The following is an 84,039-nucleotide window of genomic DNA, read 5'->3' as shown; positions in this document are numbered from 1 at the left end:
GCAAGCCAGCTCCCACAGTGGCCGATGTTGCACGTACCCTGTGGGAGCGGGCTTGCCCGCGATAGGCCGCAAAGCGGCCTCAATTATGGCAGCAACACCGTCGACCCCATGGTGCGACGCGCCGACAGTTCAGTCTGCGCCTTCGCCGCCTCACTCAACGGATACCGCTGGCTGATATCCACAGTGAGCTTGCCACTGGAAATCATCGAGAACAGCTCATCGGCCATGGCCTGAGTGTTCTCTGCGGTATTGGCATAGCCCCCCAGGGTTGGCCGCGTGACATACAAACAGCCCTTCTGCGCCAGAATACCGAGGTTGACCCCGGTCACCGCGCCCGAAGCATTGCCGAAGCTGACCAGCAACCCACGATGAGCCACGCAATCGAGCGAGGTCAGCCAGGTGTCCTGCCCTACGCCGTCGTAAACCACCGGGCATTTCTTGCCATCGGTCAATTCCAGAACGCGCCTGGCAACGTCTTCATGGCTGTAATCGATGGTTTCCCAAGCGCCCAGCGCCTTCGCATAGGCAGCCTTCTCGGGTGAGCTGACGGTACCGATCAGCTTTGCCCCAAGCGCCTTGGCCCATTGGCAGGCCAGTGCACCGACGCCGCCCGCTGCGGCATGAAACAGAATGGTATCCCCGGCCTTCACGTCATAGGTCTGGCGCAGCAGGTATTGCACGGTCATGCCCTTGAGCATTACGGCTGCCGCTTGTTCAAAGCTGATCGCCTCAGGCAGTTTGACCAGGTTGCTGGCCGGCAACACATGAACGTCGCTGTAGGCACCCAGTGGGCCGCTGCCATAGGCCACGCGATCACCAACCTTGAAACGCGTGACCTCGCTGCCCACGGCTTCGACCAGCCCGGCGCCTTCGGTCCCCAGGCCCGAAGGCAGCGAGGGCGCCGGATACAGCCCGGTGCGGAAATAGGTGTCGATGAAGTTCAGGCCAATTGCTTTATTACGCACGCGGACCTGCTGCGGGCCCGGCTCGGCGGGTTCGAAGTCGACATACTCGAGCACCTCCGGACCGCCATGGGTACTGAACTGGATACGCTTGGCCATCTGTTGTCTCCTGAGTTGATCCATCAAAGTTGTTATCGGACGCTTTTGCTTGACCGTCGTCAACAGCGGCAGTTCGTGTGCCGGTGGTATGCTACGCGCCGAATTTGCCGTTGGCCGCTGGTCTTTCCCCAATGCCGCCCGGCCTTTGCCCGTTTTTAAGGTGATGTCATGACTACTCGCACCGAGGCCGTGAAAGCCTACCTGCTTGACCTGCAAGACCGGATTTGCACGGCCCTGGAAAATGAAGACGGCAAAGCCCGGTTCGTCGAGGATGCCTGGACCCGTCCCGCTGGCGGCGGCGGTCGTACCCGGGTGATCGAGAATGGCCAGGTTATCGAGAAAGGCGGCGTGAACTTTTCCCATGTCTTCGGCACCGGCCTGCCCCCTTCGGCCAGCGCGCATCGGCCGGAACTGGCGGGGCGCGGGTTCGAAGCCCTCGGTGTGTCGCTGGTGATTCACCCGCATAATCCGCATGTACCGACGTCCCATGCCAATGTGCGTTTCTTCATTGCCGAAAAAGAAGGTGAAGAGCCGGTCTGGTGGTTCGGTGGCGGTTTCGACCTGACGCCGTATTACGCCACTGAAGAAGATTGCGTGCACTGGCACCGGGTTGCCGAGCAAGCCTGTGCGCCCTTCGGTGCCGACGTGTATTCGCGCTACAAGGCCTGGTGCGACCGTTACTTCCATATCAAGCATCGCAACGAACCGCGTGGCATCGGTGGCTTGTTCTTCGACGACCTCAACGAATGGGACTTCGACACCAGCTTCGCTTTCATGCGCGCCATTGGCGATGCCTACATCGAAGCTTACCTGCCGATCGTCCAGCGCCGCCGGGCAACGACTTATACCGAGCAGCAGCGTGAGTTCCAGGAATTTCGTCGTGGCCGCTACGTCGAGTTCAACCTGGTCTACGACCGTGGCACCCTGTTCGGCCTGCAGTCCGGGGGCCGCACCGAATCGATTCTGATGTCGTTGCCGCCGCAGGTGCGTTGGGCCTATGACTGGAAGGCCGTGCCCGGCAGTGAGGAGGCGAGGCTGACCGAGTACTTCCTGCAGGACCGTGACTGGCTCGGAGAGGCGGTTGCGCGCGCCTGACCCTCTTGAGCTGTGGATAACTTCCCTTAAGGAAACTGCTTGAATGGACCGTTACGTCGTTTTTGGTAACCCGATTGGCCACAGCAAGTCGCCATTGATCCACCGCCTGTTTGCCGAACAGACCGGCCAGCAACTGGATTACAGCGCCCTTCTCGCCCCCCTGGACGATTTCACTGCGTTTGCGAAGGCGTTCTTCGAGCAAGGTCGCGGCGCCAATGTCACGGTGCCGTTCAAGGAAGAGGCCTATCGACTGGCCGACAGCCTGACTGCGCGGGCCCAGCGTGCCGGCGCGGTGAACACCCTGAGCAAACTTGCCGACGGTAGCTTGCAGGGCGACAACACCGATGGCGCGGGCCTGGTGCGCGATTTGACGGTCAATGCCGGCGTAAGCCTGGCCGGCAAGCGGATTCTCCTGCTGGGTGCCGGTGGCGCCGTGCGCGGTGTGCTTGAGCCGATCCTGGCGCAGAAACCGGCATCGCTGGTGATCGCCAACCGTACTGTGGAAAAGGCCGAAGTGCTGGCCGAACTGTTCGATGACCTGGGCCCGGTTTCTGCCAGCGGTTTCGGCTGGCTCGCTGAACCCGTGGACCTGATCATCAACGCCACGTCGGCGAGCCTGGCCGGTGAGCTGCCACCGATTGCCGGCAGCCTGATCCAGCCGGGCCATACCGTTTGCTACGACATGATGTACGGCAAGGAACCAACACCTTTCTGCAACTGGGCTACCGAGCATGGTGCGGCGCAGGTGCGCGATGGCCTGGGCATGCTCGCCGAACAAGCCGCCGAGGCCTTCTTCATCTGGCGTGGCGTGCGGCCTGACACCGCCCCGGTATTGGCCGAACTGCGCCGGCAATTGGCCGCTGGCTAGTCTTCGAAGCGGATCGGGCAGCGTGCTGCTCCTTCCAGCTTGCACAATTCCTCGATCACCTGTGGCCGCGCCCGGCGCAAGGTCAGGCTGCGATCCTGGCGGCTCAGGCGGCGTGCCTCCTGGTGCAGCATCTCGACTCCGGAATAGTCGATGAAGTTGATATGCCGGGCGTCGATCACCACCCGCGGGCTCTGGCAGCGTTGCAGGCGAACCTGCAGATAATGGCTGGCCCCGAAGAATATCGAGCCACCGACGCGCAGCACTTCCTCATCGCCGTCGCTCCAGTGTTGCACCCGTGGCTGCGAGGTACGTTTGAGGTAGAAAAACAATGAAGCCAGCACCCCGGCATAGATTGCTGTCTGCAACTCCAGCAGCAAGGTGGCCACGCAGGTCAGCGCCATGACCACGAACTCGGAGCGGCTGACACGAAACAGTGCGCGGATCGCCCGATGATCAACCAACCCCCAGCAGATCAGCAGAATGCACCCCGCCATCGCCGGAATCGGGATGTGGGCGATCAAGGCGGCGCCGGCCACGGCGAACAGCGCCACCCACAATGCGGAAAATACCCCGGCCAGCGGTGAGCAGGCACCCGCTTCATAGCTCAAACCCGAACGGGTGAACGAGCCGGACGACAGATAGCCGGAAAACAGCGCCCCGACCATATTCGAGAGTCCCTGGGCACGTACTTCCTGGTTGGCATCGATCATTTGCTGGGAGCGGGTCGACAGCGAGCGAGCAATCGACAGGCTGGTTACCAGCCCAAGCATGCCCACCGCGACGGCACTGGGCAGCAAGCGGAGAATGGCCTCCAGATCCAGCGGCAAGGGACTCAAGGGCGGCAATCTGCCGGCGAAGGCACTGACCAACTGCACATGCCCGAAAACTGCAGGCCACAACCACACCACCAGGCTGCTGGCGGCCAGGGTGAGCAGCAAGGTTGGCCAACGTGGCACGACCAGCTTGAGCGCCAGTCCGCCGGCCAGCGTCGCCAGGCCGAGTATCAAGGAGGCGCGATCGGTTTCGCCGAAGTTCTCGATCAACGCCACCAGACTATTGAGCGCAGTTGTCTGGTTCGGCAGTTCAAGCCCCATCAGGTTGGGCAATTGCCCCAAGGCAATCACCACGGCGGCGCCGAGCGTGAAGCCGAGCACCACCGAGTGCGACACGAAGTTCACCAGTGCGCCGAAACGCAGCATCCCCAATAGCCACTGAAACGCGCCGGCGATGAACGTCAGCAACAGGATCAGCATGATGTAGTCGTCACTGCCCGGCACAGCCAAGGGGCTGACGCTGGTATAGAGCACGATGGAAATGGCAGCCGTCGGGCCACAGATCAGGTGCCACGACGAGCCCCACAGGCAGGCGATGACCACCGGAATGATGGCCGCATACAGGCCGTACTCGGGGGGCAGCCCTGCGATCAGGGCATAAGCAATGGACTGCGGCAGGGCCAGGATGGCCCCGCTCAGCCCAACCAGCAGGTCACGGCCGACGCTGGCGCGGGTTTGCCTGGGCAGCCAGTTCAGAAAGGGCAACAGTTTGCGGCGAGTGGGCCAACCCATGGATCTCTCGGTCATCAATGCGCAAAGGCCTTAGGGTGCGGTGTTGCCGCGACATGTGCAAGCAAAGGGCTGACACAGGCCAGACACAGACAAGACGAGCCAAATCTCGAGCGTTGTCAGACCAACAGCTCCGTGAGCAGCTAAAGTCCAACATCTGACCGCCGGTTAGGAATGCACCGGCTGGGAAAGTCCGAAAATACTTGGCATCTGAGCGGGGAGGCCAGGCTCGCCGCAGGTTGTTGACAAACCCGGCAAGCGCAATTACCGGCATCGGGGGGCCGACTCAGACTGGACAACCCGATAGTTGTTATCAACTTGGGGTGGTCGCCCCATAGGTTACGTTAGCTCCATCAGTACATACACAATCACAAGCCAAAGCCCAGCTCCGAGCGTCATCACCAAATAGATCATCAAAAGACGCTTGAGGTGAGGAGGGAAGTTATCGATGTCGACAGGGTCTATTTCGCCCTTGCGGATTCCCAGTCCAGGCCATACCACCCATCCAGCAATCATTGAGAGCAGCAGGGACCGCCCAACCCAACTTTGGTGCCTCAGGATGACGCCCCAAAAAACGATCTGGCGACTGTTTTTCAGGGCTTCCAGAATGGTATCCAAATGGTAGCGGCTCAGGTACAGACTGAATGTCATATTCACAATACCCAGCAGAATTGGTCCCCCGGCTACAAATAGTGCAATCCAGGGGGACCAAGAGTGAATCACGGTTGGATAACCTCATACACTTTTTCGCCTGTGAGCTCTCCTGCCATGCCGCCAACAGTCGTACCCGTCCATGCGCTGGTTCCTACCGCGAGTGCGATGCAAATGACTTTCCCGACTGGCGTGAACTGAATAGCCGCGCAAAATTGACCAGCAGTAACGGAGGCCACGTTACCACCGATAAAACCCAAAACGGTGGACCCAATTAATTTTCCTCCCTCGGTAAGTATGATCTTTTCGCAAGCTGCTTCAGTGCCGGTATTACAAACCTCCTGAATAGCCAACATCGAAGCAACGGCACCCATACCAATAGCGATGTATCCACCTGTCTTCATGTATTGGGTGGCACGGCTGATCGAATTCACATGCTTCGCATAACCCGGTATCTGCCCCGGCGCCCCCGCCTTATCCCAGTGGTGCACCAAGCTTTTGCTGGATAGGCCGAGGGCTGTTTTCAACTTGGGGTGGTCGCCAATGGTCGTGTGGCCGCGCAGGCGAGTGGAGTTCAGTAGATGGGCGTCCAGTTGGGAGAGCAGACGCCTGCGCTCGGCGAGAAACTGCGGGGACTTGAGATGGCCGTGCTGACGGTAGCTCTCCTGATGCAGGCGCTCCATGGCTTGAAGGGTGTCGCCAAGCCTGGCCAGATGCTTTTCCATCACCACTGCGCTGACCCCAAGCCAGGTCGAGGTCTGGCCGGTAAAGGCGGCGATTTCGGCACCGTGGCGGAACATGAATTCGGCTTCTTCTGGTGTCAGCGGATCGAGGGCCGCCTTGACCTCTTGTGCCGCTTGCATCAACAGCGCTTCCTGGTAAGTACAGGAGGTATTGTTCGGATCGCTCAGCACGATCATCGTGCCGGCTTTGATGTCGTTGAGATTGGGGTTGAGCAACTGAAATTTGTGCATCACAGCCGGGTCGCGCAGTGTGAACAGCGAGGCCTCAAGTTGTTCGCGTGTCATGCTCGTGGGCGCGATGTAGAAGCCAGGTCCCTGAGGTTCTGCGTTACCGAATACCGTTGGAGTTGGACGGCTGGTTGTCGGGGCGAAACTGGACTGCCGCGGCGCGGCCGGGCTGCTGGTTTCGGCTGGAGAAGCCGGTGGCGCGGCGGTTCGGCGGGCTGTCGGCGCTGCTTCATTGTCCGACTCATAATCGGCCGTGAAAAGCGAAGGAACCAGTTTGGCTTTACAGGGGCAACCGCTGAAACTATCCAGTTCGCCTGCCACCCGCCTGCCATTACTGGTGATGTATGAAACCCCGCCGATGATGGTGTATGTCTTGCCATCCTTGCCACAGGAAACCCGATCACCTTCACGAGCATGAGCGAAGCCGAACATCATGACGCCCTTATCCGCTTCCAAAACCTTGCCACCGCAACTGGTCTTGTCATCCAGGCGGATGAAATATCCCTTAGCCATTGAAATTCCCTCTCTATTGAGATGCGCCCAAATGAGGAGCGCACACTTCTGCTAACGATGAGTTGCTGCAACTCACGCGTGAGCGGGAATTGAGCAAATGTCGAGTCAGAGAATTAACGCAATGGCGTGGAGAGTAACTAGGACGCTTCCGAAAGATCGATCAGAAAGGTCTGATGATTCTGGGGGGTAGATTTTTCCGAACTAACTCGAAAGCGTCGAGATCGATCTTCAGCAAGCTCCATTCGTAGGCAATTGGTAAGGTCGGCGATGCGCTCAGACGACGAAGTTCACATGCTCGCCAATGTGCAGGTTCAGCATCAGCTCATCCGCCAACCCTGCCGCGACCCGCGAGAGCCTGTTCAGCGGTTCGGCCAGGCCCGGTTCCAGGCTGTGGTCGACCTGGCGGAAGTGTTCGATCGTCAGCCCAGCCACGCCTTTGGGTGCGTTGACCAGGGTCCACCGCAATTGACTGCGTTGCAGCAGGTCGACAATCTGTTCGGCGGCGCGAAGCTGTTCAGCCTGTTGATCGCTGGCCGAATCGAGCACGGCAAAATCGCCGATCAGCAGCAGCCGGCGTATATTCATGCGGTGCAGACCATCGATCAGCACCCGGGTCATGTCCAGTTGCACCTGGCTATCGTCGGGTGCCAGGGCATCGAGCAGACAGATCACGGCCGTGCACCCGGCGACACTTTGCTTCACCTGTTCGGCATCGTGCAGGCCGCCTGTCTTGGTGTGCAGGCCGGGACGTGAAGCCAGGGCATTGAGGTCGTCGAGGATGGCGATGACTTCATGCTGGCGCCTCAGCAGTTCGGCCATCAAGGCACTGCCCAGGCTGCTGGCGGCACCATAGAGCACCAGTTTCATGACCGGAGTTTCGGCATTTTTCATGGCGCGGCTCCTTTGCTTTCAACCAGGTGAGGGTAAGACCCGTCACTTGATAATAGGGTTCGATGGCGCGCTTCGGCGAGCAGGATTTTCAGGAGTGATTGTGCAAAGGATCAAGGGCTATCACGCGCATGTGTACTTCGATGAAAGTACTATCGAGCAGGCGCGTCAGTTATGCGAAGAAGCATCGAGGCTGTTCCCGGTGACCATGGGGCGGGTTCACCGGAAACCGGTCGGGCCGCACCCGGACTGGAGTTGCCAGCTGGCGTTCGGGCCGGAAGTGATAGGTGTGGTGTTACCGTGGCTGGCGTTGTACCGCAACGGCCTGGTGATTTTCCTGCACCCGCTGACGGGCGACGAGCTGGCCGATCATCGCGATCATGCCATTTGGATGGGGGCGGTGCGGCCGTTGGATCTGTCGATCTTCAAGTGATCGATGCGGCCGCTTCGCACCCGAGCGCAGCCTTCGGCAGCGGCTACATCGACAGTGTCATGCCAGACACTCGTAGCCGCTGCCGCCAGGCTGCGCTCGGCCGCACAGCGGTCGTAGAGACGAGGTATCAGTTCAAGCGCGCTTTGTGCACACCCTGGGCCAGGGCCGAGCACAATTCCAGCACGTCATCCACCGCCTGCTTATGAGTCTGTGCATGGGCGATCTTGTCGACCAGTGCCGAACCCACTACCACACCGTCTGCCAGTCGAGCGACGGCCGCAGCATGCTCCGGCGTACGGATACCGAAGCCAACGCTGATCGGCAGCTTGGTATGACGGCGCAAGCGCTCGATAGCTTCGCTGACGTGTTCATTGGTGGCCGAACCTGCGCCCGTCACACCGGCAACCGAAACGTAGTAGACGAAGCCGGAGCTGCGCTCCAGCACGCGAGGCAGGCGCGCGTCATCGGTGGTCGGGGTGGTCAGGCGAATGAAGTCGATGCCTGCGGCCTGGGCCGGGGTCGCCAGTTCAGCATCGTGCTCGGGCGGCAGGTCGACGATGATCAGGCCGTCGACGCCCGCTTCATGGGCCTGGGCAACGAACGCCTCGACGCCAAAGCGGTGAATCGGGTTGTAGTAACCCATCAGCACGATCGGCGTGGTGCTGTTGTCGACGCGGAATTCACGGACCATTTGCAGGGTTTTGGCCAGTGTCTGTCCGGCATCCAAGGCACGCAGGGTAGCCAACTGGATCGCAACGCCATCGGCCATGGGATCGGTGAAGGGCATGCCCAGTTCGATCACGTCGGCACCGGCAGCCGGCAGTCCCTTGAGGATGGCCAGGGAAGCGTCATAGCCTGGGTCGCCGGCGGTGACGAAGGTAACCAGGGCAGCGCGGCCCTCGGCTTTCAGGTCGGCGAAACGTTGTTCGAGACGGCTCATGCCAGCTTCTCCTGATGTTCAGCAGCGGCCATATGGCTCATTACGGTTTGCATGTCTTTGTCGCCACGGCCGGAAAGGCAGACCACCATCAGGTGATCTTTCGGCAGTGTAGGAGCGCGTTTGATCGCTTCAGCCAGGGCATGGGCGGTTTCCAGCGCAGGAATAATGCCTTCCAGGCGGCATGTTGTGTGGAACGCGGCCAGGGCTTCATCGTCGTTGATGCTGACGTATTTGACGCGTTTCACCTCATGCAACCAGGCGTGCTCCGGGCCGATGCCAGGGTAGTCCAGGCCGGCGGAAATCGAGTGGGCATCGGTGATCTGGCCGTCAGCGTCCTGCAGCAGGTAGGTGCGGTTACCGTGCAATACGCCCGGAATGCCGCCGGTCAGGCTCGCAGCATGCTTGTCGGTGTGAACGCCATGACCACCGGCTTCAACGCCGATGATGTCCACGCTCAGGTCATCGAGGAACGGGTGGAACAGGCCCATGGCATTGGAGCCACCGCCAACGCAGGCAACCAGGCTGTCGGGCAGGCGACCTTCCTTGGCTTGCAGTTGTTCTTTGGTTTCCTTGCCGATGATCGACTGGAAGTCGCGGACCATCGCCGGATAAGGGTGCGGGCCGGCCACGGTGCCGATCAGGTAGAAGGTGTCGTCGACGTTCGTCACCCAGTCGCGCAGCGCTTCGTTCATGGCGTCCTTCAGGGTGCCGGTACCGGCGGTCACCGGCACGATTTCGGCGCCCAGCAGTTTCATGCGAAAGACGTTGGCCTGCTGGCGCTCGATGTCGGTAGCGCCCATGTAGATCACGCAAGGCAGGCCGAAACGCGCTGCAACGGTGGCGGTGGCCACGCCGTGCATGCCCGCTCCGGTTTCAGCGATCAGGCGCTTTTTGCCCATGCGCTTGGCCAGCAGAACCTGGCCGATGCAGTTGTTCACCTTGTGCGCGCCGGTGTGGTTCAGCTCTTCGCGCTTGAAGTAGATTTTCGCCCCGCCGCAGTGTTCGGTCAGGCGTTCGGCGAAGTACAGCGGATTCGGGCGACCGATGTAGTCGCGCTGGAAATAGGCCAGTTGCTCGAGGAATTCGGGATCTGCCTTGGCGGCTTCGTATTCACGGGCCAGGTCGAGCACCAGCGGCATCAGGGTTTCAGCCACGTAGCGGCCGCCGAATGCGCCAAACAGGCCATTGGCATCGGGGCCGCTGCGGAAGTTGGTCTGGGTCATGGGACGCTCCAGGTGAATTGATTGGATCAGCAATGAACCTACTTTAACCACGACACCGCAGGATGAAAACCGATAAGATCGCCACAACCTGTCAGGAAAACTCACAAGTATCATGAGCCGGGATCTTCCACCACTCAATGCGTTGCGGGCCTTTGAAGCGACCGCTCGCCTGAACAGCGTCAGCCAGGCTGCCGAGCAGCTGCACGTGACCCATGGCGCGGTCAGTCGGCAGCTGAAGGCACTTGAAGAGCACTTGGGCGTGGCCTTGTTCGTCAAGGACGGGCGCGGCTTGAAACTCACAGATGCCGGCATCCGCCTGCGTGACGTCAGCAGTGAAGCCTTCGAGCGTCTGCGCAGCGTCTGCGGCGAATTGAGTCAGGGCAGTGTGGACGCGCCGTTTGTCCTCGGCTGTTCGGGGAGCCTGCTGGCCCGATGGTTCATTCCGCGCCTTGGACGCCTGAAGGCCGATTTGCCGGACTTGCGTCTGCACCTGTCCGCCGGCGAAGGCGACCTCGATCCTCGCCGTCCGGGCCTGGACGCCTTGCTGGTGTTTGCCGAACCGCCATGGCCAGTGGATATGCAAGTGCATGTGCTGGCCAGCGAAAGGATCGGCCCGGTGCTCAGCCCGCACTTTGCCCATTTTGCACAACTACAGCAGGCTCCTGCCCAGGCACTGCTCGGTGAAGCCCTGCTGCAGACCACGTCGCGGCCGCAAGCCTGGCCCAGTTGGGCGCGACAGAACGGTATCGCAGCGGAAGCGCTGACCTACGGTCAGGATTTCGAGCATTTGTATTACCTGCTGGAAGCAGCAGTAGCGGGCCTTGGAGTTGCCATCGCGCCGCAACCCCTGGTTGCCGATGACGTACGTGCCGGCCGCCTGGCAGCGCCGTGGGGGTTCTGCGAAACCCCTGCACAATTGGTGCTTTGGGTGCCCAAGCGCGCCGCCGACGGGCGCGCTGAGCAGTTGGCGCAATGGCTCAGGGCAGAGCTGATGCGCCAGGCAGATTAGTCGGTCCGTCGGCACAGCAGCCAGGCCGCCAGCAGCCCCAGCGCACCGACGGCAACACCCGCGGTGGTCCAGGGGTGCTCCTGTGCGTAATCGCGGGTGGCGACCCCGGTTTCGCGCGTCTTCACTTTGACTTCTTCATACGCATCGCTGAGCAGATGACGGGAATGCCGGAGGGCGTTTTCCGCATTGCTCTTGAGTGCCTTGAGTGTTCGGCGTGACTCCTCCGACGAGTCTTCCTTCAGGCTTTCCAATGATTTGAGCAGACTCTCGATCTCCGCTTCCATGCTCTGCAATGCGGCTTTACGTAGTGAAGTGTTGGCCATATTGACTCTCCTGCATTGGTGAGTGGGTGTGTAGGTTCCGACTGCGTGCCGAGGTGAAAGTGCGATGGGTATGGACTTTTCTGGCGAATCTACGCAGGCAGGTAAATGGCTGGATCGCTGCTAGGCTGAATTTCACACCCTCAGGAGGACCACCATGACTGACCATCACACCTACAAGAAAGTCGAACTTGTTGGTTCGTCACCCAATAGCATCGAAGAAGCAATCAACAATGCCCTGGCCGAGGCTGGCAAGAGCATCAAGCATCTTGAATGGTTCGAAGTCGTCGATACCCGCGGGCACATCAAGGACGGTAAAGCAGCGCATTTTCAGGTGACGCTGAAAGTCGGCTTCCGCATCGCCAATAGCTGACACGGGTATACGAATCAGCGTACTGGTCGTTTGCAAGGGATTGGGTTACACAATCGGGTGCGCTGACAAACAGGTCGGCGCCCTTTCTTTTCAACCAGACCAGGGAATGTGACCGATGAAGAAGTTTTTATTGGCAGTAGGTTTATTGAGCATCGCGGGAACGGCTCTGGCAGAGGGTAAATCTTGTGAAGAGCTGAAAAGCGAAATCGCTGCGAAGCTGGATGCCAAGGGCGTATCCGGCTATTCGCTGGAAATCGTCGATAAAGGCACTGCCGCTGGTGGGAAGGTGGTTGGCAAGTGTGAAAAAGGTTCCAAGGTAATCGTCTACAAGCGCGGTTGACCCGTCCTCTCGTTCCCACGCTCCGCGTGGGAATGCAGTGCCTGGCGCTCTGCGCCGCACTGTCAGTGGCTGACGCGGAGCGTCCCAATAGGCATTCCCACGCGGAGCGTGGGAACGAGATCATCAGATCAGCCCAGTACGGTCTGCGCCAGCAGCTCGTACGACCGCACTCGATCCGCATGTTCATACAGATCGCAGGTGAAGATCAGTTCATCGGCTTGGGTCTGTTCGATCAAAACCTCCAGCTTGGCGCGGATCTTTTCCGGGCTGCCAACTACAGCCAAACCCAGGAAATCGGCAACGGCCTCTTTCTCATGGGGCAGCCAGAGGCCGTCCATGGTTTGAACCGGAGGCCGTTGCATCAGGCTCTGCCCGCGCATCAGCGCCAGAATCCGTTGATAGACCGATGTCGCAAGGTAGTTGGCCTGTTCGTCGGTGTCCGCGGCCACCAGTGGGACGCCGAGCATGACGTACGGCTTTTCGAGTACGGCCGACGGCTGGAAATGGTTGCGGTAGACGCGAATCGCTTCATGCATGTAGCGCGGGGCAAAGTGCGAGGCGAAGGCGTAAGGCAAGCCACGCTGGCCTGCCAGTTGGGCGCTGAACAGGCTTGAGCCCAGCAACCAGACCGGCACCTCGGTGCCGAAGCCAGGTACTGCGATCACTTTTTGATCAGGTGTGCGTGGACCGAGGTAGCGCATCAGTTCGGCGACATCTTCCGGAAAATCGTCCGCACTGCCGGAGCGCTCGCGGCGTAGGGCGCGGGCGGTCATCTGGTCGGAACCGGGCGCCCGGCCAAGGCCAAGATCGATACGCCCAGGATAAAGGCTGGCCAGGGTGCCGAACTGTTCGGCGATTACCAGCGGCGCATGGTTGGGCAGCATCACGCCGCCGGAGCCGACCCGGATGGTCGAGGTGCCACCGGCCAGATAGCTCAACAAAACTGCCGTAGCGGAGCTGGCAATGCCATCCATGTTGTGATGCTCGGCAACCCAAAAGCGGTTGTAGCCGAATTTCTCTACATTGCGCGCCAGGTCCAGCGAGTTGCGCAGCGATTCTGCAGGGCCGCGATCCTGGCGTACAGGCACCAGGTCGAGGGTGGAAATCTTGATGTCCGCGAGTCGTTTCATAAGCCTTTTACATCTCCTGGGCAGTCTGTTGCGCAGGCTGGGTGTATGAAATCCACGCGTCACTCCCATCCCGCCCTTTACCTGTGAGTATGGGCAGATGTCGCAGATTCAATGGGCAGTCGGCAATCGGGGTGAACTTGCCCAGGCCTCCAGCCTCTGAACTTAAGGCAGGGTGTGAACCCTTCGCGCCCGGACCGAGGAGGCATCATGAAGAAGACAGCATCGGCCGTCTGGCAAGGCGGCTTGAAGGATGGCAAGGGTCAGCTATCCACGGAAAGCGGCGCCCTGAAGAACAATCCTTATGGCTTCAATACCCGCTTTGAAGGTCAGCCGGGGACCAACCCGGAAGAGCTCATCGGCGCTGCGCACGCGGGGTGTTTTTCCATGGCTTTGTCGATGATTCTTGGCGAGGCGGGGCTCACGGCCGAGCGCATCGATACCACTGCCGAAGTCACCCTGGACAAGCAGCCAGACGGCTTTGCCATCACTGCGGTGCACTTGATTCTCAAGGCCAGGGTGCCGGGCGCCAGTCCGCAGCAGTTCCGGGAATTGGCCAACAAGGCAAAGGTCGGTTGCCCGGTGTCCAAGGTACTCAATGCGAGCATCAGCCTGGATGCCACCTTGCTCGAGTAAGCGCAACTGGCCCGCGTGCCACGGGAGGCGGGCCAACACTGCATCGGGTCAGCACGTGAATCGATTTTTTGTGCTTGAATCATGGTCGGCAGGCAATGTGCCGTATCGAGGAAAGTCCATGATTCGTTTCACGATCGCTCTGTTGTGCGCTGTACTGTCGACCGCCGTACTGGCCAAGACCAAGGATTGCGAAGAACTCAAGAAAGAGATTGAAACCAAGATTCAGGCAAGCGGTGTTTCCAGCTACACGCTGGAAATCGTCTCCAAAAAAGAAGCCCGTCGTAATCCGAGCATGATCGTCGGTTCTTGCAAGGGCGGCACCAAAAAGATCATCTACCAGAAGAATGATCGCTAGGCCTGGCCCGGTTTCAGAGCAAGCAGTTCACTTCGCGATCTTCGGCCACGACCCTGCGTTCGGAATCGTACAGGTAGGCATTTGGCCGTAGCGTGTAAGCGCGAGCTTCCAGGCGATAGCGCTGGCCCGCCTGGAAATCGTCGTAGCGCACGGTCATGTAGCAGATTCTTTCCGTAGTACTGGAGTTCATGAACCCTCCCCCGCCGCCGACTTCGAAGTCGAAGCGCACGACCAGTTCGTGCTTGCCTGGAGGCACCTGGAAAAAGCGTCCATCGCTCAGGTGCTGGCCATCCAGTCGCTCGGCCATGACCATTTTGCCGCTATTGGTATACATATCGACCCATGCATGATGCGGGTCGGCCGGTGGTAAAGGGCTGGTGGTGCAGGCCCCAAGTGTACTCAGGGTCAGCATAAAGGCAGGCTGGCGCATGCTGTTCTCCACAACGACCTTCAGGCTTTAAGCATAGCGCCAATCCGTGGTTCAAGCGCGCTGGCAACCGGCTGGCCGGCCTTTGCTGACCACAAAACCTTGTGCGTCATAGAGTTTGGCCCAGGGCTGGAGACCGAGTGTTCCAGCTTCCAACTGATAGCGTTGGCCTGCAGCGAAATCCTTGTACTTCACATTCAGCTGGCAGTCGCGCCAGAGCGGCTCGGCTTGCGGGCCGATATTGGTCGGCTGGACCGCAAACTTGTAGCGAACGGTCAATTCATGGCTGCCGGGCTGGACCTGAAAATAGCGTTTATCTGCCCAGTCGCGGTCATCGACCTGAATGGCATGCAGTGAACTATCGTCTTCCGCGGTCAGATCGACCCAGGCTTGATTAGGGTCTGGCCGGGGCATAAAACCGGCAAAATCGGCAAGACTGGCAAGACTGGCACAACCGGACAAGGTCAACAGACCGCTCACAAGCAACATCGCACGCATGGCAATTCTCCGCGCTGGCAGGATAGTCTTGAGTCGGATGGACACTTGAGCGGGACAACTGACGCAATGACTGGATTCTTTCTTTTTATGTGCTCAAGCCATGGGGCACTCGACCGTCATATCTATCGCTTGGTTCCCCTGATTCTTATTTTACTGCTCAACGGTTGTTCCAGCGTCGGTTACTACAGCCAGTTGGCCAGCGGGCAACTACGGCTATTGCAGGCTCGGGAGCCGGTGAGCAAGGTCATTGCCGATCCGCACCAGGATCCGCAGCTGCGCGAACAGTTGAGCCATTCCCAGCAGGCCAGGGCCTTTGCCAGCGAGCACCTGAAACTGCCGGATAACCAGAGTTATCGCCTGTATGCGGACATTGGCCGTCCTTTCGTGGTGTGGAATGTCTTTGCCACGCCCGAGTTTTCGCTGGACCCGCAAACGCACTGTTTTCCGATTGCAGGTTGTGTGGCTTATCGCGGCTACTACAGCCAGAGTGGCGCGCGTGGCGCGGCGGCACTGGACAAGCAAAAAGGCATGGATGTCTACATTGGTGGCGTCGAGGCCTACTCGACCCTGGGCTGGTTCAATGATCCGATTCTGAGCTCGATGATCGGCTGGGGCGATGAACGCCTGGCGACGCTGATTTTCCACGAACTGGCCCACCAACGTTTCTATGTGAAGGACGACACCGAGTTCAACGAGTCCTTCGCCACCTTTGTCGAGCAGGAAGGTACCCGCCAATGGCGTGCTTCCCGGGGCTTGCCGCCTGCCGATGCCGACCTGACCCGCCAACGGGATCAGTTCACCCAATTGGTACTCGACACCCGCAGTCGTCTGAAAACGCTTTACGCAAGGCCCTTGGCGGCGGAAGCGATGCGAGCAGCCAAACGCGCTGAATTCGAACGCCTGCGCCGGGATTATCGTGCACTGCGTGATAACCAATGGGGCGGCGTGGGGCGTTTCGATGGGTGGATCAAAGGGCCGATGAACAACGCCAAACTGCTGCCCTTTGGGCTCTATGATCAGTGGGTGCCGGCTTTCGAGACCATTTTCAAAGAAACGGGCGGGGACTGGGTGGCGTTCTATCAAGCGGTGGAGCGGCTTGGCGAATTGCCTCAGCCAGAGCGCAAACAGGCTCTTGTAGCCGCTGCCGCCAGGCTGCGCTGAGGCTGAGATACTCGTTCCCACGTTCTGTGTGGGAATGCATCCTGCGACGCTCTGCGGTACGCTCGTGCAGGACGACGCGGAGCGTCTGGGACGGCATTCCCACGCGGAGCGTGGGAACGAGGAAAATTCACGTGCGCAAAAACGCTTCGTGCAACTGCGCCAGCGTATCGAAGTGGTAGGTTGGCGCTTCCGCCGCCAACTCGTCCCGGCTGCCGAAGCCATACCCCACGGCGACACAATCGAGCCCGTTGGTTCTGGCGCCGATCAGGTCATGCTTGCGATCGCCGATCATCAAGGTTTGTGCCGGGTCCAGGCCTTCTTCGGCCAACAAGTGCTTGATCAACTCGACCTTGTTGGTACGCGTACCGTCCAGTTCACTGCCATAGATCATCTTGAAGTGCCTGGCGAAGTTGAAGTGGCGGGCGATTTCGCGGGCGAACTCCCAGGGCTTGGAGGTTGCGATGTAGAGATGACGGCCCTGCCCTTCAAGGGTTTCCAGCAGCTCGATGACCCCTTCGAAGACCTCATTTTCGTATAGCCCGGTGACCTTGAAGCGCTCACGGTAGTGATTGACTGCTTCCCAGGCCCGGGCTTCGTCGAAGCCATAGAACTGCATGAAAGCCTGCAACAAGGGCGGGCCGATGAAGTGTTCGAGCTTGCTCAGGTCCGGCTCATCGATGCCGAGCTTGGCCAGGGCGTATTGAATCGAGCGGGTAATGCCCTCGCGTGGGTCGGTCAGGGTGCCGTCGAGGTCGAACAGAATGTTTTGATAATGCATGACGATTCCGGAAAAGGTCTGTGGATAACTCACTCGGCGCGATCGTAGCCTTCGGCAAGATGCTGGTCCTTGAGCTTCACATAGTTGGCAGCGCTGTAGGGGAAAAAGGCACGTTCCTTGTCGGTCAGCGCCCGCGCCTGCTTGACCGGGCTGCCCACATACAGAAATCCGCTCTCCAGGCGCTTGCCCGGTGGCACCAGGCTGCCGGCGCCAATGATCACTTCGTCTTCGACCACCGCGCCGTCCATGATCGTACTGCCCATGCCGATCAGGATCCGGTTGCCGACGGTGCAGCCATGCAGCATCACCTTGTGACCGATAGTCACGTCATCGCCGATCAGCAGCGGGAAGCCATCCGGGTTGAAAGGCCCGGCATGGGTGATGTGCAGCACGCTGCCATCCTGCACGCTGGTGCGCGCGCCGATACGGATACGGTGCATATCGCCGCGAATGACCGTCAGTGGCCATACCGAACTGTCGGCACCGATCTCGACGTCGCCGATTACCACTGCCGAACGGTCGACAAAGGCCCGTTCGCCCAAGGACGGCGTATGGTTCTGAAATGTGCGAATGGCCATGATTGATTCCTTCTCTAACACTTATAGGCGGGCCGATAGCTGCGGCCGGCGTCGATTGTAATTAAGATGTCCTGGTGTTTCTTCCTGCCAAGGTGTTTAACCGTGAGTGCGACCAACCCGCTACTGCAGTCTTACGATTTACCTCCGTTCTCGGCAATTCGTGCCGAGCACGTGCAGCCGGCGATTGATCAGATCCTGGCCGACAACCGTACCGCCATCGCGAAAATTCTCGAAACCCAGCACCAGCAACCCACCTGGGCCGGCCTGGTATTGGCCATGGACGAGCTCAATGATCGTCTGGGCGCTGCCTGGAGTCCGGTCAGCCACCTTAACGCAGTCTGCAACAGCCCTGAACTGCGCGAGGCCTATGAGGCCTGCCTGCCTGCGCTGAGTGCCTACGCCACGGAGCTTGGGCAAAACCGCGAGCTGTTCCAGGCTTTCGAAGCCCTGGCCAGCAGCCCCGAAGCCGCGGGCTTCGAGGTTGCGCAGAAAACCATCATCGAGCATTCGCTGCGCGACTTCCGTTTGTCGGGCATCGACCTGCCGGCCGACCAGCAAAAGCGTTATGCCGAAGTCCAGAGCAAGCTCTCGGAACTGGGTAGCAAATTTTCCAACCAGTTGCTCGACGCCACACAAGCCTGGACCAAGCACGTTACCGACGAAGCAGCCCTGGCTGGCCTGACCGATTCGGCCAAGGCGCAGATGGCTGCGGCGGCGCAGGCCAAGGAACTCGACGGCTGGCTGATCAACCTGGAGTTCCCCAGCTACTACGCCGTGATGACCTACGCCGAGGATCGCGCCCTGCGCGAAGAGGTGTACGCGGCTTATTGCACCCGTGCTTCCGATCAGGGCCCGCATGCCGGCCAGAACGACAACGGCCCGGTCATGCGCGAAATTCTCGACCTGCGCCAGGAACTGGCTGAGCTGCTGGGGTTTGCCAACTATGCCGAACTGAGCCTGGCGACCAAGATGGCAGAATCCAGCGACCAGGTGCTGAGCTTCCTGCGTGACCTGGCCAAGCGCAGCAAGCCATTCGCGGTCCGCGACCTTGAGCAGCTCAAGACCTATGCCGCCGAACAAGGCTGCCCGGACCTGCAAAGCTGGGACAGCGGTTTCTACGGCGAAAAGCTCCGCGAGCAACGCTACAGCGTGTCTCAGGAAACCTTGCGTGCCTACTTCCCGATCGACAAGGTGCTGGGCGGTCTGTTCGCCATCGTTCAACGCCTGTATGGCATCGAAATCGCCGAACTCAAAGGATTCGACACCTGGCACCCGGACGTTCGCCTGTTCGAAATCAAGGAAAATGGCCAGCATGTGGGCCGCTTCTTCTTCGATCTCTACGCCCGCGCCAACAAGCGCGGTGGCGCCTGGATGGACGGCGCGCGCGACCGTCGCCGCACCGCTGCAGGCGTATTGCAAAGCCCGGTAGCCAACCTGGTCTGCAACTTCACGCCAGCGGTAGCCGGCAAGCCAGCCTTGCTGACTCACGACGAAGTCACCACCCTGTTCCACGAATTCGGCCATGGCCTGCATCACCTGTTGACCCGCGTCGAATATTCCGGTGTTTCCGGCATCAATGGCGTTGCCTGGGATGCGGTCGAGCTGCCGAGCCAGTTCATGGAAAACTGGTGCTGGGAACCGGAAGGCCTGGCGCTGATCTCCGGCCACTACGAGACCGGCGAACCACTGCCGCAAGACCTGCTGGAAAAAATGCTGGCCGCGAAGAACTTCCAGTCCGGGCTGATGATGGTCCGCCAACTGGAGTTCTCCCTGTTCGACTTCGAGATGCATACGCACCACGGTGACGGCCGCAGCGCACTGGAAGTGCTCGAAAGCGTGCGCGACGAGGTCTCGGTCATGCGTCCTCCGGCGTACAACCGCTTCCCCAACAGCTTCGCGCACATCTTCGCCGGCGGTTACGCGGCCGGTTACTACAGCTACAAATGGGCCGAAGTGCTGTCTGCCGACGCGTTCTCGCGCTTCGAGGAAGAAGGTGTGCTCAATGCCGAGACCGGTCGGGCATTCCGTGAAGCCATCCTGGCCCGTGGCGGTTCCCAGGAGCCGATGGTGCTGTTCGTCGATTTCCGCGGACGCGAGCCGTCGATTGACGCACTCTTGCGTCACAGTGGTTTGAGTGAGGAAGTGGCAGCATGAGCGATGCGCCCGTGAGCAAAACGAAAAAACGCTTCATCGCCGGGGCTGTCTGCCCGGCATGCAGCGAACCGGACAAGCTGATGATGTGGAGCGAGAACGACGTCCCGCACCGTGAATGTGTGGCCTGTGGCTATGCCGACACCCTCAATGAGCAGGGTCTGTCGGTACCCAAGGAGTTGGGCACTCGGGTCAACGTGATAGCACCCAAAGTGGCCAACCCCAAGGTGCAGACGGTGCAGTTCTTCCCGAATCCGAAGCTGAAAAAGCCCGACGACCAGTAATACCGACCTGGCTTTCTGCCTAACGGCGCTGGTCAATCATGCGGCACCCGGATACTGTATATAAAACCAGTATCCGAGGTGCTCTCGTGATTATGCCCTTGCCTCCCCGCGGCCGTGGCACCGCGACCAATCCACATAACCGCTTCGCCCCGAGCCACTCAGTGGCCGAGGACGATGGCTGGTACCAGGAAGTGCCGCTGACCCAAGGCACCGAGATCCGGGTCGAGACGGCCAGGACCATCATCACCCGCAACAACTCGCCGGACCTGCCCTTCGATCGCTCGATCAATCCCTATCGAGGGTGTGAGCACGGCTGCATCTACTGCTATGCGCGGCCCAGTCATGCCTATTGGGACATGTCGCCCGGGCTCGACTTCGAGACGAAGCTGATCGCCAAGACCAACGCGGCAGCGGTGCTGGAACAGCAACTGTCCAGGCCCGGGTATGTTTGTGCACCCATCAATCTCGGCTCGAATACCGACCCCTATCAACCCATCGAGCGAGAGCAAAAGCTGACCCGGCGCCTGCTGGAAGTGCTGCTGCGCTACCGCCATCCTGTGACTATCGTGACCAAGGGCTCACTGATCCTGCGCGACCTCGACCTGCTCGCAGAGCTGGCGCAACAACGGCTGGTGGCGGTGATGATCAGCCTGACCACCCTCGATGACGAACTCAAGCGCATCATGGAACCGCGCGCCGCTGCACCCAAGGCCAGGCTGCGGGCGATCCGGGTCATGCGTGAGGCAGGCATCCCGGTCGGGGTGTTGTGTTCGCCCATGATTCCGATGATCAACGACAGCGAACTGGAAAACCTGCTCAGCGAAGCCAAGGCCGCCGGGGCGTTGAGCGCCGCCTACATGCTGCTTCGCTTGCCGCTGGAGGTCGCACCTCTTTTCGAGGAGTGGTTGCAGGCTCATTACCCGCAACGTGCCGCGCATGTGCTTAGCTTGGTCAGGCAAAGCCGGGGTGGCGAGTTGTATGACAGTCGTTTCGGTGCACGCATGCGCGGTGAAGGCGTATTCGCCGATCTGTTGGCTCAACGTTTTGCCGTGGCGATCAAGCGCCTGGGGATGAATCGGCGCGAGGGCTATCAACTGGATTGCAGTGCGTTTTGTCCGCCTGGGGGGCAGATGTCCTTGTTGTAATCTGGATGTCATCGCAATGACATGCGATACATGAACCATGAACCCGGTAAAATGGGAATATTCTTTAGAGCCGCAACGAGGATGAACCATGCCCGATAAGAAGCCCTCTGCGACAGAACCGGTGCCAGAAGCCGAAAGTGCTGAACAAGCGTTAAAAACCATTGTTGACGGCTTTTTGCATTTTCATCACGAAGTCTTCCCCCAGAAGGAAGAACTGTTCAAGAAGCTGGCGACGGCCCAGCGGCCCCGGGCGATGTTCATTACCTGCGCCGATTCGCGCATCGTGCCCGAATTGATTACCCATAGTTCCCCGGGCGATCTGTTCGTAACCCGTAACGTGGGCAACGTGGTGCCACCCTACGGGCAAATGAACGGTGGGGTTTCCACAGCCATCGAGTACGCGATCCTGGCCCTGGGCGTGCATCACATCATTGTCTGCGGGCATTCGGACTGCGGCGCCATGCGGGCGGTGCTGAACCCCGAGAGCCTGGAGAAGATGCCGACGGTAAAAGCCTGGCTGCGCCATGCCGAGGTGGCCAGGACCGTGGTGCAGGAAAACTGCCACTGTGCCAATGAGCACGAAAGCATGCAGGTGCTGACCGAGGAAAACGTGATCGCTCAGTTGCAACACTTGCGCACGCACCCTTCGGTGGCTTCGCGCATGGCCAGTGGGCAACTGTTCATTCATGGCTGGATCTACAGTATCGAGAGCAGTGAAATCAGGGCCTACGATGCCGAGCAGGATTGTTTTCTGCCGCTCGATGGCAGCCATCCAATCCCCTGCGCCACACCCAAGGGGCGCTTCTAGCATGCACACATCGGCCCGTTCGCGGGCCGAGTGCGTGAGAGTGAATTGGGTTACTTGAGCTCCAGCTCTACACCCAATTGGCGGGACAGGCAGGGCCAGCGCTTCCAGGCGGCGCCCGTGTCAGGACTGCTGAGTGTCTCACGGTAGGCTTCGACCGATTCCAGGGCAAAGCTCTCGTCATTGAGCATGTTGTCCACCGAGTGGTGCACCACTTCATCCAGTTGGTTGGCGAATTCTTCGCCGATCAGCTGGTGGGCGATGAGGTTGGCCACGGTGGTGTCCAGCGGGATCAGGGGTTGCTGGAAATGCTTGATGTAGAGGTCATTCACTTCTTCGACCAGTCGATGGGCCAGGTAGGCTTCATCGAGCAGGCAGTCCAGTCCGACATGTCCGTCCATGATCTTCGGTGGAGCGATGAAATACTCTTCGGCGATTTTCAGTACCGGTTTGATCTGCGATTCGATACCCGCCTCGCGCGCAACTTCATTGGCTGCGTCCAGAAGATCGGGTACCTGATCGATATAGGCAGCCACGAAACGCGTCAGCACACCCTGGGCGTCGCCTTCGGGTAGCTGGATGGCAGGGTGCAGGTGGGGCAATTGTTGCTCAAGCTGTTTTGTCAGTTGGCCGGTTTTGGCCTCATGTTGATGGGCTTGTTGGATCTGCTCGCGCAATGCGGCGGTGTTCATGAAGTCTCCAGAGGTAGGGCAATAACGAACGGAAGACATAAGGTAGCTTGCTTTGGAAGATTGCTAAGATTCTTTTGTCATAATTCGTTAATGGTTAGATGGACGGGTTATATCTAAATGCCATCATTGGCATCCAGCCCATGTGAACCGGGGGCTCAAGCGCGTGGCTTGAGCCTGGCCATTAGTTTTCCTGTGTCGCGTTGCGTGGTCCGAGTCGCTGTCTATACTCGGGTTGTTGAGAGCTAGCTGATGACGCCTGACTGCACCCGCAGCAGGGGCTCGGCAGTTGAAGTTTGCAGTCTTGACAGCCGCTCCCTTAGCCGCAGGTGAAAGCCGGCGGGATAAAAAGAACTATAAGGGGAACCCGCAATGATGCGACATCCACATGTCTGGATGGGCCTCCTGTTGTGGTCAATATTCGGTCAGGCGCAGGCCGCCTGGACCATGAATATGGCGCCAGGGGCGACTGAAGTCAGCAACGCGGTATTCGATCTGCACATGATCATTTTCGTGATCTGTGTGGTTATCGGTATCGTGGTCTTCGGTGCCATGTTCTGGTCAATGATTCTGCACCGCCGCTCCACTGGACAGGAGGCCGCCCGCTTTCACGAAAGCACCACGGTGGAGACGCTCTGGACCGTCGTGCCGTTACTGATCCTGATCGCGATGGCCATTCCGGCGACCAAAACGCTGATCAATATCTACGATGCCAGCGAGTCGGACCTGGACATCCAGGTCACCGGCTATCAATGGAAGTGGCATTACAAGTACCTGGGCCAGGACGTCGAGTTCTTCAGCAACCTGGCCACGCCCACCGAGCAAATCCACAACCAGGCCCCGAAAGGCGAGCATTACCTGCTCGAAGTGGACCAGCCACTGGTGTTGCCTGTGGGCGCCAAGGTTCGCTTCCTGGTGACGTCAGCCGACGTCATTCACTCCTGGTGGGTGCCGGCGTTCGCAGTCAAGCGTGACGCCATTCCGGGGTTCATCAACGAAGCCTGGACCCGCATCGAAAAACCCGGTCTCTACCGTGGCCAGTGCGCGGAGTTGTGCGGCAAGGACCACGGCTTCATGCCCATCGTGGCCGAGGTCAAGTCCAAGGCGGACTTCGAAACCTGGCTGGCCGAGCGCAAGGCCGAGAGCGCCAAGCTCAAGGAGTTGACCAGCAAGGAATGGACGCTCCAGGAACTGGTCGAGCGCGGTGACAAGGTCTATCACACCACCTGCGTAGCCTGTCACCAGGCTGAAGGCCAGGGCTTGCCGCCGATGTTCCCGGCCCTCAAGGGTTCGCCTATCGCAACGGGGCCCAAGGAGGATCACCTGCACCGCGTCTACTTCGGCAAGCCCGGAACCGCCATGGCAGCGTTCGGCAAGCAGCTTTCGGAAGTCGATATCGCGGCTGTCGTGACCTATGAACGCAACGCCTGGGGCAACAACAAGGGCGACATGGTCACGCCTAAAGACGTGCTGGCGCTGAAGCAGGGAGAAAGCAAATGAACCGGCCCATCACACCCTCTCACAATGAGCCCCCAAGCCCAGCGGTTGGCAGGAGTCAGTACATGAGTGCAGTCATCGATGACCATGCCGGCCACGAGCATGACCATGGCCCAGCCAAGGGCCTGATGCGTTGGGTGCTGACCACAAACCATAAAGACATCGGCACGATGTACCTGTGGTTCAGCTTCACGATGTTCCTGCTGGGCGGCTCGTTCGCCATGGTGATCCGCGCCGAGCTGTTCCAGCCCGGATTGCAGATCGTCGAGCCTGCGTTCTTCAACCAGATGACCACCATGCACGGCCTGATCATGGTGTTCGGTGCGGTCATGCCGGCATTCGTCGGCCTGGCCAACTGGATGATCCCGCTGATGATCGGCGCGCCGGACATGGCCCTGCCACGTTTGAACAACTTCAGTTTCTGGCTGTTGCCCGCGGCATTCGCGATGCTGGTATCGACCTTGTTCACCGCAGGCGGCGGGCCGAACTTCGGCTGGACCTTCTATGCGCCGCTATCGACCACCTATGCACCCGAGAGCGTGACCTTCTTCATCTTTGCCATCCACATGATGGGTATCAGTTCGATCATGGGCGCGATCAACGTGATCGCCACCATCCTCAACCTGCGTGCCCCTGGCATGACCCTGATGAAGATGCCGCTGTTCGTCTGGACCTGGCTGATCACCGCTTTCCTGCTGATCGCGGTGATGCCGGTGCTGGCCGGTTGCGTGACCATGATGCTGATGGACATCCACTTCGGCACCAGCTTCTTCAGTGCCGCCGGTGGCGGTGACCCGGTGTTGTTCCAGCATGTGTTCTGGTTCTTCGGGCACCCCGAGGTGTACATCATGATCCTGCCGGCGTTCGGCGCGGTCAGTTCGATTATCCCGGCGTTTTCGCGCAAGCCGCTGTTCGGCTATACCTCGATGGTCTACGCCACGGCCAGTATCGCCTTCCTCTCGTTCATCGTCTGGGCGCACCACATGTTTGTGGTCGGCATTCCAGTGGTTGGCGAGCTGTTTTTCATGTACGCGACCATGCTGATTGCAGTGCCCACCGGGGTGAAGGTGTTCAACTGGGTCAGCACCATGTGGGAAGGCTCGCTGACCTTCGAGACGCCCATGCTGTTTGCTGTGGCTTTCGTGATTCTGTTCACCATCGGCGGTTTTTCCGGGCTGATGCTGGCCATTGCACCGGCGGATTTCCAGTACCACGACACCTATTTCGTGGTGGCGCATTTCCACTATGTGCTGGTGCCGGGGGCGATTTTCGGGATCTTCGCCTCAGCCTATTACTGGCTGCCGAAATGGACCGGGCATATGTATGACGAAACCCTGGGCAAGCTGCACTTCTGGCTCTCGTTCATCGGCATGAACATGGCGTTTTTCCCGATGCACTTCGTCGGGCTGGCCGGGATGCCACGGCGGGTGCCGGACTACAACCTGCAATTCGCTGACTTCAACATGGTGTCGTCGATCGGCGCATTCATCTTCGGCGCAACGCAAATCTTCTTCCTGTTCATCGTCATCAAGTGCATCCGTGGTGGCGAGCCTGCCCCCGCCAAGCCCTGGGATGGCGCCGAAGGGCTGGAGTGGACCGTGCCCTCACCTGCGCCGTACCACACCTTCGTTACTCCGCCGGAGGTGAAATGAACCGCAGTGCGATGTTCGAGGGCTGAGCCGATGAGCGAAACCATTTCGATCAAACGTCTGGTCAAGCGCCTGCTGATGCTGGCAGTGGTCATGTTTGCCTTTGGTTTCGCCCTGGTGCCGCTTTATGACGTCATGTGCAAGGCCTTCGGTATCAATGGCAAGACCGGTGGCCAATATGAGGGCAGTCAGGTCACGGACCCGACCCGCAAGGTGCGCGTGCAGTTCCTGTCGACCAATAACATCGACATGGTCTGGGACTTCTATTCCAAGGCCGATGAGATTGACGTTCACCCGGGCGCCGTCAACGAGATGATCTTCGTGGCCCACAACCCGAGCGATCACCCGATGACGGCCCAGGCGATCCCGAGCATTTCGCCTGCCGAGGCGGCGGCGTATTTCCACAAGACCGAATGTTTTTGCTTCAGCCAGCAGGTGCTGCAGCCCGGCGAGCGGATCGAGATGCCGGTGCGTTTTATCGTCGATCGTGACCTGCCCGCGGATGTGAAGCACCTGACGCTTGCGTACACGCTGTTCGATATCACCGCTCGGCAACCGCCCGTGGCCTCGATCAATGGGCAAGTGCCAAAAGGAGAACAATAAATGGCAACTCACGAGCACTATTACGTACCGGCGCAAAGCAAGTGGCCGATCATTGGCACCTTCGCACTGCTGATCACGATGGTCGGCCTGGGCACCTGGTTCAATGATCTGAAGGCGGGTCGACCGGAGTCCCATGGCCCGCTGATTTTTTTCGTCGGCGGACTGTTGGTGGCCTACATGATGTTCGGCTGGTTCGGCGCAGTCATCAGGGAAAGTCGCGCGGGCCTTTATAGCCACCAACTGAACAAGTCCTTTCGTTGGGGTATGTCCTGGTTCATCTTTTCCGAAGTGATGTTCTTCATCGCCTTTTTCGGTGCCCTCTTCTACGTTCGCAACCTGTCCGGCCCATGGCTTTCCGGCGATGGGGCCAAAGGCGTGGCGCACATGCTCTGGCCGAACTTCGAGTTTGCCTGGCCATTGCTGAACACCCCGGACCCACAACTCTTTCCTCCGCCCAAGGAGGTGATCGACCCCTGGCACCTGCCGTTGATCAACACCATCTTGCTGGTCAGCTCCAGCGTCACGGTGACCATCGCCCACCATGCCTTGAGGAAAGGCCATCGGGGCGCGCTCAAGTTTTGGCTGGCCCTGACCATTGCACTGGGCATCGCGTTTCTGACGTTGCAGGCGCATGAGTATGTCGAGGCCTACACGGAGCTGGGGCTGACGATGGGTTCAGGCGTGTATGGCGCGACGTTCTTCATGCTCACCGGGTTTCACGGCGCCCACGTCACCATCGGTACCCTGATTCTGATTGTCATGCTGGCCCGGGTCTTCAGTGGGCACTTCGATAACGATGAGCACTTCGGCTTCGAGGCTGCCAGCTGGTATTGGCACTTCGTCGATGTGGTGTGGGTAGGGTTGTTTATTTTCGTCTACATACTTTGAGCGGGCTTACCACGGGGCATGGGAAACCAGTTGGCCGCTGTACAGGCCCCAGGTGACCAGCCCCAGGGTGATGGCGGCAAGGGTGACACGGACGGTGAGGGCATTGACCAGGCGGTTCGATTTACCTTCGTCCTTGACCAGAAAGAACAGCCCGCTGAACAGGCTGACAACAGTAGCCAGCAACATCAGGACGATTGCCGCTTTGAGCATGGTGAGACTCCGGGGGCATGCGATGACTTTCAGTATAGCGACTGACATTGCGGTGAAGCCATGAAGCCTTTCCGGCCGGGTATTGCACCCACGGTGATGGTGTTGCTGTTGCTGCCGATGCTGATTTCTCTCGGTACCTGGCAGTTGGGCCGGGCCGACCAGAAGCGTGAGCTGCTCACCAGCTACACGGAGCGCCGAGCCGCCGAGCCGATCAGCAGCACACAATTGCAGCAGTTCACCGACCTTGCCTTTCGCCGCGTGCATCTGTTCGGCAACTTCGATGCAGGGCACAGCGTGCTGCTGGATAACCGCACGCGCGACGGCCAGGTCGGCGTCGAGCTGCTCCAGCCATTTCATGATCAGTCCAGTGGGCTCTGGCTCTGGGTCAATCGCGGCTGGTTGCCCTGGCCGGATCGCCGTATGCCGCCGCAGTTCACCACGCCCATTCGCCCGCAAAGCCTGGAGGCCTGGGTCTACATTGCCCCTGGAGCGACCTTCCAATTGCATGCCGACCCGTCCGATACGCAATGGCCAAAGCTGTTGACGGTGATCGACGCTGGCGCGCTATGGGCACAGCTTGGGCGTGAAGGTTTCCCTCATGAACTGCGCATGGCAGCAGGGTCCGCAGCCTATCGGCTGGATTGGCCAGTGATTGCCATGGGACCGGAAAAACACATGGGCTATGCGGTGCAATGGTTTGCCCTGGCATTGGCCCTGTGTGGCCTCTACCTCTACTTCGGATGGAATAACAATAAGAAGGAGAAACACCATGGGAGCAGTCATGAATCCACCCAGCAGGTCTGAACCCGGGACCCCGCGCGGGCGGGCGCGGGGCCGTTTGCAGCTGATTCTGATCCTGCTGATGGTGATCGGCCCGATGATCCTGGCGACAGGGATGTACAAGCTGCAGTTCTGGGTACCGGACAGTCGCAGTTACCACGGTGAACTCATCGGTAACGGCCAGAGTCGTGCCGACCTGGGCGTGCAGGCCGATGAGCAGCGTTGGCAGTTGCTGGTCAGCGTACCGAAAGACTGTGCGGTCGACTGCCAGCAACTGGTGTACCTGGCCCGGCAGATCCAGATCGGCCTGGGCCGCGATGCATCCCGTGCCAGCCATGCCCTGGCAACCGCGCAGCCGCTGGACGCTGCTTACCAGACTAAGCTTGAACAGGAGTACCCACAATTGCAGCGCTATGCGCTCGACCTTTCCCGTTACGCGACGCTGAGCGAAGGCCGGAGCGAAGCTCAACTGTGGATCGTGGATCCCCACGGCAACCTGGTGCTGCGCTATGACGCCAGGGTCAAGGGCAAGGATCTGCTCAACGATCTCCGCCACCTGCTGAAGTTGTCTAACATTGGGTAGGACATCCTCATGGCCAGACCTGGATATCGCCTCGCTGTGTTTGCCACCTTGCTGGCGCTGGTGGTCGTGCTTCTGGGTGCCTACACCCGCCTGACCCACGCAGGGCTCGGCTGCCCTGACTGGCCGGGTTGCTACGGCTTCATCAGCCCGCCCAAGACCGATGCGCAACTGGCCCACGCTGTATTGCATTTTCCCGACGCACCGGTTGAAGCGCACAAGGGCTGGAACGAGATGCTCCACCGTTATTTCGCCGGGACCCTGGCCCTGGTGATTGCCATGCTGGCGGTGCAAGCACTGCGCAGGCACGGCCGGGATGGACAACCCTTCAAGCTGCCATTGGTGCTGTTGGGCGTGGTCTTCGCCCAGGCTGCGTTTGGCATGTGGACAGTGACCCTCAAACTCTGGCCGCAGGTAGTCACCGCACACCTGCTCGGCGGCTTCACCACCTTGAGTCTGTTGTTCCTGCTGAGCCTGCGTTTGTCCGGTGCCTTCGCCCCCTTGCCAAACCTGCAGCCGCGCGTGCGGCGCTGGGCTGCGCTGGGATTGGTGTTGGTCGTCGGGCAGATTGCCCTCGGCGGCTGGGTCAGCGCCAATTATGCGGCGGTGGCCTGTATCGACTTACCCACCTGTCACGGCCAATGGTGGCCTGCCGCCGACTTCGCCAATGGTTTTCACCTGACCCAGCACATTGGTCCGAACTACCTGGGTGGCCAGCTGGACAGTGATGCCCGTACCGCCATTCACATCACCCATCGCCTGGGTGCGCTGCTGGTGACGGGCACTTTGCTGATGCTGGCCTGGCAACTCAAGAGAGTGGGCCTGCCCCGCCTGGCGGCGTTGGTGCTGCTGGCACTGGCGGCCCAGATCAGCCTGGGTATCAGCAATGTGCTGCTGCACCTGCCTCTGACCGTGGCGGTTGCCCACAATGCCGGTGGTGCAGGCCTGCTGCTGACCCTGGTATTGGTCAATTATCGTACGAGAACCGTGGCACTACCCGTTGTGCGCAGGGAGCTTCGGCATTGGCGAACAACCTCGACCGCTGTCGGCTCGGGAAAATAACAATAAAGGAGAAACGCCATGGCTACCCTGATCGGTGAGCGCGGCAGTCAAGCCAGTTGGCGCGACTATCTGGAGCTGACCAAGCCCAAGGTGGTGGTATTGATGTTGATCACCTCGCTGGTCGGCATGTTCCTCGCCACCCGGGCCGGTGTGCCCTGGACAGTGCTGGTGTTCGGCAACCTCGGCATCGCCTGTTGCGCAGGCGCTGCGGCGGCGGTCAACCACGTGGTGGACCGCCGCATCGATGCGGTGATGGCGCGGACCCACAAGCGCCCCCTGGCCGAGGGCCGGGTATCGCCCACTGCAGCCCTGACGTTCGCCTTGCTGCTGGCACTGTCGGGCCAGGTGCTGCTGCTGGCATTTACCAATCCACTGACAGCCTGGCTGACGCTGGCTTCATTGCTGGGTTATGCCGTGATCTATACCGGCTTTCTGAAACGCGCTACGCCTCAGAACATTGTGATCGGCGGCTTTGCCGGCGCCGCGCCGCCATTGTTGGGCTGGGTCGCGGCAACCGGGCATGTCAGCGCCGAGCCGCTGCTGCTGGTGCTGATTATCTTTGCCTGGACCCCACCGCATTTCTGGGCCTTGGCTATCCACCGCAAGGAAGAATACGCCAAGGCCGATATCCCGATGCTGCCGGTGACCCACGGTGAGCACTACACCAAGGTTCACATATTGCTCTACACCTTCGCCTTGCTGGCGGTCAGCATGCTGCCTTTCGTGATCCACATGAGCGGCCTGCTCTATCTGGCCTGCGCATTGCTGCTGGGCCTGCGCTTCCTGCAGTGGGCCTGGGTGTTGTACCGTGGCACTCAGCCGCACGCGGCGATCAAGACCTTCAAGTACTCTATCTATTACTTGTTCCTGCTTTTCATCGCGTTGCTCGTCGATCATTACCTACTGTTGAACCTATGACCCGAACCCAGAAAACCGTCTTTATTCTCGTCGCCCTGGTCGCTGTGATAATGGGGCTTACCGTCAACAGGGTCCTCAATGACCGGCGCCAACCCAACTCGACCGAGTTGATCGATGCCGGCATCATCCTGCTGCCACAGAGTCGCACGGTGCCAAGCCTGGAAATGACCGATCAGACCGGCCAGCCAGTGGCCCTCGATCAATTGAAAGGCAAATGGAGTCTGCTGTTCTTTGGCTACACCTTTTGCCCGGACATTTGCCCGACCACCCTGGCGCAACTGCGTCAGGTCAAAAGTGAGTTGCCCAAGGAGACTGTCGACAAGCTGCAGGTGATCCTGGTCAGCGTTGACCCGAACCGGGACACGCCAGCCCAACTCAAGCAGTACCTGGGTTATTTCGATGCGGATTTCAGAGGGTTGACCGGCTCGGTTGAAACCCTGCAAAAATTGGCCAATGCGGTGAGCATTCCCTATATTCCGGCCGATACCAGCAAGCCGAACTACACGGTCGATCACAGCGGCAACCTGGCTCTGCTTGGGCCGGACGGGAAGCAGCGGGGCTTTATTCGGGCGCCGTTCAACAATCAGAAGTTGATTGCGCAGCTGCCGGGGTTGGTGAAGCAGGATTGAGATTGGCGGTGAAGCTATCGCTGGCAAGCCAGCTCCCACAGGGATATTTGGTGCAACACGAACCACTGTAAGGAGCGGGCTTGCCCGCGATGCAGACAACCCGATCTATCAGAACGCCGGAACCACAGCGCCCTTGTACTTCTCCAGAATGAACGCCTTTACTTCCGGCGTGTGCAAGGCAGCAACCAGCTTCTGCATGGCCGCCGAATCCTTGTTATCCGGGCGCGCAACCAGGATGTTCACGTAAGGCGAGTCGCTGCCTTCGATGATCAGCGCATCCTTGGCCGGGTCCAGCTTGGCTTCCAGCGCATAGTTGGTGTTGATCAGCGCCAGGTCGACCTGGGTCAGCACGCGTGGCAGGGTGGCGGCTTCCAGTTCGCGAATCTTCAGGCCTTTAGGGTTTTCGGCGATGTCCTTGGGCGTCGACAGGATGTTCTTGGCATCCTTGAGCTTGATCAGACCGGCTTTTTCCAGCAGCAGCAAGGCACGACCACCGTTGGTGGCATCGTTCGGGATCACCACGTTGGCGCCCTGTGGCAGATCATCAAGCTTCTTGAACTTGCTCGAGTACGCGCCCAGGGGCTCTAGGTGCACGCCGGCCACGCTGACCAGGTTGGTGCCCTTGCCCTTGTTGAACTCATCCAGGTACGGCTGGTGCTGGAAGAAGTTGGCGTCCAGGTGCTTCTCGGCAACCTGCACGTTCGGCTGGACGTAGTCGGTGAAGACCTTGACCTTGAGCTCGACGCCTTCCTTGGCCAGGCCAGGTTTGACGAACTCCAGGATCTCCGCGTGCGGCACAGCCGTGGCAGCGACGGTCAGGGTATCGGCCGCCTGGGCGGAGAAAGCCGCGACGGCGGCGAAAGCAGCAAGCAGTTTTTTCATCAATCACTCCTTGTCGGGACCCTTCCGGCCCCGGGGCGGACAAGCCTGCCCAAACGGTTACTTACGGGAAAAATGTACGACCAGCTTGTCGCCGACGCTTTGCAGCACTTGCACCAGCACCAGCAACAGGACCACGGTGACAATCATCACATCGGTCTGGAAGCGCTGATAGCCGAAGCGGATCGCCAGGTCACCCAGGCCGCCGGCACCGACCACACCGGCCATGGCGGTGTAGGACACCAGCGTGATGGCAGTGACGGTGATCGCCGCGAAGATACCCGGACGGGCCTCGGGCAATAGTGCATTGAGGATGATCTGACGCGTTGTGGCGCCCATCGCCTGGGTTGCCTCGATGATGCCGCGGTCCACTTCACGCAGGGCTGTTTCCACCAGCCGGGCGAAGAACGGCGTGGCGCCGACCACCAGAGGCGGAATGGCGCCGGCAACGCCCAGCGACGTGCCGGTGATCAGTACCGTGAAGGGGATCATGACGATCAACAGGATGATGAACGGCAGCGAGCGCAGGATGTTCACGATCAGCGACAACAGCGCATAGACTCGTTTTTCCTCGAACAGCTGGCGCGGGCCACAGAGAAACAAAAGCACGCCCAGCGGCAGGCCCAACAGGATGGTGAACAGCAGCGAACCGCCGAGCATCATCAGGGTATCGAGCGTAGCCAGCCAGATCTCGCTCCAGTCGACATTGGCAAAAAAACTCAGGGCTTCCATCAACGCAGCACCTCCATATGTACGTCAGCAGCCGTGAAACGCGCAAAGGCTGCATCCATGTCGCCGCCAGTGATGGCGAGGGTCAATTGCCCGTAGGGGGTGTCCTTGATGCGGTCGATACGACCGGCGAGGATGCTGTAGTCCACGCCGGTTTCGCGGGCGACGGTACCCAGCAGAGGCGCGTAGGTCGCGTCACCCTGGAATGTCAGGCGCACGATGCGGCCTGGCACATGGGCGAAGTCGTCGCGTTGTTCGTCTTCATCGATCTGCTCGTCTTCCTGCACGAAGCGCCGGGTCGTGGGGTGCTTGGGGTGCAGGAATACATCGGCCACGGGACCGTGTTCGACAATAACACCGGCGTCCATCACGGCCACCCGGTCACAGACTCGGCGGATCACGTCCATTTCATGGGTGATCAGCACGATGGTCAGCTTCAGTTCGCGATTGATTTCGGCCAGCAGTTGCAGGACCGACGCAGTGGTTTGCGGGTCAAGGGCGCTCGTGGCTTCGTCGCAGAGCAAGATCTTCGGCTTGGTCGCCAGGGCGCGGGCAATGCCGACACGCTGCTTCTGGCCACCGGAGAGCTGAGCCGGAAACTTTTTCGCGTGATCGGACAGGCCGACGCGGTCAAGCAGCTCGGCAACACGCCGATCAATTTCGCTGCGAGACAGTTCACCCGCCAGGGTCAAGGGCAGCGCGACGTTGTCGGCCACGGTCTTGGAGGCCAGCAGATTGAAGTGCTGGAAAATCATCCCGACCTGTTGGCGGAAGCGGCGCAGCTCGTCGGCGTTGAAGGCGGTAACGTCTTCGCCGTCGACAATGATCTTGCCGCCGCTGGGGGCTTCCAGGCGGTTGATCAGACGCAACAGGGTGCTCTTACCCGCGCCGGAATGGCCAATCAGACCGAATACCTGACCGTTTTCGACACTCAGGCTGGTCGAGTGCAACGCGGGGATATCTCTACCGGCTACGCGGTAGGTTTTATGGACATTTTGAAACTCGATCACGTAGCGAACCTTGTGGGGCGCATGAAAGGGGGGCAGCGGTTAGCCGACCGCGCATTTTAGCCTGTTCGCATAGAGGTTCTTAGCATTTATTTCACGAACATCCAGCCGATCGGTAATAACGCGATCAGTGGTCGATGCGATGGAACGGTGCCGCGGTGCACAAGTCACTACTTTAACCACCGTGACCTGAGATCCCCGGATCTGCGGGGCATGCCCTAGCGAGCGTGAGGAGATCCATTGATGCCCAGCAAAAAGAACTCCCCGAAAGAAAGCCAGTTGGCCGGTACCCAAACCCCGGATCGGGCCAATACCAACGCCAAACTGCAGAGCCTGGAAGTGTTTCGAAGTGATGCCACCGAGCAAGCACTTCGCACCAACCAGGGCGTCAAGGTCGCGGATAACCAGAACACGCTCAAGGCGGGGGCGCGCGGACCATCGTTGCTCGAAGACTTCATCATGCGCGAGAAAATCACGCATTTTGACCATGAGCGCATACCCGAACGCATTGTCCATGCCCGAGGCACGGGTGCCCATGGCTATTTTCAGACGTACCAGGCCCATTCCAGCCTGACCAAAGCCGGGTTCCTTCAGGATCCTGAGAAGATGACACCGGTCTTCGTGCGCTTTTCCACCGTTCAGGGGCCTCGCGGCTCTGGTGATACCGTGCGCGATGTTCGTGGTTTCGCCGTCAAGTTCTTCACTGATGAAGGCAATTTCGATCTGGTTGGCAACAACATGCCGGTATTCTTTATCCAGGATGCGATCAAGTTTCCGGACTTTGTCCATGCGGTGAAACCCGAGCCGCACAATGAAATCCCTACCGGTGGCTCGGCCCATGACACCTTCTGGGACTTTGTGTCGCTGGTACCCGAATCGGCGCACATGGTCATGTGGGCGATGTCTGACCGCGCTATCCCCAAGAGCCTGCGGACCATGCAAGGCTTTGGTGTGCATACCTTTCGCCTGATCAACGCCGAGGGCAAATCCACCTTCGTCAAATTCCATTGGAAGCCCAAGGCCGGAGTCTGTTCGCTGGTCTGGGATGAGGCGCAGAAGCTGGCGGGCAAGGACACCGACTATCACCGCCGGGATTTGTCCGAAGCCATCGAAATGGGTGATTACCCGGAGTGGGAGTTCGGTGTGCAGATCGTTCCCGAGGAGGACGAGCACAAATTCGATTTCGACCTGCTCGACCCGACCAAGCTCATTCCGGAAGAGCTGGTGCCGGTGACGCCCTTGGGCAAGATGGTGCTCAACCGGAACCCGGACAACTTCTTCGCCGAAACCGAACAGGTTGCCTTTTGCCCTGGGCATATCGTTCCGGGCATCGATTTTTCCAACGATCCACTGCTGCAGGGTCGTCTGTTTTCATACACCGATACCCAGATCAGTCGACTGGGCGGGCCGAACTTCCACGAGATCCCGATCAACCGCCCGCTGGCGCCCAACCACAACGGCCAACGCGACGCCCAGCACCGAACCACCCTCGACAAGGGGCGGGCCTCCTACGAGCCCAATTCGGTCGATGGTGGCTGGCCGAAAGAGACGCCGGCCGCGGCCAGCGATGGCGGCTTCGAGTCTTATCCAGAACGTATCGAGGCACACAAGATCCGTCAGCGCAGCGAGTCGTTCAGTGATCACTTCTCCCAGGCGCGGCTGTTCTTCAACAGCATGAGCAAGCCTGAGCAGGAGCACATCATCGCCGCCTACAGCTTCGAATTGGGCAAGGTCGAGCGCGAACACATTCGTACCCGGGAAGTGAATGAAGTGTTGGCCAATATCGATCTGGAACTGGCCAGGCGCGTCGCCCTCAACCTTGGCTTGCCAGCGCCCAAAGCCGGCACGGTCGAGGTGAAAAAGTCCTCGCTCAAGGCTTCTCCTGCGTTAAGCCAGATGAATCTGCTGGCCTCGGACATCAAGGGGCGCAAAGTGGCGATCCTGGTCGCCGATGGCGTCGACGGGGCAAGCGTCGATGGCATCGTAAAGGCGCTGGAAGCCGAAAGTGCCCATCCCAAGGTGCTGGGGCCGACCTCGGCACCGGTCAAGACGGCCGATGGCAAAAGCCTGGCGGTGGATGCTTCGATGGAGGGTTCGCCTTCGGTTACATTCGATGCGCTCTGGGTGCCGGGTGGCAAGGCGGCAATCAATGCGCTGAGCGCAGATGGCGTGGCGATGCACTTTCTGCTCGAGGCTTACAAGCATCTGAAGGCAATTGGGGTGCACGCCGACGTCAAGGCTCTGCTCGACACCTTGCACCTGAAAACCGATGCCGGTCTGATCGTGGGTGATGACGGCAAGGCGCATGCGGCCTTCATCACGGCCATCGCCAAGCATCGGGTCTGGGAACGCGAAGCAGCAGCGAAGGCCATACCTGCCTGAGGCTGATCTCAGGACTTGCGCGGGCTGAGCACGACCTGGGCGGGAAGCTGACGGTGGATTTCACGGTTCAGTTCCAGCTCGAAGTTCGGGTCGCGCTTGTTCACTCGTTTGGTAAGAAGTGTCGACAGCCAGGGATAATCATTGGTACGTGGCACTTGCAGGGTGACTACACAATCGTAGTTCACGACATCAGTGGCGATGTCATCGAGTTGGCGTCGAAGTTGTTCGACATTGTTGATCTTCAGCGCGACGACAGTACTTTCGGCGGTCGGGTCGATGACCTTTGCCTTGGGCTTGGCTTCCGCTTCCTTGAGCGCCGCTTCGGCCTTGTCCAGTTCGGCCTTGCGAGCCTGGGCGATACCGCCATCGACGCCGCCGGTCAATGCCGGCGCCTTGGGCATCAACACCCGGGCCCGGCTCAGGGCCGTGGCGGCAGCGTTCACGTCGCCCTTTTGCAGCACCACCTGGCTACGTTGCAGGTAGGCTTCGGCCAACTGCCGCTGGTACTGCTCCAGACGGGCGTCGTTGGGGGCTTGCGCCTGCAACGCGCTCAATTGGTCTTCGGCAGTGGCCAGTTCACCACTGGTAATGCTTTGTTCCAATTGTTGGTAGGCAACGGGCGTGGCAGGGGCGGTATCGACGGGCTTACTTTGGCAAGCAGCCAATAACAGGGTAAATGCGGCCAGGAGCAGATAACGGGAGGCGGACAGCTTCATTCCTGCGACTCTCTAGTTTGCGCAAAAAACGGGAAATTCTACACTCCCGTCACCTGACTCGAAAATAACTCATAACACCGCAATTGCAGATTTAATGTCGCAGGATGCAACCGCACTCCATCGCGGCCTGGTTCCATCCCGTTATCCGCGCCGTGGCAGAGCGAAGCTCAACAAGAATAGCACCGCGGCGGATACCACAATGGAAGGGCCTGCGGGAGTGTCCTTGAACCAGGACAGTGCCAGCCCGCTGCACACGGCGACAATGCCCAGAATACTGGCGCCCAGCGCCATTTGCTCGGGTGAGCGGGCATGGCGTTGGGCTGCGGCAGCCGGAATGATCAGCAGCGAAGTGATCAACAGTACGCCGACGATTTTCATCGCGACGGCGATTACTACGGCGATCAGCAGCATCAGGGTCATGCGCAATGCCGCCACTGGCAAACCTTCGACCATGGCGAGTTCTTCGTGCACGGTGATGGCCAGCAAAGGGCGCCAAAGCGCCACGAGCAGGAGCAATACCGCAGCGCTGCCGCACAGTATCCAGGTCAAGTCTTGCGGACTGATGGCGAGCAAGTCGCCGAACAGATAGCCCATCAGATCAATGCGCACGTCATGCATGAAGCTCAGCACGACCAGGCCAAGTGACAAGGTGCTCGGCGCCAGGATCCCCAGCAAGGTATCTGATGCCAGGGGCTGGCGTTGCTGCAGGGTCACCAGCAGGATGGCCAACAACAGGCAGCCGACGGTGACCGCCAGTGCGGGGCTCACGTCCAGCACAAATCCCAGGGCTACGCCGAGCAGCGCGGCGTGGGACAGGGTGTCACCGAAATAGGCCATGCGCCGCCAGACCACGAACGAGCCCAGTGGCCCGGCGACCACTGCGAGGGCCAGGCCTGCAAGCAGGGCGTAGAGCAGAAAATCAGCCATGCTTGCAGTTTTCCCCGTGCACATGTCCGTTCGAAGGTGGTTTGACCACCGAGCCATGCAGGTCGTGCGCATGGTCATGGTGGTGGTGATAGATGGCCAGGCTTGGCGCGTTCTTGCCGAACAGCTCAACGAAAGCCGGATCGCCGCTGACTTGCTCGGGATGACCCTCGCAGCAGACGTGGCGATTGAGGCAGACCACCTGGTCGGTGGTGCTCATGACCAGATGCAGGTCGTGGGAGACCATCAGTACGCCACAGCCGTGACGATCGCGCAGACGGGTGATCAGGCTATAGAGTTCGGCCTGGCCGGCCACATCGACACCTTGCACCGGCTCATCGAGAACCAGCAGCTCGGGTTCGCGCAACAGCGCCCGGGCCAGCAGGACGCGCTGCATTTCACCGCCGGAAATGCTCTGGATCGGGCTGTCGATGACCTGTTCGGCACCGACCTCCTTGAGTGCGGCCAGTGCCCCGGTACGATCGACACCCGGAACCAGGCGCAAAAAACGCAAGACCGAAAGCGGAAGGGTCGGGTCCACGTGCAGCTTTTGCGGCATGTAACCGATGCGCAGCTTCGGTTTGCGCCAGACCTTGCCGCTGTCGGGCTTGAGCAGGCCCAGCACGGCCCGCACCAGCGTGGTCTTGCCGGCTCCATTGGGCCCGATCAGCGTGACGATCTGGCGGGGTTCGACGCTCAGATGGATATTGTCCAGCACCGATTGCCCGGCGAAATTGACGGCAACCTTTTTCAGCTCGATCAATGCTGTGCTCATCAGGCCTCCCGACAGCTCGAGCAGAGACCCACGACTTCGACTGTTTGCCCCTCGACGGAGAAACCGACGTCCTGCGCGCTTTCGACAATGGCGTTGCTGATGGCTTTTTGTTCAAGCTCGATGGCCACATGGCATGTGCGGCAGATCAGAAACTGACCCTGATGCGCATGGCCGGGGTGGTTGCAGCCGATGAAGGCGTTGAGCGAGGCAATGCGATGGACCAATCCGTTTTCCAGCAGGAAATCCAATGCCCGGTATACGGTCGGTGGTGCTGCGCGGCGGCCATCCTGTTCGCTGAGTACGGCGAGAATGTCGTAGGCGCCCAGCGGCTTGTGGCTTTGCCAGACCAGTTCCAGCACTCGCCGTCGCAGCGCAGTCAGGCGCAGGCCCTTGTGCACGCACAAGGTGTCGGCCTCGGTCAGGGCGCTGTGCACGCAATGCGAGTGGTCGTGGGGACGATTGGCCAGCGGAGTTTTAGGCATGGGCAGCGACGGTTTTGGTGAGAGACGTTATTATATTACCTGTTCCTGCCTCCTTGAGTGCTCATCGTGTCCCGACTTTTTGCCCTTTTTGTCGCTTTTTTCTCCTGCCTTGTCGCGATGGGCCCTGCTCAAGCCGAGGTGCGCCTGTTGACCAGCATCAAGCCACTCCAATTGATCGCCGCGGCAGTGCAGGACGGTGTCGGCAATCCTGAAGTCCTGTTACCGCCCGGCGCCTCGCCACATCACTATGCCTTGCGTCCCTCGGATGTGCGGCGAGTCGGTGAGGTCGAGTTGCTCTACTGGATCGGGCCGGATATGGAAGGGTTCCTGCCGCGCGTGTTGCAGGGCCGCAGCAAGCCGACGGTGGCTGTTCAGGATCTGCCGGGGCTGCATTTACGCCACTTTGGCGAAGACAGTCAGTCCCATGATGAAGACGAGTCGGATCATGATCACGACCATCGCCCAGGCACCCTCGACGCGCACCTGTGGCTTGCACCGGTCAATGCCCGGGTTATCGCCGAGCGCATGGCCAGCGACCTGAGCGCCACCGACCCGGCCAATGCGGCGCGTTATCAGAGCAACCTGAAAGCCTTCGAATCGCGGCTCGATGCTGCGGATGCCCGCATCAAGACCCGTGTGGCCGGCATCGCAGGCAAGCCGTATTTCGTGTTTCACGAAGCGTTTGATTATTTCGAAGATGCTTATGGTTTGAAACACACCGGTGTATTCAGCGTGGCCGCTGAAGTTCAGCCCGGTGCGCAGCATGTGGCAGCCATGCGCGAGCGTCTCCAGCAGGTGGGAAAAACCTGTGTATTCAGCGAGCCACCGATGCGCCCGCGGCTGGCTGAGACCCTGACAGCGGGTTTGCCGGTTCGGTTGGCGGAGCTGGATGCCTTGGGTAGCAATGCACAGAGTTATGAGCAGTTGCTGGAGAATCTGGGGGAAGGTTTGGCGGGATGTCTGGAGAAGTTGTAGCGGACAATCCGGCCTCATCGCGGGCAAGCCCGCTCCCACAGGGAAGATGGTGCTCAATCCTGTGGGAGCTGGCTTGCCAGCGATTAGACCCTGTCAAACGACACAAGGCCTCAAGGGATTTTCAAAGCGCAAACGGCAACGCAATCTCCACCTTCTGCCGCACCGCCAACCGCACCTCGAACTCTTTCGGATCATGGATCAACACATCCATGCCCGCAAAAGACTCGGCGGCAATCAAGCGTGACAACCAGAACCGCACGCAAGCCACGCGCAGCATGATGGGCCACAACTCGGCTTCGCCGGCAGTGAACGGGCGCAGCGTGGAGTAGGCACCCAGTAGTGCTCGGGCGCGGGCACCATCGATGATCCCGGCCTCATCGCAACACCAGTCGTTAAGCGTGATTGCCAGATCGTAGAGCATCGGTCCCGAACAGGCGTTGTAGAAATCGATCAGGCCGGTCAGGTGTGTGCCTTCGAACAGCACGTTGTCGCGGAACAGGTCGGCATGCAGGTTGGCTCGCGGCAGCGCAAGAATGTGCGCGTGGTGTTTCGCGATCTCATCCAGGCTTTCTTGCAGCAGCTTGCCTTGGGTCGGTTCCAGGCGCGGCATCAGTCGCCGGCCCTCTTCGAGCATCCAGTCCAGCCCACGATCGGTCTTGCGCTCCAGCACATGTTCGCGGGTGGCCAGGTGCAAGTGGCCAAGCAACTCGCCTACCTGGGCACAGTGCTGGTTGTTGGGTTGCTTGATGTGTTTTCCCGGCAGGCGTGGCTGCAGCAGCGCCGGCTTGCCCGCCAGCTCGCGCAGGGCTACGCCATCGGTGGTACGCAAGGCATAGGGCACCGGCAGATCGGCGTCGTGCAGGACGTCCAGCAGCTCGATGAAAAACGGCAGGTCCTGGACCGGGCCACGCTCGACGAGCGTCAGGACATATTCGCCCTGCTCCAGGCTGATGAAAAAGTTGCTGTTCTCGGTGCCGGCAGCAATCCCCTGGAAGTCACGCAGGCGGCCGAGGCCGTAAGGGGCAAGAAAGGCTTCCAGTTCAGGGCGGGCCAGGGGGGTGAAGACTGACATGGTCAAATATTGCTCATACTGGCACGGCCCGAAGGAAGTGCCTGGTTAAAGTTAGGGTACGTTATTTCCACTCGAAGATTTTCCATGCGGGAATCAGCATGTCCGGCTGATCCGAACGAATGTAGTTTGCATCGGTGCCGTCCGCGCGTACCAGGAAATAAGGCTTGCCAACCTTGGGCGTAACCTTGATCGCATACAGGAAGCCATTCTGGCGGTATTCCTGGATGGTTTTGTCGCCTTCCTGGCGAATGGTGACTTCTGGTTCGGCTGATGGGGCGTCGTCCGCGGCCATTGCCACGAGCGGAGCGACTGACAACAGGCTGGCCAGCAACAGGCGATTTAGTGTGCGCATGATAACCTTGTCCCTTTGTCGTCAATGTTCCGGTCATTCTAGCGCCGGGCCCGTCGAAAAGGTTGATTCTGCTCATGAGCCAAGCTCCCCTCGTCCTGGTGGACGGTTCTTCCTACCTGTATCGCGCCTTTCACGCGTTGCCACCACTGACCACGTCCAAAGGGTTGCCGACCGGCGCCGTCAAGGGCGTGCTGAACATGCTCAAAAGCCTGCGCAAGCAGTATCCAGACAGCCTGTTCGCGGTAGTGTTCGACGCCAAGGGCGGCACATTCCGCGATGAGCTGTTCGCCGAATACAAGGCCAATCGCCCGAGTATGCCCGATGACCTGCGCGTGCAGATCGAGCCGTTGCACGCCAGTGTCCGCGCGCTGGGTTACCCGCTACTGTGCGTCGATGGCGTCGAGGCCGATGACGTGATCGGCACCCTGGCCCGCAGCAGCGCGGCGGCGGGACGTCCGGTCATCATCTCCACCGGCGACAAGGACATGGCGCAATTGGTCGATGGTCACATTACGCTGGTCAATACCATGACCGGAAGCGTGATGGATGTGGCTGGCGTGAAGGAGAAATTTGGCGTCGGTCCTGAGCACATCATCGATTTCCTCGCGCTGATGGGAGACAAGGTCGACAACATTCCGGGTGTCCCCGGTGTGGGCGAAAAGACAGCTGTTGGCCTGCTGGTGGGCGTCGAAGGCGGCCTGGACGTGCTCTACGCGAACCTCGACAAGGTCGCGGGCCTGCCGATTCGCGGGGCCAAGACCCTGGCGGCCAAGCTTGAAGAGCATCGTCAGGCGGCCTTCCTGTCTTATGAATTGGCAACCATCAAGATCGATGTGCCGCTGGATGTGGAAGTGGACGCGCTGGTCTGCGGCGAGCCGGATCGTGATGCGCTGATGGATCTGTACACCGAACTCGAATTCAAAAGCTGGATCGATGAATTGCAGCGCGAGGCCAAACGCGCCGGCCAGGAAGTCGTTCAGCAAGAGCCGGAGCCGGTCATCGAGGCCAGGTACGAAACCATCATCGACCAGGCCCGTTTCGACGTCTGGCTGGAAAAGCTGAACAAGGCTCCTTTGATTGCCTTCGATACCGAAACGACTGGCCTGGATGCCCAGCAGGCCCAACTTGTCGGGCTGTCCTTCGCGGTCGAACCATTCGAAGCGGCGTATGTACCGCTGACGCATTCCTACATGGGTGTGCCCGAGCAACTGGACCGCGACACCGTACTGCGTGCGCTCAAGCCATTGCTGGAGGACCCGGCCAAGCTGAAAGTCGGCCAACACGCCAAGTACGACATGAATATCCTGGCCAATTGCGCTATCGGCGGCGATCCGGTTAATGGCATACACGTTCGGGGCGTGGCCTTCGACACCATGCTCGAGTCCTATGTACTCGACTCCACGGCCACCCGTCACGATATGGATAGCCTGGCCCTCAAGTACCTGGGGCACACCACCATCGGTTTCCAGGACATCGCCGGCAAGGGCGCCAAGCAACTGACCTTCGATCAGATCGCGCTGGAACAGGCTGGCCCCTACGCGGCCGAAGATGCGGACGTGACCTTGCGCCTGCACCAGGTGCTGCAGGAAAAACTGGCGAAGACGCCGAGCCTGCAGACCGTCCTCGCTGAGATCGAGATGCCGCTGGTTCCCGTGCTGGCGCGAATCGAGCGCCAGGGCGCCCTGGTGGATGGCCGGTTGCTGGGTATCCAGAGCGTCGAACTGGGTGAAAAACTGGTTGCGCTCGAGCGTGAGGCGTACGAGATCGCAGGCGAAGAGTTCAACCTGGGTTCGCCCAAGCAATTGGGCGTGATTCTGTACGAAAAACTCGGCATGCCGATTCTCAACAAGACCGCCAAAGGCCAGGCGTCTACCGCAGAAGCGGTGCTGGCCGAACTGGCCGAGCAAGACTTCCCGTTGCCCAAGGTGCTGATGCAGTACCGCTCGTTGAGCAAACTCAAGAGCACCTACACAGACCGCCTGCCGGAACAGATCAACCCGCGCACCGGCCGTATCCACACGTCGTATCATCAGGCCGTGGCCGCCACGGGGCGCTTGTCGTCCAGTGACCCGAACCTGCAGAACATTCCGATCCGCACCGCTGAAGGCCGGCGTATTCGCCAGGCCTTCATCGCACCGCCAGGTTACAAATTGCTGGCAGCGGACTACTCGCAGATCGAGCTGCGGATCATGGCCCATCTGGCCAAGGATGAAGGGCTGCTGCACGCCTTCCGCAACAATCTGGACGTGCATAAGGCCACGGCAGCCGAAGTCTTTGGCGTCGACCTGGACGCCGTGGAAACCGACCAGCGGCGCAGTGCAAAAGCGATCAACTTCGGTCTGATCTATGGCATGAGCGCGTTTGGCCTGGCCAAGCAGATCGGCGTCGATCGCAAGCAGTCGCAGGCCTACATCGATCGTTACTTTGCACGCTACCCGGGTGTCCTGGATTACATGGAGCGTACTCGGGCCCAGGCGGCGGAACAGGGTTTTGTCGAGACCCTGTTCGGTCGACGTCTAAATTTGCCGGAAATCAATGCGAAGAACCCGGCCCTGCGCAAAGGCGCCGAGCGCACGGCCATCAACGCGCCGATGCAAGGTACGGCGGCCGATATCATCAAGCGCGCCATGGTAGCGGTGGATACCTGGCTGAGCGAATCGGGGCTCGACGCCCGGGTCATCCTCCAGGTACACGACGAATTGGTGCTGGAAGTGCGTGAGGACCTGGTCGATCAGGTTCGCGAGCAGATTCGCCCGCACATGAGCGGCGCCGCGCAACTGGACGTGCCGTTGCTGGTGGAAGTGGGTGTTGGTTCGAATTGGGACGAAGCGCACTAAATGCGGGGGCAGGCCGCGGCATAGTGTCGCGGCTTAGTGCTGTCGGTTTCGGTTTTTTTTGCGTTTATCGCAAATAGTTTTTGAATTGCCCGGAACTAATACCGTGAATTTCGACTCAGAGTTACTGAATGGGTGGTGAAGCCCTTCAATGCTCCTATGTTGTGTTAAGTGTTGGCAGATATCTGGACCCCGCCCTAGCGGTCCGGAACCTTAAACCCCGAACTTCCCCTCCCCATACGAAGTCCGGGGTTTTTTTTGCCTGCAATTTGGCGCAAGCCCTTATTCGGCGGGCTTGTCTGCCAGTTCCATCCAGCGTGCCAGTACTGCATAGGCGTCTTCCAGGCCCAGGCGCTTGGGGGCCGAAAACAGCTGAATGCTGACCGCATCACCCCAGCCCTTGCGAATTTCCGCCTGCACTTTGAGCAGGGTGTTCTTCGCGGCGCCATAGGTGAGCTTGTCGGCCTTGGTCAGCAAAATATGCATCGGCATCTTGCTGGCGACCGACCAATCGAGCATCAGCAGGTCGAAATCCGTCATCGGATGGCGGATGTCCATCATCAGGATCAGACCCTTGAGGCTTTCCCGGCTGCCCAGATAGGCTTCCAGGTGGCGCTGCCAGTGCTGTTTCAGCGGGATCGGCACCTTGGCGTAGCCGTAACCCGGCAAATCCACCAGGCGACGTTCTTCGTCCAGATTGAAGAAGTTCAGCAGTTGCGTGCGCCCCGGTGTTTTCGACGTGCGGGCGAGGCTCGCGTGGGTCAAGGTGTTCAGCGCACTCGACTTGCCGGCGTTGGAACGCCCGGCGAAGGCGACTTCATAGCCCTCGTCGTCGGGGCATTGGTCGACTTTGGCGGCGCTGAGCGAGAAGGTCGCCTGTTGACACAGGCCGAGGATGGGGTTTTTGACTTGCATGTGATTTCCGGTGTGGGCGGTGCCGGGCATTTGGCTCGGCAAGCGGTGTCGTTTCCGTTTCGGTAACGGGAGTATATAATGCCGCAGATTTTGTGTGCGCTTTGTCCCAGCGTAGGATGAAGTTCACGGGGGTGTCAGATTTAGATTGCGCATTAGAACGCAGAACACCCTCAACCCTGAAAAGGTCGTTTTATGACGAAATGGCTGCTAGCTGCTGGTGTCTTGATGCCGTTTTTCAGCGCTCAGGCTACACAGGATCCGGAAGCTGTGTACAACCGCACTTGTGGGGCTTGTCACGCCGGGCAATTGCCGATGGCGCCAAAAAAAGGCGACCAGGCCGCCTGGTCGCCTAGACTCGATCAAGGTATGGAGACACTGGTGCAACATGTAACCCAGGGTTTCAAGGCTATGCCACCGCGTGGATTGTGCATGGACTGCAGTGCCGAGGATTACCGTGCCATCATCCAGTGGATGAGCCGATAGTCCCGATACATAAACTTTCACCCTTAGCCGTAGTTGGATTAGCTGATGAACAAAATACTCGTGAGTCTGCTGTTGACCCTGGGCATTACAGGAATGGCCCACGCAGCAGGTGATGCTGCTGCCGGTCAGGCCAAAGCTGCAGTGTGTGGCGCTTGTCATGGTCCAGATGGCAATAGCGCGGCACCGAACTTTCCAAAACTCGCCGGGCAAGGCGAGCGCTATCTGACCAAGCAGTTGCACGACATCAAGGCAGGCAAGCGCACGGTATTGGAAATGACCGGCTTGCTGACCAACTTGAGCGATCAGGACCTGGCGGACATCGCGGCGTATTTCGCCAGCCAGAAAGGCAGCGTCGGCGCGGCTGATCCGAAGATCGTGGCCAGGGGTGAAGCATTGTTCCGTGGCGGCAAGCTCCCCGAGGGCATGCCAGCCTGTACCGGTTGCCACTCGCCCAATGGCGCGGGCAACGCCGCTGCCGGCTTCCCGCACCTGGGTGGTCAGCACGCCCAGTACGTGGCCAAGCAGTTGACCAACTTCCGTGAAGGCGAGCGCACCAACGATGGCGATACCATGGTCATGCGCAGCATCGCTGCCAAGCTGAGCAACAAGGACATCGAGGCGCTGGCCAGCTACGTTCAAGGCTTGCACTAAGAGCGGGTTCGATCGAAATCGCGTAATGCCAGCATCTTTGGCAACGTTAATGTTCGATTAATTCGTCGATAGCAATATAAAAAGGGTGGCTTGGGCCGCCCTTTTTTGTGGCCGCTGCCGTTACACTAAAGAACTCAAGCCCGCCTTGGCCTGTCTGACTGCAGGTCGCGCGAGGCGACCCTTTTCTGCACAGGAGTAAAGCATGCGTAATCTGATTCTCAGCGCCGCACTCGTTGCCGCCAGCGTGTTCGGTATGTCCGCCCAGGCCGCGGACGAACCGCTTGAGGCCGGCAAGCAATATGTCGAGCTGAGCAGTGCCGTACCGGTTGCAGTACCTGGCAAGATCGAAGTGGTGGAGCTGTTCTGGTACGGCTGCCCACACTGCTACGCCTTTGAGCCGACCATCAATCCCTGGGTCGAAAAACTGCCTGAGGACGTGAATTTCGTTCGTATCCCTGCCATGTTCGGCGGCATCTGGAACGTTCATGGCCAACTGTTCATCACCCTGGAAGCCATGGGTGTCGAGCACAAGGTGCACAAGGCGGTGTTCGAAGCCATCCATAATGGCAAGAAGCTGGCTACCCCTGAGGAAATGGCCGAGTTTCTGGCTGGCGAAGGTGTCGACAAGGACAAGTTCCTGAGCACCTACAATTCGTTCGCCGTCAAAGGCAAGGTCGAAGATGCCAAGAAAAAGGCTCAGGCCTATCAGATCAGCGGCGTCCCAACCATGGTCGTCAATGGCAAATATCGCTTCGACCTGGGTACTGCCGGTGGCCCCGAGGGCGTGCTGAGCGTTGCCGACCAACTGATCGCCAAGGAGCGCGCCGCGAAGTAAGCGGCGCCAGCCATCGTGCGGCCTTGGAGAACGGAGCGTGTCGCTGGCCTGTGTGATCCGCAGGTCAACGAACATCACATTCAGGCAAGCGGCCTACCGCAAGATGGCCGCCTGCGCTTACTCAGCTTCAATATTCAGGTCGGCATCAGCACCGAACGCTATCGCCATTACCTGACCCGCAGTTGGCAGCACCTTCTGCCGCATATCGGCCGTGCGGGTAATCTGCAGAAAATTGGTCGTTTACTGCACGATTTCGACCTGGTTGCCTTGCAGGAAGTCGATGGCGGAAGCCTGCGCTCGGGTTTCGTCAATCAGGTCGAGCATCTGGCACAGTTGGGGGCCTTCCCCTATTGGTATCAGCAGCTCAATCGCAATCTCGGCCGTGTGGCCCAGCACAGCAACGGCGTATTGAGCCGACTCAAGCCCACCGGGCTGGAAGATCATCCATTGCCGGGCCCGGCCGGGCGCGGTGCGATCCTGGTGCGTTTTGGCGAAGGTGATGATGCGCTGGTCGTGGTCATGATGCACCTGGCGCTCGGGGCACGAACTCGAACCCGGCAACTGGCGTACATTCGCGAGTTGATTGGTGGCTATCGCCATCAGGTGCTGATGGGCGACATGAACACCCATGCCACTGATCTGCTGCAGCATTCGCCCTTGCGTGACCTCGGTCTGCTCGCCCCGCAGATGGAAGCGACATTCCCGAGCTGGCGGCCCCAGCGTTGCCTTGATCATATTTTACTCAGTCCCAGCCTGACGCTCGAACGCGTCGAGGTTCTGGCCCAACCCATTTCCGATCATCTGCCGGTAGCGGTGGAGATCCGTTTGCCTGACTCCTTGGCGGTCGATACATATCCTGCCTTGAGCTCGCCCCCTCGCGGACCCCTGGCATGACCGAAGAAGCCGAACGCTGGAAAGAAAAGTACCTCAAGAGCCTTGAGCAGCAAGAAAAACTCGAACGCCGCTGGGAAGAGCGTCTCGATTTGCTGCGTCGAGGTCTTGTGCGCAGCACCCTGGCTGCCGAGGGCAGCGATCAGGCAGTCGACAAGTGCATGAAGGAAATGCGCGAAGTCATTCGTACTGACAATATGGATGCGGCCTTGTCCGCTTTGATTCCGCGTCTGGAACGAGCAGTGCTTGCGTCCGAGCAGCGTCGCGAAACCCGCATTGTTCAAACCAGTACGGCCTTGACCTCGTTGGTCACGCAACTGCAGGCGTTGCCGTTGCCTGCCGACGTCAGCAAGCCACTGAAGAAATTCGCCAAACAGCTGGAAACACGCGCCACTCAATCGCGCGAAGTGCCCTTGTTGTTGGGTGAGCTGAGCGGTTTGCAAGGACGAGCGCTCGCGTTTCTGGGAGATGACGAGGAGCCGACCCGGCCTGGCCTGTTGCAACGCTTGTTCGGGGTTCGTGAGGCTCAGGCCGATGTTGCCGTGCTCGAAGCAGCGGTCGATCCGGCGCCGGTGGCAATGCAGGCAATGCCCGACACGACCGTTGCAGTCGATATCGATGAGCTGATGGCGTTGCCTGAACCGCAGGCGCTATCGGTCGATGAGTCTGAGTTTCCCAGCGATGAACCTGCAATAGCGGACGATAAGCCAGAATTGGCCTTGCAGGCAGCAGACGAAGTACCGGCTGATTCCATACAGGATGCGCCGGATAACCCGTCGCTGTCGGCGGTAGAGGATGAATCCAGCGACCACGAGCCGCAGCCGTCCGCGGAACACATTCATTATGCCCTTCCCGATGGCATCGAGCCCTCCTACAGTTCGGTGGCCGCCCACATCGAAGCAACACTGTTGGGGTTGCTCAACGACCTGTCCTTGCCCGAGCGTTACCTGCCGCAGGCCCAATCCATGCGCGAACGCCTGGAGCACGGGCTCAACTGGTACGAGTTGCTACCGATCCTGGATGATCTGGCGGTATTGATGCTGGCCATCAACGATAGCGGCCAGCATGAATTCGAGGTGTACCTCAAGCAACTCAATGAGCGCCTGGAAACTTTCCAGAGCCATCTGCAGGATGCAAGCGAAGGGCACGCTGACAGCAGCTCGGCGGCCCGCGCCATGGACAATCAGTTGCGCGAGCAGGTCGATGGCCTGCAGAACAGCGTTCAGGATGCGGCAGATCTGGACAGCCTCAAGCACATTCTTGAAAGTCGCCTGGAAGGGCTGCTCGGTACGATGGACAAGCACCAGCAGCAACGCGACCAGCGAGAGCATGAGGTCGCTACCCGCTTGCAGAGCCTGGCCGAGCGTGTGGCCAGCATGGAACATGAAGCCCTGGGTTACCGCGAGCACCTTGAAGAGCAACGGCAGAAGGCGTTGATCGATCCGTTGACCGGCCTGCCGAACCGGGCGGCCTGGTCAGAGCGACTCGACAAGGAGCTGCTGGGCTGGCAGCAGGCCGGAGGCGATCTGTTGCTCGCCATGCTCGACCTCGACCACTTCAAGCGAATCAACGACAACTATGGGCATCTGGCCGGCGACAAGGTCTTGAAGATCGTTGCCCACGAATTTCGCAAGCGTCTGCGTTCGACGGACTTCATTGCCCGATTCGGTGGCGAAGAGTTCGTCTTGCTGGTTCCAGCCACGCCTCTGTGCACGGGATTGAAACTGGTCGAGACACTGCGAGCTGCCATCGAAGCCTGTCCGTTCCATTTCAAGAGCGAGCCGGTAACGGTCACGGTTTCCATTGGCATTACGGCTTTCAAACGGGGTGAACGTTGCGAGCAAGTGATCCAGAGGGCGGATCAGGCGCTTTACCGGGCAAAAAATGCCGGGCGCAATCGGATCGAGCCGGCCTGAGCTTTTGCTTAGAAGCTGAGGGGTGTTTTCAGAAATCTTTAGCTTCGGTTTAATCCAGCGTCGGTCCGGACTGTACGTTATGCTATTGCATTACAACCTACAGAGACGCGTTTTCTTTCCATGAGACTTTTCACCTGCGCCCTGCTGCTGCTGTTGGCAGGCTGCGCCAGCGGCCCGCGCATCGATCGGAGTCATGTCTCGGTCAATCAGGACAATCGCATTCAATTTGTCGTTCTTCATTACACCAATGCCTCACAGGAACGTTCGCTGGAGCTGCTCACCCATGGTGAAGTCAGCAGCCATTACCTGATTGGCGATAATCCGCCGACCATCTACCAGTTGGTCGATGAGAGCCGCCGTGCCTGGCATGCGGGTGAAAGTGAATGGCAGGGGCGTACCTGGCTCAACTCCAGCTCCATCGGTATCGAGATCGTCAACCCGGGTTATCAACAGACCCCCAATGGCCGTATCTGGTATCCGTACTCCGAGGAGCAGATCAAGGCGCTGGTGGTGCTGCTCAAGGATATCGTCAAGCGCAACAACATCGAACCACGCAACATCATTGGTCATAGCGATATCGCGCCATCGCGCAAGCTTGATCCGGGGCCGTTGTTCCCCTGGAAGCGCCTGGCCGATGAAGGCCTGGGTATATGGCCCAATGCCAATTCAGTCGCCCGGCAGCAAGCGCGCTTTGAGGTCAACCCACCCAGTGCTGCCTGGTACCAGCAACAATTGTCACGCCTGGGCTACACAATCCCCCAGACCGGTGAGTTCGATGTGACGACCCGACATGTGCTCGCCGCGTTCCAGATGCACTTCCGGCCAGAGCGTTTCGACGGCCAACCGGACGCCCAGAGTGCGGCCATCCTGCAGGTGCTCAATACAACTAAATGATTAGTCCCGCCCAACGGGGAGGCTGAAACTCCCGCCAGTTGCTATACCTCATGAGGTTCAACTGGATAATATTTAATGTCAACTACCCTCTCTTTGCTGCGTAGCGTCCTGTATCGTCCCTGGTTATTGGCGACGCTTGCTGCTGCGGCGAGCGCCACCTTGCTGTTGCTGGCGAGCCTGGGCGTTGCCATGCATCAGTTGCAGCAAGGCGAGATAGAGCAGATGAACGCCAGGGGCGAACGTTTTCTCGAGCGCCTGGAGCAGATTTTCGGGCAGCTGCGCGAAGGGGTCGACGCACTTCAGGCGCAACCGTTGCGTGGTTGTGATCCGCGCATGGTCGCAACCCTGCAGCAAATCGGCTTCGACTACCGGTTTGTCTATGAAGCAGCCTATATCGATGGTAGCCAGTCGTGCTCCAGCCGGTTCGGCGAGCAGGCACTCGACCCGGTGCGCCCACCGGATATCCAGGGGCCGACCTACAGCTACTGGCTGAACACCACCACACAACCCAATGACAACCTCGCTGCGTTGATGCTCGGACGCGGCAACTTTCGTGTTTCGACTTCCCGCGGGCATTTGACCGATGTGGTCGACCTGCCGGCCAATGGCAGCCTGTTGGTGATCCTGGACAAGGGCACCCGTGCCGTACCGGTTCTGGGATCACCGCAGCCCTGGCCTCCGGCTGGTGACTGGCCACCAGCAACTTCCGACGCATTGCTGGCGACGCCAAGCCAACTGATATACCGGATGCCGACCCTTTCACCGGACTATCAATTGGTCCTGATCACCCCCAGAACCGAATCTCAGCTCAAGACCAACATGGTCCTCTGGCTGTTATTTCCGGGAAGTCTGTTGTTGGCCTGGTGTATCGGCTGGCTGGTGCTGCAGCTGGTACGCCAGCGACGATCACTGAGTGCCGAGTTGCAGGGAGCGTTGCGCCGGGGCGAATTGCAAGTTCTCTACCAACCCATTTTCGAGCTGACCAGCCGACGATGTGTTGGCGCCGAAGCCCTGGTGCGTTGGCGCCGACCAGATGGCACGTTGACCAGCCCGGACTTGTTTATTCCATTGGCTGAGAACACTGGGCAGATTCGTCAGATCACTGACTTCGTCTTGCAGCAATTGCTGGAGCAACTCGGCCAGATGTTGAGGGCCAATCCACACCTGTATATTTCCGTGAACCTTGCTGCGTGCGACGTCATGGTGCCACGCATCGGTCGGGTTGCGGCACGGTTGCTGGCGTTGCACCGTGTTTCCGCCAGTCAAATCGCCTTCGAAGTCACCGAACGGGGGCTCATAGACGTCGTTGTCGCGCGGGACAACCTGCAGGCACTGCGCGATGTCGGGCACCAGGTGCTGATTGATGACTTTGGCACGGGGTACTGCAGCCTGGCTTATCTGCAGACCTTGCCTGTGGACTGCCTGAAAATCGACAAGGCTTTCATTGACGCCCTCGGGCATGACGCCGCGAGCAGCGGCGTGGCGCCGCATATCATCCGTATGGCGCATGCCCTGCAGTTGCGGGTCATTGCCGAAGGCATCGAATATGAAGCCCAGGCGCTGTTGCTCAACAGCGAAGGGGTGAACTATGGACAGGGGTGGTTGTTCGCGCATCCGCTCAATGCCCGGCAGTTTACCGAACTGGTCACTCGGGGCCGGCGCATGGCCGGCCGGCGCATCGACGATGAAGCATGATGTCCGTGAGTCAGATCGGCAGCGCGAAATAGAACCGGGTACTTTGCCCCGGTCTTGAATACACGCCCATTCGCCCGCCGTGCAGCTGCACGATTTCCTTGCACAGTGCCAGTCCCAGACCTGCCCCGCCTTTTTTATTGCCCACTTGAACGAAGGGCTCGAATATTCGCCCTTGCTGTCCGTAGGGGATGCCCTCACCGTTGTCTTCGACGCTGATAATCACCCGATCGGTATGCCGTCTGGCATGCAGTCGAATGCGTCCGGATTCAGGGGTATGGCGAACGGCGTTATCCAGCAGGTTATCCATGACTCGATCAAGTTGTGCCAGGTCGGCCTGGATATGTGGCAGTGGCTCTTCGAGTTCGAGCAACAGTTCGATGTGCTTGTCGTCAATGGCCGCATAAAGGCGTTGCTCTGCCCGCGTGAGCAAGTCCTTGATGCCGCAGGGCGCCAGGGTGAGTTTTTGCAGGCCGCTCTGGTAGCGAGAAAAATTCAACAGGTCGTCGATCAGCTGCATCAGCCGTTGCATTTCTTCATCGACGGTATCGATCAGGCTGGCCTCGCGAGACTCCGCAGGAAACTTCAAGCGCTCGCGTAACAGGCCGAAGGCCATGTGCATGCCGGTCACGGGGGTTCGCAGCTCATGGGAGGCGCGCAGAACGAACTCGCTGCGAACCCGCTCGAAGGCGCGTTGCTCAGTGACATCGTGCAATACCATCACTGCCCCCAGAATGTCGCCTTGTGCCTGGCTGACAGGAGTAAGGCTGTAAGCCAGCAAGCGAAGCTCGGCATCAATAGTGAAGCTCAAGTCTTCCGGCGCCCGCTCCAGCATGCCGCCTTGTAGAATCAGACGAACCTGGTCGTTGAGTTCGGGATGCTGCAGGGCTTCGCCCAAACCCATGCCCAGATGCTCGTCCTCCCAGCCGAGCTGGCGCTGGGCAACCGGGTTCAAGTGCTCGAGCCGACCCTGACGGTCGATCAGCAGCAGGCCATCATCAATGCTGTCCAGTACGGCTTGCAGGCGCTGTTGGCCAGCAAGCAACTCACTGACGTTGGTCGCCTGATGCTCTCGCAAGGCCTGGGCCATACTGCCGAAGCGTTGCGTCAACTGGTTCATTTCCACCGACGACGATACCGGCAAGGTAACGTCGAAATTGCCTTGACCGATGTTGTCCGCCGCTTCGGCCAAGGCTTCGATGGGCTGGCCGAAGCGCCGGGCAATGCCATGGGCGGTGACAAAACCGATGACCAGGATCGCCAGCCCGACCAGGCTCAGCAACCCGCAAATCAGTAGCGTGCGTTCACGGGTGTGGTTTTGCATTTCATCGATGCTGGCCAGCGCTGACTTCTGGGCAGTGATCAGCCCGGTGCGCAACGAGTTGAAGGCTTCGTGCAACTGAAGGTTTTCGCTCAGACTGCGGTCGGAACCCTGAGCATTCTCATAAGTCTGGAGAAAGAGCTGGTAGTTGGCATTGGTTTGGGTGTAACCCTCGTCAAGACCCATGTTCAGGTCATAGGCAATGCTTTCCGCAAGCAACTGCTGAAAGACCACCTGAGTAGCTTTCAGGGCCGCCTGGTCCGAGGTGGAATTGAGCATCATCATCAACTGGTCGCCCAGGTTCTGACGCAGCTTCAAGCCAAGATCAAGAATGATGAAGTTATTGTGTATCAACCTTTCCTGAGTGCCGGCCATTTCCACGATGCTGACCAGGCCTAGAACCAATCCCAGCAACGCAACGGTGATCAGCGCCGAAATGCTCAGAAAGAGCCGTGTACGCAGTTTTGTCGTCCATCTCATAGATTGTACTGTTTGCGTTTGCGATACAGCGTCGAGGCATCGATGCCCAGAGTCTTGGCTGCCTGGTCAAGCGTCTCGCTGGTAGCCAGGACGGCGCCGATATGGGCTTTTTCCAATTCATCCAGGCTGAAGGGCGCGCCAATGCGCGGCGTGTTGGAGGCCGGTTGTTCGGCCATGCCAAGATGGCTGACCTCTACGCGCTCCTGGGTGCAGATGATGCTGGCGCGCTCTATCACGTTGCGCAGTTCTCGAATGTTGCCCGGCCAGTGGTAGTTGAGCAGCGCGGCCCGCGACTCGTCACTGAAGACCCGTGCCGGTCTTGCGTACTCCTTGACGAAACGGGCGAGGAAGCGATCGGCCAGGGTCAGAATGTCCTCGCTGCGCTCTCTCAGGGGCGGCAGGTGCAAGGTAATCACATTCAGCCGGTAGAGCAGATCTTCACGGAATCGCCCGTCACGCGCCATGTCCTCCAGGTTCAAATTGGTCGCGGCCAGAATCCTTACATCGGCCCGGCGGCTCACAGGGTCACCGACGCGCTCGTACTCCTTGTCCTGAATGAAGCGCAGCAGCTTCGGTTGCAATGGCAACGGAAAATCACCAATTTCGTCGAGAAACAGAGTGCCGCCGTCAGCCTGGTTGACCCGGCCCAGGGTGCTCTCGCTGGCACCGGTAAAAGCACCGCGGCTATGGCCGAACAACTCACTCTCCATCAATTCGGTGGTCAGTGAAGGGCAGTTGATCGTGACACAGGGTTTTTTCGCACGTTTGCTCCAGCCATGGATGGCGCGTGCAAGTTCGCCCTTGCCGGTGCCCGACTCGCCGAGGATGAGAATGTTGGCATCGGTACTGGCAACTTGCCGGGCGGTTTCCAGGACCACCATCATGGCCGGGCTGTGGGAATCCAGGCCGTCCCTGGGTTTGCGTATTTCACCTTCGAGCGCTTCCAGGCGCGCGGAAAGTTGACGGACCTCCAGCTGCTTGGCCGTTGCCAGGCGCAACTGGTCCGGGCTGCAGGGCTTGACCAGATAGTCAGCAGCCCCGGCCTGGATCGCATCCACCGCCGTATCGACCGCTGAATGTGCGGTGACGATGACAATGCGCATCCAGGGCGCCTGGATGCGCATCTGCGCCAGTACATCCAGACCGTTATCGCTGCCCAGGCGCAAGTCGAGGAAGCAGACATCGAAGACCTGCCGTTGCAGCAGTGCATCAGCCTGGGCCGCGCTGTTGGCAGTAGCGACGCTGTAGCCCTCGTCTTCGAGGCAATAGCGAAAAGTGCGCAGAATGGCCGTTTCATCATCTACCAGCAGGATGCGGCCTTGATGCTCTACGGCTGATTCCATTTCCTGCGCTCCTTTGAGAGTTGTCTCTTTTAGTCACGGAAAAGTTGGGCAAGTTGCATGGAAGATTTGATGCGCTGGTGCCGGGCGGGGCTGCTTACGTCACTAGAGCGTAAACCTATTTGTAGCTGATACGAGACTAATCGTGCAAAACGCACGGGGATATGCAGTCGATCGTGCAGGATGCGTCCCCCTGTAGGTCAATCATTTAGCTAACAAATTGATTTACAAGGTAATTTATTCGGATGGGAAGCTGGCATACGGGCTGCACTGTTCACAGTGAGAGGATTTGAAAGGCAGTCAGCAGCACTCATATCAAGAATAGGAAGGAGAATCATCATGTTGAGTTGGGCTATCACATTCCTGATCATCGCCATCGTCGCTGCAGTACTGGGCTTCGGGGGTATCGCCGGCACCGCTACGGGTATCGCGAAGATTCTCTTCATCATCTTCCTGATCCTGTTCGTGGTTTCCTTCTTCTTCGGCCGTCGTCGAGGTTGAACATGCTAAAAAACGATTTTCGAATATAGAAGCTGAACCTTTCGCCTGGATCAGCTTCTATTTGATGCGCCCGCCCGAGGAAGGTGGGCGCATGATCACGGGGCCGGGACGTTCTGACTGTTTCAGGGTCGGCGTGTCCTACGGGTACAAGGAGTGCCTGCGATGAGGGCCGGATCAGGCAAGAGCTCGACGGAAGTTCGTGGGCCACACATCGATGGTTATGCCATGGATTGCAGAGGCCCGACTTCCGGCGAGCTTTTTTGTAGGACAAAAGTTTCGCCGGTGGTCGAACGGCGAAACGTACTACTCAAAGAGCTATACATCCCTCCTTCGTCGTGACCATACATCGATAAATTTTCTTCCCCCTCGCCTACACGTCTGCCCCCTATAGATGCGTTCGGATTGTCGAATGTCGACATTTTGCATTCGCCTGAATGTGTGCAAATCGGCCGAAAGTTGGCGCCTTGGTCATCGTCGGAATTCCGAACGCCTCTATTTCGGCCCTCTGGAACACCCGTTTCAACTGCAAAACATCATGCCGATTCGGCATAAGGTAGTCGTTTACGGCATTAGACGGGGCTTGGCCGCATCGGAATAGTTGCGCCTTTTTTCGCTGACCGAAGCGCTCAGTCGCTCGCTCGCGGTGACCTTCTACGGCGCCATTTTCGGAACGCTCGTCGAGACATCAATAAGCTGGAAACAGCTCTGTCTCGCACGTCTCGGCATGCACCGTGTCCACTTCGAATAAAAGGGTAATGACATGAAGAAGGCAAAACTCAGCCTCGCCTGGCAGATCCTCATAGGTCTGGTTCTAGGCATTGCGATCGGTGCTCTGCTCAACCACTTCAGTGCCGAAAAGGCATGGTGGATCAGCAACGTTCTGCAACCGGCTGGTGACATTTTCATCCGTCTGATCAAGATGATCGTCATCCCCATCGTGATCTCCTCGCTGATCGTCGGCATCGCCGGTGTCGGTGACGCGAAGAAGCTGGGCAGCATCGGTCTGAAAACCATTCTCTACTTCGAGGTGGTCACCACCATCGCGATCGTGGTCGGCCTGGTGTTGGCGAACGTATTCCATCCGGGTGCGGGCATCGACATGAGCACCCTGGGCACTGTGGATATCTCCAAGTACCAGCAGACTGCCAATGAGGTGCAGCATGAACATGCGTTCATCGAGACCATCCTCAACCTGATTCCATCGAACATTTTCGCCGCCGTTGCCCGGGGCGAGATGCTGCCGATCATTTTCTTCTCGGTGTTGTTCGGTCTGGGCCTTTCCAGTCTGAAGCCCGACCTGCGCGAGCCGCTGGTGAACATGTTCCAGGGCGTGTCCGAGGCCATGTTCAAGGTCACTCACATGATCATGGGCTACGCTCCGATCGGTGTTTTTGCCCTGATTGCAGTGACCGTGGCCAACTTCGGCTTCGCCTCCCTGCTGCCATTGGCCAAGCTGGTCGTGCTGGTGTACGTGGCCATTGCCTTCTTCGCCCTGGTGGTGCTGGGCCTGATCGCTCGCCTGTTCGGTTTCTCGGTGATCAAGCTGATCCGCATCTTCAAGGATGAGCTGGTACTGGCGTATTCGACGGCCAGCTCCGAAACCGTACTGCCACGCGTGATCGAAAAGATGGAAGCCTACGGTGCGCCGAAGGCCATCTGCAGCTTTGTGGTCCCGACCGGCTACTCCTTCAACCTCGATGGTTCGACCCTGTACCAGAGTATCGCGGCGATATTTATTGCCCAGCTGTACGGCATTGACCTGTCGATCAGCCAGCAAGTAATGCTGGTGCTGACCCTGATGGTTACCTCCAAAGGCATTGCCGGTGTTCCGGGCGTATCCTTCGTGGTGCTGTTGGCGACCCTGGGCAGCGTGGGCATTCCGCTGGAAGGCCTGGCCTTCATCGCTGGCGTCGACCGGGTCATGGACATGGCGCGTACCGCCTTGAACGTTATCGGCAACGCCCTCGCCGTACTGGTCATCGCGCGATGGGAAGGCATGTACGACGATGCCAAGGGCCAGCGTTACTGGAACTCGCTGCCGCACTGGCGCACCAAGTCAGAAATCGCCGCGGGCAAGCCCGTCGCTGAGTAATCTGACCAGCCTTACAACAAACCCCGACTCGTCGGGGTTTGTTGTTTCTGGCGCCGGGCCGTTCTCCCCCGCTATCATTCGCTGCATCTTGAGGGGGAACGACTGATGCTCAACGGCCTTTGGCTCGGCTTTTTCGTAGTGGCGGCGGTATCGGCGCTGATGCAATGGCTGGTGGGTGGCAACGCGGGGATCTTTGCCGCCATGGTCGAGAGTATCTTCGCCATGGCCAAGCTGTCGGTCGAGGTAATGGTGCTGTTATTCGGTACCCTCACCCTCTGGCTCGGTTTTCTGCGCATTGCCGAAAAGGCCGGAGTCGTCGAATGGCTGGCCAAGGTGCTGGGCCCGCTGTTCAAGCACCTGATGCCAGAGGTACCGCCCGGCCACCCTGCCCTGGGTCTGATTACCCTCAACTTCGCTGCAAACGGTCTGGGCCTGGACAACGCGGCCACGCCCATTGGCCTGAAGGCCATGCGCGCGCTGCAGGACCTCAACCCCAGCGCGACCACGGCCAGCAATGCGCAGATCCTGTTCCTGGTACTCAACGCTTCATCGCTGACGCTATTGCCGGTGACCATCTTCATGTACCGCGCCCAACAAGGTGCGGTGGACCCGACGATGGTTTTTCTACCCATCCTGCTGGCCACCAGTGCCTCGACCCTTGTGGGGTTGCTGTCGGTTGCCGTCATGCAGCGCCTTCGCCTTTGGCATCCGGTGGTCCTCGCCTACCTGGTTCCCGGTGCGTTGCTGCTGGGTGGCTTCATGGCTTTCCTGGGCACGCTTTCGGCCACTGCCTTATCGACCCTGTCTTCTATCCTGGGCAACCTGACCCTGTTCGGGTTGATCATGCTGTTCCTGCTGATCGGCGCGCTGAAGAAGGTCAAGGTCTATGAAACCTTCGTCGAGGGGGCCAAAGAGGGATTCGACGTTGCCAAGAACCTGTTGCCGTATCTGGTCGCGATGCTCTGTGCTGTGGGCGTGCTGCGCGCTTCTGGCGCGCTGGAGTTCGGCCTGGACGGCATCCGCCATGTGGTGCAATGGCTGGGGCTGGATGCCCGGTTTGTCGATGCGTTGCCCACGGCACTGGTCAAACCCTTCTCGGGCAGCGCCGCACGGGCGATGCTGATCGAAACTATGCAGACCCATGGCGTGGACAGCTTCCCGGCGCTGGCCGCGGCGACGATTCAAGGCAGCACCGAGACCACCTTCTATGTGCTGGCCGTGTATTTCGGCGCCGTTGGCATCCAGCGGGTACGGCATGCCGTGGGCTGCGCCCTGCTCGCCGAATTTGCAGGCGTCGTTGCCGCCATCTTCGTGTGCTACTGGTTCTTCGGCTGAGCCTGTAGCTGACCCTGGGCCAGCGTCCACTCCAGCACCTGGGCCAGCAGCTTATCGCTGGCCTGGCCAAAGCCGGCGACGACACTCGGCACCTGCGTGTCCGTCACCGGCTGGCGGATTTCAAAGCGGCGGCTGGCGAGGATTCGCTGGGTAGTGTCGCGGACCAGCCGTGCATCCAGGCGAATCACCACTTGTACGCCCTGAGCGGTGTATTCGCTCTGGAACGCCTGCAACTCGCCGCCCAACTCGTAATCGGCCTGGAGGTTGCTGTCGTCGGTACTGAGCAACTGAACCCGACCATCGCGCTGGAAGGCATCGAGCATGCGGTTGCGTAGCAGCACTGGTGCCGGGTCGCTCCAGCGTGCGCCTTTGTAGCTGCTGATCAGGTCGCCCTGGGGGACCACGGCGATTTTCGGGCTGTCGAGCACTTCGCTGGCCTTGGGTTTGTTCAACCTTAACGACCAGGGCATTGAGGCATTGTGTGGTGCCGGTGCCATATTGTTCGCCGAAGGCAGGCGGTAGACGTCCGCAGGCTCGGCCTGCGGCAGGATCGAGCAGGCGCTGCTCAGGCTTGTCACTGCAGCGAAGGTGAAGGCGCGAAAAACCTGCCTCATGGCTCGAACTCCTTATTCTTGTCACGGCCGAGCAAGTAACCGCCGGGGTTCGCTTCAAGACGGCGGGTGATGGTGCGCAGCGAAGCCAGGGTATCGCGCAGCTCGCGAATGGCCGGACCAAGCTCGCTCAGACCCTGGGCGCCTTCATTTATGGCTTCGTGATTGTTCTGCAGAACCTTGTTGATGGTGGCGGTACTTTGCGCCAGTGATTGCATGGCCTGTTCGGCATTGCCAAACGCTTGTTTGCCCTGGCTGTTGAGCAGGCCATTGGCGTTGCGCATCAATTGGCTGGTCTGCTCCAGGGTCGCGCTGGCCTGTTTGCCGAACTGACCCAGGTCTTGCAAGGCCTGGCGAATATCATCGCGCTGTTCTGCGATCACACCGGTGGTTTGCTCCAGATGCGCCAGGGTCGCGCTCAAGTGATCGATGTTTTCCGGCGAGAACAGGCGATTGGCATTTTCCAGCAGCATATTGATGCTGGTCATCAGGTCGTTGCTGCCCGTAAGCAGCTTGGAGATGGGGGATGGCAAGGCAATGATCTCCGGCAGCTTGCCGCCTTTGCCCTTGAGCTCCGGGCTTTCCGGCGTACCACCGCTGAGCTGGATGATCGAAGTACCGGTGATGCCGTTCAACGCCAGCTTGGCCTGGGTATCTTCCTTGATCGGGGTTTCGCCGCTGACACGGATGCGCGCCAGTACCCGGCGCGGGTCCTTGGGGTCCAGGCGCAAGAGAATCACATCGCCGACCTTGATCCCGCTGTACTGGACGGAGCTCCCCCGGGACAAGCCGGACACGGCTTCATTGAAGACGACCTCATAGTCCTTGAATGCCGTGTCGACACTGGATTTGGCCAGCCAAAGCCCGAACAGCATCGCCCCGACTACCACGATGACAGTGAACAGGCCGATCATTACATGGTGGGCACGGGTTTCCATGTCAGACCTCCTTGGGTGGTGTAGCGGCCTGCAACGCCGCGCGGCCACGTGGGCCATGAAAATATTCGTGAATCCAGGCATCGTCGGTTTCGGCCACCACATCGATGTGGTCGGCCACCAGTACCTTCTTCTGCGACAGTACCGCGACCCGGTCGGTAATGGTGTAGAGGGTGTCGAGATCGTGGGTAATCAAGAGCACGCTCAACCCCAGGGCATCGCGCAGGGTCAGGATCAGTTGATCGAAGGCCGCCGCGCCGATCGGGTCGAGCCCGGCGGTGGGTTCGTCGAGAAACAGGATGTCCGGGTCCAGCGCCAGCGCACGGGCCAGGGCAGCCCGCTTGATCATGCCGCCGGACAGGGACGCTGGGTATTTTTCCGCCGCCGAGATCGGCAGGCCGGCGAGGGCCAGTTTCACCGCAGCCAAGTGCTCAGCCTCGTCACGGCTCAAGCCTGCGTATTCGATCAAGGGCAGCGCGACGTTTTCGGTGACCGTCAGAGAGGAGAATAATGCGCCTCTCTGGAACAGCACGCCAAAGCGTCGCTCGACTTTCGAGCGCTCCTCTTCCGAAAGGTCCTGCAGCGACTGCCCGAACACGCGCACTTCGCCTTCATTGGGCCTGCGCAGGCCGATAATGCTGCGCAGCAGCACCGACTTGCCGCTGCCCGAACCGCCAACCACGGCCAGGATCTCCCCGCGGTGCAGATCCAGGTCGAGGTTCTCGTGCACGCTTTGCGTGCCGAAGCGGTTGCACAGACCGCGCACTTCGATCACGTTTTCGCCGGATTCCACCTGCACGCCGCTCACCAGCCCATCTCCATGAAAAACAGGGCCGCTGCGGCATCGAGCACAATCACCACGAAGATCGACTGCACCACGCTTGAAGTGGTATGGGCACCGACCGACTCCGCGCTGCCACTGACCTTGAAGCCTTCAAGGCAACCGATGGCTGCAATCAGAAACGCAAAAAACGGCGCCTTTACCAGTCCGACCAGGAAGTGTTGAACGCCGATATCGCTTTGCAGCAGCGAAATGAACATGGCCGGGGAGATATCCAGGGACACGGCGCAGACCACGCCGCCACCGACTATCCCGCAAAGCATGGCCAGAAATGTCAGCAACGGGAGCGCGATCAGCAAGGCCAGGACCCGTGGCAGCACCAGCATCTCCACGGGGTCCAGGCCAAGGGTTCGAATGGCGTCGATTTCTTCATTGGCCTTCATCGAACCGATCTGGGCTGTAAATGCACTGGCGGTACGACCGGCCATGAGAATCGCGGTCAACAGGACAGCGAATTCACGCAGGAAGGAAAACGCCACCAGATCCACGGTGAAGATCGTTGCACCAAAGCTGGCCAGTACCGTGGCGCCGAGAAAGGCCACCACCGCTCCGACCAGGAACGTCAGCAGCCCGACGATGGGCGCGGCATTGAGTCCGGTCTGTTCGATATGAGCGACCACTGAGGTCATGCGCCAGCGTTTGGGATGCAGCAGTACCCGCACCAGCGTTTCAAGGATCAGGCCAATGAAGCCCAGCAGCGCCTTGGTATCTTGCCAGAGTGTGTCCACCGCACTACCGATCCGGGCCAGGACCTGGACGCCGGTGGATTGCTCGGGTTGTTTTTCCGGGACGCAGAAATCCTGCAGGGAACAGTACACCGTCTGCAGCAGAGCACGACTGGCGGCCGGCAGATGAGTTGCGGTTTCGGCTAGCTGGCCCAGCCGCTGGGCGCCCAGCAACTCCACCAGCAACGAGGCGCCGGCAGTATCCAGCGCGCCCAGCTGGCTGAGGTCGACCGAGGTGTTGCCGTCATAGTGGCCGACCAACGCTTCTGTCTGCGCCTTCAGTGCCTTATAGTTGGCCAGCGTCCAGTCACCCGCGATTCGCAGGTTTGTAGGCTGGCTCGAGGTATCGAGCAATGCGCTGGCAGCATCGTTTTGGGTGGTCATAAGCTCCAAGCTTAGTGTTTACGCATCAATGCGAAATGAAACCACGATCATAGTGCTAGTTTGTCCGTGCCGCCTGCCTGGTTTCTTGACCGGTATCAGTCACTTCAAAACGCAGCACGCCGATGACCTGGCCGTCCTCGGTCAGCACCCGGACCTGCCACTTTCCAACCGGATCGCCAGGCAGGTTCTGCTTGTGGGTCCAGGCACGATAGCCCTCTTTGCGGCCACCATGGATATCCAGCGCGATACGATCGACCTCTTTGCCGTTGAACTGCCAGACGTGGTAAATCCGCTCATCCAGGCCGCGCGGGGCGTTGATTGCGGTATAGGCATACAGGCCCGTGCTGCGTACCTGGCTGGCGCTGATTTCCTTGAGGCGCTTGCCAGGGGTGCGATTGGCGTTGTCCATTTCGGTACTCACTGCCACTTCGGTCAGCCACAGTGTGGCCGGTGGCACCCAGGAACGCAGCAGCCAGCCACCGGCACCCACGGCCAGGGTCATGACCACCAGCATCACACCCCGGCGCCAGTGGGCGATGGGAAAACTGCTGGCAAGGCTCGGGAAAGACAGCAGCATGGCGGTGATCAGCGCCAGCTTGAAACTTTGCGAGGTGGTCAGGTGGAGGATGATCGGCAATGCCGTGAGCATGGCGGCGAACAAAGTCAGGGTATGCAGTGCCAGAAACAGCCAGCGCCGCGGTGCCAGCCACTTGTAGTAGAGCGGGTCGATGATCGAGATCAGCCCGGCTACCGTCAGCAGGCCGGTGAACACAAGCTGGCCGCTGTTCCAGGTGGTCGTGATGTAAAAGAACGGCAGGACGAAAAACAGGCTTTCCTGATGGATCATCTGCGTGGCGTAACGTAACAGCGGCTCGGGAATGTCGCGTTTGAAAACGCGGCTGAACAGCTTGGTAAAGCTGTTTTCCAGCATCAGCCAGACCCAGCTCACCAGCATCAGCACGGCGATCCAGCTGGCGAGCTTTTCCTGCCGGTCCACCAGAATGAAACTGCCAATACCGGAAATGAAACCGAATAGGGCAATAACCCCCGGGTAGCGCTTGATCAGTTCGATTATGCGCTGGACGTAAATAGGCATTTGGCAGGTTCACAAGGCTGTAGGAAAAACCCGCACAGAATACGCCCTTGGCAGGCACATTGCCTCTACCGCTTGTTCTCCCTGCGATGACTGCGCCAGGCGTACCAGCCCGCAGCGGACACCAGGACCAGCCCAATGACCAGAGCGGTCAGAAGGTACAACTGGTCGTAGCTGAGCAGCGGCTTTTCAATACGTACATAGCCGGGCTGGGCGAACAGTTTGCGCATCGCCTGGTTGGCGTCCTTGAGGCTGACTGCTTGTAACAGCCGCGATGTATTAGTGAAATGGCCGTCGGAATAGTCGTTCAAGGCACCCCAGTAGTAGTCCGCCAGGGCACTGTTACCCTGAGCCGACCAGGCCTGGCGGGCGATCGCGGCCCTTTTCACGCGGTCAAAGGCCTGGGGGTCGAGCCCGTCCTTCTGCAACCGCTGGATCAGATCCTTGAGGATCTGCTCGGCATCATCGAGCGAATCGCGGTCCAGGTCGGCGTTCAGGCTCAGCATGCCGCTGTCGCCAAACGTCTCGCGCTGGGCAGAAGGGCCGTAGGACAAGCTGTGCTTGAGGCGCAGCTCGGTGTACAGCGCCCAGTCCAGGTAGCTCTGCAGCAGGTCCCAGGTCTGGTCGTGCTCGTTGTCCAGGGTTGGCTCGATGAACAGCCAGTGCAACTTGGCGCCATTGCCCAGCCAGCCGTCGGTCAACTCGCGCCGGGCGTCAGCTACCTTGTGGATGGCATTGAGGGGGCGGTGGTCGATGGGGTCCAGTGGCTCCAGTTGACCATAGGTACGCTCCAGGTAGGCCGGTAGCAGTTTGTCCAGGCCACCCACCATGATCAGGCTCATGTTATTGGGGGCGTACCATTGCTTGCGCAGGGCTTGGACCTGCTCCAGGGTCATGTCGTGGATCGACGAGCGTTCGGCGCATTTGAGTCCCAGTTCCACGGCCAATTGGTCACTGGCGCCATGCCCAAGGTCCTGGCGGTCGAGCCAGCGCTGCAACGGGGAGTAGTGCCCGCCATCCTCGCGTTCGACGATTTGCCTGGAGAGATCCAGGGCTGCCTCATCGATCTGGGTCTGGGTGATGACCGCCAGCAACAGGTCCAGGACCTTGCGCTGGTTGCGGGCCGGAGCCTCGATGACAAAGGTAGTGTCGGCGCTGCTGGTATAGGCATTCCACTCGCCACCCAGGGCCTGCATACGCTCTTCCAGGCCGCCCTCGCCGCTCTTGTCGAGGCCACTGAACAGCGCATGTTCGAGCAGATGCGGCAGTTCCTGTTGGTTACAGGGGAAATCGTCGAAGCCGACGCCGACCACCAGGCGAATGGCGACATGATCACGCTCATAACCGGGCTTGAGTATCACCTGCATGCCGTTGGGCAGAAAGTAGCCCTCGACCCGGAAGCGATCGAGTGCAAAGCCTGGGGTGCAACCCAGCAGCAGGAAAATGAGCATCAGGCAACGCATAGCGGGCTTCCTTGCGGTAACCGGGAGAGCTTACCCAAAGTGAGCACGGCCTGAGAAATGGACTTTGCCCGATTGCAGGGGTTCAAGGTGAATGTGCATCGTCAGGCACCCCATCGACGACCAGTGCACCGGTGTCGCCGCTGCCCAGGACGACATAGGCGCTGGTGCAGAACAGGGAGTTCAGGCGTTTCATGTCGGCGATCAGTTCCAGATGCAACGAGCTGGTCTCGATACTTTGCACTACTTTTCGTTGCAAACGGCTGACATGGGCATGGGCCAGGCGCCGTTCCTGAGCGCGGAAACGACGTTTTTCCCGAAGCAGTTGGCGCGCACTTTCCGGGTCTGCGCTCAGGAAGACCGACAGGCCCAGGCGCAGGCTGGCCAGCAACTGGCTATGCAAGCCCGTCAATTCTTCCAGGCCGACGTCGGAGAACTCCCGGCGCTGGGAAGTTTTCTGTTGCTGGACCTTGCGCAACATGCGCTCGATGACATCGCTGGCCAGCTTGAGGTTGATCGCCAGTTCAATGATCTCCGCCCAACGCCGACTGTCCTGCTCACTGAGGTCTTCGCGGGGCATCTGCGCCAGATAGAGTTTGATGGCGTTGTACAGTGATTCGACATCATCGCTCAGGCTGCGCATTTCCTGGGTCATGGCCGTTTGTGTGCCGCGCAGCACATTGAGCATGGCCGACAACATGCTGTCTATCAGATCGCCCATGCGTAGGGTTTCGCGTACGGCATTGGCCAGTGCCAGGCTCGGCGTGGTCAGGGCCGTGGGGTCCAGGTGACGTGGTGTCGCCAGGCCATTGGCTTGCGGGCGCTCGGGCAGCAACCAGGCGCACAGGCGCGCCATTGCCGCGACCGTGGGCAACATCAGCAGACAGCGCAGGGTGTTGTAGAGCAGGTGAAAGCCGATCACCAGCCCTTGAGGGCTAAAAGCAAGGGTGTCCATCCACTGCACCAGTGGGTTCAGCACGGGAATGATCAACAACAGACCGATCATCTTGTACAGCAGGCTACCCAGCGCCACCTGACGGCCGGCGGCGTTCTGCATGCTGGTGCTGAGGAACGCCAGCAGCCCGCTGCCGATATTGGCGCCGATCACCAGGCCGATGGCCACCGGCAGGCTGATCAACTCCGCGCCGGCCAGGGTCGCCGTCAATAGCACGGCGGCAAGGCTCGAGTAGGAAATCAGGGCGAACAAGGCGCCGACCAGCGCGTCGAGCAGGATGTCGCCCGTCAGAGAAGCGAACAGGACCTTCACGCCCTGGGCATGGGTAATGGGTGCTGCGGCTTCGACAATCAGCTGCAAGGCCAGGATGATCAAACCCAGGCCAATACCGACGCGGCCCATCTGGCCAACCCGTGTCTGCTTGCGCGACAGGAAGAAGATCACCCCGAGAAAGATCAGCAAGGGCGAAAGCCAGGACAGGTCGAACGTCAGCACCCGCGCCATCAGGGCCGTACCCACATCGGCACCGAGCATGATTGCCAGCGCCGGGGTCAGAGCCATCAGCCTTTGCCCCACAAAGGAAGTCACCAGCATGGCCGTGGCATTGCTGCTCTGTACCAGCGCGGTCACCACAATGCCGGCGACGAATGCCAGGGGGCGCTTGGCCATGTTCTGGCTCAGCACGCGGCGAAGATTGGAGCCGTAGACCCGCAGGATACCGGTGCGAACGATGTGCGTGCCCCAGATCAGCAACGCAACGGCAGACAGTAGATTGAGCAGGGTCAGCATGAAAAAGGCCCCCCTGTTAAAAATGCCCCTAAGGGGCCAAGTCAAATGTGCAGCGAGCCTGATCTGAACTTTGATGAATTTATTAAAGGCTTACTTAAGCTTTAGTCGGCCAATGGCCTGATCGCCAGCATCGCACAGGCATGCGCGGCCATGGAACAAAAGCGTCATGAAAAAATGGTCATCAACACGAAAAAAAGGGGCAATGACTGCCCCTTTTTCGTTTGGCCGGGCTTATTGCCCTGGAACATCCTTGCGCAGTTTCACCGGCTCGCTCTGCTTTTTCTTCTTCGCAATGGCAGTACGCATGCGAATATTGATGGCTTCGACAGCCAGCGAGAACGCCATGGCGAAGTAGACGGCGCCTTTTGGTATATGGACGTCGAACGACTCGGCGATCAGCACGACACCGACGACGATCAGGAACGACAGCGCGAGCATCTTCAGCGACGGGTGTTTGTCGATGAAGTTGCTGATGACACCGGAGCACAACATCATCACCAGAACAGCCACGATGATGGCCGCGATCATGACCGGGACGTGGGCGACCATGCCTACGGCAGTGATGACCGAGTCCAGCGAGAAAACGATGTCGATGATCGCGATCTGGATAATGGTGTAGAGGAACTTGCCACCTTTGACGGAAGATTCGTCAGCGGTTTCATCCTCGCCTTCCAGGCCGTGGAAGATCTCCTGGGAGCTTTTCCAGAGCAGGAACAGGCCACCGAAGAACAGGATCAGGTCGCGACCGGAGACGCCGTGCTCGAAGACCACGAACAGATCGGCGGTCAGGCGCATGACCCAGGTGATCGACAGCAGCAACAGGATGCGCGTCACCATGGCCAGGGCCAGGCCGAAGATCCGGGTGCGCGGCTGCATAGGCTTGGGCATGCGGCTGACCAGGATCGAGATCATGATGATGTTGTCGATGCCGAGAACGATCTCAAGAGCCGTCAGTGTAAAAAAGGCAATCCAGATCTCCGGATTGGTCAGCCATTCCATGTGTATTCCTTCGAGCGTGTGTCGATATGTGCGTCAAGCCCGAACCTGGCATTGCAGGTCGGGCTGGCGGCGCACTATCTGTGAGTGATTCTTTTGCTTAGAGACTGCTGAACAGCGGAAAGATCCCCATCAGCAGTGCAGCCAACATTATGCACATGCAAACCAGCACTGCCCACTTCAGGGTGAAGCGCTGGTGGTCGCCGAACTCGATGCCGGCCAGTGCCACCAACAGGTAGGTCGAGGGGACCAGCGGGCTGAGCAGGTGCACCGGTTGACCGACGATCGATGCCCGGGCCATTTCCACCGGCGAGATGCCGTAATGGCTGGCCGCTTCGGCCAATACCGGCAGTACGCCATAGTAGAAGGCGTCGTTGGACATGAAGAAGGTGAACGGCATGCTGACCACGGCGGTGATCACGGCCAGGTACGGGCCCAGTGCGTCCGGAATGACGGCCAGCAGGCTCTTGGACATGGCTTCCACCATGCCGGTGCCCGACAGGATGCCGGTGAAAATGCCGGCAGCGAAGATCAGGCCAACCACCGCCAGAACGCTGCCGGCATGCGCCGCGATGCGGTCCTTCTGCTGTTGCAGGCAAGGGTAGTTGACCACCATGGCAACACTGAAGGCGATCATGAACAGCACGGGCAGCGGCAACAGGCCGGCAATCAGGGCTGCCATCAACGCCAGGGTCAAGGCACCGTTGAACCAGAGCAGTTTCGGACGGCGGGCATCCGGGAACTGGGAAACGCTGATCTCGCTGTGATCCATGTCCACGACATCACCCGGCAAATGCAGTTCGCCCAGGCGAGCACGCTCGCGTTTGCCGTACATGTAGGCGATGGCCAGGATGGCGAACACGCCGAACAGCATGGCCGGGATCATCGGCACGAAAATGTGCGACGGGTCCACGTGCAAGGCGCTGGCGGCGCGGGCAGTCGGGCCGCCCCAGGGCGTCATGTTCATCACGCCACCGGCCAGGATGATCAGGCCGGCCATGATCCGCGGGCTCATGCCCAGGCGGCTGTACAACGGCAGCATCGCCGCCACGCAGATCATGTAGGTGGTCGCACCGTCCCCGTCCAGGGACACCACCAGGGCCAGCACGGCCGTGCCGACCGAGACCTTCAGCGGGTCACCCTTGACCAGCTTGAGGATCTTGCGCACTGCCGGGTCGAACAGTCCGGAGTCGATCATCAGTGCGAAGTAGAGAATGGCGAACATCAACATGACCCCGGTCGGGGCGAGCTTGGTGATGCCTTCGAGCATCATTGGGCCGATCTTGCCGGAAAATCCGCCGAACAGGGCAAACAGAATAGGGACCAGGATCAGTGCGATAAGCGCGGACAGGCGCTTGGTCATGATCAGGTACATGAAAGTGATGACCATGGCAAAGCCGAGGAAGGTCAGCATAGGAATACTCCAGGCGTAGCGCGACGAGGGATAGACGAACCGGGCGGATCAGCGCGGGACGGGCGGCGCGTGGAATATGGGCGGGCGTGCAGCAGGAAGGCGGGGGCTGGAAAGCATCGTAATCACCATTGTTGTTGTTTACTGGGCCGGACGCGCATTGTTTGCGGATGTCCTGGCTGACCGGTCTTATGCCGGCGGTGAGGCGATGCTAATGGCCAAAGCTTTCAGCCAGCTTTCGCTGGCTGAAAGGCGACGAGAGGTATGGGAGGCGAAAGATTGGAGTTTTCGCATGAGCAACGGAAAAAACCCTCGGCAGAAATGAATATTGCCGAGGGTTGTCGCAACCTGTTCGTCATCCACCGAGCAAAAGGTGCGCTTTGCCAGAGGAGTACCGTGGGGCTGAATGTATTGGCTTCGATCAATCGTTGTCTACTATCAGAACTGATAGGTGTTTATTTAGCCAGTATTCCAGGAGGACTGGACATGGCCGAAACCCATGAGGGCGGTTGCCACTGCGGCACCGTCCGCTACCGATTTGCCGGGCCGCTGCGCGACATCGCCCACTGCCATTGTTCGATTTGCCGACGGGTCAGCGGCGGCACGGTGACGACCTGGATCACCCTCCCCTCAAGCGCCTTTCAATGGCTGGGCACACAGCCAGCTCAGTACCAGTCCTCGGCGAGCGGCATCCGCCACTTCTGTCCAAACTGCGGTGCCCAGTTGACGTTCAACTCACAATTGAGCCCGGAGACGATCGATGTGACCATCGCCACGCTCGATCACCCCGAACTGGCAGTACCGGAGCGGCATATCTGGACTGCCGATCGACTGCCCTGGCTGCACCTGGACGAGCAGTTGCCCGGTGAAGCGGGCGAGACCCTTTAAGGCAACTCCAGGCCGCCCGCGGCCTTGTGCAACTTGCGCACATGTTCGCCAAGCTGTTTGACGTTGGCTTCGCAGGCGGCAATTTCAGCGGCACGGCTGGGCTCGAGCAAGGCCCGGGCTTCCTTGTCCAGCTCGCCGGTCAGGCGTTGCAGCTGCTGCTGGCGTTCACTGCTCTGTTCTTCCAGGCGTTGCCACTCGCTGGCCTGTGGCAGGCCATAGCCGGAACTGCCAAGCAACTCGGCCGGGCGACTGAGGTAGCCGCTCTTGGCGAGAATCTCCTGTAGCACCTTGTTGGCCTTGTCCATGCTGCCGTTCTTCATGTCGCGGGCGCCCAGATAGCGCTGCTTGACTTCATCCTGGGCGATCAACAACTGGCGGCGGAAACTGGCTTGCTCAAGCAACAACAACGCGGCACTGGTGCGCAGGTCAGCCTGGCTGAACCACTTGCGGCGCTGCTCGGCCGAAAGCTCCATCCATTCTTCGACGGTGGTCTGGGAGACGGGCAGATGCTTCCTCAGCACGTCGAACATGGCCTGGTAGCGATCCCGGTAGGAATCGAAGCGGTAGCCCAGCCGCAACGCTTCGCGCGGATCGTTGAGGACGCTGACGTCGGCCAGCCCCCTGCCCTTGAGCACTTCCAGCAAACCGTTGGGCATGATGTTGTCCACGGCGGTCAACTGGCTGTTGTTGGTACCGCTGCGCATTAACTTGAGGGTTTCCACGGCGCAGTTGTTCGAGAGGAACCAGTAATTTCCGTCATAGCTCCAGTGCATCTCGGCAGCCTGGCGCACCAGGTCTTCGATTTCGCTGCGGCTGAGTTTCAGGGGCACTGATGCCAGGCTGCGCAGCTCGGTCTTGGTGTATTCGTCTATGACCTGGGACAACGGCAGCACGAACAGGCGCGAAGGATAAGCTCCGGTCAGACCGCCCCAACTGGAAAGCTGAACGTCATTGACGAAGGCGCGGTAGGACAGCACCAGATGGCGGTCCAGGTCGAGGCGGCAATCCGGCCCTCGTGGCCGCCCAGGGGCGCAGATTACCAGGCGCAGCATGCTGTGGCCCCAGCGGCTGACCAGGTTCTGGTTGGCTTCGGCCAGCAGGTAATCGACTTCATACACGCGCTCCGGGTCAATCTTGCCCAGGGGCTGTTTGGCAAAGTCGTTGCCAGCATTGAGGAACGGGAATGCTTGCGGACATTTCTCGCTGGCAGCAGGTGCCCAGCCAAAGTGTTCCTTGTAATAGGCAAACAAGGCCGGGCGCCGGCAGCCATAGCTGGGGTCCAGCAGGAAGTACTCCATGTTGACCGCCACAAACTCCTTGGGGCTGCTCAACTCATAGCTGTCAGGGCTGCGGACGATCTGCCGGTTGTGTTGTTCGCGCTCGCCACGGCGGCCGACGTACTGCGGCCAGCCGGCAAGGTCGAGAAACCGCGGGTCGTCGCTCAGGGTGAAGCGGCGCTCGGCCTGGCCGCGGCAGCGATCCGGCAGCCCGACCTTGCCCATGCTCGAGTTCTGCCGGTTGCACTGCAGGATCAGCGTGCGTTCAGGCGCTGGCCAGAGCCGGGCGCGGTCGTAGATGTGGGTCAGTTCATGGAGGACAGTGGCAAGCAGCTCCTGGCGCACGGTGCCATGGGGGCGCTGGGTCTTGGTGGTGGCGGCACTGCCATCGGTCAGGCTGGGCAACAGCTTGCTGTTGAGATCAAGGCTCGATACCAGCGATGCCTGGCCGTAGGCGTTTGGCGGCATGTTCGCCGTCCAGCCGACGTCGATGCGTCGATCCAGGTGTTCGATGAAGCTGGGCGGCAATGCCTGCATGGCTTCATCGAGCAGTGCCTGGCTGGCCTGTTGTTGTGCGGGGCTGAGGCCGTCGGTTTTCAGGACCAATTGCAAACTGGCCGCTGCAGGGTTACCGACCAGCAACAGTGCGCAAGCCAGAAGACAGGCGCGCATGCGTCTCACAGGGCGAGAATGGCTTCGGCGAGTACCTGGTCACTGGCGTCGCGGGCCTCGGGAACACGCTGGCGCAGGGTGTCGAAGGCGGCTTCCAGTTGTGCGCCACGGATATCGCCGTTGCTTGCGACGTAGCTGGCGGCGTCATCCTTGGCCTGGGTGATGATCTTCGCGTCGCGAATGGACGTCGTGGTGTCGGAAGTAAAATCGAGCGTACGGTCCACGGCGCGAATGATCATCCAACTGGTGGCCTTGAGGGTTTCTGCCTGGCCTGTGCCGGCCAGCAGCATCATGCCCAGAGTAGCGGCGATCAGCGGAATACGCATGGAGAGTCTCCAGAAAACGGAATTGATTATTTGACGAGAATTGCCTGCGCCAGTTCAAGGTCGCTGATCCTGGTGGCATAGCCGCTGGCGACGAGGTTCTGGGTGGTCAGATCGAAGGCTTGGGCAGTGCCCGCCGAGAAGACGGCGAACAGTATTGGAAGCAGAAAACGCATGAGTCTCAATAGCTGTAAGTTCAAGCGGCAAGGCTAACGCAATGCGCTGACCAGAGCCAGCGCAGGTGGACGGGTACAGGGCTGTACCCGCCTATGTCCTATGCTCAGATCGCCAGGATTGCCTGGGCGAGCTGCGCGTCGGTTGCCTTGAGTTCAGGCGCTTGTTGGCGAATATGATCGAACGCGCTTTCGAGTTTCACTCCGCGAATATCACCCTGAGTGGCGACGAAGCTGGCGGCGTCGTCACGGGCTTCACGCACGATCTTGTCGTCGCGAAAGGACGATGTCACGTCAGAGGTTGCATCGCTGGATGCCTTGATGCCGCGAACGATCGAATCGGTAGTTACAACAAAGCTGGAGGCGTTGGCAGTCGAAGCCAGGGCAAGCATCAATGCGGCGCCGAGCAAGCGTGGACGGAACATGGTCAATCTCCTTTGCAGACGTAGAGTCATAGTGTTTACGAATATCAGACGCACGCCCTGCCGTCCTAGTTCCTTAGCCTACCCCGCTTACTAGTGGCATTCCATGGCGGCTTAGCGCCAGAACGGCCTGTCCAGTTCGGCAACACGGTCACTGCGGCTGATTCCGATGTCAGCCAGTTGTTGATCGCTGAGTTCAGCCAGCTGTTGCCGGGTGCGTGCGCGCTCAAACATCAGGGCGATACGCGTGGACAGTGCCTGCAGCAAGCCTTTCAGAAAAAATGCTTGAGGTTTGCTGCTTTCGATAGCGGGTGCGAGGCGATCCATGGTGCTCTTCCTTTCGGCAGCGGGCCGAATCACGGAACTGGGAGAACATCATCTCGCCCGCAGCTGTTGCGTTACAGATACAGGGCAGTGCAATTGTACTGGTTCAGATAATGTATTTTATCAACTGTACCTATGCTTTGTAAGCACCTCTGTTGCGCTCGAAAAGCTGGTCCCTGAAACGACAAAACCCGTCAGCAGTCACCTGCGACGGGTTTTGAGGAATTAGATCGCTGGTGCCGGACTTAAGGTCCGTAGGCCAGCTAGTCCGGCATTAACGCCAGAACGGCTTGCTCAGCTCTTCGAAGCGTTGTGCTTCGCTGATACCGGCGTCAGCCAGCAGACGCTGATCCAGGCGAGCCAATTGGTGGCGGCTGGAGATACGGCGCTGCCACAGCATCAGGTTGGCGAGCAGGCGCAGAGGCAGAGCAGTGCGCGAAGTTTCAGAGCTGTCTTGAAAAAGCAGGTCGGAACTGAGTGTACGTTCCATGGTGTTTATCCTTCCGCTTGTGGCGGGATTAGGGAGTGATTTAACTGGTGCCCATGATCCTCTTCCGCAGCCAATCTCTGTAGATACAGTTCACCTGTATTGTGATGCTCCAGTTAACTGTTTATGGGTACTGTTGCGCTCGCTTTTGAGGCAACTGTACTGGTAAGCACCAATATGGTGCTTTTTTTGAGTGGGGTGGGTGTCGGAGGGTGAAAAACCCCGCAAAAAGACCAGTACAGCAGTACAGTTTTTGCGAGGTTTCAGCGGTGGGTGGGAAAGCTGATGCCGGAGGGTTTGCATCAGCGACCAACTGTGTGGATCAGACAGGGAGCATGCGCCCGGTTTCTTCCAGATTCATGTGCCAGGACAGCGCCTCGCGCAGGATGTGCGGGGTATGACCGCCGCGGGCACAGGCAGCACTGAAGTACTCGTTGAGCGCCTCGCGGTAATCCGGGTGCACACAGTTATCAATGATCACCCGGGCACGTTCGCGTGGCGCCAGGCCGCGCAGGTCGGCGAGGCCCTGCTCGGTCACGAGGATGTCCACGTCATGCTCGGTGTGATCCACGTGGCTGACCATGGGCACAACGCTCGAAATCGCACCGCCCTTGGCAATGGACTTGGTGACGAAGATCGCCAGGTGGGCATTGCGGGCAAAGTCTCCGGAACCGCCGATGCCGTTCATCATCCGTGTGCCGCACACGTGGGTAGAGTTGACGTTGCCGTAAATGTCGAACTCCAGTGCGGTGTTGATGCCGATGATACCCAGGCGCCGAACCACTTCAGGGTGGTTGGAGATTTCTTGTGGGCGCAGAACCAGTTTGTCCTTGTAGCGCTCCAGGTTGCCGAACACGTCGGCGTTACGGCGGGTCGACAAGGTGATCGAGCTGCCTGAGGCAAAGCTCAACTTCCCTGCATCGATCAGGTCGAACGTCGAATCCTGCAGTACCTCGGAGTACATGGTCAGGCCTTCGAAAGGCGAATCGATCAAGCCGCACATAACCGCGTTGGCAATGCTGCCGATCCCGGCTTGCAGCGGGCCGAGATTATTGGTCATGCGCCCGGCGTCGACTTCCTTCTTCAGGAAGTCGATCAGGTGATTGGCGATCCCCTGGGTTTCGTCGTCGGGCGGCAAGACCGTAGAGGGCGAATCGGGCTTATCGGTGATAACGACCGCGACGATCTTGGCCGGATCGATCGGAATCGCGGTGCTGCCGATGCGATCATCGACCTTCACCAGCGGGATCGGCGTGCGAGTCGGCCGGTAGGTCGGGATATAGATGTCGTGCAGCCCTTCCAGGTTGGGGTTGTGCGCCAGGTTGATCTCGACGATCACCTGCTTGGCAAAAATGGCGAAGCTGGCCGAGTTGCCCACCGAGGTGGTTGGCACGATATGGCCTTGTTCGGTGATGGCGACGGCTTCGATGACGGCGATGTCCGGCAGCTTGAGCTGCTGGTTGCGCAACTGCTCTACCGTCTCGGACAGGTGCTGGTCGATGAACATCACCGTACCGTCGTTGATCGCCTTGCGCAGCGTGCTGTCGACCTGGAACGGCATGCGACGGGCCAGCACACCGGCTTCGGTGAGCTGCTTGTCGAGGTCGTTGCCCAGGCTGGCACCGGTCATCAGGCTGATTTTCAGGGGCGTCTGTTTGGCGCGCTCAGCCAGGGCGTGGGGCACGGCCTTGGCTTCACCGGCGCGGGTGAAGCCGCTCATGCCGACGGTCATGCCATCCTGAATCAGGGCTGCGGCATCAGCCGCGCTCATCACCTTGCTTTGCAGAGAGGGTAAGCGAATACGATCACGGTACATGGGTTGTCATCTCAGGCAGCGGTAGCTAGATGCTCAGTCTAGAGATTTCGAAAATTTTCGTCCCGCGACCATGGTCGTATGCGAGACCACGATTTAGAGCCTTCTGTCGGGTAAGCAGGCAATAAAAAACCCCAGCCGGTAGCGCGCTGGGGTTTTTTTGACAGCCTTTTTAAAGACTTAGTCGACAGCTTTGACCATGTCTTCGATGACCTTCTTGGCATCACCGAAGACCATCATGGTCTTGTCCAGGTAGAACAGTTCGTTGTCCAGGCCGGCATAGCCGCTGGCCATCGAGCGCTTGTTGACGATGATGGTCTTGGCCTTGAAGGCTTCCAGGATCGGCATGCCGGCGATCGGCGACTTCGGATCGTTCTTGGCGGCCGGGTTGACCACGTCGTTGGCGCCGAGCACCAGCACCACGTCGGCCTGGCCGAACTCGGAGTTGATGTCTTCCATCTCGAACACCTGGTCGTACGGCACTTCGGCTTCGGCCAGCAGTACGTTCATGTGGCCAGGCATGCGCCCGGCAACCGGGTGGATCGCGTACTTCACGGTCACGCCGCGATGAGTCAGCTTCTCGGTCAGCTCTTTCAGGGCGTGCTGTGCGCGAGCAACGGCCAGGCCGTAGCCCGGAACGATGATCACGGTGTCGGCGTTGGTCAGCAGGAAGGTCGCATCGTCGGCCGAACCGGATTTCACCGGACGCGCCTCTTTGGAACCCGCCGGGCCAGCCGCATCGGTAGCACCGCCGAAACCGCCCAACAGTACGTTGAAGAACGAACGGTTCATCGCCTTGCACATGATGTACGAGAGGATGGCACCGGACGAACCGACCAGGGAACCGGCGATGATCAGCATCGAGTTGTTCAGCGAGAAGCCGATACCGGCCGCGGCCCAGCCCGAGTAGCTGTTGAGCATCGACACGACGACCGGCATGTCGGCGCCGCCAATCGGGATGATGATCAGCACGCCCAGCACGAAGGCCAGGGCCAGCATCACGCCGAAGGCGGTGTAGTCGCCGGTGAGCATGAAGGTCACGCCCAGGCCCAGGGTGGCCAGGCCGATCACCAGGTTCAGCTTGTGCTGGCCTGCGAACTGTACCGGTGCGCCCTGAAACAGGCGAAACTTGTACTTGCCAGCCAGTTTGCCGAACGCGATAACGGAACCGGAGAACGTGATCGCACCAATGGCAGCACCCAGGAACAGCTCCAGGCGGTTACCGGCCGGGATGGCATCGCCGAGGTTCTGCACGATACCCAGCGACTGCGGCTCGACCACGGCGGCAACGGCGATGAACACCGCGGCCAGACCGATCATGCTGTGCATGAAGGCGACCAGCTCGGGCATCTTGGTCATTTCAACGCGCTTGGCCATGATCGAACCGGCGGTGCCGCCGATCAGCAGGCCGATGATCACGTAGACGATGCCGTCGTGAGCGAGCTCGGCCCCGAGCTTGTAGATCAGGCCGACCGTGGTCAGGATCGCCAGGCCCATGCCGAGCATGCCGAACAGGTTGCCGCGACGCGACGTGGTCGGGTGCGAGAGACCCTTGAGCGCCTGGATGAAGCAGACCGAGGCGATCAAATACAGGGAAGTAACCAGGTTCATGCTCATGCTTTCTGCACCTCAGCCTTGATTGCAGGGGCCTTGGCTGCCGGGGCTTTTGCAGGCGCCGCTTTCTTCTTGAACATTTCCAGCATGCGCCGGGTGACCAGGAAACCACCGAACACGTTCACCGCGGCCAGGGCCACGGCCATGGTGCCCATGATCTTGCCCAGCGGGGTCACGGTCAGGGCGGCGGCCAGCATGGCACCGACGATGACGATGGCCGAGATGGCGTTGGTGACGGCCATCAGCGGGGTGTGCAGTGCGGGTGTCACGTTCCAGACCACGTGGTAACCGACATAAATAGCCAGCACGAAGATGATCAGGTTGTAGATGCCGTGGGAAATCAGCATGTCTTCCATTGTTTTTATCCTCAGCCGTTCTTGCGCACGATCTGGCCGTCGCGGCACATCAGGCACGCGGCGACGATGTCGTCTTCGAGGTTGATCTGCAGCTGCCCTTCTTTATCGAACAGCAGCTTCATGAAGTCCAGCAGGTTGCGGGCATAGAGTGCCGAGGCATCGGCGGCGACCGCGGCGGCCAGGTTGGTCGGGCCGACGATGGTCACGCCGTGCTTGATCACCACCTGGTCAGCCTCGGTCAGCGGGCAGTTGCCGCCTTGGGCTGCGGCCAGGTCGATCACCACCGAACCCGGTTTCATCTGGGCGACGGTTTCAGCGCTGAGCAGTACCGGCGCCTTGCGGCCCGGGATGAGTGCCGTGGTGATGACGATGTCGGCCTGCTTGGCGCGCTCGTGCACGGCCACGGCCTGACGCTGCATCCAGCTGGCCGGCATGGGGCGTGCGTAACCGCCGACGCCTTCTGCGCATTCGCGTTCTTCATCGGTCTCGTAAGGCACGTCGACAAACTTGGCGCCCAGGGATTCGATCTGTTCCTTCACCGCAGGACGCACGTCCGAGGCTTCGATCACCGCACCCAGGCGCTTGGCCGTGGCAATGGCCTGCAAGCCGGCGACACCGGCACCGAGGATCAGCACGCGAGCGGCTTTCACGGTACCGGCAGCCGTCATCAGCATCGGCATGAAGCGTGGATAGTGATGCGCGGCCAGCAGTACGGCCTTGTAGCCGGCGATGTTGGCCTGCGAGGACAGCACGTCCAGGCTTTGTGCGCGGGAAGTACGAGGCGCGGCTTCCAGGGCGAAGGCGGTAATCCCGCACTCGGCCATTTTGGCGATGGTCTCGTTATTGAAAGGATTGAGCATGCCCACCAGAACGGTACCGTTCTTGATCTGGGCCAGTTCGCTGTCGCTGGGCGCCACAACCTTGAGAATCAGTTGCGCGCCGAAAGCTTCGGCAGCGCTTCCAATAGTGGCGCCGGCTGCTTCATAAGCACTGTCGGTGACGCTGGCGTTGATGCCGGCACCGCTCTGTACAGTGACTTTATGACCCTGGCCAACCAATTTCTTGATGGTTTCCGGGGTGGCTGCAACCCTTGTCTCGCCCGTCTGCGTTTCGAGAGGAACACCAATGTGCACGTCAAATCTCCTGCGTGATCTTTTTAGATAAACCAGCGCACTACGGATGGCGCGTCTGGGGCGGCCGATCAGCACGATCCCGCCGAAAAACAGGCGGGGCGCCGCATTTTGCAGGCGTTGCGGCAAGGCTTCAACAGGTTATGTAAGGTGACGGGGAAGAAACTACAAGTCACCCCGTGACCGTATGACGCGGGTATCTGGCTACAGCCCGCGTATTCCGCGGCGTGCAGCGCAATTAGACCTTCGTGTAAGTTTTTGTCAATGCGTTGCCTGAATGGGGGGCCATAGCAGCGTATTTTGGCGTGCAGGCCCCGTCGCCAGCCGCTTTAAAGCCATTTTTATCGTGTGGATAACAGTCTGTCTAAATGCGTCATTTATTTATATCTGTAGGGCAAATTTATACCTGACTACGGGGTCAAGTAATCTGCTCACTCATGCTCGAGGGTGTAGCGCGCGGCCTCATTGACCAGCCAGTCACGGAATGCATGCAGTGAAGCCGACTCCACCTTGCGCTCTGGAATCATCAAGTAATAAGCCTTGATACTCGCCAGCGCATGAGGGTTGGCAATGACCAGCCGGCCTTCTGCGAGCTCGCGCTGGATCAGGAACGGCGGGATCAGGGCGATCCCCATGTCATGCATGGCTGCCTGGGCCAGCATCGAGAATAGCTCGTAGCGCGGGCCTGTCATGTCGCGATGAATGTTCAGGTTCTGGGCATTGAACCATTGACGCCAGGCATAGGGCCGGGTGGATTGCTGCAGCAAAGGCAGTTTTGCGATGTCTTCGGCGCTCAAGCTGGTGTTCGATCCCAGCAGTGAGGGGCTGCAGACCGGGACTGGGTTCTCTCCCATCAACCGATGCGCGTGGGTGCCCGACCAGTCAGCGTCACCGAAGTAGATCGCTGCATCGAAATTGGTATCGGCAAACAGGAAGGGACGGGTACGGTTGGTCAGGTTGACCGTGACGTCCGGATGACGCTCCTGGAAATCCTTGAGGCGCGGCAGCAGCCATCGCGTGCCAAAGGTCGGTACCACCGCCAACTCGATCACATTGGCGCCCTGCTGGCCCATGACCGACAAGGTGTCACGCTCGACGGCATCCAGTTGGGTTGCCACTCGCCTGCTGTAGGACAGTCCGGCCTCTGTGAGCTTCACCCCGCGCCGGGAGCGGCGGAACAATTCGACATTGAGGAACTCCTCCAGACTGGCGACTTGGCGACAGACGGCACTCTGGGTCAGTGACAGCTCCTGGGCTGCCTTGGTGAAACTCTCGTGGCGGGCGGCGGCTTCGAAGCACACCAGGGCCGCTGTACTGGGGATTTTTCGGCTCATATACGACAACCTCACTAATCGGCCAGTAAATGTGACGTTATGGCGATCTCGGAGTGAGAAATTAGCACAACAGCATGCGAAATCCTCGTTTGTCGTATTGCTCGTACAGGCCTAGGATCAATACACGACAAAATTACACCTTCGCGAGGGTTCGCTCATGGCCGGTAAAGCAAGCTTCAACTGGATCGATCCGCTGTTGCTGGATCAACAGCTCACTGCAGAAGAGCGCATGGTGCGCGACAGCGCCGAGCAGTTTGCCCAGGACAAGCTGGCGCCACGTGTGCTGGAAGCCTTCCGTCACGAACACACTGACCCTGCGATTTTCCGCGAGATGGGTGAAGTGGGTCTGCTCGGTGCCACCATTCCTGAGCAGTACGGCGGCAGCGGCCTCAACTATGTCTGCTACGGTCTGATCGCTCGCGAGGTCGAGCGTGTCGACTCCGGCTACCGCTCCATGATGAGCGTGCAGTCGTCGCTGGTGATGGTGCCAATCAACGAATTCGGCTCTGAAGCCACCAAGCAGAAATATCTGCCAAAACTGGCCAGTGGCGAATGGATCGGCTGCTTTGGCCTGACCGAGCCTAACCACGGCTCTGATCCGGGTTCGATGATTACCCGGGCGAAGAAGGTTGACGGTGGCTACCACCTGAGTGGCAGCAAGATGTGGATCACCAACAGCCCGATCGCCGATGTGTTTGTGGTGTGGGCCAAGGATGATGCCGGCGATATTCGTGGCTTCGTTCTGGAAAAGGGCTGGAAAGGCCTGAGCGCTCCAGCCATCCATGGCAAGGTCGGCCTGCGTGCGTCGATTACCGGCGAAATCGTGATGGACAACGTCTTTGTGCCCGAAGAGAACATGTTCCCGGAAGTGCGCGGCCTGAAAGGTCCGTTCACTTGCCTCAACTCTGCCCGTTACGGCATTGCCTGGGGCGCCTTGGGTGCGGCCGAGTTCTGCTGGCACACCGCGCGTCAGTACACCCTGGATCGTCAGCAGTTCGGCCGGCCATTGGCTGCCAATCAGTTGATCCAGAAAAAGCTTGCCGACATGCAGACCGAAATCACCCTTGCCCTGCAAGGCTGCCTGCGCCTGGGTCGGATGAAGGACGAAGGCACCGCTGCCGTCGAGATTACTTCGATCATGAAGCGCAACTCCTGCGGCAAGTCGCTGGATATCGCCCGCATGGCCCGGGACATGCTGGGCGGCAACGGTATCTCCGATGAGTTTGGCGTGGCGCGGCATCTGGTCAACCTCGAAGTGGTCAACACCTACGAAGGTACCCATGACGTCCATGCGCTGATCCTGGGCCGCGCCCAGACTGGCATCCAGGCGTTCTACTAACAGGGAGTCAAGCCAATGGGCGCGCTATCTCATCTGCGGGTGCTGGACTTGTCGCGGGTATTGGCCGGGCCGTGGTCCGGACAGATACTGGCGGATCTCGGGGCCGAGGTGATCAAGGTGGAGCGCCCGGGCAGCGGGGACGATACGCGTGCCTGGGGGCCGCCCTTCCTCAAGGACGCCGCCGGGGAGAACACCAGCGAGGCCGCCTATTATCTGTCGGCCAACCGCAACAAGCATTCGGTGACCATCGACTTCACCCAGCCCGAAGGCCAGCGTCTGGTGCGCGAGCTGGCGGCGAAGTCCGATATTCTCATCGAGAACTTCAAGGTGGGCGGGCTGGCCGCCTATGGGCTCGATTATGCGAGCCTGAAGGCGATCAATCCGAAGCTCATCTATTGCTCGATTACCGGCTTCGGTCAGACGGGGCCCTATGCCAAGCGCGCCGGCTACGATTTCATGATCCAGGGGTTGGGTGGCTTGATGAGCATCACCGGGCGCCCGGAGGGTGAAGAAGGTGCCGGCCCGGTAAAAGTTGGCGTGGCCTTGACCGACATCCTGACGGGGCTCTACTCGACAGTGGCTATCCTCGCCGCCCTCGCCCATCGGGATCAGGGCGGTGGCGGCCAGCACATCGACATGGCCTTGTTGGATGTTCAGGTGGCCTGTCTGGCCAACCAGGCGATGAACTACCTGACTACCGGGGTGGCACCTCGCCGCCTGGGCAATGCACATCCCAATATCGTGCCTTACCAGGACTTCCCGACTGCCGATGGTGATTTCATCCTCACCGTGGGCAACGACAAGCAGTTTCGCAAGTTCGCCGAGGTTGCTGGCCAGCCGCAATGGGCGGATGACCCGCGCTTTGCCACCAATAATTTGCGGGTTACCAATCGCGCGCAACTGATTCCGTTGATTCGTCAGGCGACGGTATTCAAGACCACTGCTCAGTGGGTCGAGCAATTGGAGCAGGCAGGCGTGCCTTGTGGGCCGGTCAACGACCTGTCCCAGGTGTTCCAGGATCCGCAGGTGAAGCACCGTGGTCTGGCCGTCGAGATTCCGCATGTGCTGGGTGGAGTGGTGCCGCAGGTGGCCAGCCCTATTCGATTGTCTGAAACGCCAGTGCAGTATCGCAACGCCCCGCCTCTGCTGGGTGAGCATACTGATGTGATCCTGGGTGCAGTCCTGGGGCTTGGCGAGGCGGATATTGCACGGCTGCGGGAAGCTGGCGTGTTGTGATCCCTGCCCTTCTATATAGAAGCGTTCTTTATATAGAGGGGCAAGGCTCTGATTTTGAGCTTTAAGGGTTGATTTCAGGAACCTGCAAATTAACCCTTGACGCCCCTGCGGATCTCTCTATAATTCGCCCCACTTCCGGCGCAGACGAAACGGAAAACTCCTTGAAAATCAAAGAGTTAACCGAAGTAAGCAGCGAGGGAGCAGCTTCGATCTGCTGATCGAAAGCGGTGAAAAAGGTGGTTGACAGCGGTTCCACAGGATGCAGACGTCGCCGTCGGGGG

At 59.7% G+C, this 84,039-nt stretch carries 87 protein-coding genes; 39 read left to right on the top strand and 48 right to left on the bottom strand.

What is annotated here, in order from left to right:
- Window positions 1–83: 83 nt before the first annotated feature.
- On the bottom strand, window positions 84–1,061 hold the full coding sequence (locus F2S13_RS21975; protein WP_166364741.1) for an NADPH:quinone reductase: 978 nt from the start codon (window positions 1,059–1,061) through the stop codon (window positions 84–86).
- A gap of 168 nt (window positions 1,062–1,229) precedes the next feature.
- Between F2S13_RS21975 and hemF the strand changes: the two genes are divergently transcribed.
- Both hemF and aroE read left to right on the top strand, forming a co-directional pair.
- A complete protein-coding gene (hemF, locus tag F2S13_RS21970; RefSeq protein ID WP_166364739.1) occupies window positions 1,230–2,156 on the top strand; it encodes an oxygen-dependent coproporphyrinogen oxidase in 927 nt (308 codons plus the stop codon).
- A 43-nt stretch (window positions 2,157–2,199) separates the two neighbouring features.
- Window positions 2,200–3,024, top strand: a complete 825-nt coding sequence (gene aroE / locus F2S13_RS21965) for a shikimate dehydrogenase (RefSeq protein ID WP_166364737.1) — start codon at window positions 2,200–2,202, stop codon at window positions 3,022–3,024.
- Here the strand turns inward: aroE and F2S13_RS21960 are convergent.
- The 4 genes from F2S13_RS21960 to F2S13_RS21945 form a co-directional block, all read right to left on the bottom strand.
- Window positions 3,021–4,589 carry a SulP family inorganic anion transporter gene (locus F2S13_RS21960; RefSeq protein WP_166364735.1) on the bottom strand — a complete coding sequence of 523 codons (1,569 nt, stop codon included), beginning with the start codon at window positions 4,587–4,589 and terminating at the stop codon, window positions 3,021–3,023. The two genes, aroE and F2S13_RS21960, sit on opposite strands and share 4 nt — an antisense overlap.
- 336 nt (window positions 4,590–4,925) lie before the next feature.
- A complete protein-coding gene (locus F2S13_RS21955) occupies window positions 4,926–5,237 on the bottom strand; it encodes a hypothetical protein (RefSeq protein ID WP_246237966.1) in 312 nt (103 codons plus the stop codon).
- A 68-nt stretch (window positions 5,238–5,305) separates the two neighbouring features.
- Window positions 5,306–6,721 carry a PAAR domain-containing protein gene (locus F2S13_RS21950; protein WP_166364730.1) on the bottom strand — a complete coding sequence of 472 codons (1,416 nt, stop codon included), beginning with the start codon at window positions 6,719–6,721 and terminating at the stop codon, window positions 5,306–5,308.
- 273 nt (window positions 6,722–6,994) lie between these two features.
- On the bottom strand, window positions 6,995–7,612 hold the full coding sequence (locus F2S13_RS21945; RefSeq protein ID WP_166364728.1) for an NAD(P)-dependent oxidoreductase: 618 nt from the start codon (window positions 7,610–7,612) through the stop codon (window positions 6,995–6,997).
- Window positions 7,613–7,712: 100 nt separating this feature from the next.
- Between F2S13_RS21945 and F2S13_RS21940 the strand changes: the two genes are divergently transcribed.
- Window positions 7,713–8,042, top strand: a complete 330-nt coding sequence (locus F2S13_RS21940; protein WP_166364726.1) for a DOPA 4,5-dioxygenase family protein — start codon at window positions 7,713–7,715, stop codon at window positions 8,040–8,042.
- A 127-nt stretch (window positions 8,043–8,169) separates the two neighbouring features.
- On the opposite strand, the gene trpA is transcribed toward F2S13_RS21940, so the two are convergent.
- On the bottom strand, window positions 8,170–8,982 hold the full coding sequence (trpA, locus tag F2S13_RS21935) for a tryptophan synthase subunit alpha (RefSeq protein ID WP_166364724.1): 813 nt from the start codon (window positions 8,980–8,982) through the stop codon (window positions 8,170–8,172).
- Window positions 8,979–10,205, bottom strand: coding sequence for a tryptophan synthase subunit beta (gene trpB / locus F2S13_RS21930; protein WP_166364722.1), 1,227 nt, complete (start codon window positions 10,203–10,205; stop codon window positions 8,979–8,981). Before trpB ends, trpA begins: the two co-directional genes overlap by 4 nt.
- Before the next feature lie 112 nt (window positions 10,206–10,317).
- Here trpB and F2S13_RS21925 point away from each other — a divergent pair, with 112 nt between their 5' ends.
- The gene (locus F2S13_RS21925) at window positions 10,318–11,214 is read left to right on the top strand and encodes a LysR family transcriptional regulator (protein WP_166364720.1); all 897 of its coding nucleotides are present in this window, start codon (window positions 10,318–10,320) and stop codon (window positions 11,212–11,214) included.
- On the opposite strand, the gene F2S13_RS21920 is transcribed toward F2S13_RS21925, so the two are convergent.
- Complete coding sequence (locus F2S13_RS21920) at window positions 11,211–11,537, bottom strand: ElaB/YgaM/YqjD family protein (protein ID WP_166364718.1); 327 nt, start codon at window positions 11,535–11,537, stop codon at window positions 11,211–11,213. The genes F2S13_RS21925 and F2S13_RS21920 overlap by 4 nt on opposite strands.
- A gap of 154 nt (window positions 11,538–11,691) precedes the next feature.
- Here F2S13_RS21920 and F2S13_RS21915 point away from each other — a divergent pair, with 154 nt between their 5' ends.
- Both F2S13_RS21915 and F2S13_RS21910 read left to right on the top strand, forming a co-directional pair.
- Complete coding sequence (locus tag F2S13_RS21915; protein ID WP_166364716.1) at window positions 11,692–11,907, top strand: dodecin; 216 nt, start codon at window positions 11,692–11,694, stop codon at window positions 11,905–11,907.
- A gap of 115 nt (window positions 11,908–12,022) precedes the next feature.
- Complete coding sequence (locus F2S13_RS21910; RefSeq protein WP_166364714.1) at window positions 12,023–12,247, top strand: DUF1161 domain-containing protein; 225 nt, start codon at window positions 12,023–12,025, stop codon at window positions 12,245–12,247.
- A gap of 128 nt (window positions 12,248–12,375) precedes the next feature.
- On the opposite strand, the gene F2S13_RS21905 is transcribed toward F2S13_RS21910, so the two are convergent.
- Window positions 12,376–13,377 carry an LLM class flavin-dependent oxidoreductase gene (locus F2S13_RS21905; protein ID WP_166364712.1) on the bottom strand — a complete coding sequence of 334 codons (1,002 nt, stop codon included), beginning with the start codon at window positions 13,375–13,377 and terminating at the stop codon, window positions 12,376–12,378.
- A 207-nt stretch (window positions 13,378–13,584) separates the two neighbouring features.
- Here F2S13_RS21905 and F2S13_RS21900 point away from each other — a divergent pair, with 207 nt between their 5' ends.
- A complete protein-coding gene (locus F2S13_RS21900; protein WP_166364710.1) occupies window positions 13,585–14,010 on the top strand; it encodes an OsmC family protein in 426 nt (141 codons plus the stop codon).
- Window positions 14,011–14,128: 118 nt separating this feature from the next.
- Entirely contained in the window at window positions 14,129–14,365 is a 237-nt protein-coding gene (locus F2S13_RS21895; protein ID WP_166364708.1) for a DUF1161 domain-containing protein, read from the top strand.
- A 13-nt stretch (window positions 14,366–14,378) separates the two neighbouring features.
- On the opposite strand, the gene F2S13_RS21890 is transcribed toward F2S13_RS21895, so the two are convergent.
- A complete protein-coding gene (locus F2S13_RS21890; RefSeq protein ID WP_166364706.1) occupies window positions 14,379–14,795 on the bottom strand; it encodes a DUF2057 domain-containing protein in 417 nt (138 codons plus the stop codon).
- A gap of 51 nt (window positions 14,796–14,846) precedes the next feature.
- Window positions 14,847–15,290, bottom strand: a complete 444-nt coding sequence (locus tag F2S13_RS21885; RefSeq protein WP_166364704.1) for a PA0061/PA0062 family lipoprotein — start codon at window positions 15,288–15,290, stop codon at window positions 14,847–14,849.
- A gap of 87 nt (window positions 15,291–15,377) precedes the next feature.
- Between F2S13_RS21885 and F2S13_RS21880 the strand changes: the two genes are divergently transcribed.
- Window positions 15,378–16,451: an aminopeptidase gene (locus F2S13_RS21880; protein ID WP_178119041.1), complete on the top strand. Its 1,074-nt coding sequence runs from the start codon at window positions 15,378–15,380 to the stop codon at window positions 16,449–16,451.
- Between the two features lie 127 nt (window positions 16,452–16,578).
- Here F2S13_RS21880 and F2S13_RS21875 read toward each other — a convergent pair whose 3' ends face one another.
- Both F2S13_RS21875 and F2S13_RS21870 read right to left on the bottom strand, forming a co-directional pair.
- A complete protein-coding gene (locus F2S13_RS21875) occupies window positions 16,579–17,229 on the bottom strand; it encodes an HAD family hydrolase (RefSeq protein ID WP_166364676.1) in 651 nt (216 codons plus the stop codon).
- Window positions 17,230–17,258: 29 nt separating this feature from the next.
- Window positions 17,259–17,807, bottom strand: a complete 549-nt coding sequence (locus tag F2S13_RS21870) for a gamma carbonic anhydrase family protein (RefSeq protein ID WP_166364675.1) — start codon at window positions 17,805–17,807, stop codon at window positions 17,259–17,261.
- A 102-nt stretch (window positions 17,808–17,909) separates the two neighbouring features.
- Between F2S13_RS21870 and prlC the strand changes: the two genes are divergently transcribed.
- From prlC to F2S13_RS21850, 4 genes are all read left to right on the top strand, one after another.
- Window positions 17,910–19,961: an oligopeptidase A gene (gene prlC, locus F2S13_RS21865; RefSeq protein ID WP_166364673.1), complete on the top strand. Its 2,052-nt coding sequence runs from the start codon at window positions 17,910–17,912 to the stop codon at window positions 19,959–19,961.
- Window positions 19,958–20,242 carry a YheV family putative zinc ribbon protein gene (locus tag F2S13_RS21860; RefSeq protein WP_166364671.1) on the top strand — a complete coding sequence of 95 codons (285 nt, stop codon included), beginning with the start codon at window positions 19,958–19,960 and terminating at the stop codon, window positions 20,240–20,242. Before prlC ends, F2S13_RS21860 begins: the two co-directional genes overlap by 4 nt.
- An 86-nt stretch (window positions 20,243–20,328) precedes the next feature.
- Complete coding sequence (locus F2S13_RS21855) at window positions 20,329–21,387, top strand: PA0069 family radical SAM protein (protein ID WP_166364669.1); 1,059 nt, start codon at window positions 20,329–20,331, stop codon at window positions 21,385–21,387.
- Window positions 21,388–21,475: 88 nt separating this feature from the next.
- Window positions 21,476–22,195, top strand: a complete 720-nt coding sequence (locus F2S13_RS21850; protein ID WP_166364667.1) for a carbonic anhydrase — start codon at window positions 21,476–21,478, stop codon at window positions 22,193–22,195.
- Between the two features lie 50 nt (window positions 22,196–22,245).
- Here F2S13_RS21850 and F2S13_RS21845 read toward each other — a convergent pair whose 3' ends face one another.
- The gene (locus tag F2S13_RS21845; RefSeq protein ID WP_166364665.1) at window positions 22,246–22,884 is read right to left on the bottom strand and encodes a hypothetical protein; all 639 of its coding nucleotides are present in this window, start codon (window positions 22,882–22,884) and stop codon (window positions 22,246–22,248) included.
- Window positions 22,885–23,253: 369 nt separating this feature from the next.
- Between F2S13_RS21845 and coxB the strand changes: the two genes are divergently transcribed.
- The 4 genes from coxB to F2S13_RS21825 all read left to right on the top strand — a co-directional run bounded on the left by coxB (window position 23,254) and on the right by F2S13_RS21825 (window position 27,518).
- On the top strand, window positions 23,254–24,381 hold the full coding sequence (gene coxB / locus F2S13_RS21840; RefSeq protein WP_166364663.1) for a cytochrome c oxidase subunit II: 1,128 nt from the start codon (window positions 23,254–23,256) through the stop codon (window positions 24,379–24,381).
- Window positions 24,382–24,443: 62 nt separating this feature from the next.
- Window positions 24,444–26,030: a cytochrome c oxidase subunit I gene (gene ctaD / locus F2S13_RS21835; protein WP_166364661.1), complete on the top strand. Its 1,587-nt coding sequence runs from the start codon at window positions 24,444–24,446 to the stop codon at window positions 26,028–26,030.
- 30 nt (window positions 26,031–26,060) lie between these two features.
- Complete coding sequence (locus F2S13_RS21830; RefSeq protein ID WP_166364659.1) at window positions 26,061–26,630, top strand: cytochrome c oxidase assembly protein; 570 nt, start codon at window positions 26,061–26,063, stop codon at window positions 26,628–26,630.
- Window positions 26,631–27,518, top strand: coding sequence for a cytochrome c oxidase subunit 3 (locus tag F2S13_RS21825; protein WP_166364657.1), 888 nt, complete (start codon window positions 26,631–26,633; stop codon window positions 27,516–27,518).
- A gap of 6 nt (window positions 27,519–27,524) precedes the next feature.
- Here F2S13_RS21825 and F2S13_RS21820 read toward each other — a convergent pair whose 3' ends face one another.
- Window positions 27,525–27,728, bottom strand: coding sequence for a twin transmembrane helix small protein (locus F2S13_RS21820; protein ID WP_166364655.1), 204 nt, complete (start codon window positions 27,726–27,728; stop codon window positions 27,525–27,527).
- Window positions 27,729–27,788: 60 nt separating this feature from the next.
- On the opposite strand from F2S13_RS21820, the gene F2S13_RS21815 reads away from it, so the two are divergent.
- From F2S13_RS21815 to F2S13_RS21795, 5 genes are read left to right on the top strand one after another with little or no spacing between them, the layout of a single operon-like run.
- Window positions 27,789–28,532 (top strand): SURF1 family protein, encoded by a 744-nt coding sequence (locus F2S13_RS21815; RefSeq protein ID WP_166364653.1) that lies wholly within the window; start codon window positions 27,789–27,791, stop codon window positions 28,530–28,532.
- Window positions 28,498–29,091, top strand: coding sequence for a hypothetical protein (locus F2S13_RS21810; protein WP_166364651.1), 594 nt, complete (start codon window positions 28,498–28,500; stop codon window positions 29,089–29,091). The genes F2S13_RS21815 and F2S13_RS21810 overlap by 35 nt, the downstream gene beginning before the upstream one ends.
- 9 nt (window positions 29,092–29,100) lie before the next feature.
- Complete coding sequence (locus F2S13_RS21805) at window positions 29,101–30,150, top strand: COX15/CtaA family protein (protein ID WP_166364649.1); 1,050 nt, start codon at window positions 29,101–29,103, stop codon at window positions 30,148–30,150.
- 18 nt (window positions 30,151–30,168) lie between these two features.
- Entirely contained in the window at window positions 30,169–31,068 is a 900-nt protein-coding gene (cyoE, locus tag F2S13_RS21800) for a heme o synthase (RefSeq protein ID WP_166364647.1), read from the top strand.
- The gene (locus F2S13_RS21795; RefSeq protein ID WP_166364645.1) at window positions 31,065–31,697 is read left to right on the top strand and encodes an SCO family protein; all 633 of its coding nucleotides are present in this window, start codon (window positions 31,065–31,067) and stop codon (window positions 31,695–31,697) included. The genes cyoE and F2S13_RS21795 overlap by 4 nt, the downstream gene beginning before the upstream one ends.
- A 108-nt stretch (window positions 31,698–31,805) precedes the next feature.
- On the opposite strand, the gene F2S13_RS21790 is transcribed toward F2S13_RS21795, so the two are convergent.
- Genes F2S13_RS21790 through F2S13_RS21780 form a run of 3 tightly spaced genes read right to left on the bottom strand, consistent with a single transcriptional unit; the run spans window position 31,806 to window position 34,315 of the window.
- Entirely contained in the window at window positions 31,806–32,579 is a 774-nt protein-coding gene (locus F2S13_RS21790) for a MetQ/NlpA family ABC transporter substrate-binding protein (RefSeq protein WP_166364643.1), read from the bottom strand.
- A gap of 57 nt (window positions 32,580–32,636) precedes the next feature.
- Window positions 32,637–33,308: a methionine ABC transporter permease gene (locus tag F2S13_RS21785; RefSeq protein WP_166364641.1), complete on the bottom strand. Its 672-nt coding sequence runs from the start codon at window positions 33,306–33,308 to the stop codon at window positions 32,637–32,639.
- The gene (locus F2S13_RS21780) at window positions 33,308–34,315 is read right to left on the bottom strand and encodes an ATP-binding cassette domain-containing protein (protein WP_166364639.1); all 1,008 of its coding nucleotides are present in this window, start codon (window positions 34,313–34,315) and stop codon (window positions 33,308–33,310) included. Before F2S13_RS21780 ends, F2S13_RS21785 begins: the two co-directional genes overlap by 1 nt.
- Window positions 34,316–34,555: 240 nt before the next feature.
- Between F2S13_RS21780 and katE the strand changes: the two genes are divergently transcribed.
- Window positions 34,556–36,694, top strand: a complete 2,139-nt coding sequence (gene katE, locus F2S13_RS21775) for a catalase HPII (RefSeq protein ID WP_166364637.1) — start codon at window positions 34,556–34,558, stop codon at window positions 36,692–36,694.
- Between the two features lie 8 nt (window positions 36,695–36,702).
- Here katE and F2S13_RS21770 read toward each other — a convergent pair whose 3' ends face one another.
- The 4 genes from F2S13_RS21770 to zur all read right to left on the bottom strand — a co-directional run bounded on the left by F2S13_RS21770 (window position 36,703) and on the right by zur (window position 39,591).
- Window positions 36,703–37,410, bottom strand: a complete 708-nt coding sequence (locus F2S13_RS21770) for a PA5502 family lipoprotein (protein ID WP_166364635.1) — start codon at window positions 37,408–37,410, stop codon at window positions 36,703–36,705.
- Window positions 37,411–37,551: 141 nt separating this feature from the next.
- Window positions 37,552–38,337, bottom strand: a complete 786-nt coding sequence (gene znuB / locus F2S13_RS21765; protein WP_166364633.1) for a zinc ABC transporter permease subunit ZnuB — start codon at window positions 38,335–38,337, stop codon at window positions 37,552–37,554.
- Window positions 38,330–39,109, bottom strand: a complete 780-nt coding sequence (gene znuC, locus F2S13_RS21760) for a zinc ABC transporter ATP-binding protein ZnuC (protein ID WP_166364631.1) — start codon at window positions 39,107–39,109, stop codon at window positions 38,330–38,332. The genes znuB and znuC overlap by 8 nt, the downstream gene beginning before the upstream one ends.
- Window positions 39,109–39,591 (bottom strand): zinc uptake transcriptional repressor Zur, encoded by a 483-nt coding sequence (gene zur, locus F2S13_RS21755; RefSeq protein WP_166364629.1) that lies wholly within the window; start codon window positions 39,589–39,591, stop codon window positions 39,109–39,111. The genes znuC and zur overlap by 1 nt, the downstream gene beginning before the upstream one ends.
- A 66-nt stretch (window positions 39,592–39,657) precedes the next feature.
- Between zur and F2S13_RS21750 the strand changes: the two genes are divergently transcribed.
- Window positions 39,658–40,566: a metal ABC transporter solute-binding protein, Zn/Mn family gene (locus tag F2S13_RS21750; protein ID WP_166364627.1), complete on the top strand. Its 909-nt coding sequence runs from the start codon at window positions 39,658–39,660 to the stop codon at window positions 40,564–40,566.
- A gap of 121 nt (window positions 40,567–40,687) precedes the next feature.
- Here the strand turns inward: F2S13_RS21750 and F2S13_RS21745 are convergent, their stop codons facing one another.
- Window positions 40,688–41,638 carry a homoserine kinase gene (locus F2S13_RS21745; protein WP_166364625.1) on the bottom strand — a complete coding sequence of 317 codons (951 nt, stop codon included), beginning with the start codon at window positions 41,636–41,638 and terminating at the stop codon, window positions 40,688–40,690.
- 61 nt (window positions 41,639–41,699) lie between these two features.
- Window positions 41,700–41,990: a DUF2782 domain-containing protein gene (locus tag F2S13_RS21740; protein WP_166364623.1), complete on the bottom strand. Its 291-nt coding sequence runs from the start codon at window positions 41,988–41,990 to the stop codon at window positions 41,700–41,702.
- Between the two features lie 74 nt (window positions 41,991–42,064).
- On the opposite strand from F2S13_RS21740, the gene polA reads away from it, so the two are divergent.
- Complete coding sequence (polA, locus tag F2S13_RS21735) at window positions 42,065–44,827, top strand: DNA polymerase I (protein WP_166364621.1); 2,763 nt, start codon at window positions 42,065–42,067, stop codon at window positions 44,825–44,827.
- Window positions 44,828–45,106: 279 nt separating this feature from the next.
- Here polA and yihA read toward each other — a convergent pair whose 3' ends face one another.
- Window positions 45,107–45,739 (bottom strand): ribosome biogenesis GTP-binding protein YihA/YsxC, encoded by a 633-nt coding sequence (gene yihA / locus F2S13_RS21730; protein WP_166364619.1) that lies wholly within the window; start codon window positions 45,737–45,739, stop codon window positions 45,107–45,109.
- 192 nt (window positions 45,740–45,931) lie between these two features.
- On the opposite strand from yihA, the gene F2S13_RS21725 reads away from it, so the two are divergent.
- From F2S13_RS21725 to F2S13_RS21695, 7 genes are all read left to right on the top strand, one after another.
- The gene (locus tag F2S13_RS21725; RefSeq protein ID WP_166364617.1) at window positions 45,932–46,222 is read left to right on the top strand and encodes a c-type cytochrome; all 291 of its coding nucleotides are present in this window, start codon (window positions 45,932–45,934) and stop codon (window positions 46,220–46,222) included.
- A 45-nt stretch (window positions 46,223–46,267) separates the two neighbouring features.
- Entirely contained in the window at window positions 46,268–46,873 is a 606-nt protein-coding gene (locus F2S13_RS21720; RefSeq protein ID WP_166364615.1) for a c-type cytochrome, read from the top strand.
- A gap of 202 nt (window positions 46,874–47,075) precedes the next feature.
- Window positions 47,076–47,708 carry a thiol:disulfide interchange protein DsbA/DsbL gene (locus F2S13_RS21715; protein WP_166364613.1) on the top strand — a complete coding sequence of 211 codons (633 nt, stop codon included), beginning with the start codon at window positions 47,076–47,078 and terminating at the stop codon, window positions 47,706–47,708.
- Between the two features lie 12 nt (window positions 47,709–47,720).
- On the top strand, window positions 47,721–48,602 hold the full coding sequence (locus tag F2S13_RS21710; RefSeq protein WP_166364754.1) for an endonuclease/exonuclease/phosphatase family protein: 882 nt from the start codon (window positions 47,721–47,723) through the stop codon (window positions 48,600–48,602).
- Window positions 48,599–50,515, top strand: coding sequence for a GGDEF domain-containing protein (locus F2S13_RS21705; protein ID WP_166364611.1), 1,917 nt, complete (start codon window positions 48,599–48,601; stop codon window positions 50,513–50,515). The genes F2S13_RS21710 and F2S13_RS21705 overlap by 4 nt, the downstream gene beginning before the upstream one ends.
- Before the next feature lie 120 nt (window positions 50,516–50,635).
- On the top strand, window positions 50,636–51,409 hold the full coding sequence (locus F2S13_RS21700) for an N-acetylmuramoyl-L-alanine amidase (RefSeq protein WP_166364609.1): 774 nt from the start codon (window positions 50,636–50,638) through the stop codon (window positions 51,407–51,409).
- A 75-nt stretch (window positions 51,410–51,484) separates the two neighbouring features.
- Window positions 51,485–53,104 (top strand): EAL domain-containing protein, encoded by a 1,620-nt coding sequence (locus tag F2S13_RS21695; protein WP_166364607.1) that lies wholly within the window; start codon window positions 51,485–51,487, stop codon window positions 53,102–53,104.
- Window positions 53,105–53,114: 10 nt separating this feature from the next.
- On the opposite strand, the gene F2S13_RS21690 is transcribed toward F2S13_RS21695, so the two are convergent.
- Together F2S13_RS21690 and algB are read right to left on the bottom strand one after the other, a co-directional pair.
- The gene (locus tag F2S13_RS21690) at window positions 53,115–54,902 is read right to left on the bottom strand and encodes a KinB sensor domain-containing domain (protein WP_166364605.1); all 1,788 of its coding nucleotides are present in this window, start codon (window positions 54,900–54,902) and stop codon (window positions 53,115–53,117) included.
- Entirely contained in the window at window positions 54,899–56,245 is a 1,347-nt protein-coding gene (algB, locus tag F2S13_RS21685) for a sigma-54-dependent response regulator transcription factor AlgB (protein WP_166364603.1), read from the bottom strand. The genes F2S13_RS21690 and algB overlap by 4 nt, the downstream gene beginning before the upstream one ends.
- 336 nt (window positions 56,246–56,581) lie before the next feature.
- Between algB and F2S13_RS21680 the strand changes: the two genes are divergently transcribed.
- From F2S13_RS21680 to F2S13_RS21670, 3 genes are all read left to right on the top strand, one after another.
- The gene (locus F2S13_RS21680; protein WP_166364601.1) at window positions 56,582–56,743 is read left to right on the top strand and encodes a DUF1328 domain-containing protein; all 162 of its coding nucleotides are present in this window, start codon (window positions 56,582–56,584) and stop codon (window positions 56,741–56,743) included.
- Window positions 56,744–57,503: 760 nt separating this feature from the next.
- Window positions 57,504–58,835 (top strand): glutamate/aspartate:proton symporter GltP, encoded by a 1,332-nt coding sequence (gltP, locus tag F2S13_RS21675; protein ID WP_166364599.1) that lies wholly within the window; start codon window positions 57,504–57,506, stop codon window positions 58,833–58,835.
- Window positions 58,836–58,940: 105 nt separating this feature from the next.
- Window positions 58,941–60,170: a nucleoside recognition domain-containing protein gene (locus F2S13_RS21670; protein WP_166364597.1), complete on the top strand. Its 1,230-nt coding sequence runs from the start codon at window positions 58,941–58,943 to the stop codon at window positions 60,168–60,170.
- On the opposite strand, the gene F2S13_RS21665 is transcribed toward F2S13_RS21670, so the two are convergent.
- The 9 genes from F2S13_RS21665 to F2S13_RS21625 form a co-directional block, all read right to left on the bottom strand.
- Window positions 60,152–60,784 (bottom strand): ABC-type transport auxiliary lipoprotein family protein, encoded by a 633-nt coding sequence (locus F2S13_RS21665; RefSeq protein WP_166364595.1) that lies wholly within the window; start codon window positions 60,782–60,784, stop codon window positions 60,152–60,154. The two genes, F2S13_RS21670 and F2S13_RS21665, sit on opposite strands and share 19 nt — an antisense overlap.
- Window positions 60,781–61,719: an MlaD family protein gene (locus F2S13_RS21660; RefSeq protein WP_166364593.1), complete on the bottom strand. Its 939-nt coding sequence runs from the start codon at window positions 61,717–61,719 to the stop codon at window positions 60,781–60,783. Before F2S13_RS21660 ends, F2S13_RS21665 begins: the two co-directional genes overlap by 4 nt.
- A gap of 1 nt (window position 61,720) precedes the next feature.
- On the bottom strand, window positions 61,721–62,515 hold the full coding sequence (locus F2S13_RS21655; RefSeq protein WP_166364752.1) for an ATP-binding cassette domain-containing protein: 795 nt from the start codon (window positions 62,513–62,515) through the stop codon (window positions 61,721–61,723).
- A gap of 5 nt (window positions 62,516–62,520) precedes the next feature.
- Window positions 62,521–63,666, bottom strand: coding sequence for an ABC transporter permease (locus tag F2S13_RS21650; RefSeq protein WP_166364591.1), 1,146 nt, complete (start codon window positions 63,664–63,666; stop codon window positions 62,521–62,523).
- A gap of 55 nt (window positions 63,667–63,721) precedes the next feature.
- Window positions 63,722–64,762: a DUF5924 family protein gene (locus F2S13_RS21645; protein ID WP_166364589.1), complete on the bottom strand. Its 1,041-nt coding sequence runs from the start codon at window positions 64,760–64,762 to the stop codon at window positions 63,722–63,724.
- Between the two features lie 65 nt (window positions 64,763–64,827).
- Window positions 64,828–66,222, bottom strand: coding sequence for a M16 family metallopeptidase (locus F2S13_RS21640; protein WP_166364587.1), 1,395 nt, complete (start codon window positions 66,220–66,222; stop codon window positions 64,828–64,830).
- Between the two features lie 82 nt (window positions 66,223–66,304).
- Window positions 66,305–67,963, bottom strand: coding sequence for a Na/Pi cotransporter family protein (locus F2S13_RS21635; protein ID WP_166364585.1), 1,659 nt, complete (start codon window positions 67,961–67,963; stop codon window positions 66,305–66,307).
- A 231-nt stretch (window positions 67,964–68,194) separates the two neighbouring features.
- Window positions 68,195–68,962 carry a TerC family protein gene (locus tag F2S13_RS21630; RefSeq protein WP_166364583.1) on the bottom strand — a complete coding sequence of 256 codons (768 nt, stop codon included), beginning with the start codon at window positions 68,960–68,962 and terminating at the stop codon, window positions 68,195–68,197.
- 97 nt (window positions 68,963–69,059) lie between these two features.
- Entirely contained in the window at window positions 69,060–70,373 is a 1,314-nt protein-coding gene (locus tag F2S13_RS21625) for a CitMHS family transporter (protein ID WP_166364581.1), read from the bottom strand.
- Window positions 70,374–70,449: 76 nt separating this feature from the next.
- Here F2S13_RS21625 and F2S13_RS21620 point away from each other — a divergent pair, with 76 nt between their 5' ends.
- Both F2S13_RS21620 and F2S13_RS21615 read left to right on the top strand, forming a co-directional pair.
- Window positions 70,450–70,695: a hypothetical protein gene (locus F2S13_RS21620; RefSeq protein ID WP_166364579.1), complete on the top strand. Its 246-nt coding sequence runs from the start codon at window positions 70,450–70,452 to the stop codon at window positions 70,693–70,695.
- 161 nt (window positions 70,696–70,856) lie between these two features.
- Complete coding sequence (locus tag F2S13_RS21615) at window positions 70,857–71,258, top strand: GFA family protein (protein WP_166364577.1); 402 nt, start codon at window positions 70,857–70,859, stop codon at window positions 71,256–71,258.
- Here the strand turns inward: F2S13_RS21615 and F2S13_RS21610 are convergent.
- The 11 genes from F2S13_RS21610 to F2S13_RS21560 form a co-directional block, all read right to left on the bottom strand.
- On the bottom strand, window positions 71,255–73,207 hold the full coding sequence (locus F2S13_RS21610) for a DUF7844 domain-containing protein (RefSeq protein ID WP_218584045.1): 1,953 nt from the start codon (window positions 73,205–73,207) through the stop codon (window positions 71,255–71,257). The genes F2S13_RS21615 and F2S13_RS21610 overlap by 4 nt on opposite strands.
- A gap of 5 nt (window positions 73,208–73,212) precedes the next feature.
- The gene (locus tag F2S13_RS21605; RefSeq protein WP_166364573.1) at window positions 73,213–73,533 is read right to left on the bottom strand and encodes a DUF2388 domain-containing protein; all 321 of its coding nucleotides are present in this window, start codon (window positions 73,531–73,533) and stop codon (window positions 73,213–73,215) included.
- Window positions 73,534–73,559: 26 nt separating this feature from the next.
- Window positions 73,560–73,706, bottom strand: a complete 147-nt coding sequence (locus tag F2S13_RS21600; protein WP_166364571.1) for a hypothetical protein — start codon at window positions 73,704–73,706, stop codon at window positions 73,560–73,562.
- Between the two features lie 104 nt (window positions 73,707–73,810).
- On the bottom strand, window positions 73,811–74,128 hold the full coding sequence (locus F2S13_RS21595) for a DUF2388 domain-containing protein (protein ID WP_166364569.1): 318 nt from the start codon (window positions 74,126–74,128) through the stop codon (window positions 73,811–73,813).
- Between the two features lie 111 nt (window positions 74,129–74,239).
- Window positions 74,240–74,452 (bottom strand): DUF1127 domain-containing protein, encoded by a 213-nt coding sequence (locus tag F2S13_RS21590; RefSeq protein ID WP_166364567.1) that lies wholly within the window; start codon window positions 74,450–74,452, stop codon window positions 74,240–74,242.
- A 271-nt stretch (window positions 74,453–74,723) separates the two neighbouring features.
- Window positions 74,724–74,939 carry a DUF1127 domain-containing protein gene (locus F2S13_RS21585; RefSeq protein WP_166364565.1) on the bottom strand — a complete coding sequence of 72 codons (216 nt, stop codon included), beginning with the start codon at window positions 74,937–74,939 and terminating at the stop codon, window positions 74,724–74,726.
- A gap of 319 nt (window positions 74,940–75,258) precedes the next feature.
- Complete coding sequence (scpC, locus tag F2S13_RS21580; protein WP_166364563.1) at window positions 75,259–76,752, bottom strand: succinyl-CoA:acetate CoA-transferase ScpC; 1,494 nt, start codon at window positions 76,750–76,752, stop codon at window positions 75,259–75,261.
- A gap of 177 nt (window positions 76,753–76,929) precedes the next feature.
- Window positions 76,930–78,366, bottom strand: a complete 1,437-nt coding sequence (locus F2S13_RS21575) for an NAD(P)(+) transhydrogenase (Re/Si-specific) subunit beta (protein WP_166364561.1) — start codon at window positions 78,364–78,366, stop codon at window positions 76,930–76,932.
- Complete coding sequence (locus F2S13_RS21570; RefSeq protein ID WP_166364559.1) at window positions 78,363–78,719, bottom strand: NAD(P) transhydrogenase subunit alpha part 2; 357 nt, start codon at window positions 78,717–78,719, stop codon at window positions 78,363–78,365. The genes F2S13_RS21575 and F2S13_RS21570 overlap by 4 nt, the downstream gene beginning before the upstream one ends.
- 11 nt (window positions 78,720–78,730) lie before the next feature.
- The gene (locus tag F2S13_RS21565; protein WP_166364557.1) at window positions 78,731–79,852 is read right to left on the bottom strand and encodes a Re/Si-specific NAD(P)(+) transhydrogenase subunit alpha; all 1,122 of its coding nucleotides are present in this window, start codon (window positions 79,850–79,852) and stop codon (window positions 78,731–78,733) included.
- A 428-nt stretch (window positions 79,853–80,280) separates the two neighbouring features.
- On the bottom strand, window positions 80,281–81,183 hold the full coding sequence (locus F2S13_RS21560) for a LysR family transcriptional regulator (protein WP_166364555.1): 903 nt from the start codon (window positions 81,181–81,183) through the stop codon (window positions 80,281–80,283).
- A gap of 157 nt (window positions 81,184–81,340) precedes the next feature.
- On the opposite strand from F2S13_RS21560, the gene F2S13_RS21555 reads away from it, so the two are divergent.
- Both F2S13_RS21555 and F2S13_RS21550 read left to right on the top strand, forming a co-directional pair.
- Window positions 81,341–82,522, top strand: a complete 1,182-nt coding sequence (locus F2S13_RS21555; protein ID WP_166364553.1) for an acyl-CoA dehydrogenase — start codon at window positions 81,341–81,343, stop codon at window positions 82,520–82,522.
- Between the two features lie 15 nt (window positions 82,523–82,537).
- Window positions 82,538–83,758 carry a CaiB/BaiF CoA transferase family protein gene (locus F2S13_RS21550; RefSeq protein WP_166364551.1) on the top strand — a complete coding sequence of 407 codons (1,221 nt, stop codon included), beginning with the start codon at window positions 82,538–82,540 and terminating at the stop codon, window positions 83,756–83,758.
- A gap of 61 nt (window positions 83,759–83,819) precedes the next feature.
- Here F2S13_RS21550 and F2S13_RS29265 read toward each other — a convergent pair.
- Window positions 83,820–84,039, bottom strand: a 220-nt coding sequence (locus F2S13_RS29265) for a hypothetical protein (protein WP_218584044.1), incomplete at its 5' end; no start/stop codon positions are given.

It is taken from the genome of Pseudomonas akapageensis (genome assembly GCF_011355085.1).
Taxonomy (GTDB): Bacteria; Pseudomonadota; Gammaproteobacteria; order Pseudomonadales; family Pseudomonadaceae; genus Aquipseudomonas; species Aquipseudomonas akapageensis.
The sequence above is the reverse complement of the archived record's forward strand: the minus strand, read 5'-3'. Positions and strand labels throughout refer to the sequence as shown.

Bases quoted from the DNA above. Each gene is read 5' to 3' on its own strand.
- F2S13_RS21670 (WP_166364597.1), top strand. From the start codon at position 58,941: ATGCTCAACGGCCTTTGGCTCGGCTTTTTCGTAGTGGCGGCGGTATCG.
- F2S13_RS21785 (WP_166364641.1), bottom strand. From the start codon at position 33,308: ATGGAAGCCCTGAGTTTTTTTGCCAATGTCGACTGGAGCGAGATCTGG.
- F2S13_RS21695 (WP_166364607.1), top strand. From the start codon at position 51,485: ATGTCAACTACCCTCTCTTTGCTGCGTAGCGTCCTGTATCGTCCCTGG.
- F2S13_RS21720 (WP_166364615.1), top strand. From the start codon at position 46,268: ATGAACAAAATACTCGTGAGTCTGCTGTTGACCCTGGGCATTACAGGA.
- F2S13_RS21705 (WP_166364611.1), top strand. From the start codon at position 48,599: ATGACCGAAGAAGCCGAACGCTGGAAAGAAAAGTACCTCAAGAGCCTT.
- F2S13_RS21905 (WP_166364712.1), bottom strand. From the start codon at position 13,377: ATGAAACGACTCGCGGACATCAAGATTTCCACCCTCGACCTGGTGCCT.
- ctaD (WP_166364661.1), top strand. From the start codon at position 24,444: ATGAGTGCAGTCATCGATGACCATGCCGGCCACGAGCATGACCATGGC.
- F2S13_RS21955 (WP_246237966.1), bottom strand. From the start codon at position 5,237: ATGACATTCAGTCTGTACCTGAGCCGCTACCATTTGGATACCATTCTG.
- algB (WP_166364603.1), bottom strand. From the start codon at position 56,245: ATGGAATCAGCCGTAGAGCATCAAGGCCGCATCCTGCTGGTAGATGAT.
- polA (WP_166364621.1), top strand. From the start codon at position 42,065: ATGAGCCAAGCTCCCCTCGTCCTGGTGGACGGTTCTTCCTACCTGTAT.
- F2S13_RS21825 (WP_166364657.1), top strand. From the start codon at position 26,631: ATGGCAACTCACGAGCACTATTACGTACCGGCGCAAAGCAAGTGGCCG.
- hemF (WP_166364739.1), top strand. From the start codon at position 1,230: ATGACTACTCGCACCGAGGCCGTGAAAGCCTACCTGCTTGACCTGCAA.
- F2S13_RS21575 (WP_166364561.1), bottom strand. From the start codon at position 78,366: ATGAGCATGAACCTGGTTACTTCCCTGTATTTGATCGCCTCGGTCTGC.
- trpB (WP_166364722.1), bottom strand. From the start codon at position 10,205: ATGACCCAGACCAACTTCCGCAGCGGCCCCGATGCCAATGGCCTGTTT.
- F2S13_RS21920 (WP_166364718.1), bottom strand. From the start codon at position 11,537: ATGGCCAACACTTCACTACGTAAAGCCGCATTGCAGAGCATGGAAGCG.
- F2S13_RS21925 (WP_166364720.1), top strand. From the start codon at position 10,318: ATGAGCCGGGATCTTCCACCACTCAATGCGTTGCGGGCCTTTGAAGCG.
- aroE (WP_166364737.1), top strand. From the start codon at position 2,200: ATGGACCGTTACGTCGTTTTTGGTAACCCGATTGGCCACAGCAAGTCG.
- znuB (WP_166364633.1), bottom strand. From the start codon at position 38,337: ATGGCTGATTTTCTGCTCTACGCCCTGCTTGCAGGCCTGGCCCTCGCA.
- F2S13_RS21915 (WP_166364716.1), top strand. From the start codon at position 11,692: ATGACTGACCATCACACCTACAAGAAAGTCGAACTTGTTGGTTCGTCA.
- F2S13_RS21790 (WP_166364643.1), bottom strand. From the start codon at position 32,579: ATGAAAAAACTGCTTGCTGCTTTCGCCGCCGTCGCGGCTTTCTCCGCC.
- F2S13_RS21770 (WP_166364635.1), bottom strand. From the start codon at position 37,410: ATGAAGCTGTCCGCCTCCCGTTATCTGCTCCTGGCCGCATTTACCCTG.
- F2S13_RS21795 (WP_166364645.1), top strand. From the start codon at position 31,065: ATGACCCGAACCCAGAAAACCGTCTTTATTCTCGTCGCCCTGGTCGCT.
- F2S13_RS21610 (WP_218584045.1), bottom strand. From the start codon at position 73,207: ATGCGCGCCTGTCTTCTGGCTTGCGCACTGTTGCTGGTCGGTAACCCT.
- F2S13_RS21895 (WP_166364708.1), top strand. From the start codon at position 14,129: ATGATTCGTTTCACGATCGCTCTGTTGTGCGCTGTACTGTCGACCGCC.
- F2S13_RS21555 (WP_166364553.1), top strand. From the start codon at position 81,341: ATGGCCGGTAAAGCAAGCTTCAACTGGATCGATCCGCTGTTGCTGGAT.
- F2S13_RS21595 (WP_166364569.1), bottom strand. From the start codon at position 74,128: ATGTTCCGTCCACGCTTGCTCGGCGCCGCATTGATGCTTGCCCTGGCT.
- F2S13_RS21650 (WP_166364591.1), bottom strand. From the start codon at position 63,666: ATGACCACCCAAAACGATGCTGCCAGCGCATTGCTCGATACCTCGAGC.
- F2S13_RS21665 (WP_166364595.1), bottom strand. From the start codon at position 60,784: ATGAGGCAGGTTTTTCGCGCCTTCACCTTCGCTGCAGTGACAAGCCTG.
- F2S13_RS21590 (WP_166364567.1), bottom strand. From the start codon at position 74,452: ATGGATCGCCTCGCACCCGCTATCGAAAGCAGCAAACCTCAAGCATTT.
- F2S13_RS21635 (WP_166364585.1), bottom strand. From the start codon at position 67,963: ATGCTGACCCTGCTCAATCTACTGTCTGCCGTTGCGTTGCTGATCTGG.
- F2S13_RS21690 (WP_166364605.1), bottom strand. From the start codon at position 54,902: ATGAGATGGACGACAAAACTGCGTACACGGCTCTTTCTGAGCATTTCG.
- F2S13_RS21850 (WP_166364667.1), top strand. From the start codon at position 21,476: ATGCCCGATAAGAAGCCCTCTGCGACAGAACCGGTGCCAGAAGCCGAA.
- F2S13_RS21890 (WP_166364706.1), bottom strand. From the start codon at position 14,795: ATGCGCCAGCCTGCCTTTATGCTGACCCTGAGTACACTTGGGGCCTGC.
- F2S13_RS21875 (WP_166364676.1), bottom strand. From the start codon at position 17,229: ATGCATTATCAAAACATTCTGTTCGACCTCGACGGCACCCTGACCGAC.
- F2S13_RS21615 (WP_166364577.1), top strand. From the start codon at position 70,857: ATGGCCGAAACCCATGAGGGCGGTTGCCACTGCGGCACCGTCCGCTAC.
- F2S13_RS21805 (WP_166364649.1), top strand. From the start codon at position 29,101: ATGGCCAGACCTGGATATCGCCTCGCTGTGTTTGCCACCTTGCTGGCG.
- F2S13_RS21585 (WP_166364565.1), bottom strand. From the start codon at position 74,939: ATGGAACGTACACTCAGTTCCGACCTGCTTTTTCAAGACAGCTCTGAA.
- F2S13_RS21880 (WP_178119041.1), top strand. From the start codon at position 15,378: ATGTGCTCAAGCCATGGGGCACTCGACCGTCATATCTATCGCTTGGTT.
- scpC (WP_166364563.1), bottom strand. From the start codon at position 76,752: ATGTACCGTGATCGTATTCGCTTACCCTCTCTGCAAAGCAAGGTGATG.
- F2S13_RS21740 (WP_166364623.1), bottom strand. From the start codon at position 41,990: ATGCGCACACTAAATCGCCTGTTGCTGGCCAGCCTGTTGTCAGTCGCT.
- trpA (WP_166364724.1), bottom strand. From the start codon at position 8,982: ATGAGCCGTCTCGAACAACGTTTCGCCGACCTGAAAGCCGAGGGCCGC.
- cyoE (WP_166364647.1), top strand. From the start codon at position 30,169: ATGGCTACCCTGATCGGTGAGCGCGGCAGTCAAGCCAGTTGGCGCGAC.
- F2S13_RS21885 (WP_166364704.1), bottom strand. From the start codon at position 15,290: ATGCGTGCGATGTTGCTTGTGAGCGGTCTGTTGACCTTGTCCGGTTGT.
- F2S13_RS21600 (WP_166364571.1), bottom strand. From the start codon at position 73,706: ATGCGTTTTCTGCTTCCAATACTGTTCGCCGTCTTCTCGGCGGGCACT.
- F2S13_RS21550 (WP_166364551.1), top strand. From the start codon at position 82,538: ATGGGCGCGCTATCTCATCTGCGGGTGCTGGACTTGTCGCGGGTATTG.
- F2S13_RS21640 (WP_166364587.1), bottom strand. From the start codon at position 66,222: ATGCGTTGCCTGATGCTCATTTTCCTGCTGCTGGGTTGCACCCCAGGC.
- F2S13_RS21630 (WP_166364583.1), bottom strand. From the start codon at position 68,962: ATGGAATGGCTGACCAATCCGGAGATCTGGATTGCCTTTTTTACACTG.
- F2S13_RS21870 (WP_166364675.1), bottom strand. From the start codon at position 17,807: ATGGCCATTCGCACATTTCAGAACCATACGCCGTCCTTGGGCGAACGG.
- F2S13_RS21660 (WP_166364593.1), bottom strand. From the start codon at position 61,719: ATGGAAACCCGTGCCCACCATGTAATGATCGGCCTGTTCACTGTCATC.
- F2S13_RS21715 (WP_166364613.1), top strand. From the start codon at position 47,076: ATGCGTAATCTGATTCTCAGCGCCGCACTCGTTGCCGCCAGCGTGTTC.
- F2S13_RS21845 (WP_166364665.1), bottom strand. From the start codon at position 22,884: ATGAACACCGCCGCATTGCGCGAGCAGATCCAACAAGCCCATCAACAT.
- coxB (WP_166364663.1), top strand. From the start codon at position 23,254: ATGATGCGACATCCACATGTCTGGATGGGCCTCCTGTTGTGGTCAATA.
- F2S13_RS21560 (WP_166364555.1), bottom strand. From the start codon at position 81,183: ATGAGCCGAAAAATCCCCAGTACAGCGGCCCTGGTGTGCTTCGAAGCC.
- F2S13_RS21910 (WP_166364714.1), top strand. From the start codon at position 12,023: ATGAAGAAGTTTTTATTGGCAGTAGGTTTATTGAGCATCGCGGGAACG.
- F2S13_RS21570 (WP_166364559.1), bottom strand. From the start codon at position 78,719: ATGGAAGACATGCTGATTTCCCACGGCATCTACAACCTGATCATCTTC.
- F2S13_RS21950 (WP_166364730.1), bottom strand. From the start codon at position 6,721: ATGGCTAAGGGATATTTCATCCGCCTGGATGACAAGACCAGTTGCGGT.
- znuC (WP_166364631.1), bottom strand. From the start codon at position 39,109: ATGAGCACAGCATTGATCGAGCTGAAAAAGGTTGCCGTCAATTTCGCC.
- F2S13_RS21745 (WP_166364625.1), bottom strand. From the start codon at position 41,638: ATGTCAGTCTTCACCCCCCTGGCCCGCCCTGAACTGGAAGCCTTTCTT.
- F2S13_RS21815 (WP_166364653.1), top strand. From the start codon at position 27,789: ATGAAGCCTTTCCGGCCGGGTATTGCACCCACGGTGATGGTGTTGCTG.
- F2S13_RS21645 (WP_166364589.1), bottom strand. From the start codon at position 64,762: ATGCCTATTTACGTCCAGCGCATAATCGAACTGATCAAGCGCTACCCG.
- F2S13_RS21810 (WP_166364651.1), top strand. From the start codon at position 28,498: ATGGGAGCAGTCATGAATCCACCCAGCAGGTCTGAACCCGGGACCCCG.
- F2S13_RS21900 (WP_166364710.1), top strand. From the start codon at position 13,585: ATGAAGAAGACAGCATCGGCCGTCTGGCAAGGCGGCTTGAAGGATGGC.
- zur (WP_166364629.1), bottom strand. From the start codon at position 39,591: ATGCCTAAAACTCCGCTGGCCAATCGTCCCCACGACCACTCGCATTGC.
- F2S13_RS21820 (WP_166364655.1), bottom strand. From the start codon at position 27,728: ATGCTCAAAGCGGCAATCGTCCTGATGTTGCTGGCTACTGTTGTCAGC.
- gltP (WP_166364599.1), top strand. From the start codon at position 57,504: ATGAAGAAGGCAAAACTCAGCCTCGCCTGGCAGATCCTCATAGGTCTG.
- F2S13_RS21725 (WP_166364617.1), top strand. From the start codon at position 45,932: ATGACGAAATGGCTGCTAGCTGCTGGTGTCTTGATGCCGTTTTTCAGC.
- F2S13_RS21700 (WP_166364609.1), top strand. From the start codon at position 50,636: ATGAGACTTTTCACCTGCGCCCTGCTGCTGCTGTTGGCAGGCTGCGCC.
- F2S13_RS21830 (WP_166364659.1), top strand. From the start codon at position 26,061: ATGAGCGAAACCATTTCGATCAAACGTCTGGTCAAGCGCCTGCTGATG.
- F2S13_RS21945 (WP_166364728.1), bottom strand. From the start codon at position 7,612: ATGAAAAATGCCGAAACTCCGGTCATGAAACTGGTGCTCTATGGTGCC.
- F2S13_RS21620 (WP_166364579.1), top strand. From the start codon at position 70,450: ATGGGCGGGCGTGCAGCAGGAAGGCGGGGGCTGGAAAGCATCGTAATC.
- katE (WP_166364637.1), top strand. From the start codon at position 34,556: ATGCCCAGCAAAAAGAACTCCCCGAAAGAAAGCCAGTTGGCCGGTACC.
- F2S13_RS21680 (WP_166364601.1), top strand. From the start codon at position 56,582: ATGTTGAGTTGGGCTATCACATTCCTGATCATCGCCATCGTCGCTGCA.
- yihA (WP_166364619.1), bottom strand. From the start codon at position 45,739: ATGCAAGTCAAAAACCCCATCCTCGGCCTGTGTCAACAGGCGACCTTC.
- F2S13_RS21960 (WP_166364735.1), bottom strand. From the start codon at position 4,589: ATGGGTTGGCCCACTCGCCGCAAACTGTTGCCCTTTCTGAACTGGCTG.
- F2S13_RS21605 (WP_166364573.1), bottom strand. From the start codon at position 73,533: ATGCGTATTCCGCTGATCGCCGCTACTCTGGGCATGATGCTGCTGGCC.
- F2S13_RS21975 (WP_166364741.1), bottom strand. From the start codon at position 1,061: ATGGCCAAGCGTATCCAGTTCAGTACCCATGGCGGTCCGGAGGTGCTC.
- F2S13_RS21625 (WP_166364581.1), bottom strand. From the start codon at position 70,373: ATGCTGACCTTCCTCGGCTTTGCCATGGTCATCACTTTCATGTACCTG.
- F2S13_RS21860 (WP_166364671.1), top strand. From the start codon at position 19,958: ATGAGCGATGCGCCCGTGAGCAAAACGAAAAAACGCTTCATCGCCGGG.